Source organism: Mesorhizobium sp. M1D.F.Ca.ET.043.01.1.1, from assembly GCF_003952385.1.
Classification (GTDB): Bacteria; Pseudomonadota; Alphaproteobacteria; order Rhizobiales; family Rhizobiaceae; genus Mesorhizobium.
The window spans coordinates 6634948-6745869 of the sequence record NZ_CP034444.1; the positions used below are offsets into that span (position 1 = coordinate 6634948).

At 63.7% G+C, this 110922-nt stretch carries 121 protein-coding genes, 1 tRNA gene and 1 pseudogene (2 of these 123 cut by a window edge); 66 read left to right on the forward strand and 57 right to left on the reverse strand.

Annotated features, from left to right (window positions below; genetic code table 11):
• Positions 1–6151 carry the 5' portion of a kinesin gene (locus EJ067_RS31930; RefSeq protein ID WP_126089060.1) on the reverse strand. It extends 62 nt beyond the left edge of the window, so the window shows 6151 of its 6213 coding nt (coding positions 1–6151); the start codon lies at positions 6149–6151; its stop codon lies beyond the left edge, outside the window.
• A 291-nt stretch (positions 6152–6442) separates the two neighbouring features.
• Between EJ067_RS31930 and EJ067_RS31935 the strand changes: the two genes are divergently transcribed.
• From EJ067_RS31935 to EJ067_RS31945, 3 genes are all read left to right on the forward strand, one after another.
• Complete coding sequence (locus EJ067_RS31935) at positions 6443–6811, forward strand: Hpt domain-containing protein (protein WP_126089061.1); 369 nt, start codon at positions 6443–6445, stop codon at positions 6809–6811.
• 164 nt (positions 6812–6975) lie between these two features.
• Positions 6976–7296, forward strand: coding sequence for a 2Fe-2S iron-sulfur cluster-binding protein (locus EJ067_RS31940; RefSeq protein WP_126089062.1), 321 nt, complete (start codon positions 6976–6978; stop codon positions 7294–7296).
• Between the two features lie 96 nt (positions 7297–7392).
• The gene (locus EJ067_RS31945; protein WP_126089063.1) at positions 7393–8424 is read left to right on the forward strand and encodes an NAD(P)/FAD-dependent oxidoreductase; all 1032 of its coding nucleotides are present in this window, start codon (positions 7393–7395) and stop codon (positions 8422–8424) included.
• A gap of 5 nt (positions 8425–8429) precedes the next feature.
• Here EJ067_RS31945 and EJ067_RS31950 read toward each other — a convergent pair whose 3' ends face one another.
• Both EJ067_RS31950 and EJ067_RS31955 read right to left on the reverse strand, forming a co-directional pair.
• Positions 8430–9917, reverse strand: a complete 1488-nt coding sequence (locus EJ067_RS31950; RefSeq protein WP_126089064.1) for an MDR family MFS transporter — start codon at positions 9915–9917, stop codon at positions 8430–8432.
• A 222-nt stretch (positions 9918–10139) separates the two neighbouring features.
• The gene (locus tag EJ067_RS31955) at positions 10140–10760 is read right to left on the reverse strand and encodes a DUF922 domain-containing protein (RefSeq protein ID WP_126089065.1); all 621 of its coding nucleotides are present in this window, start codon (positions 10758–10760) and stop codon (positions 10140–10142) included.
• 84 nt (positions 10761–10844) lie between these two features.
• On the opposite strand from EJ067_RS31955, the gene folP reads away from it, so the two are divergent.
• From folP to folK, 3 genes are read left to right on the forward strand one after another with little or no spacing between them, the layout of a single operon-like run.
• Positions 10845–11699 carry a dihydropteroate synthase gene (folP, locus tag EJ067_RS31960; protein ID WP_126089066.1) on the forward strand — a complete coding sequence of 285 codons (855 nt, stop codon included), beginning with the start codon at positions 10845–10847 and terminating at the stop codon, positions 11697–11699.
• A gap of 2 nt (positions 11700–11701) precedes the next feature.
• On the forward strand, positions 11702–12061 hold the full coding sequence (gene folB, locus EJ067_RS31965; RefSeq protein WP_126089067.1) for a dihydroneopterin aldolase: 360 nt from the start codon (positions 11702–11704) through the stop codon (positions 12059–12061).
• Positions 12045–12566 carry a 2-amino-4-hydroxy-6-hydroxymethyldihydropteridine diphosphokinase gene (gene folK, locus EJ067_RS31970; RefSeq protein WP_126089068.1) on the forward strand — a complete coding sequence of 174 codons (522 nt, stop codon included), beginning with the start codon at positions 12045–12047 and terminating at the stop codon, positions 12564–12566. Before folB ends, folK begins: the two co-directional genes overlap by 17 nt.
• A 105-nt stretch (positions 12567–12671) precedes the next feature.
• Here the strand turns inward: folK and EJ067_RS31975 are convergent, their stop codons facing one another.
• Both EJ067_RS31975 and EJ067_RS31980 read right to left on the reverse strand, forming a co-directional pair.
• Entirely contained in the window at positions 12672–13220 is a 549-nt protein-coding gene (locus tag EJ067_RS31975) for a DUF924 family protein (protein WP_126089069.1), read from the reverse strand.
• Positions 13221–13230: 10 nt separating this feature from the next.
• Positions 13231–15066 carry a monovalent cation:proton antiporter-2 (CPA2) family protein gene (locus EJ067_RS31980; protein ID WP_126089070.1) on the reverse strand — a complete coding sequence of 612 codons (1836 nt, stop codon included), beginning with the start codon at positions 15064–15066 and terminating at the stop codon, positions 13231–13233.
• Between the two features lie 263 nt (positions 15067–15329).
• Between EJ067_RS31980 and EJ067_RS31985 the strand changes: the two genes are divergently transcribed.
• Complete coding sequence (locus tag EJ067_RS31985) at positions 15330–15596, forward strand: hypothetical protein (protein WP_126089071.1); 267 nt, start codon at positions 15330–15332, stop codon at positions 15594–15596.
• A 71-nt stretch (positions 15597–15667) separates the two neighbouring features.
• Here EJ067_RS31985 and EJ067_RS31990 read toward each other — a convergent pair whose 3' ends face one another.
• The 4 genes from EJ067_RS31990 to EJ067_RS32005 form a co-directional block, all read right to left on the reverse strand.
• Complete coding sequence (locus EJ067_RS31990) at positions 15668–16189, reverse strand: hypothetical protein (protein ID WP_245468362.1); 522 nt, start codon at positions 16187–16189, stop codon at positions 15668–15670.
• A gap of 139 nt (positions 16190–16328) precedes the next feature.
• Complete coding sequence (locus EJ067_RS31995) at positions 16329–17411, reverse strand: TIGR01620 family protein (RefSeq protein ID WP_126089073.1); 1083 nt, start codon at positions 17409–17411, stop codon at positions 16329–16331.
• Positions 17408–18880: a YcjX family protein gene (locus EJ067_RS32000; RefSeq protein WP_126089074.1), complete on the reverse strand. Its 1473-nt coding sequence runs from the start codon at positions 18878–18880 to the stop codon at positions 17408–17410. The genes EJ067_RS31995 and EJ067_RS32000 overlap by 4 nt, the downstream gene beginning before the upstream one ends.
• Before the next feature lie 62 nt (positions 18881–18942).
• Positions 18943–19446, reverse strand: coding sequence for a histidine phosphatase family protein (locus tag EJ067_RS32005; protein WP_126089075.1), 504 nt, complete (start codon positions 19444–19446; stop codon positions 18943–18945).
• 254 nt (positions 19447–19700) lie between these two features.
• Here EJ067_RS32005 and dksA point away from each other — a divergent pair, with 254 nt between their 5' ends.
• Positions 19701–20117, forward strand: a complete 417-nt coding sequence (gene dksA / locus EJ067_RS32010; RefSeq protein ID WP_059185643.1) for an RNA polymerase-binding protein DksA — start codon at positions 19701–19703, stop codon at positions 20115–20117.
• A gap of 84 nt (positions 20118–20201) precedes the next feature.
• Here the strand turns inward: dksA and EJ067_RS32015 are convergent, their stop codons facing one another.
• The gene (locus tag EJ067_RS32015; RefSeq protein WP_126089076.1) at positions 20202–20918 is read right to left on the reverse strand and encodes a flagellar biosynthetic protein FliO; all 717 of its coding nucleotides are present in this window, start codon (positions 20916–20918) and stop codon (positions 20202–20204) included.
• A gap of 210 nt (positions 20919–21128) precedes the next feature.
• Here EJ067_RS32015 and EJ067_RS32020 point away from each other — a divergent pair, with 210 nt between their 5' ends.
• The gene (locus tag EJ067_RS32020; protein ID WP_126089077.1) at positions 21129–23708 is read left to right on the forward strand and encodes a PAS domain-containing sensor histidine kinase; all 2580 of its coding nucleotides are present in this window, start codon (positions 21129–21131) and stop codon (positions 23706–23708) included.
• A 76-nt stretch (positions 23709–23784) separates the two neighbouring features.
• Positions 23785–24492, forward strand: coding sequence for a purine-nucleoside phosphorylase (locus EJ067_RS32025; protein WP_126089078.1), 708 nt, complete (start codon positions 23785–23787; stop codon positions 24490–24492).
• Here the strand turns inward: EJ067_RS32025 and EJ067_RS35580 are convergent.
• The 3 genes from EJ067_RS35580 to EJ067_RS32040 all read right to left on the reverse strand — a co-directional run bounded on the left by EJ067_RS35580 (position 24489) and on the right by EJ067_RS32040 (position 27383).
• Positions 24489–24773: a ribbon-helix-helix domain-containing protein gene (locus tag EJ067_RS35580; protein ID WP_126089824.1), complete on the reverse strand. Its 285-nt coding sequence runs from the start codon at positions 24771–24773 to the stop codon at positions 24489–24491. The genes EJ067_RS32025 and EJ067_RS35580 overlap by 4 nt on opposite strands.
• A 198-nt stretch (positions 24774–24971) precedes the next feature.
• The gene (locus EJ067_RS32035; RefSeq protein WP_126089079.1) at positions 24972–26885 is read right to left on the reverse strand and encodes a PhoX family phosphatase; all 1914 of its coding nucleotides are present in this window, start codon (positions 26883–26885) and stop codon (positions 24972–24974) included.
• A 111-nt stretch (positions 26886–26996) separates the two neighbouring features.
• Positions 26997–27383 carry a hypothetical protein gene (locus EJ067_RS32040; protein ID WP_126089080.1) on the reverse strand — a complete coding sequence of 129 codons (387 nt, stop codon included), beginning with the start codon at positions 27381–27383 and terminating at the stop codon, positions 26997–26999.
• 336 nt (positions 27384–27719) lie between these two features.
• Here EJ067_RS32040 and urtA point away from each other — a divergent pair, with 336 nt between their 5' ends.
• The 6 genes from urtA (at position 27720) to EJ067_RS32070 (ending at position 33929) form a co-directional block, all read left to right on the forward strand.
• Positions 27720–29000, forward strand: coding sequence for an urea ABC transporter substrate-binding protein (gene urtA / locus EJ067_RS32045; protein ID WP_245468364.1), 1281 nt, complete (start codon positions 27720–27722; stop codon positions 28998–29000).
• 135 nt (positions 29001–29135) lie between these two features.
• Complete coding sequence (gene urtB / locus EJ067_RS32050; protein WP_126089825.1) at positions 29136–30752, forward strand: urea ABC transporter permease subunit UrtB; 1617 nt, start codon at positions 29136–29138, stop codon at positions 30750–30752.
• Positions 30749–31972: an urea ABC transporter permease subunit UrtC gene (urtC, locus tag EJ067_RS32055; protein WP_126089082.1), complete on the forward strand. Its 1224-nt coding sequence runs from the start codon at positions 30749–30751 to the stop codon at positions 31970–31972. The genes urtB and urtC overlap by 4 nt, the downstream gene beginning before the upstream one ends.
• A gap of 6 nt (positions 31973–31978) precedes the next feature.
• Positions 31979–32725 (forward strand): urea ABC transporter ATP-binding protein UrtD, encoded by a 747-nt coding sequence (gene urtD, locus EJ067_RS32060; protein WP_126089083.1) that lies wholly within the window; start codon positions 31979–31981, stop codon positions 32723–32725.
• Between the two features lie 70 nt (positions 32726–32795).
• A complete protein-coding gene (urtE, locus tag EJ067_RS32065) occupies positions 32796–33491 on the forward strand; it encodes an urea ABC transporter ATP-binding subunit UrtE (protein WP_126089826.1) in 696 nt (231 codons plus the stop codon).
• A 261-nt stretch (positions 33492–33752) separates the two neighbouring features.
• Positions 33753–33929: a hypothetical protein gene (locus EJ067_RS32070; protein ID WP_126089084.1), complete on the forward strand. Its 177-nt coding sequence runs from the start codon at positions 33753–33755 to the stop codon at positions 33927–33929.
• A 13-nt stretch (positions 33930–33942) separates the two neighbouring features.
• On the opposite strand, the gene EJ067_RS32075 is transcribed toward EJ067_RS32070, so the two are convergent.
• From EJ067_RS32075 to EJ067_RS32125, 11 genes are all read right to left on the reverse strand, one after another.
• Positions 33943–35088, reverse strand: coding sequence for a GGDEF domain-containing protein (locus EJ067_RS32075; RefSeq protein WP_126089085.1), 1146 nt, complete (start codon positions 35086–35088; stop codon positions 33943–33945).
• Positions 35089–35198: 110 nt separating this feature from the next.
• A complete protein-coding gene (locus EJ067_RS32080) occupies positions 35199–35456 on the reverse strand; it encodes a hypothetical protein (protein WP_126089086.1) in 258 nt (85 codons plus the stop codon).
• A gap of 208 nt (positions 35457–35664) precedes the next feature.
• The gene (locus EJ067_RS32085) at positions 35665–36471 is read right to left on the reverse strand and encodes a DUF72 domain-containing protein (protein ID WP_126089087.1); all 807 of its coding nucleotides are present in this window, start codon (positions 36469–36471) and stop codon (positions 35665–35667) included.
• 29 nt (positions 36472–36500) lie between these two features.
• Entirely contained in the window at positions 36501–36959 is a 459-nt protein-coding gene (locus EJ067_RS32090; protein ID WP_126089088.1) for a GNAT family N-acetyltransferase, read from the reverse strand.
• A complete protein-coding gene (locus EJ067_RS32095) occupies positions 36956–37366 on the reverse strand; it encodes a DUF302 domain-containing protein (RefSeq protein WP_210211676.1) in 411 nt (136 codons plus the stop codon). The genes EJ067_RS32090 and EJ067_RS32095 overlap by 4 nt, the downstream gene beginning before the upstream one ends.
• Entirely contained in the window at positions 37366–40287 is a 2922-nt protein-coding gene (gene uvrA / locus EJ067_RS32100; protein ID WP_126089090.1) for an excinuclease ABC subunit UvrA, read from the reverse strand. The genes EJ067_RS32095 and uvrA overlap by 1 nt, the downstream gene beginning before the upstream one ends.
• 772 nt (positions 40288–41059) lie before the next feature.
• Positions 41060–41284, reverse strand: coding sequence for a hypothetical protein (locus EJ067_RS32105; protein ID WP_126089827.1), 225 nt, complete (start codon positions 41282–41284; stop codon positions 41060–41062).
• Positions 41285–41420: 136 nt separating this feature from the next.
• Positions 41421–42026, reverse strand: a complete 606-nt coding sequence (locus EJ067_RS32110) for an ATP-dependent Clp protease proteolytic subunit (RefSeq protein WP_126089091.1) — start codon at positions 42024–42026, stop codon at positions 41421–41423.
• Positions 42027–42053: 27 nt separating this feature from the next.
• Positions 42054–42530, reverse strand: coding sequence for an SRPBCC domain-containing protein (locus EJ067_RS32115; protein ID WP_126089092.1), 477 nt, complete (start codon positions 42528–42530; stop codon positions 42054–42056).
• Positions 42527–42841: a metalloregulator ArsR/SmtB family transcription factor gene (locus EJ067_RS32120; RefSeq protein ID WP_126089093.1), complete on the reverse strand. Its 315-nt coding sequence runs from the start codon at positions 42839–42841 to the stop codon at positions 42527–42529. The genes EJ067_RS32115 and EJ067_RS32120 overlap by 4 nt, the downstream gene beginning before the upstream one ends.
• A gap of 44 nt (positions 42842–42885) precedes the next feature.
• Positions 42886–43203 (reverse strand): cupin domain-containing protein, encoded by a 318-nt coding sequence (locus EJ067_RS32125; RefSeq protein WP_245468097.1) that lies wholly within the window; start codon positions 43201–43203, stop codon positions 42886–42888.
• Positions 43204–43460: 257 nt separating this feature from the next.
• Between EJ067_RS32125 and EJ067_RS32130 the strand changes: the two genes are divergently transcribed.
• Genes EJ067_RS32130 through EJ067_RS32140 form a run of 3 tightly spaced genes read left to right on the forward strand, consistent with a single transcriptional unit; the run spans position 43461 to position 44862 of the window.
• Entirely contained in the window at positions 43461–43979 is a 519-nt protein-coding gene (locus EJ067_RS32130) for a single-stranded DNA-binding protein (protein WP_067319755.1), read from the forward strand.
• Between the two features lie 34 nt (positions 43980–44013).
• Positions 44014–44412 (forward strand): DUF2306 domain-containing protein, encoded by a 399-nt coding sequence (locus EJ067_RS32135; protein ID WP_126089095.1) that lies wholly within the window; start codon positions 44014–44016, stop codon positions 44410–44412.
• A gap of 24 nt (positions 44413–44436) precedes the next feature.
• The gene (locus tag EJ067_RS32140; protein WP_126089096.1) at positions 44437–44862 is read left to right on the forward strand and encodes an OsmC family protein; all 426 of its coding nucleotides are present in this window, start codon (positions 44437–44439) and stop codon (positions 44860–44862) included.
• 120 nt (positions 44863–44982) lie between these two features.
• On the opposite strand, the gene EJ067_RS32145 is transcribed toward EJ067_RS32140, so the two are convergent.
• The 3 genes from EJ067_RS32145 to EJ067_RS32155 form a co-directional block, all read right to left on the reverse strand.
• Positions 44983–45612, reverse strand: a complete 630-nt coding sequence (locus EJ067_RS32145) for a MarC family protein (protein ID WP_126089097.1) — start codon at positions 45610–45612, stop codon at positions 44983–44985.
• 195 nt (positions 45613–45807) lie between these two features.
• Positions 45808–46185, reverse strand: a complete 378-nt coding sequence (locus tag EJ067_RS32150; protein WP_126089098.1) for a VOC family protein — start codon at positions 46183–46185, stop codon at positions 45808–45810.
• A gap of 32 nt (positions 46186–46217) precedes the next feature.
• Positions 46218–46748, reverse strand: coding sequence for a hypothetical protein (locus tag EJ067_RS32155; protein ID WP_126089099.1), 531 nt, complete (start codon positions 46746–46748; stop codon positions 46218–46220).
• 84 nt (positions 46749–46832) lie between these two features.
• Between EJ067_RS32155 and EJ067_RS32160 the strand changes: the two genes are divergently transcribed.
• Complete coding sequence (locus EJ067_RS32160) at positions 46833–47702, forward strand: AraC family transcriptional regulator (protein WP_126089828.1); 870 nt, start codon at positions 46833–46835, stop codon at positions 47700–47702.
• 157 nt (positions 47703–47859) lie between these two features.
• Positions 47860–50652: a DNA gyrase subunit A gene (gene gyrA / locus EJ067_RS32165; protein ID WP_126089100.1), complete on the forward strand. Its 2793-nt coding sequence runs from the start codon at positions 47860–47862 to the stop codon at positions 50650–50652.
• Positions 50653–50711: 59 nt separating this feature from the next.
• On the opposite strand, the gene EJ067_RS32170 is transcribed toward gyrA, so the two are convergent.
• Entirely contained in the window at positions 50712–50864 is a 153-nt protein-coding gene (locus EJ067_RS32170) for a hypothetical protein (RefSeq protein ID WP_126089101.1), read from the reverse strand.
• Positions 50865–51068: 204 nt separating this feature from the next.
• Between EJ067_RS32170 and coaD the strand changes: the two genes are divergently transcribed.
• The 8 genes and pseudogenes from coaD (at position 51069) to EJ067_RS32210 (ending at position 56444) form a co-directional block, all read left to right on the forward strand.
• A complete protein-coding gene (gene coaD, locus EJ067_RS32175) occupies positions 51069–51569 on the forward strand; it encodes a pantetheine-phosphate adenylyltransferase (RefSeq protein ID WP_126089102.1) in 501 nt (166 codons plus the stop codon).
• 18 nt (positions 51570–51587) lie between these two features.
• A complete protein-coding gene (locus EJ067_RS32180; protein WP_126089103.1) occupies positions 51588–52178 on the forward strand; it encodes a peptidylprolyl isomerase in 591 nt (196 codons plus the stop codon).
• A gap of 30 nt (positions 52179–52208) precedes the next feature.
• The gene (locus tag EJ067_RS32185) at positions 52209–52721 is read left to right on the forward strand and encodes a peptidylprolyl isomerase (protein WP_126089104.1); all 513 of its coding nucleotides are present in this window, start codon (positions 52209–52211) and stop codon (positions 52719–52721) included.
• Positions 52722–52733: 12 nt separating this feature from the next.
• On the forward strand, positions 52734–53183 hold the full coding sequence (locus EJ067_RS32190; protein ID WP_126089829.1) for a DMT family transporter: 450 nt from the start codon (positions 52734–52736) through the stop codon (positions 53181–53183).
• Positions 53183–54271, forward strand: a complete 1089-nt coding sequence (gene queA / locus EJ067_RS32195) for a tRNA preQ1(34) S-adenosylmethionine ribosyltransferase-isomerase QueA (protein ID WP_126089105.1) — start codon at positions 53183–53185, stop codon at positions 54269–54271. Before EJ067_RS32190 ends, queA begins: the two co-directional genes overlap by 1 nt.
• A pseudogene (locus EJ067_RS35585) lies at positions 54261–54529 on the forward strand (hypothetical protein). Before queA ends, EJ067_RS35585 begins: the two are co-directional and overlap by 11 nt.
• Positions 54522–55652 carry a tRNA guanosine(34) transglycosylase Tgt gene (gene tgt, locus EJ067_RS32205; protein ID WP_126089106.1) on the forward strand — a complete coding sequence of 377 codons (1131 nt, stop codon included), beginning with the start codon at positions 54522–54524 and terminating at the stop codon, positions 55650–55652. Before EJ067_RS35585 ends, tgt begins: the two are co-directional and overlap by 8 nt.
• Positions 55653–55718: 66 nt before the next feature.
• Positions 55719–56444 (forward strand): SDR family NAD(P)-dependent oxidoreductase, encoded by a 726-nt coding sequence (locus EJ067_RS32210; RefSeq protein ID WP_126089107.1) that lies wholly within the window; start codon positions 55719–55721, stop codon positions 56442–56444.
• Positions 56445–56455: 11 nt separating this feature from the next.
• On the opposite strand, the gene EJ067_RS32215 is transcribed toward EJ067_RS32210, so the two are convergent.
• Positions 56456–56875, reverse strand: coding sequence for a DUF4864 domain-containing protein (locus EJ067_RS32215; RefSeq protein WP_126089108.1), 420 nt, complete (start codon positions 56873–56875; stop codon positions 56456–56458).
• 286 nt (positions 56876–57161) lie between these two features.
• Between EJ067_RS32215 and EJ067_RS32220 the strand changes: the two genes are divergently transcribed.
• The 16 genes from EJ067_RS32220 (at position 57162) to EJ067_RS32295 (ending at position 73916) form a co-directional block, all read left to right on the forward strand.
• A complete protein-coding gene (locus tag EJ067_RS32220; protein ID WP_126089109.1) occupies positions 57162–57398 on the forward strand; it encodes an Lrp/AsnC ligand binding domain-containing protein in 237 nt (78 codons plus the stop codon).
• Positions 57399–57566: 168 nt separating this feature from the next.
• Complete coding sequence (locus EJ067_RS32225) at positions 57567–58979, forward strand: circularly permuted type 2 ATP-grasp protein (protein ID WP_189510220.1); 1413 nt, start codon at positions 57567–57569, stop codon at positions 58977–58979.
• A 185-nt stretch (positions 58980–59164) separates the two neighbouring features.
• The gene (locus EJ067_RS32230; protein WP_126089111.1) at positions 59165–60106 is read left to right on the forward strand and encodes an alpha-E domain-containing protein; all 942 of its coding nucleotides are present in this window, start codon (positions 59165–59167) and stop codon (positions 60104–60106) included.
• Positions 60107–60126: 20 nt separating this feature from the next.
• Complete coding sequence (locus tag EJ067_RS32235) at positions 60127–60921, forward strand: transglutaminase family protein (protein ID WP_126089112.1); 795 nt, start codon at positions 60127–60129, stop codon at positions 60919–60921.
• A gap of 32 nt (positions 60922–60953) precedes the next feature.
• Entirely contained in the window at positions 60954–61685 is a 732-nt protein-coding gene (locus EJ067_RS32240) for a peptidase (protein ID WP_126089113.1), read from the forward strand.
• Positions 61686–61787: 102 nt separating this feature from the next.
• Entirely contained in the window at positions 61788–63200 is a 1413-nt protein-coding gene (locus EJ067_RS32245) for an aspartate aminotransferase family protein (RefSeq protein ID WP_126089114.1), read from the forward strand.
• Between the two features lie 124 nt (positions 63201–63324).
• Complete coding sequence (locus EJ067_RS32250) at positions 63325–64092, forward strand: DeoR/GlpR family DNA-binding transcription regulator (protein WP_126089115.1); 768 nt, start codon at positions 63325–63327, stop codon at positions 64090–64092.
• 127 nt (positions 64093–64219) lie between these two features.
• On the forward strand, positions 64220–65740 hold the full coding sequence (gene glpD / locus EJ067_RS32255; protein ID WP_126089116.1) for a glycerol-3-phosphate dehydrogenase: 1521 nt from the start codon (positions 64220–64222) through the stop codon (positions 65738–65740).
• 39 nt (positions 65741–65779) lie between these two features.
• Positions 65780–66859 carry an ABC transporter ATP-binding protein gene (locus EJ067_RS32260; RefSeq protein ID WP_126089117.1) on the forward strand — a complete coding sequence of 360 codons (1080 nt, stop codon included), beginning with the start codon at positions 65780–65782 and terminating at the stop codon, positions 66857–66859.
• A 10-nt stretch (positions 66860–66869) separates the two neighbouring features.
• Positions 66870–67937 (forward strand): ABC transporter ATP-binding protein, encoded by a 1068-nt coding sequence (locus EJ067_RS32265; protein ID WP_126089118.1) that lies wholly within the window; start codon positions 66870–66872, stop codon positions 67935–67937.
• Positions 67938–68804, forward strand: coding sequence for a sugar ABC transporter permease (locus tag EJ067_RS32270; RefSeq protein ID WP_126089119.1), 867 nt, complete (start codon positions 67938–67940; stop codon positions 68802–68804).
• 1 nt (position 68805) lies between these two features.
• Positions 68806–69720 carry a carbohydrate ABC transporter permease gene (locus EJ067_RS32275; protein WP_126089120.1) on the forward strand — a complete coding sequence of 305 codons (915 nt, stop codon included), beginning with the start codon at positions 68806–68808 and terminating at the stop codon, positions 69718–69720.
• Positions 69717–70010: a DUF2160 domain-containing protein gene (locus EJ067_RS32280; protein ID WP_168247343.1), complete on the forward strand. Its 294-nt coding sequence runs from the start codon at positions 69717–69719 to the stop codon at positions 70008–70010. The genes EJ067_RS32275 and EJ067_RS32280 overlap by 4 nt, the downstream gene beginning before the upstream one ends.
• 78 nt (positions 70011–70088) lie before the next feature.
• Positions 70089–71816, forward strand: coding sequence for an ABC transporter substrate-binding protein (locus tag EJ067_RS32285; RefSeq protein WP_126089121.1), 1728 nt, complete (start codon positions 70089–70091; stop codon positions 71814–71816).
• 91 nt (positions 71817–71907) lie between these two features.
• Positions 71908–73401: a glycerol kinase GlpK gene (gene glpK / locus EJ067_RS32290; protein WP_126089122.1), complete on the forward strand. Its 1494-nt coding sequence runs from the start codon at positions 71908–71910 to the stop codon at positions 73399–73401.
• A gap of 38 nt (positions 73402–73439) precedes the next feature.
• The gene (locus EJ067_RS32295; RefSeq protein WP_126089123.1) at positions 73440–73916 is read left to right on the forward strand and encodes a DUF6882 domain-containing protein; all 477 of its coding nucleotides are present in this window, start codon (positions 73440–73442) and stop codon (positions 73914–73916) included.
• Between the two features lie 95 nt (positions 73917–74011).
• On the opposite strand, the gene EJ067_RS32300 is transcribed toward EJ067_RS32295, so the two are convergent.
• The gene (locus EJ067_RS32300; RefSeq protein WP_126089124.1) at positions 74012–74473 is read right to left on the reverse strand and encodes a BA14K family protein; all 462 of its coding nucleotides are present in this window, start codon (positions 74471–74473) and stop codon (positions 74012–74014) included.
• Positions 74474–74808: 335 nt separating this feature from the next.
• Between EJ067_RS32300 and EJ067_RS32305 the strand changes: the two genes are divergently transcribed.
• Together EJ067_RS32305 and EJ067_RS32310 are read left to right on the forward strand one after the other, a co-directional pair.
• A tRNA-Lys gene (locus EJ067_RS32305) sits at positions 74809–74884 on the forward strand.
• Between the two features lie 102 nt (positions 74885–74986).
• Positions 74987–75517 carry a hypothetical protein gene (locus EJ067_RS32310; RefSeq protein ID WP_126089125.1) on the forward strand — a complete coding sequence of 177 codons (531 nt, stop codon included), beginning with the start codon at positions 74987–74989 and terminating at the stop codon, positions 75515–75517.
• Positions 75518–75545: 28 nt separating this feature from the next.
• On the opposite strand, the gene EJ067_RS32315 is transcribed toward EJ067_RS32310, so the two are convergent.
• Positions 75546–76511, reverse strand: a complete 966-nt coding sequence (locus EJ067_RS32315; RefSeq protein ID WP_126089126.1) for a DUF6161 domain-containing protein — start codon at positions 76509–76511, stop codon at positions 75546–75548.
• Between the two features lie 506 nt (positions 76512–77017).
• Between EJ067_RS32315 and EJ067_RS32320 the strand changes: the two genes are divergently transcribed.
• Entirely contained in the window at positions 77018–77293 is a 276-nt protein-coding gene (locus tag EJ067_RS32320) for a hypothetical protein (protein ID WP_126089127.1), read from the forward strand.
• A gap of 221 nt (positions 77294–77514) precedes the next feature.
• On the opposite strand, the gene EJ067_RS32325 is transcribed toward EJ067_RS32320, so the two are convergent.
• The 3 genes from EJ067_RS32325 to EJ067_RS32340 form a co-directional block, all read right to left on the reverse strand.
• Positions 77515–77781 (reverse strand): hypothetical protein, encoded by a 267-nt coding sequence (locus EJ067_RS32325; RefSeq protein ID WP_126089128.1) that lies wholly within the window; start codon positions 77779–77781, stop codon positions 77515–77517.
• 1068 nt (positions 77782–78849) lie between these two features.
• Positions 78850–79047 carry a hypothetical protein gene (locus tag EJ067_RS32335; protein WP_126085634.1) on the reverse strand — a complete coding sequence of 66 codons (198 nt, stop codon included), beginning with the start codon at positions 79045–79047 and terminating at the stop codon, positions 78850–78852.
• Positions 79048–79193: 146 nt separating this feature from the next.
• Positions 79194–79415, reverse strand: coding sequence for a DUF768 domain-containing protein (locus EJ067_RS32340; protein WP_126089129.1), 222 nt, complete (start codon positions 79413–79415; stop codon positions 79194–79196).
• 431 nt (positions 79416–79846) lie between these two features.
• Here EJ067_RS32340 and EJ067_RS32345 point away from each other — a divergent pair, with 431 nt between their 5' ends.
• The 3 genes from EJ067_RS32345 (at position 79847) to EJ067_RS34995 (ending at position 81034) form a co-directional block, all read left to right on the forward strand.
• Positions 79847–80155: a hypothetical protein gene (locus EJ067_RS32345; RefSeq protein WP_126089130.1), complete on the forward strand. Its 309-nt coding sequence runs from the start codon at positions 79847–79849 to the stop codon at positions 80153–80155.
• 119 nt (positions 80156–80274) lie between these two features.
• Positions 80275–80490: a KTSC domain-containing protein gene (locus EJ067_RS32350; RefSeq protein WP_126089131.1), complete on the forward strand. Its 216-nt coding sequence runs from the start codon at positions 80275–80277 to the stop codon at positions 80488–80490.
• Between the two features lie 31 nt (positions 80491–80521).
• Positions 80522–81034 carry an excalibur calcium-binding domain-containing protein gene (locus EJ067_RS34995; protein WP_210211677.1) on the forward strand — a complete coding sequence of 171 codons (513 nt, stop codon included), beginning with the start codon at positions 80522–80524 and terminating at the stop codon, positions 81032–81034.
• A gap of 20 nt (positions 81035–81054) precedes the next feature.
• Here EJ067_RS34995 and EJ067_RS32360 read toward each other — a convergent pair whose 3' ends face one another.
• The 14 genes from EJ067_RS32360 to EJ067_RS32420 all read right to left on the reverse strand — a co-directional run bounded on the left by EJ067_RS32360 (position 81055) and on the right by EJ067_RS32420 (position 91005).
• On the reverse strand, positions 81055–81858 hold the full coding sequence (locus tag EJ067_RS32360) for a hypothetical protein (protein ID WP_126089133.1): 804 nt from the start codon (positions 81856–81858) through the stop codon (positions 81055–81057).
• An 18-nt stretch (positions 81859–81876) separates the two neighbouring features.
• Complete coding sequence (locus EJ067_RS32365; protein WP_126089134.1) at positions 81877–82062, reverse strand: hypothetical protein; 186 nt, start codon at positions 82060–82062, stop codon at positions 81877–81879.
• 256 nt (positions 82063–82318) lie between these two features.
• Positions 82319–82615, reverse strand: coding sequence for a hypothetical protein (locus EJ067_RS32370; protein WP_126089135.1), 297 nt, complete (start codon positions 82613–82615; stop codon positions 82319–82321).
• 22 nt (positions 82616–82637) lie between these two features.
• On the reverse strand, positions 82638–82868 hold the full coding sequence (locus EJ067_RS32375; RefSeq protein WP_126089136.1) for a hypothetical protein: 231 nt from the start codon (positions 82866–82868) through the stop codon (positions 82638–82640).
• A 17-nt stretch (positions 82869–82885) separates the two neighbouring features.
• Positions 82886–84346, reverse strand: a complete 1461-nt coding sequence (locus EJ067_RS32380) for a hypothetical protein (protein WP_126089137.1) — start codon at positions 84344–84346, stop codon at positions 82886–82888.
• Positions 84347–84496: 150 nt separating this feature from the next.
• Positions 84497–85153: a hypothetical protein gene (locus EJ067_RS32385; RefSeq protein WP_126089138.1), complete on the reverse strand. Its 657-nt coding sequence runs from the start codon at positions 85151–85153 to the stop codon at positions 84497–84499.
• Between the two features lie 611 nt (positions 85154–85764).
• The gene (locus tag EJ067_RS32390) at positions 85765–87093 is read right to left on the reverse strand and encodes an AAA family ATPase (protein ID WP_245468366.1); all 1329 of its coding nucleotides are present in this window, start codon (positions 87091–87093) and stop codon (positions 85765–85767) included.
• The gene (locus EJ067_RS32395; protein ID WP_126089140.1) at positions 87080–88183 is read right to left on the reverse strand and encodes a PriCT-2 domain-containing protein; all 1104 of its coding nucleotides are present in this window, start codon (positions 88181–88183) and stop codon (positions 87080–87082) included. Before EJ067_RS32395 ends, EJ067_RS32390 begins: the two co-directional genes overlap by 14 nt.
• A complete protein-coding gene (locus EJ067_RS32400; RefSeq protein WP_126089141.1) occupies positions 88180–88566 on the reverse strand; it encodes a hypothetical protein in 387 nt (128 codons plus the stop codon). The genes EJ067_RS32395 and EJ067_RS32400 overlap by 4 nt, the downstream gene beginning before the upstream one ends.
• A 37-nt stretch (positions 88567–88603) precedes the next feature.
• The gene (locus tag EJ067_RS35740; RefSeq protein WP_281058943.1) at positions 88604–88729 is read right to left on the reverse strand and encodes a hypothetical protein; all 126 of its coding nucleotides are present in this window, start codon (positions 88727–88729) and stop codon (positions 88604–88606) included.
• Positions 88729–88947: a DNA-binding protein gene (locus EJ067_RS32405; protein ID WP_126089142.1), complete on the reverse strand. Its 219-nt coding sequence runs from the start codon at positions 88945–88947 to the stop codon at positions 88729–88731. Before EJ067_RS32405 ends, EJ067_RS35740 begins: the two co-directional genes overlap by 1 nt.
• Before the next feature lie 266 nt (positions 88948–89213).
• Positions 89214–89465, reverse strand: coding sequence for a hypothetical protein (locus tag EJ067_RS32410; protein ID WP_126089143.1), 252 nt, complete (start codon positions 89463–89465; stop codon positions 89214–89216).
• Positions 89465–89650, reverse strand: coding sequence for a hypothetical protein (locus EJ067_RS32415; RefSeq protein WP_126089144.1), 186 nt, complete (start codon positions 89648–89650; stop codon positions 89465–89467). Before EJ067_RS32415 ends, EJ067_RS32410 begins: the two co-directional genes overlap by 1 nt.
• On the reverse strand, positions 89647–91005 hold the full coding sequence (locus tag EJ067_RS32420) for a site-specific integrase (protein ID WP_126089145.1): 1359 nt from the start codon (positions 91003–91005) through the stop codon (positions 89647–89649). The genes EJ067_RS32415 and EJ067_RS32420 overlap by 4 nt, the downstream gene beginning before the upstream one ends.
• An 817-nt stretch (positions 91006–91822) precedes the next feature.
• On the opposite strand from EJ067_RS32420, the gene EJ067_RS32430 reads away from it, so the two are divergent.
• From EJ067_RS32430 to EJ067_RS32440, 3 genes are all read left to right on the forward strand, one after another.
• A complete protein-coding gene (locus EJ067_RS32430) occupies positions 91823–92362 on the forward strand; it encodes a J domain-containing protein (protein ID WP_126089146.1) in 540 nt (179 codons plus the stop codon).
• Positions 92363–92637: 275 nt separating this feature from the next.
• Complete coding sequence (locus EJ067_RS32435; protein ID WP_126089831.1) at positions 92638–92823, forward strand: hypothetical protein; 186 nt, start codon at positions 92638–92640, stop codon at positions 92821–92823.
• A 188-nt stretch (positions 92824–93011) separates the two neighbouring features.
• Positions 93012–94148: a hypothetical protein gene (locus EJ067_RS32440; protein WP_126089147.1), complete on the forward strand. Its 1137-nt coding sequence runs from the start codon at positions 93012–93014 to the stop codon at positions 94146–94148.
• Positions 94149–94249: 101 nt separating this feature from the next.
• Here the strand turns inward: EJ067_RS32440 and EJ067_RS32445 are convergent, their stop codons facing one another.
• Genes EJ067_RS32445 through EJ067_RS32465 form a run of 5 tightly spaced genes read right to left on the reverse strand, consistent with a single transcriptional unit; the run spans position 94250 to position 98665 of the window.
• A complete protein-coding gene (locus tag EJ067_RS32445) occupies positions 94250–94648 on the reverse strand; it encodes a hypothetical protein (protein ID WP_245468098.1) in 399 nt (132 codons plus the stop codon).
• A gap of 3 nt (positions 94649–94651) precedes the next feature.
• The gene (gene dprA, locus EJ067_RS32450) at positions 94652–95788 is read right to left on the reverse strand and encodes a DNA-processing protein DprA (RefSeq protein ID WP_126089148.1); all 1137 of its coding nucleotides are present in this window, start codon (positions 95786–95788) and stop codon (positions 94652–94654) included.
• Complete coding sequence (gene plsY, locus EJ067_RS32455) at positions 95785–96366, reverse strand: glycerol-3-phosphate 1-O-acyltransferase PlsY (protein ID WP_126089149.1); 582 nt, start codon at positions 96364–96366, stop codon at positions 95785–95787. Before plsY ends, dprA begins: the two co-directional genes overlap by 4 nt.
• A 50-nt stretch (positions 96367–96416) precedes the next feature.
• A complete protein-coding gene (locus EJ067_RS32460) occupies positions 96417–97703 on the reverse strand; it encodes a dihydroorotase (RefSeq protein WP_126089150.1) in 1287 nt (428 codons plus the stop codon).
• The gene (locus tag EJ067_RS32465; protein WP_126089151.1) at positions 97700–98665 is read right to left on the reverse strand and encodes an aspartate carbamoyltransferase catalytic subunit; all 966 of its coding nucleotides are present in this window, start codon (positions 98663–98665) and stop codon (positions 97700–97702) included. The genes EJ067_RS32460 and EJ067_RS32465 overlap by 4 nt, the downstream gene beginning before the upstream one ends.
• Positions 98666–98841: 176 nt before the next feature.
• Between EJ067_RS32465 and EJ067_RS32470 the strand changes: the two genes are divergently transcribed.
• From EJ067_RS32470 to EJ067_RS32480, 3 genes are all read left to right on the forward strand, one after another.
• On the forward strand, positions 98842–100470 hold the full coding sequence (locus EJ067_RS32470) for a DNA alkylation response protein (RefSeq protein ID WP_126089152.1): 1629 nt from the start codon (positions 98842–98844) through the stop codon (positions 100468–100470).
• Between the two features lie 154 nt (positions 100471–100624).
• Positions 100625–101188 carry a hypothetical protein gene (locus EJ067_RS32475; RefSeq protein ID WP_126089153.1) on the forward strand — a complete coding sequence of 188 codons (564 nt, stop codon included), beginning with the start codon at positions 100625–100627 and terminating at the stop codon, positions 101186–101188.
• On the forward strand, positions 101188–101529 hold the full coding sequence (locus EJ067_RS32480) for a DUF6105 family protein (protein ID WP_126089154.1): 342 nt from the start codon (positions 101188–101190) through the stop codon (positions 101527–101529). Before EJ067_RS32475 ends, EJ067_RS32480 begins: the two co-directional genes overlap by 1 nt.
• Here EJ067_RS32480 and ruvX read toward each other — a convergent pair.
• Positions 101471–101953: a Holliday junction resolvase RuvX gene (gene ruvX, locus EJ067_RS32485; RefSeq protein ID WP_126089155.1), complete on the reverse strand. Its 483-nt coding sequence runs from the start codon at positions 101951–101953 to the stop codon at positions 101471–101473. The genes EJ067_RS32480 and ruvX overlap by 59 nt on opposite strands.
• A gap of 106 nt (positions 101954–102059) precedes the next feature.
• Here ruvX and EJ067_RS32490 point away from each other — a divergent pair, with 106 nt between their 5' ends.
• Positions 102060–102767, forward strand: coding sequence for a metal-dependent hydrolase (locus tag EJ067_RS32490; RefSeq protein ID WP_126089156.1), 708 nt, complete (start codon positions 102060–102062; stop codon positions 102765–102767).
• Here EJ067_RS32490 and EJ067_RS35590 read toward each other — a convergent pair.
• Positions 102764–103045: a hypothetical protein gene (locus EJ067_RS35590; RefSeq protein ID WP_245468389.1), complete on the reverse strand. Its 282-nt coding sequence runs from the start codon at positions 103043–103045 to the stop codon at positions 102764–102766. The genes EJ067_RS32490 and EJ067_RS35590 overlap by 4 nt on opposite strands.
• Here EJ067_RS35590 and EJ067_RS32495 point away from each other — a divergent pair.
• From EJ067_RS32495 to EJ067_RS32515, 5 genes are all read left to right on the forward strand, one after another.
• A complete protein-coding gene (locus EJ067_RS32495; protein WP_245468367.1) occupies positions 102962–103771 on the forward strand; it encodes a radical SAM protein in 810 nt (269 codons plus the stop codon). The two genes, EJ067_RS35590 and EJ067_RS32495, sit on opposite strands and share 84 nt — an antisense overlap.
• Before the next feature lie 83 nt (positions 103772–103854).
• Positions 103855–104142 carry an Asp-tRNA(Asn)/Glu-tRNA(Gln) amidotransferase subunit GatC gene (gatC, locus tag EJ067_RS32500; protein WP_126089157.1) on the forward strand — a complete coding sequence of 96 codons (288 nt, stop codon included), beginning with the start codon at positions 103855–103857 and terminating at the stop codon, positions 104140–104142.
• Between the two features lie 6 nt (positions 104143–104148).
• A complete protein-coding gene (locus tag EJ067_RS32505) occupies positions 104149–104607 on the forward strand; it encodes a GNAT family N-acetyltransferase (protein ID WP_126089158.1) in 459 nt (152 codons plus the stop codon).
• Positions 104607–106172: an amidase family protein gene (locus EJ067_RS32510; RefSeq protein ID WP_126089159.1), complete on the forward strand. Its 1566-nt coding sequence runs from the start codon at positions 104607–104609 to the stop codon at positions 106170–106172. Before EJ067_RS32505 ends, EJ067_RS32510 begins: the two co-directional genes overlap by 1 nt.
• Before the next feature lie 28 nt (positions 106173–106200).
• The gene (locus EJ067_RS32515; RefSeq protein WP_126089160.1) at positions 106201–106998 is read left to right on the forward strand and encodes a YdcF family protein; all 798 of its coding nucleotides are present in this window, start codon (positions 106201–106203) and stop codon (positions 106996–106998) included.
• On the opposite strand, the gene EJ067_RS32520 is transcribed toward EJ067_RS32515, so the two are convergent.
• Complete coding sequence (locus EJ067_RS32520) at positions 106971–107690, reverse strand: DUF599 domain-containing protein (protein ID WP_126089161.1); 720 nt, start codon at positions 107688–107690, stop codon at positions 106971–106973. The genes EJ067_RS32515 and EJ067_RS32520 overlap by 28 nt on opposite strands.
• A 179-nt stretch (positions 107691–107869) precedes the next feature.
• Between EJ067_RS32520 and EJ067_RS32525 the strand changes: the two genes are divergently transcribed.
• The 3 genes from EJ067_RS32525 (at position 107870) to EJ067_RS32535 (ending at position 110611) form a co-directional block, all read left to right on the forward strand.
• On the forward strand, positions 107870–109273 hold the full coding sequence (locus EJ067_RS32525; RefSeq protein ID WP_126089162.1) for an L-serine ammonia-lyase: 1404 nt from the start codon (positions 107870–107872) through the stop codon (positions 109271–109273).
• A gap of 84 nt (positions 109274–109357) precedes the next feature.
• Complete coding sequence (locus EJ067_RS32530) at positions 109358–109795, forward strand: DUF1489 family protein (RefSeq protein ID WP_126089163.1); 438 nt, start codon at positions 109358–109360, stop codon at positions 109793–109795.
• A 120-nt stretch (positions 109796–109915) separates the two neighbouring features.
• Entirely contained in the window at positions 109916–110611 is a 696-nt protein-coding gene (locus EJ067_RS32535) for a molecular chaperone DnaJ (protein WP_126089164.1), read from the forward strand.
• Between the two features lie 46 nt (positions 110612–110657).
• On the opposite strand, the gene EJ067_RS32540 is transcribed toward EJ067_RS32535, so the two are convergent.
• On the reverse strand, positions 110658–110922 hold the 3' end of the coding sequence (locus EJ067_RS32540; protein ID WP_126089165.1) for a D-alanyl-D-alanine carboxypeptidase. It continues 1166 nt past the right edge of the window; the window shows 265 of its 1431 coding nt (coding positions 1167–1431); the start codon falls outside the window, past its right edge — the gene reads right to left on this strand; its stop codon occupies positions 110658–110660.

Genomic DNA, 110922 nt, shown 5'->3' on the forward strand with positions numbered 1-110922 from the left:
GATAAGTCTGCGCCATGATGTTGTCGCGATCGTTGCGCGAGACGTCCTTGAGCAGCTTCTCGAAATCGTCGCAATAGCGGTCGACGGCGGCACGGAACTCGGCCTCGGCCTGATACTTGCGGCGGATCTCGTCGAAGGTCTGCTGGCCCTTCAGCGTGTAGAGCCGGCGCGTGAACACGTCGCGTTCGCCACGGCGATAGCGGTTCCACAGCTCGATCGAGGCGTCGTGGTCGATGGCGCGCGCGATGTCGACGGACAGCGAGTTGAGCGATTCCATGACATGCAGCGGCGTGCGCTGTGCAGGCGCTGCGCGCGGCGCTTCGGCGGGCGCTGCCGGCTTCAGATCCTCCTCGCGCGAGGCGTTGGTCAGCAGATCGCGCACCCAGCCGCCCTGCGGTGTGCGGCCGTTCGGATCGCGGCGCGGCGCCTCGGCGGGGCGCTCGAGATCGAGCGTGCCGCGCAGCGTCGCCTCGCCGAGCGGTGCCTGCGGCGCGCGACGTTCCGGCTGCGGTTGCGGCTGAGGCTGCGGCGCCGGCGGACGGCGCAACGGCTGCTCGGCGGGGCGGGCAGGTGCCTGAGGCGCCGGGCGCAATCCGCGCGGCTCGCCGGCCTCGCTGCTGCCGCTGCGGCCGGATTTCGCAACGATATCCGACAGTTCCTTGAGCGCGTTGATCTGCTCGGATACGGCGCGGCGGATGGCAGAGGTCGATTCCTTGGCCTCCTCCGGCATCTCGATGACGCCCTTCTTGAGCTCGGCGCGGGTCAGGTCCAGCTCGCTCTTGATGGAGCCCGCGGTGCGCCGCATCTCCTCGGTCGCGTCGGCGAAGCGCCGCGTCGCCGAATCGACGACCTCGGCGATGGCCGTGCGGATCTTCTCCGCCGATTCCATGGTGCGCCCTTCGGCGGTTTGCATCGTCTGACTGACCAGACTCTCGAATGAGCGCATCACCTTCTCGAGGTCTTCCGACTTCTTGACCAGTCCGACGGCGAGATCCTCGAGCGAGGATTGACGCTCCAGCGTGTGCTCCAGATTGCTCTGCGCGGAACCAAGCAGATTGGAAGCGCTGGACAGCAGGCGGCTGTGCTCGTCGAACTTGGTCGCGATCGAGGCGACCTCGCGCAACGTCGCCGACGACAGATCGGTGAGCCGAGTCGTATTCGAATCGACGAGACGCGCCGAACTGGCGAAGGTTTGCGCAGCCTTTTCCGTGGTCGAGGCGAAGCTCTGCGTGCTGCCGGTCAGGCGCTCCTCGATCTGGCCGAGGTTAACGGCAGCCTGGTCGATCAGCTGACCGAGCTGTGCGCTGGAGTTGCCCATGCGGCCGATGAGGTCGGCAACGCTTTCGGCCAGCGTCGAGCGCGCGCCTTCGACGGCCGAAAGCGTCTCGGCGGTACGGCTGGCGAGCGCATTGACGAGGGCCGCGTTTTCGCTGCGCAGCTTCTCGGTTGCCCGTTCGGTGACCTCTTCCATGCTCTTTTGCAGCTCGGAACCGCCCTGGGCAAAGCGCTCGACCAGGGGACGCGCCGTCTCGTCGAGGATCTTCGACATCTCGGCGGAGCGCGCCGCGAGCATGGTGTTGAGCTCGCGGGTGTTGGCGCCGATGGTCTTTGCCGCATCGTTCGTGCTCTGGCCGATATGCTGGCCGACCGCCGTGAAGGTCTCGGCGATGACGTTGGCGCGCGAGATGAGCTGCGCCTCGGCGCTGGAGACCTGATCGTTGAGCTTCTGGCCCATGGTTTCGGCAGTGGAGGCGAGGCGGTTCTCGACGCTCGCCACCTGCTCTTCGACACGGGCAGCCGCCGCAGCGGCGCTTGAGGCCAGCCGCTCGTCGGCGCCGGCGAGCGCCTGCTCGATCTCGCGGGCATGGACGGCGAGTTCCTGACCGGTCTGCCGGGCGCGATCGGCGACGCGCTGTTCGGTGGCGGCGAACGCGCCGACAATGGTGTCGGTATGTTCGCCGATGCTCGAAGTGCTGCTGGCGATGCGCGACACCAGGCGGCTGTCGGCGTCGTCGAAGATGCGGGCAATCTCGGACGCCCGCGACGACAACGCTTCCGAGCCTTCCGCGATGCGCGAGATCAGATGCTGGTCGGCGGCATCGAAGATGCGGCCGAGATCGGAGGCGCGCGCGGCCAAGGCTTCGGCCGATTCGGTGATGCGCACGCTCAGCCGTTCGTCGGCGCCCTCGAAGTTGCGCAGGATGTCGCCGGCGCGAGCCGCCAGCGACTGGGCCGTCTCGACCGCGCGAGCGACCAGCTTCTGGTCGGCGGCGTCGAAAGTGCCGGCGATCTCGCCGGCGCGGGCGGCCAGCTTGTCGGCAGTTTCCTCGGCGCGGGCCATGAGCGCGTTGGACGCATCGTCGGCGCGGGCCATCAGCATGCTGGAGGTGTCCTGAGCACGCTCATGCAGACGGCGGTCGGCCTGCTCGAAGGCGTTGGCGATGTCTTCGGCCCTGGCGAGCAGCGCGGCCGAAGTCTGCTCGGCGCGTTCGGCGATCTGCTGATCGGCGTCGCTGAAGGCGGCTCCGGCCTGCTCATGCAGGGCGCTTGTGACTTCCATCACCTTGTCGCGCAGCGCGCCGGCAACGAAGACGGCGGTCTTTTCGAGGACGCCGCGCACATTGTCGACACCGGTCGAGAGCGCCCGCTCCATGGTGCTGGCGCGCTCTTCGATGATGCCGGTCTGGCGGCTGAAGGCCTGCTCGATCTTCTCGACATCGGCCGCGATCGCCGCCGAGATGTCGCTGCTCTTGGCGGCGATCTGGTCGATGTGGCCGGACACCGAACGGTCGACGTCCTTGCGCGCATCGGCGAGCTTGGCGAGATCCTCCTCAAGGGCGCGAGCCAGCGTGTTGCGCCCTTCGGACAGCTTGCCGACATGACCGGCGATGATGTCGTCGATCTCCGAGCGGCTTTCCGCCAGCTTCTGCAGGTCGGTTTCGAGCGCACGCTTGAGGATATCACGGCCTTCGGCAAGCTTCTCGACCTGGCCGGAGACCAGCCCGTCGATGCCGGCCCGGCTTTCGGCCAGCTTGGCGAGATCGGCCTCGAGAGCCCGCGTGAGCACATCGCGGCCCTCGGCGAGCTTCTCGACCTGGCCGGCAACGAGGCCATCGATCGAGGAGCGGCTTTCGGCGAGCTTGGCAAGATCCGCTTCGAGCGCCCGCTTGAGGATGTCGCGGCCTTCGGCGAGCTTCTCGACCTGGCCGGCGACCAGCCCGTCGATCGAGGAGCGGCTTTCGGCCAGCTTGGCGAGGTCATCCTCCAACGCCTTCGACAGCGTCGCGCGGTCCTGCGAGAGCCTGTCGACGTGAGTCTGCATGAGACCGCTGGCATTGATCATGTCGGAATCGAGGGCGTGCGACAGCTCGGCGCGATGGTCGCTGATCTTCTGCGAATGATCGACGATGGCGCCCTGGATGGTGTTGAGGTCGGCTTCCAGCGCGCGCTTGAGGATGTCGCGGCCTTCGGCGAGCTTCTCGACTTGGCCGGCGACCAGGCCGTCGATCGAGGAGCGGCTCTCGGCGAGCTTGGCCAGATCGTCCTCGAGCGACTTCGACAGCACCGAGCGGTCCTGCACAAGCCGGTTCTGGTGGTCGGAGATCGCGCCGCTGACCGTCTGCAGGTCGGCTTCCAGAGCCTTCGACAGCTGCGCGCGGTCGTCCAGCACCTTGTCGGAGTGTCCGGCGATGGCGCCCCTGATCGTGTTGAGGTCCGCCTCCAGGGCGCGCTTGAGGATGTCGCGGCCTTCGGCGAGCTTCTCGACCTGGCCGGCGACCAGACCGTCGATCGAGGCGCGGCTCTCGGCCAGTTTGGCGAGGTCGGATTCCAGCGTCTGCGACAGCAGGCTGCGGTCCTCGACGAGCTTGCCGGCATGACTGTCGATCAGGCCGCGGATGCCGCTCAGGTCGCCTTCCAGCGCGCGGCTGAGCTCGCCCCGATCCTCGGCGAGCTTGGTCGAATGGGTCTCGATCAGGTTCCTGATGCCGATGATGTCGGTCTCGAGTGCCTTGGCGAGCACCGCGCGCCCTTCGGCGATCTTCTCGACCTGGCCGGCGACCAGGCCGTCGATCGAAGTGCGGCTGTCCGCCAGCTTGCCGAGGTCAGCTTCCAGCGCGCGCGCCAGAATGTTGCGGCCCTCGGCCAGTTTGCCGACATGACCAGCGACCATTTCATCAATCATCGTGCGGGCTTGCACGAGTCTGCCGGAGTCTTCGTTCAAGGCCTGGGAGAGGCGGTTGCGACCCTCTTCGAGCTGTTCGAGATGGCTGCCCAGCGAAGCATCGATGGCGGCGCGCGACTCGTTGACCTTGCGCAGGTCCTCTTCCAAGGCGCGCGAGATCAAACCGCGGCCTTCCGACAGCTTCTGCACCTGATTGGTGACGGCGGCATCGATCTCGGCGCGACCCTCGGCGAACTTCGCCAGGTCCTCCTGCATGGCGGCGGCCATGCGGTCGCGGCTTTCGGAGAGCATGCGGCTGTGGTTCTCGACGGCTTCTTCAATGCCGACACGAGCATTGGCGAGCCGCTGGATGTCGGAGTCGAACGAGCGCGACACGACGTGTCGGGCGGCCTCCATGCGTCCGGCGAAATCGGTGGCGCGGGCTTCGAGCATGGATGAGGTCGACGAGATGATATCGGCCATGTCTGCGCCGATCTGCGTCTTGCCCTGGTCGATCATCGCCGACAGCTGGTCCTTGCTCTCGGCAAATGTGCCGGCGATCTCGCGCGCACGTTCGACCAGGGTCTCGTTGATCTGGCGGGCACGGGCCTCGAGCGCGGCATTGAGCTTCTGCGTGCCGGTGTCGAGCGCTTCGGCGCGGGTCTGGAACTCGCCGATCAGCGCCTGGCCGCGCTCGGCCAGCGTCCGCTCGATGCCGCTGAGGCTCGCTTCGAATTCGGAGCTCAGCGAACGCGCGGCGCCGCCGAGCAGCGAGACCATGCCGCTGGTGCGGTCGTCGAGCAGGTCGGTCAGCGAGCGGGTAAGGCCGTCGGTGGTGTCGGTCAGCTTGGCGATGCGGGTGTCGAGCAGGCTGGCGAAGGCCTCACCCGAGGTCGACAGGCGGTCGGTGATCGAATCGAGCCGGGTTTCGACCGAATCGAAGATCGAGGTCGAGCTTTCGTTGATGCGGTCGATCAGCGTGTCGCCGGAATTGTTGATCGTCATCGACAGCTTGGTCGAGGCGTTGAGGATCGAGTCGCGGATGATGTCGCTGGCCGAGCCGATCTCGTCGCGCAGCGTCTCATGGGCGCCGGCGATCGAGGCGCGCACACGCTCGGCATGGGTGACGACCGCTTCGCGTTCGCTGCCCAGCCCGTCAACCAGCGAGCGGATGCGGGCCTCGTTCTCGGAATAGGAGCGCTCGATCTGGCTGACTTCGCTGTGGACGAGCGTTTCGAGCTCGACGGCGCGCGCCAGAGTGCGCTCGATGCCTTCGCCCATGGCCGCCACCTCGCGGCGCACGGCCTGGCCGATCATCATGACGCGATCCTGGGCAAGGTTTTCCGGCTCGGCGAGGCGGAAGGCCACTTCGGTCATCGATTGCGCGGCAAGGCGCATTTCCTGCGCGCGCCGGATCATCGCCGCGAAGGCCCAAAACAGAATGACCGGGATGATCGCCGCGACCGCCAGGCCGATCAGCTCGGGACGGGCGAAGAACTGGTCGAAGGTGCGGATCTTCCAGATGCCCGAACCGAACAGAAGGTTGGCGAGGCCGCCGGCGCCCGCAATCCAGGCGAGAGAAATGAACGCTACGACCCAGTAGACAGTGCTCGACGCACGCCGGTTGAGGCTGTGCAGAAGCGTCCGGTAATCCTTCTGGCGGTCATCGTTTGCCGGCGTGAAACCGGCGGGAGCAGGCGTGAAGCCGGCCGGCTGCGGACCGCGCGATTCGACCGGCCGCAGCTCAGCCGGCTTAGGCTGAGGCGCCGCCTTCGCGGCCTGAGGCTCATTTGCCGGCTCAGCCCTCTGGCTGCGGCCTTCGCGCGCCAGTTCGTCCGCGGCGGCCGAAATCTGGGCTTCGAGATCTTCCATCGACGCGACCATGTCGAGCCCGCCTTCGCCGCCGTTAAGGTCAAGGTCAAGCGCCTTTTCCAGTTCCGCGGCTACGTCGCTCTCGAGGGATTTGGTCGTCGTCGGTTTCTTAGCCATGCCTTCGCTACCCTGTACTAGCTGCCGCGGGACTTATGATTTTGGCCTGATTCTGGCTTGTCTGGTCCCAGACAGGAGGCTGAAAATGGACGTTCGTATCGTAATGACACACAGGGGTAAAGAAAACATGCATTCCGGGCGATACGTAAAACTTTAAATATAGGGTTAACGGAGGCGTGATTTGGGCTGCCTCCGTGACAACATTTTTCCAAGGCAACCGTTAACCCGATGGCGACGCGGGTCGCCTATTTTTTTGGCGGCGAGCCGCCTTTTGCAGGAGTTGCAGTGCGTATGCGTGGTGACATTGGAATCGCGTTTTCCATGCCCGGCGGCGACGTGTCGGGAACGGCAGGGTCGCGACCTGTGGATATGGCACATCTTGCGCGGCAGACGATGGATGATCGCGCGCTCGAACAGGAGGTGCTGGCGCTCTTCGTGCAGCAGGCGCTTTCGGTGCGCGACAAGATCCTCGATGCCGATGCCAAGGAACGGGTGCTCCTTGCACACAGCCTGAAAGGCTCGGCGCGCGGCATCGGCGCCTTTGCCGTCGCCGAATGCGCCGCGGCAATCGAAAAGCAGCCTGAGGACGCCCGCACCCTGAAGAAGCTCGGCATTTTGATCGAGGAAGTGCGGGACTTCATCGCCGCCATCAGCCGCTGAAGCGTGGTGCTTCAGAGGATTCGAGCGACGCGCTTTCCAACCGGCCGCCGCCTTACGGGCGGCAACCGCCCACCTTCTGAAAAACGTCATTTGGTGGCGTTTTCCCGCCGCAGTTGACTTGTCCGGTGGAGTGATTATCTCCGCTGCGACTCCTCAGGTGACCAATGACCAAGCTGACTTACATCGCCAATGACGGCACTCAATTCGACGTGGAAGCCGAAAACGGGTCGACCGTCATGGAAAACGCGATCCGCAACGCGGTGCCGGGCATCGAGGCGGAATGCGGCGGCGCCTGCGCCTGCGCGACCTGCCATGTCTATGTCGACGAGGCTTGGACATCCGAGGTCGGCGAGCCGGAGGCGATGGAGGAGGACATGCTGGACTTCGCCTATGACGTCCGGCCGAATTCGCGCCTGTCCTGCCAGATCAAGGTGCGCGACGCGCTCGACGGCCTCGTCGTGCGCGTGCCCGAACGCCAGGGCTGAACCAACCCTCCGTTTTCCAATTTTGCGCCTGGCTGCTTGGCAGCGGGCCGTAGCTCATGCACTGTCCCGCGGTTTTCCCAAAACGGGGCGGAGCTGATGACGGACACTATCAAGACGGACGTACTTATTGTCGGGGCAGGGCCGGTCGGCCTGTTCGCCGTGTTCGAGCTCGGCCTCTTCGACATGAAGTGCCATCTCATCGACATCCTCGACCGTCCCGGCGGACAATGCGCCGAGCTCTATCCGGAAAAGCCGATCTATGACATTCCCGGCTGGCCGATGATCACGGCGCAGGGGCTGGTCGACAAGCTCATGGAGCAGATCCACCCGTTCAAGCCGGATTTCACCTTCAACCGGATGGTTTCCAGCCTCGAAAAGCTCGAGGACGGCACCTTTCGCGTCACCACCGACGAAGGCGAGGTGTTCGAGGCCAAGGTGGTGGTGGTCGCCGCCGGCGGCGGTTCGTTCCAGCCCAAGCGCCCGCCCATCCCGGGCGTCGAGGACTATGAAGGCAAGAGCGTCTTCTATTCGGTCCGGCGCATGGAGGATTTCCGCGGGCACGACCTCGTCATCGTCGGCGGCGGCGATTCGGCGCTCGACTGGACGCTCAACCTGCAGCCGATCGCCAAAAGCGTGACGCTCGTCCACCGGCGGCCGGAGTTCCGGGCAGCGCCCGACAGCGTCAACAGGATGTACGCCATGCAGGAGATGAAAGAGCTGAAGTTTCTGGTCGGTCAGGTGAGCGGCCTCGCCGGCGCCGGTGGCCAGCTTTCGTCAGCGACCATCAAGGGCGGCCCGGATGGCGATGTCGAGGTGCCTTGCACGCGCATGCTGCCGTTCTTCGGCCTCACCATGAAACTCGGGCCGATCGCCGAATGGGGGCTGAACCTGCATGAGAACCTGATCCCGGTCGACACCGAGAAGTTTCAGACTTCGGTGCCCGGTATCTTCGCCATCGGCGACATCAACTGGTATCCCGGCAAGCTCAAGCTGATCCTGTCGGGCTTCCATGAAGTCGCCCTGATGGCGCAGGCGGCAAAACGCATCGTCAGCCCCGGCGAGCGCATCGTCTTCCAGTACACGACCTCGTCGACCAGCCTACAGAGGAAGCTCGGCGTCCACGACTAACGTCATCATTCGGCGAGCACGGGCGCGGCGTCCACCTCCTTGCCGCGCAGCGGCTTTTCCGGCATCAGCGCCAGCGCGATCAATGCCAGGACGAGCGTGATGCCGGCAGCGAGGAAGATCATCACGAACGGCATCGCCGAGGGCAGCTCGAGATGCGCTTGCGAGGCCTCCGCGGCTAAAGGCAGGCCATAGCCGAGCGCGACGGCGCCGAGCATGGCGACGCCCAGCGCGCCGCCCAGCGAACGCAGGAAGGTCAGGACGCCGGTCGCGACGCCGAGATGGGCGCGATCGACCGCATTCTGGACCGAGACGGTGCTGACCGGATAGGTCGTGCCGCTGCCCAGGCCGATGAGGGTCGTCAGGATTTCGACTTCGAGCAGCGAGGCGTGTCCCGCAATGGCGCTGAGCACGCTGATGCAGACGATCGCCAAAATGAGGCCGACCATGGCGATGCGCTTGTAGTGGACGAAGCGCGGGATCATGCGGCCGCTGAAGGTGGCGCCGGCGACGGTGCCGAGCAGGAGACCCAGCATGGCAGTGCCGGACTCGCTGACCGAGAGCCCGACGACCGACTGCAGATAGACCGGCAGATATACGGACGCGCCGATGTTTGCCGCCTGCAGGAGGAACAACGACAGTGTGCCGGCGAGCACGATTCGATTGCCCAGCACTTCGAGCGAGATGAGCGGCTCGGCGGCCCTCACCAGCCGCAGCGCGAACAACACCCAGAACACGGCCGAGCAGGCCACCAGGCCGAGGATTTCCGGCGAGAACCATGGATAGGTGCTGCCGCCCCAGTTGAGCGCCAGGAGCAGCAGCGCCGTGGCGACCACCAGAAGCACCGCGCCCAGCCCGTCGATGCGGTGATGCTTGGCCGCGATCGGCAGCTTCTTCAGCGGGTTGTTGATGATCGCCATCGCCAGGAAGCCGATCGGCAGGTTGATCCAGAAGATCAGCGACCAGTGCAGGTGCTCGGCGAAGACACCGCCAAGCAGCGGACCGGCGACACTGGCGACGGCCCAGGTGCCGGCTATCCATGCGGCGTAGCGCGCCCGTTCGCGCGGCGGCACGAGGTCGCCGATGACGGTTTGCGCCAGCGCGAACAGACCGCCGCCGCCCGCGCCCTGGATCGCCCGTCCGATGACCAGCACCAGCATGCTGGGGGCAAGCGCGCTGACCAGCGATCCCAGAAGGAAGATCAGGATGGCGGCATAGATCACCGGCCGGCGGCCGTAGACGTCGGAAATCTTGCCGTAGAGCGGCGCCATCGCGGTCCCCGTCAGCAGGTAGCCGGCCACGATCCAGGGCAGATATTCGGCGTGGCCGAGCGCACGCGCTATGGTCGGCAAGGCAGGCGCGACGATGGTCTGGTCAAGCGCCGCCAAAAGCATCGACAGCAGCACGCCGCCGATGATGGCGTTCTTCTCGCTCTCGCTGATCGGCGGCGAGGCGGATGTCGCCATCGTCGTGCGATTGTCGACGGTCTGGTCCATGCGTCATTCTTTCAAGGTCTGGTGCGCCGCCGGCGAGAAGCAGTCGACGCGGGGGCGTTATCCGCCTGTCGTTCGTGTCGTGTGTTGGCAAGGTCAGCCAGACGGAGAACCCGATATATGTCGTTCGGTATAGGCCGTTTTCGACCACCGCTCGAAAGTTTTTCGAAGCTGGCACCATGTTTCGGCGGGATTGGCTTTCGCCGGCACCGCCGCTCCGAATGGTCAAGCCGGCGGCAACTTGCCGCTTTGGATGCGCTGCATCCGGTAGCGCAGAAGCCGGATGATCCGGCTCTCGAAGTTGACGCCTTCGACACGGTCGAACTGAACCTGGGCGCGATCGTGCTTGGCGAGGACGGCGGCGGAAATCTCGGCGGCCTTCGCCTTCGCGGCTTCGCAGGTCTTTTGCGGATACGTCGCCTTCAGCGCGTCCTCGAGTTCGCGTGCATGGTTCTTGGCGATCTCGACGTGGCGCTCCTCGTGGCGCTTGATGTCGGCCGACAGCGTGTCCCAGAACAGCCTGACCTCCGGCTCGGCCTTGCGCGGACGCCGCCATTCCGGGAGGATCACCTTGACTTTCACAGTGACCTGCGCGTTCGCGATCCGGCAGGAATCCGCCGTCTGCGCGTAGCTGACCCGGGTGGTGAAAGCCATCTGCGTGGCGCCTGGGTGCCTGGAGCCGGTGCTCTTCACTTCAGGGCCGTTCTTCGTCAGCTGCTTTTCGATGTCGTCCAGCGTGCGGCCGCCGACGCTGAAATAGCTGTAGGACTTGACCAGATTGGCTGCGCCGGCCGGCATGGCGGCGAAAGTCAGCATCAGGACACAGAGCAGGGAGCGGTTCATCATGTTGCCTCTTCTTGCACCTTGCTTTACGGGCCTTGCCAGCGCAACGGAATTGATTTCGCGCGGATCACGCATGGTTGATGGACAATGACGACAAGGCGGTGGCAGCTCGCGCATGGACGCCATCTCGACCTCGGCCCCAAGGCAGTCGTGGTCGGCATCCTCAACGTCACGCCGGACAGTTTTTCCGACGGCGGTCTGTTCATCGCGCCGGAGAAGGCGATAGCCCAGGCGCGTCGCATGGCGGAAGAGGGCGCGGCCGTCATCGATGTCGGCGGGGAATCGACGCGGCCAGGCTTTGCTCCGATCAGCGCCGAGGAAGAGCAGGCGCGGGTGCTGCCGGTCATCGAGGCGCTTGCGGCATCGGGCGAGGCGCTGATCTCGGTCGACACCTATCGCGAGGATACCGCGCGGCGAGCCGTTGCCGCCGGAGCGCATATCGTCAACGATGTCTGGGGACTGCAGCGCGAGCCCGGCATCGCGCGGGTTGCCGCCGAGACGGGCGCCGGGCTGATCATCATGCATACCGGCCGCGAGCGGCAGAAGCTGCCTGATGTGATCGAGGACCAGTTCCTGTTCCTGCGCAAATCGCTGGAGATCGCGCGCGCCAGGAATGTTTCCGATGGACAGATCGTGCTCGACCCCGGCTTCGGTTTCGCCAAGGAAACGACTGAGGAAAACCTCGACCTGATGGCGCGGTTCTCGGAGCTTCAGGCGCTCGGCTTTCCGCTGATGGCGGGGACGTCGCGAAAGCGTTTCATCGGCGGCGTCACCGGACGCGAGCCGGCCGAGCGCGCGGCCGGCACCGCGGCCACCAGCGTCATCCTGCGGCTGAAGGGAGCCGATCTTTTTCGCGTCCATGATGTCGCAATCAACGTGGATGCGCTGGCGGTGGCCGATGCTATGCTGGCACGCGAAAACGACCTTCCGCCCGGACGCTGACCATGTATGTCATCCGCATGAAGAACTGCGCCTTCTTTGCCCGGCACGGCGTGCTGGACGAGGAGGAGACGCTTGGCCAGCGGTTCTATGTCGATGCCGAGCTGACCGTCGAGCCCAGCCGCCCGCTGGAGGAGGACTCCATCGAGGACACCGTCAACTATGGCATCGCCTTCGCGGTCATCGAGAAGATCATCACCGGACACCGCCGCTTCCTGATCGAGGCGCTGGCGCTGGAAGTGGCGAAGGCGCTTGCCGCGCGGTTTCCGCAGATCAGGAAGGCCGAGATCACGGTGCGCAAGCCGAACGCCCCGGTGCCGGGCGTGCTCGATCATGTCGAGGTGACCGTTGTCTGGCCCCAATAACGCCGTCTATCTCAGTCTCGGCGGCAATCTCGGCGATCCGGCGAAATCCATGGTCGCGGCATTGCGCATGCTGGACGGCGACGACAGGACACGCGTCACCGCCGTCTCCTCGCTCTACCGCACGCCGCCCTGGGGCAAGCTCGACCAGCCGGATTTCCTCAACGCCGCGGCCGCGATCGAAACGGCGCTGTCGCCGCGCGCGCTGCTCGATCTTTGCCTCGACGTCGAAAGGCGCCTGAAGCGGGTGCGCGAGGAGCGCTGGGGGCCGCGCCTGATCGACATCGACATCCTGGTTTTCAGCGACCGTGTGATCCACGAGACCGGGCTCGAGGTGCCGCACCCCCGCATGCTGGAACGGGCCTTCGTGCTGGCGCCGCTGGCCGAGATCGCGCCCGACCTTGCGGTCGGCGGCAAAAGCGTGTCGGAGCGGCTCGGCGCCGTGGATGCATCGGGGATCGAACGGCTGCCGTCCGGCCGCGAGTGGTGGCTCAATCAAAGCGCGTAGCGATCTTTCAGATTCGCTCCATGCGCTTTAGAGTTTGATTTTGCGCATGTCCTTGTCCCGAAAGCGGGACCACTTTCGGGAAACATGCCTTAACTCTGAAACTGATCAGCCGGAGAAACCGCCGCCGTCGAGAAATGCCTGTTCCTGGGGTGTGGTTTCGCGACCGAGCATCTTGTTTCGGTGCGGAAAGCGGCCAAAGCGCTCGATGATTTCCAGGTGCTCCTTGGCGTATTTGAGATCGTCCGGCGCCCTGGCGGCGATCAGATCCACCCCCCGCTTCTGATCGCCAAGCGATTCCGAATGCTCGAACGGAAGGTAGAGGAAGACGCGCACGATTTCGTCGAGCGCCAGATCGTGACCTGCGGCAATCGCTTTGTCCGCGAAGTGCCTGGCCAGCGAATCGGTGGCATACATGTGCCCGGTGCCGCGAAAGCAGTTGCGCGGGAATTGGTCGAGCAGGATCATCAGCGCCAGCGATCCCTCGGCATGGGCGTTCCAGTCGTCGCATTCACGCCTGGCGGCGGCATGGTGCAGCTCCAGGAAGCGGCTGCGGAAATCGGCGTCGAAGGCGTCGCTCTTCTCGAACCAGGCGTCCTCGCCGGCATCGCGCCAGAATCTGGTGACGGAAAGCGCTCGCGGATCGAGTTCTGCCATGCGTTGCCTTTCAGCTCTGCGTTTCGGCCTTGTTCAGCACGCCGGCCGTCTCTTCGTTCAGCGCCCGGCCGGCACGGCGCGGCTGGGTAAGCGGCGTCGGGATCGGCGTGCCGATATTGCCTTTGAGGAAGCGCTGGCCGGCGCGCACGCCCTCGGCCAATTGCGTTTCAAAGCGGGCTTCGTCGCGGCGGCGGACATCCTCGATGACCTCGGCGACCTCTTCCGGGTCGACGCCCAGCGCTTCCAGCGCCGAGCCGCCGAACACAAGCGCCGATTCGAAGGTCTCGCGCAATTGATAGTCGACGCCTGCGCGCACAAGCTGCAGCGCGGTGCCGCGGTCGAAGGCCCGCGCCAGGATGGTGACCAGCGGGAATTCGGCCTTGATCAGCTGCGCTATGCGCACTGCCGCGTCTGGCTTGTCAACGCAGATCAGCACGGCGCGCGCCCGGCCGGCGCCGGCCGCATGCAGGATGTCGAGCCGCGTGCCGTCGCCGTAATAGACCTTGAAGCCGAAATCGGCCGCCGCCTGGATCATTTCGACCTCGTTGTCGATGATCGAGACGTCGAGGCCGCGCAAAAGCAGCGGCTGGCTGGCGATCTGGCCGAAGCGGCCGAAGCCGATGATCAGCACGCTGCCTGTCAGCCCGTCGGCGATGTCGACGCCTTCAAGCGACTGCTCGTCGCGCGGCGTGAGATAGCGCAGCGCCACGATGGCGAGGGGCGTCAGCACCATGGAGATGATGATGATGGCGGTCAGCGTGGCGTTGGCGCGGCCGTCGATGATGCCGACCGCGGTCGCCGAGGAATAGAGCACGAAAGCGAATTCGCCGCCCTGCGCCATGAAGACCGCTCGTTCCAGCGCCTCGCGGTGGCCGCTCTTGAGCATGCGCGCGACGATGTAGATGCCGAGCCCCTTCATGATCATGTAGGCGACGACGTAGATCGCGACGAGGCGCCAGTTCTGGGCGACGACGCCGAGATCGAGAGACATGCCGACGGCGAGGAAGAACAGGCCTAGCAGGATGCCGCGGAACGGCTCGATGTCGGCTTCGAGCTGGTGGCGGAAGGTCGATTCGGAGAGCAGCACGCCGGCGAGGAAAGCGCCCATCGCCATCGACAGGCCGGAAAGCTGCATGGCCAAAGCCGATCCCAGAACGACCAGCAGTGCAGCGGCGGTCATCACCTCACGGGCGCGGGCATCGGCGAGGATGCGGAACAGCGGGTTGAGCAGATAACGCCCCGCCACCACCAGCCCGACGATCGCCGCGATGCCGATGCCGACCTCGGTCAGCCGCTCGGACAGGCTGGTCTCCGCGCCGCCCGGCGCCAGGAAAGCAACCAGGGCCAGAAGCGGCACGATCATCAGATCTTCGAGGAGAAGGATCGAGACGATGCGTTGACCCTTGGGCGTGGCGATCTCGCCGCGCTCCTCGAGCAATTGCATGACGATCGCCGTCGAGGTCAGCACGAAGCCGGCGCCGGCGACGAAGGACTGCGCGATCGGAAAGCCTCCGGCCAGGCCCACAAGCGTCAAGAGAACCGCGCAGACGCCGACCTGCAGCGCGCCGAGCCCGAAGATTTCGCGGCGCAGGCCCCAGAGCCGCGACGGCTGCATTTCGAGGCCGATGATGAACAGGAACATGACGACGCCGAGCTCGGCGACGTGGAGGATGGCTTCCGATTCGGAAAAGACACGCAGGCCGAACGGCCCGATCACCACGCCAGCAGCGAGGTAGCCGAGGATGGAGCCCAGCCCCATGCGCTTGAAGATCGGCACCGCGACCACGCCGGCAGCAAGCAGCGCCACCACCTGTACGAGATCGCTGCCCGATGCCTCAGCCGCCATTCCTGTCTTCCCGTTGTCTCGGAGCACTCCTTGCATGCAGGAGGACCGAGAGGCAAGGGCGACGAGCATGACGGGAAGAGCACGGACCTTAGGCGGGAAACAGACGAGGAGCCTGGCGGCAAACTCCTGTTGCAGCCTCGTTACACAAGTTTACGAGAGCTGGTCGTTGCGTGATCCCACAATCAGCGGTTAAGGCACGGTCGGCTTCGGCCATTGGAAGGCAGCGGCGATGGGCCGCTGCCTTTTTTGAGGAGATGACTGACATGAGGAAGTTTTTGCTCGTTGCCGTCGGTGTTGCGGCGCTGGCCGCCTCGGCGTGCTCCAAGGGGCCGGAGTGCACGCAGGAGATGGCAACCAAGAAGGCGCAGGACATGACCGCCGCGCTTCAGGAAGCAATCACCAAGGATCCGACCAAGGCGGCCGATCTGACGGCCAAGGTGCAGGCCGTGACGACGAAATATCAGAACGCCACGACGCTTGACGAAGCCTGCAAGGCTTATGACGAAGTGACCGCCGCCATCAAGGGTTGAGCGAAGTCAAAACGAAAGAAGGCGGTGGCCATAGGCTGCCGCCTTTTGTTTGCCTGGCTGAGCGCGTTTGCTCAGTTTTTCGCGATGGAACCGACCTCGACCGTGTCGATCCGCTTCAGGCTCATGCCGATGACCGGCACCAGTTGCTTGTTGACCCGCACGGCGACCGTCACGGTCATCGAATTGTCGTCGGGGACGCGCGCCTGCATGACGCCGTTCAACTGATTGCGGTTGATGGTGAAAACGACCTTCTGGGGATCGACGACATTGCCGCCGACGATGTCCATCCCGTTGCCGGTCGAACCGCCCATGAAGTTGCCCTTGTAGCCATCCCGACCCCGGCGTTCGACGGTCGCGGACATCTTCTGGGTGAAGACGCCGACCCGGCAGTCGCCGTCAAGTGTCATGCCGACCTTGCCGTCCGGCGTGGAGCCGTTGAAATTACAGGTGAATTTCGTGCCCTTGTATTTGCCGGCGATGATTTCGCCGGGGCCCACCCATTTGCCTTCGACCGAACGGAAAAACTGCTTGTCGGGCTCTGCTCCAAAGGCCCTTTCGGCAAGGCCGAGCGGCGCGGCGACCGCAGCGGTCATGACGCAGGACAAGATTACGCTTTTCATCGACGACACCCGGCACGAACGAGTCTGCTGTTGGAACCAGAGTGACCATGAAGAAGATTGGTTAATGCTTCGTCACTGGCGGCCGTTTCTGCATTTACCTTACTTCTCTGCCTTATTGCTCGCTTTGGCCCTCCTTGCGGGTCGCGAACGAGGTCAATGCCGAGAGGAAATCGCCTAGTCCCGGTCGCTTTGCCGCGATGAAAGGCAGCGGGCGCGTCGTCTCCATCGCCGCGATGCCGATGCGCGCGGTCATCATGCCGTTGACCACGCCTTCGCCAAGCTTTGCCGAGAGCTTCGCCGCGAGGCCGTGGCCGACGATCTGCTGCACGAAACTGTCGCCGACGGCGATCGAGCCGGTCACCGCCAGATGGGCGAGCACACCGCGCGCCAGCCGGAAGAAGCCCAGTGTGCCGGGACGGCCGCCATAGAGTTCCGACAGGCGCCGGATCAGCCTGCCTGCCTCGAACACGACATAGGCGACGTCGACAAGCGCGCGCGGGCTGACCGCCGTCACCAGCGAGACGCGCTTTGCGGCCTCCAGGATCATCGTCTTGGCGCGGGCATCGAGCGGCGACAGGATCTCGGTCTCGGCAAGCCGCACGAGGTTGCCGCCGTCGATGATTTCGCCGCGCAGTTCGGCGAGCGCGCGGCGGCCGGCCGCGGTCTCCGGTTTGGCGGCGACAAAGGTGGAAAGCTCATCGACCAGGGCGCGCGCGGCCTTGGGGTCGTCGCGCGCCACCGCATCCAGGGCCAGCCGCTGCAGCTTCTCGACTTCGGCGAGGCGCGCTACGGCTAGGAATTCGCGGATGAGGATGACGAGCAGCGACAAAAGCGCGATCGCCGCCACGCCGGCCGCCAGCCAGCCCAACCATTCGGCGCGCGCGAAGAGGTCGCGGATGAGCTGGTCCGTCCACAGGCCGATCGCAAGCGAGACAAGCACCCCGAAAGCGCCGAAAAACAGGCGTGCCAGCAGCGAGCGTCTCCTTGGGGCGGTCGCCGGCGGCGGCGCGGCCTGCTCGATGTCCGGCTCGTCGAAGACGTCGATCTCGGAAGGAATGACGACGGCGACGTCGGACCTGGCGGCGCGTGGCTTACGCACGGGCTGTTCATCCGCACCATGCTTATGCGGCGGCTCCCGCCTTGGCGTTGCCTCCGGCTCGATGCGGAAGGCTGCCGGTTTGCGGGGCGCGGTCATGCCAGATGATCTCCGATCAGGAACTGCAGCGCGCGGTCGAGCCGGATATGCGGCAAGGACAGCGTGACGCCTTCGGCCGTCCGCTCGAGCTTCGGCGGGCGGAAACGCACGAAGCGGATCGCCGGTTCGGTGTCTTCAGGCTGCGGCCCGGAATGGTCGAACACGGCATCGGCTTTCTCCGGCAAGTCACCGGGAAATATGGCTGTTTCGGCTTTGCCGTCGAATGTCTCGCCGTTGATCTTCTCGCCTTTCAATGGCGTGCCGATGATCACCGGCAGCGTTTCGCGGCCTTGTTTGACCGTGCCTTCGCGGGTCGAGCGCACCGCCGCCATGGCTGCCACATCGACATCGGCGCCGCTGAAATTCGCCCGCGCGACGGCCCGATCGGCCAGCCTGCGCACGATCGCCTGCAGCCGGTCATGGCTTTCATGGTGCAGTTGGTCGGCCTTGGTCGCCGCCACCAGGATGCGGTCGATGCGTCTGGAAAACAGGTCGGTGACGATGTTGCCGCGCCCGGGCCGGAAACAGGAGAGGATCTCGGTGACGGCCCGCTCCAGATCGGCCATGGCGGCCGGGCCGGCGTTGAGCGCCTGCATGGCGTCGATCAGCACGATCTGCCGGTCCAGGCGGGTGATATGCTCGCGAAAGAACGGTTTCACGACATGCGTCTTGTAGGCCTCGTAGCGGCGCTCCATCATCGCTTGCAGCGATCCGGAACGGGGGCGTCGATCCGACAGCCTCATCAGCGGCGCAAAGGTCAGCGCCGGCGAGCCTTCGAGATCGCCCGGCATCAGGAAACGGCCGGGCGGCAGGGTCGACAGCGCGCGTTCGTCGAGCTTGCAGGCCCTGAGATAGGCGGCGAAGCTCTCGGCGAGACGACGCGCGGTCATTTCGTCGGCGTCGGCGTCCGGATCGATCTTGGCGGCCTGCGCCAGCCAGTCCTGCGACAGGTCGGAGCGCACGGGCAGAGACGCCAGTTCGACGGCCTCGCGCGAGAAATCGGCGAAGGATTTGCCAAGCAGCGGCAAATCAAGCAGCCATTCGCCCGGATAGTCGACGATGTCGACCGACAGCTTCCCAGCCGAAAACAGGCGGTTCCAGCCGGAGGCCGACTCGTATTCGATGGTCAGCCGCAGCTCGGAAATGGCGCGCGTCGAATCCGGCCAGGCGCGGTCGTCGACCAGGGCCGCGACATGGTCCTCGTACTGAAAGCGCGGGACGGCGTCGTCCGGCTGCTCCTCGAGGAAGGCGCGGGCGATGCGGCCCGATTTCTGCGCCTCGAACAGCGGCAGCCGCCCGCCATGGATAAGGTTGTGCACGAGAGCGGATATGAACACCGTCTTGCCAGCGCGGGAAAGACCGGTGACGCCCAGGCGCAGCGATGGAGAGAAGAGCCCCACGGCCCGGCCCGACAACGTGTCGAGCGCAATCCTTGCCTCGTCGGTGAAAGTGGTCAGCGATGATGCCAAATTTGCCTCTGGGTCGTCCGTCGGGCCCGATATAGGCCTTGGGCGAGGCGTTTGAAATGGTGTCAGAGATCGGCGGGAGTGAGAAAGGCCTCGAGATAGCCGTTGCCCTGACCTGCTTCACCGAGATTGCCGGGAAAACGCACGACGGCGAGGCCGGAGGTGGGAAAACCGTGGTTGAGCATGCCGCGCGCGGCCTCGTCGCCATCGCCCGACACCGCCATGGCGAGGTCCTCCGTCATCGGATTGTGGCCGATGACCAGCAACGAGCCGGCCCCGCCATTCTTGCGGATGATGTCGAGGTAGCCGGCGGCATCCTCGCTGTAGAGCGTGTCGAAGAACAGCACCCGGCCGGTGTCGGTGCGGGCCGCAATCGCTTCCAGCGTCTGCCGCGCCCGCTTGGCGTTGGAGCAGAGCGTGACGTCCGGCACGTAGTCGCGGGTCCGCATGGCATCGCCCATCGCCTCGGCATCGGCCATGCCGGATTCGTCGAGCGGACGATCGAAGTCGCGCACGCCCGGCAGCGCCCATCCGGCCTTGGCATGCCTCAACAGATAAAGTCTGCTCAACCGGCTCCCCCTTTGTGCTGAATGCGCTGAGCGTTTTGGCGATTAGTCACCAGAACGGCGTCGTGCACAATGGTCGACGACGTGCAACCGCGCCGATTCGCTGATGAATTCGACACTGGCCGTTGAGAAGAGGCTGTTGCGAATGTCTGCCGCCGCGAGACTAACAATTGCGTGAAACTGTTGCCGTTTACGCTTGTGCAGCCCCTTGTCCGCGAATATATAGGCGCCAAATTTGGGGTTGTTGGGTGAGTCGAATGAACGACATCGTTACCGCCGATTACGTACCCTCCGAAGACGAGCCGTTCATGAACGAACGGCAGAAATCTTACTTCCGCATGAAGCTTATCACATGGAAGAACGATATCCTTCGCGAAGCGCGTGAAACCCTCGAAATCCTCCAGCAAGAAAACGCCAACCATCCCGACCTGGCCGACCGCGCCTCTTCCGAAACCGACCGTGCCATCGAACTGCGCGCCCGCGATCGCCAGCGCAAACTCATCTCGAAAATCGATTCGGCGCTGCAGCGCATCGACGAAGGCACCTACGGCTATTGCGAGGAAACAGGCGAGCCGATCGCGCTGAAGCGGCTCGACGCCCGCCCCATCGCGACGCTGTCGATCGAGGCGCAGGAGCGCCACGAGCGCCGCGAGAAGGTCTACCGCGACGATTGATGCGGATCGCATGAATTGAAAAATGGCCGGGTTTCCCGGCCATTTTCTTTTCCGACCATAGGTTTAGAGCCGGTCGAGGCCCAGTCAACGTTTGTGGCTGGCCAACTCGCCGAGAAGCTTGGTCATCTCGTCGTCGAGCGAAGGTTTTGCCGCCGGCTTGCTGATCGCCGGTTTGGGATGCGACTCCTCCAGCGATGCCTCGAGTTCGTTCATCAGCGTATCGTCGATCGAGTCGTTGGAGGGCGGTGGCGGGGCGTGTCGGACACTGCCATTCGGCGTTCCATAGGCAGGGAGCGGCATGACTTTCGCGGTCGGCTGACTGGGGGCGACCGGCTTGGGCGCGGAGGTCACCGTGCGCGGCCGCGCCGTGGGCTCTGTGACCGGAGCAGGCGCAGGCGCCGGAGATTGCCTTGCCGGCGCCGGCGCGGGCTGCGGCGCCCGCGGGCGCGGCGTGGCGGCCTGCTGCTGGCCGCTGTCGCCGGTCAGCGCCGGGCGGCGGGGCGCCACCAGCCTGATGTCGCGTTCGACCACGACGTCCGTCGGGCCGCCGATAAGGATCAGGTGTTCGATATCGTCGCGTCGCACCAGCACCAGGCGGCGGTGGCTGTCGACGGCGGTGGCGTCCATGACGGCGAGCCGCGTCTTGCGGTTCCTGCCGCCGGCAACGAAGGTGCCGAAAGTCAGGTTGCGGACGACCTTGATGACGAGGAGGACGACGACCAGCAGGACAAGGGCTGCAAACGTCCACAGGATTGCTGCGACATAACCCGGACCCGCCACGCTATCCAGCCACTGCAGCATCGGTGCACCCAATCGCCTTCCTGAGGTGAGGCGACACTAGACCGTTGGGACTAGCGACCGCAAGTTCGCATCACGCATCGTGAACAGTTTGAAACATGATTCGTTGATTTTATCGGACATTTGCCGCCGGGGCCTTTTCCGCTACAGGAGAATGTGATTCAACCGGCCGTTCGCGGGTGTCGGGGCATCGGAATCACGAGCAGGGGGCACATGGCCAAGGAAACGCGCGGCGATTTCTATCCGGTACCGATCGTCGACCAAAACACGCGTCCGGGCGCCGTCGCAAGGCTCATCGTCTTCATCGTCGTTTTGACCGGCGCCGCGGTCGTCTTCGGGCTGTTCCGCGAGCGTCTCGGCGATCCGTTCCTGCTCGGCATGCTGGGCGTGCTCGCCATGATCGGCGTCGGCTTTCTGTTCGCGACGGCGATCGGCTTCGTGCAGATCGCCCCGCGTTCGACCGGCGACGAACTGTCCAAAGCCTTCGTCGATTCGATGTCGCAAGGTCTCCTGGTCACCGACACCAAGGGCCGCGTCATCTACGCCAACCGGGCCTATGCCGACATGACGGGCGCCGCTTCGGCGGCGGACCTCAAGACGGTCGAGGGGCTGCTTTCCGATGTTCCCGAGGCCTCGATGACCATCTACCGGCTGGCGTCCGGCCTGCGCGACGGCCAGCCCGGCGACGGTGAATTCCGCCTGGCGCAGTCGATCAAGCCCGGGGCCGAGCCCGGCGCGCGCTGGTATCGCACCCGGGCCCGCGCCTTCAACGTGCCGGGCCAGCGGCTGCCGATGCTTGCCTGGCAGATCGCCGACATCTCGCAGGAGCGGGCGGAGCAGGAGCGCTTCTTCCTCGACCTGCAAAAGGCGATCGACCATCTCGACCACGCGCCGGCCGGCTTCTTCTCGGCCGACCAGGAAGGCCGCGTCACCTATATCAACGCCACGCTTGCCGAATGGCTGGGCATCGACCTTGCCAGCTTCACTCCGGGCGCGGTCACGCTGCCGGAGATCGTCGCCGGCGACGGCATGGCGCTCGTCCGCTCGGTCAAGGCGGATCCCGGCACCACGCGCAATGCCGTCATCGACCTCGATCTCACGACAATGAGCGGCCAGGCGCTGCCGGTCCGCTTCATGCACCGCGTTTCGGCGAGCCGCGAAGGCGTGAACGGGCCGACGCGCACCATCGTTCTCAACCGCACCCAGGGCGAGGACGCTTCCGCGGACCTGCGCGCCTCGGAGGTCCGCTTCACCCGCTTCTTCAACTCGACGCCGATGGCGATTGCCGGCGTCGATCCCGGCGGGCGCATCCTGCGCACCAACGCGCCGTTCCTGTCGCTGTTTTCGTCCGTCGTCGACCGCGACGCGGTCGACCGGCGCGTGCGCTTCGAGACCGTCGTGCATGAGCGCGACCGGTCGGCCTTCGCCGCCGCCTTCGAAAGGGCGCGGCAGCGGCAGGCCAATATCGAGCCGATCGACTCGCTGCTGCCCGGCAATGAGGAGCGCCACATCCGCTTCTACGTCAACGCGGTCGCGGACGGCGCCGGCGGCGAGGGAGTGGAGGAGTCGGCCATCGTCTACGCCGTCGAGACCACCGAGCAGAAGGCGCTCGAGGGCCAGATGGCGCAGAGCCAGAAGATGCAGGCGGTCGGCCAGCTCGCGGGCGGCATCGCGCACGACTTCAACAACGTGCTCACCGCCATCATCATGGCGTCGGACCTTCTGCTCACCAACCACCGGCCGTCGGACCCGTCCTTCCCCGACATCATGAACATCAAGCAGAACGCCAACCGCGCGGCGTCGCTGGTTCGGCAATTGCTCGCCTTCTCGCGCAAGCAGACGCTGCGGCCGGAAGTGCTCAACCTGACCGATGTGCTCGCCGATCTGCGGATGCTGCTTGCCCGCCTGGTCGGCAACGACATCAGGCTGAAGATCGACCACGGCCGCGATCTGTGGCCGGTCAAGGTCGACATCGGCCAGTTCGAGCAGGTGGTGGTCAATCTCGCCGTCAACGCGCGCGACGCGATGCCCGCCGGCGGCGACCTTACCGTGCGCACCCGCAACGTCGCCACGGAGGAGTGCAAGTCCTTCGCCTATCGCGAGCTTGCGCCGGCCGACTATGTGCTGGTCGAGGTCGAGGACACCGGCAGCGGCATCGCGCCGGACGTGCTGAAGAAGATCTTCGAGCCCTTCTTCACCACCAAGGAGGTCGGCAAGGGTACAGGCCTTGGCCTCTCGATGGTCTATGGCATCATCAAGCAGACGGGCGGCTTCATCTATTGCGATTCCGAAGTCGGCAAGGGAACGGTGTTCCGCATCTTCCTGCCGCGCCATGTCGCGGAGGCAAAGAAGGTTGTCGAGGCAGGCGAGACGGCAGCGGCTTCGGTGCCCGCCAAGCCGGTCGACAACGCAAAAGACCTGTCCGGCTCCGCAACAGTGCTTCTGGTCGAGGACGAGGATGCCGTTCGCATGGGTGGCGTCAGGGCGTTGACCTCGCGCGGCTACACGGTGCACGAAGCGTCTTCCGGGGTCGAGGCGCTGGAGGTCTTCGAGGCCCTCGGCGGCAAGGTCGACATCGTCGTGTCCGACGTGGTGATGCCCGAGATGGACGGCCCGACGCTGCTCGGCGAGCTGCGCAAGCGGCAGTCGGACATCAAGTTCGTCTTCGTTTCCGGCTATGCCGAGGACGCGTTCGCCAAAAACCTGCCGGCCGACGCGCATTTCGGCTTCCTGCCCAAGCCCTTCTCGCTCAAGCAGCTGGCGACGATCGTCAAGGACGTGCTGGAATCCTAAAACAGCTATCGCTTGCACATTGCTGCGACCCTGCCATGATGGAGATCGATGGGTCCGATCATGGGGGTGATAGCGCGTGACGCCGCACATCGAGGCGGGCAGGGGAGACTACGCCGAAACGGTGCTGCTGCCGGGTGATCCCGAGCGCGCTGAATGGATGGCGGAAACTTTTCTCGAGGCGCCGCGCTGCGTCAATCGCCGCCGTGGCGCGCTTGGATTCACCGGCCGGTTCCGCGGCAAGCCGGTCAGCATCCATGCGACCGGAATCGGTGTCTCGTCCTTCCTGATCTATGCCCATGAGCTGCTGGATTATCACGGCGTGAGGACGCTGATCCGCACCGGAACATGTGGCGGGCTGTCGGAGAGCGTTCCGCTGCGGGGCCTGGTCATTTCCAGTGCCGTACGCGCCGAAGGGGCCATCAGCGGGCAGGTGTTCGGACTTTACCAGCCGGCGGGGCCCGATGAGGCGCTTCACGCGCTGGCGCTGCGGCGGGCCGCTGATCTCGGCATCGCCTGCAGCGCCGGGCTCACGGTCTGCAGCGACGTCTTCCATCATCCCGATGGCCGTGCCCGGTTCGACGAGCCCAGGGCGCTCGGCGCGCTGGCAGTCGATATGGAGACCAGCGCGCTCTACCGCATCTCGGCGCGGTTCGGTGCGCGCGCCTTGTCGCTGCTGACGGTGGTCGACCACGTCGCCACGGGCGAGCAGACCGATTATTCCGAACGCCAGGCGCTGTTCACCGACATGACGCGCCTGGCGCTCGAAGTGGCGGTTGAGAGCTAGGCTGCCACCTGTTTCAGTGCCGCCTGTTCTTGCGCCGCCGGCCGGTGGCCGCGCAGATAGAGCGCGCAGGTCGTGCGAAGCATCGAAACGAAATTGGCGATCTGGCCGTTGATCTCGATCGCCTCGTCACAGAGGGTCGAGATGAATTTGGGTGTCGTCAGGCCCTGGCTTTCGGCGATCTCGTCTCTGACGGCGGCCAGTTCACCACCGGCGGCGCCAAAAACCCGACACTGACGATCGTGTCGCCGGCCATGCGCCGGGCCGACTGCATAGCCGCCCAGATATCGGCGAAAGGCATCTAGTGCGTTTCACCGTTTCACGGAAACGGCGAAACGCCCTATCTCCTTGTTTTTACGCAATTCCGGACGGAAAACCGCTCACACTTTTCCTGGAATTGCTCTAGTTCCACCTTCCGGCTGCCTGCTGGCGCGGAAACTCGATCAGGTTCCGCGCCTTGTTTATGCAGGCGCGCGGTCGCCTCAGGCACCGACCGGCTGGCCGTCCTTGCGGCGGATGGCGACGACCGACGGGCGCGGCGGCTGGCCGTCCTTGAAGTCGGGCCACAGCGTCTGCACCTTATCGAGCGTCTCGGCGTCCTCGGCCGGATGCTGGACCGACAGGAACAGCGTCGTGCCGTCGGGCGTGAAGCAGGGGCCGGTCGCCTCGGCGCCGTGCGGGCAGGTAAACAGCAACTTCGGCAAGCCGCGCGCCGCACCCTCGGTGTCGACACCATAGATACCGTCCGGCAGGTCGAAGTCGTTGGCGCCGTCGGTCGCAACCCACAACCGGCCGGCCGGATCGAAGGCGATGTTGTCGGGGCAGACGAACCAGCTGTTGTCCGAGGTGTCGGGATGGAAGGTCGCGCCGACCTTGGCGTCCTTGGGATTGCCGCAGAGCACGAACAGGTCCCAGGCATATTTGTCGGCGGTATGGTCGGCGTCGGCGCCGCGGCCGCCGGGCGGGATCAGTTCGACGATGTGGCCCCAGAGGTTTTCCGGCCGCGTGTTGGCCGGGTTCACCTTGGATTCGTCGCGCTTCTTGTTCTTGGTCATGACGGCATAGACGCGGCCGGTGACCGGGTTGGTTTCAATATCTTCCGGCCGGTCCATCGGCGTCGCGCCGAGGGCGTCGGCGGCAAGGCGGGTCTTCAGCAGCACCTCGGCCTGGTCCGCAAAACCGTTCTCGGCGGTGAGCTTGCCCTGGCCGTGCACCAGCGGCAGCCACGTCATCGAGCCGTCGGCATCGAACCGCGCCACCGAGAGCACGCCGTCGTCGAGGAGGTCCTTGCCGGAAGCCGGGTTCGCCGCGTCGTAGGGCTTGGCCGAGACGAAGCGGTACATGTATTCGAAATAGTCGTCGTCGCCCATGTAGACGACGATGCGGCCGTCCTTGTTGCGCACGACCGTCGAGGCTTCATGCGACATGCGGCCGAGCGCGGTGCGCTTCACCGGCTTCGACTGCGGATCGTACGGGTTGATCTCGACCACCCAGTCGAAGCGGTTGGTTTCGTTGGGCTCCTTGTCGATGTTGAAGCGGTCGTGGAAGCGGCCGCGGCCGTAGACGTCGGAGCCGTCAAAGCCGTAGCGGTCGAGGATATCGGCGGTCGGCGCCTCCTTCGGGTCGCCGCCGAAGAGGTCTGAAACGCCTTCCTCGCATGTCAGCACGGTGCCCCAGGGGGTAACGCCGCCGCTGCAATTGTAGCTGGTGCCGAGGACCTTCAGGCCGGTCGCATCGGCGGAGGTCCGCATGAGGGCATGGCCGGCGGCCGGGCCGGAGACGGTCATCTCGGTGTTGGCTGTGATGCGGCGGTTGAGCGGGCTGTTCTCGATGGTCTGCCACTTGCCGTCCTTCAGCATCACCTCGACGATCGAATGGCCCATGGCGGCGAGGCCGAGATCGACCTGTTCCCTAGTCATTGCCTTGCCGGCGTCGTCCTCGGTCATCCCCGGGAACATCACGTTCGGTGAAATGTACTCGTTGTTGACGCAGAGCAGGCCATGGTCGGAGTTCACCTCACCCTTGGGCAGCGGCATGAAGGCGATGTAGTCGCAATTGTAGCCAAAACGCTTTTCCTGCTCGTCGGCGGCGACCTTGTTGCCGTCGAAGTCGGCCAGGCCCGCCGCAAGCGGATCGCCCCAACGGGCGACGATGGTGGTCTCATAACCTTCGGCCGCTGCGTGCGTCTTGTCATAGACCCGCTTCAGCTCGGGAAAACCAAGGGTGGATTGAGCGGCGGCGGCATGTGTTTCGCCGGCAAACAAGGAGCCGACGAAGCTGCCGCCTGCGATCAGCGCGCCGGAGGTGAGGCCGCCTTTCAGCATGTTGCGGCGCGAGACGCGCGCGGCAATGACGTCGCGGATAACAGGGGAGGGTGAAGACGGAGAATTGGCCATCGTGTCTGCCTCTCAAGGTGGATGTTGACGACAGGCGCTGCCTAAGCCGCTTCGGCAACAGCCGCATGACATGAGAGAGCGTGTTGCGATGGAGAAGCGGGCGGGCCGCCGCTATCCCTTAGTGCAGGTCGACGCCGTGAAGGCGCCGTCGGGCTGCTTCATGATGATGTCGAAGGACGGGCTGCCCGGGCCGTCGAGCGTCGCCTGCGTCATCGAGATCGAGTTGCCGCCGCTGGTGTAGCCGCCGAGCGGTCCGAGCCAGCTGATCTCGCCATTGGGATTCATCTGGTAGTTGTAGGTTGCCGCGGTGCCGAAGGTCACCGGGCCGCTATAGACATTGCCCTTGATGGTGATGTCGCCGAGATTGAAGAACAGGCCGAGCAGGTAGACCTCGCAGTGATAGGTCCCGTCGGGCAGCCTGCCGTCGGTGAAGTCGGCGCGGGCGCTGCCGGCGGCGGAGACGAGAAGCAGGAAGCTCAGGATGATGCGTAAGGCCATGACGTCGCTCGTTTGCGCGGCGACCTTGCCCCATTTTGCCGCCGTCTCGCAACCCGTTCGCGGATTGCGGCATCGTAGCTGAGATTAAAGTTTAGGCATTTTTACCATTTGGGCAAAATTTAGGCAGTCGTGCGCAAAGTTTTCTCAGTCCTGATCCATCCCAGGGATCCGATACGTGCGACGGCTATCCGATAACCAACTGTAACTATTCGTCTATCGCGCCTAACCTTACCATGATCCCGCGTTTGGCACGTCGCTTGCACCGCTATGTTGCGATGCAAAACAACCAGCTTGGGAGCGTGGAACATGAGGGGTAATTTCTCGACAATAACAAAAATGTTTTCGGCCGGCGTAGTCGCTGCCGGCCTGTCGATGTCGGCTCCCGCCAAGGCGGCCGACGACACGATCAAGGTCGGCATCCTCCATTCGCTGTCGGGGACGATGGCGATTTCGGAGACGACGCTGAAGGACGTCATGCTGATGCTGATCGAGGAGCAGAACGCCAAGGGCGGCCTACTCGGCAAGAAGCTCGAGGCGGTCGTCGTCGATCCGGCGTCCAACTGGCCGCTGTTCGCCGAAAAGGCGCGCGAGCTGATCTCCAAGGACAAGGTGGCGGCGGTGTTCGGCTGCTGGACCTCGGTGTCGCGCAAGTCGGTGCTGCCGGTCTTCTCGGAGCTCGACAACATCCTGTTCTACCCGGTCCAGTATGAGGGCGAGGAAAGCGAGCGCAACGTCTTCTACACCGGCGCCGCGCCGAACCAGCAGGCCATTCCGGCCGTCGACTATCTGATGAGCGCCGATGGCGGCTCGGTGAAGCGCTGGGTGCTCGAAGGCACCGACTATGTCTATCCGCGCACCACCAACAAGATCCTCGAAGCCTATCTGAAATCGAAGGGCGTGCCGGCCGAGGACATCATGGTCAACTACACGCCGTTCGGCTTCTCCGACTGGCAGACCGAGGTTTCGGCGATCAAGAAGTTCGGCTCGGCCGGCAAGAAGACCGCTGTCGTGTCGACCGTCAATGGCGACGCCAACGTGCCGTTCTACAAGGAACTCGGCAACCAGGGCATCAAGGCCGAGGACATTCCGGTCATGGCGTTCTCGGTCGGCGAGGAAGAACTGGCCGGTCTCGACACCGGTCCGCTGGTCGGCCATCTCGCCGCCTGGAATTACTTCGAGAGCATCGACACGCCCGAGAACAAGAAGTTCATCGACGACTGGCACAAGTTCATCAAGAACGACAAGCGCACCACCAACGACCCGATGGAAGCCCATTACATCGGCTTCAACATGTGGGTGAAGGCGGTCGAGAAGGCCGGCACCACCGATCCGGACAAGGTCATCGACGCCATGGTCGGCGTATCGGTGCCGAATCTCACCGGCGGCTATTCGACCATGATGCCGAACCATCACATCACCAAGCCGGTGCTGATCGGCGAGATCCAGGCCGACGGCCAGTTCGAGACCGTGTCGCAGACGCCGGGCCTGGTGATGGGCGACGAATGGTCCGACTACCTGCCCGACTCCAAGAACCTGATCTCGGATTGGCGCGCGCCTCTGTCCTGCGGCAACTTCAATGTCGCCACCGGCAAGTGCGGCGGCAAGGGCACCAACTGATCCCGGTCCGGACTTGGTCCGTGACCCCAGGTCTGTCGGATCGCGGAGTGGCCCCACGATCCGAGACCGCAGCCCGGGCGGCCTTTCGGTCCGCCCGGGTGAAAGCCTCGAACCCCTGGAAGCCGCTTGAAGACGATGACCTTGTTGCGCTCGATCGGCCTGATGTTGCTGCTGACGATGGCAAGCCTGCTGCCGTCGAGCGCGGCTGAGGCCGATCTTCGCGCGACGATCGCCAAATTTGCCGCCGCTGCGAATTTCGCGGCCACCGAAGCGGTCGTGCGCGAACTGGCCGCGAGCGGCGATCCGGCCGTCGAGCGCCCGCTCTCGGCGCTGGCCGACGGCAATCTCTATATCCGCAAATCCGATTCCCAGGTCTTTGTCGGCAAGGAGGCCGGCGACGGCATCGAACTGCTCGATCCGCTGAGCGGTGACAAGGCAGCCGACGCCGCGAAGATCGACCTCGCCAAGATCAAGGTCAACAATGCGCTCCGCCGCACGATCCGCGATGCGCTGGGCACGCTGACGCTGCGGGCCAAGGATCCTGCCGTGCGCCTTGCCGCCGCGGCGACCATGGTCAAGGCCCCCGATGCGGCGAACATCGAACCGCTCGATGCCGCTATCGCTGCCGAGACCGATCCCGGCGTCAAGGCGATGTTCGAGCAGGCGCGGGCGGCGTCGGTGCTCGTCTCCGACAGGCCGGAAGCCGACAAGCTGGCCGCCGTCTCGGTCATCGCTGCGCGCGGCGATCGCGACGCGCTTTCATTGCTCACCTCGGCAGAGGCCAACGCTCAAGGCGCGGTCAGGGATGCGGCGAGCGCCGCCATCGGCCGCATCAACTCGACGCTGGCGCTGTGGGATGCCGGCCAGAACATCTGGTACGGCATCTCGCTCGGATCGGTGCTGCTGCTCGCCGCGATCGGGCTTGCCATCACCTTCGGCGTCATGGGCGTCATCAACATGGCGCATGGCGAGATGGTGATGCTCGGCGCCTACACCACCTTCGTCGTCCAGCAGGTGATCCGCACGTCGTTCCCCGGCCTGTTCGACTGGTCGCTGGTCATCGCGCTGCCGCTCGCCTTCCTGGTCGCCGCGCTGGTCGGGCTTGCCATCGAGCGCGGCATCATCCGCTTCCTCTATGGCCGCCCGCTGGAAACGCTCCTGGCCACTTGGGGCGTCTCTCTCATCCTGCAGCAGGCGGTGCGCACCATCTTCGGGCCGACCAACCAGGAGGTCGGCAATCCGTCCTGGATGTCCGGCTCGTTCGACGTCGGCCAGCTGGCGATCACCTGGAACCGGCTGTGGATCCTGGTGTTCGCGCTGCTAGTGTTCGCGGTGCTGCTCTATGTCATGAAGCGTACGCCCTGGGGCCTACAGATGCGCGCCGTCACCGCAAACCGCCGCATGGCCGCCTCCATGGGCATCAAGACGCCATGGGTCGACGCGCTGACCTTCGCGCTTGGCTCGGGCATCGCTGGCATTGCAGGCGTGGCGCTCAGCCAGATCGACAATGTCTCGCCCAATCTCGGCCGCGGCTACATCATCGACAGCTTCATGGTCGTCGTCTTCGGCGGCGTCGGTAACCTCTGGGGCACGCTGGTCGGCGCCTTCTCGCTCGGCATCGTCAACAAGTTCCTCGAGCCCTATGCCGGCGCCGTGCTCGGCAAGATCGTCGTGCTGGTGCTGATCATCCTGTTCATCCAGAAACGCCCGCGCGGCCTGTTCGCGCTGAAGGGCAGGGCGGTGGAAGCATGATCACGCAGCGCTTCTTTTCCGCCGACCGCCGCATCGGCATCGCCATCCTCGTCCTGCTGGCGGCGGCCGTTATCGTGCCGCTGCTCAACCTGGCGGTCTCACCGACGAGCGCCCTCTATGTTCCGCCCTATATCGTGGCGCTGGTCGGCAAATATCTCTGCTACGCGCTGCTGGCGCTCGCGCTCGATCTGGTCTGGGGCTATTGCGGCATCCTCTCGCTCGGCCACGGCGCCTTTTTCGCGCTCGGCGGCTACGCGATGGGCATGTATCTGATGCGCCAGATCGGCTCGCGCGGCGTCTACGGCAACCCGATCCTGCCGGACTTCATGGTGTTCCTGAACTACAAGGAACTGCCCTGGTTCTGGCAAGGCTTCGACCATTTCTGGTTCGCGGCGCTCATGGTCCTCGCCGTGCCCGGCCTGCTCGCCTTCGTCTTCGGCTGGTTCGCCTTCCGCAGCCGCGTCACCGGCGTCTATCTGTCGATCATCACCCAGGCGATGACCTATGCGCTGCTGCTCGCCTTCTTCCGCAACGACATGGGTTTCGGCGGCAACAACGGCCTGACCGATTTCAAGGACATACTCGGCTTCAACGTGCAGGCCGATGCGACGCGCTCGGCGCTGTTTGCGGCGAGCGCCGTCACGCTTGCGCTCGCGGTTCTTCTCACCGCGGCGATCGTGCACTCCAAATACGGCAAGCTGCTGATGGCGGTGCGCGACGCCGAGAGCCGCACCCGCTTCCTCGGCTGGCGGGCCGAGAACGTCAAGCTGTTCGCCTTCACCGTCTCCGCGGTCATGGCCGGCATCGCCGGTGCGCTCTACGTGCCGCAGGTCGGCATCATCAACCCCGGCGAGTTCGACCCGGCAAACTCGATCGAGGTGGTGATCTGGACCGCCGTCGGCGGGCGCGGAACCATCGTCGGCCCGATCATTGGCGCGCTGCTCGTCAACGCCGGCAAATCCTGGTTCACCGGCGTCTTGCCGGAATTCTGGCTGTTCGCGCTGGGCGGGCTGTTCGTCGCCGTCACGCTGCTGCTGCCCAAGGGCATCGTCGGCATGTGGGATTCGTGGCGCGACAAGGCCAGCGCGCTGCGCGCGGCTTCGCTCGCTGAGGAAGCCGGCGCTGATCCGGAGGCGCCAGAGCCGAGGATCGTGCGCTCGGCGGCGAGGACCCCGGGCGCATGGTCCGCTTCCGGCGCCGAGCCGCAGCCGGCGGAGTGAGCGATCATGAGCAAGTCGAACACCATCCTCTATCTCGACGGCGTCTCGGTTTCCTTCGACGGTTTCCGCGCCATCAACAGTCTGTCGCTGGTGCTCGACAAGGGCGAGATGCGGGCGATCATCGGGCCGAACGGCGCCGGCAAGACGACGATGATGGACATCGTCACCGGCAAGACGCGGCCGGACGAGGGCGAGGTGTTCTTCGACGGCCAAGTGGACCTGACCCGCCACGACGAGGCCGAGATCGCCATGATGGGCATCGGCCGCAAATTCCAGAAGCCGACCGTCTTCGAGAGCCACAGCGTCGAGGACAATCTGATGCTGGCGCTGAAAGGACCGCGCTCGATCTTCCCGGCGCTCTTCCACCGCCGCTCGGCGGCCGAGGCGCGGCGCATCGACGATATCCTCGGCATCATCCGTCTCGGCGACAAGCGCAACGAGCTCGCCGCCAATCTCAGCCACGGCCAGAAGCAGTGGCTGGAGATCGGCATGCTGCTCGCGCAGGACCCAAAACTCTTGCTCGTCGACGAGCCGGTCGCCGGCATGACCGACGCCGAGACGGAGGAAACCGCACGGCTGCTCAAGGATATCGCGCGCGACCATTCGGTGATCGTCGTCGAGCACGACATGCATTTCGTGCGCGAGCTCGGCGTCAAGGTCACCTGCCTGCACGAAGGCTCGGTGCTGTCGGAAGGCACGCTCGATTTCGTCTCGGCCGACGAGCGCGTCGTCGAAGTCTATCTGGGGCGATGAGCATGGTCTGGCGCGTTCCGTTCCACCGTTTCGATTTCGCTTTCCTTCGGCGTTGGAGAAGGCGTTGACCATGCTGGAAGTCTCCAATGCCACGCTCCACTACGGCGCCGCCCAGGCGCTGCGCGGCGTTTCGCTGAAGGCCGATGCAGGCAAGATAACCTGCGTGCTCGGCCGCAACGGCGTCGGCAAGACCAGTTTGATGAGATCGATCGTCGGCCATCACCGGCTGACGAGCGGAAGCGTTGCCTTCGAGGGGAAGGCGCTCGACCGGAGCGCGGCGTATGACCGCGCCCGGTCGGGCATCGCATTCGTGCCGCAGGGCAGGGAGATCTTTCCGCTGCTGACGGTGCGCGAGAATCTGGAATCGGGCTTCGCGCCGCTGAGACGTGGCGACCGCAACATCCCGGCGCATGTCTTCGAGCTGTTTCCGGTGCTCAAGCAGATGCTGTCGCGACGCGGCGGCGACCTGTCCGGCGGCCAGCAGCAGCAGCTCGCCATCGGCAGGGCGCTGGTGATGCGGCCGAAACTGCTCGTGCTCGACGAACCGACAGAGGGCATCCAGCCGTCGATCATCAAGGACATCGGCCGCGCCATCCGCTATCTGCGCGACCAGGCAGGGATCGCCGTGCTTTTGGTCGAACAGTACCTCGACTTCTGCCGCGAGCTTGCCGACGAGGTCAACATCATGGACCGCGGCCGGATCGTGCACACCGGGCCGGCCGAGGATCTCGACCGCGCGGATGTGCGGAAGTACCTGACAGTCTAAACGGGCGGCTCGACTTCAGGCGATCCCGTGAGCCGATAGCAAGCCCAATATTTCTGCGACCCAGTCCTTCCTAACTCTGGCGCGTGTAAAGCCGCGTGCTAGTCTTTTCTTGGCCCTGGTGAGTCGGCCGCTTTCCGTACCAGTCGCGAAGGAGGGGAAGGGCGGGTTCGGCCGCAAGTTCCACGCAAGCAAGCCCGCCTAGCTTTCCCAAGAGTGATTGTCGGTCAATGCGTCCAACAAAGAACTTGCCAGGGGAAGGCGATGGAACGTTTTGTCGAGGATTATCAGAAGCGACGCCTCATTGAACGCGTGGACATCATGACGGCGATCAACATCCTGATGTCGCAAGGCTACGACGAGGACGATCTGCTGGGCGAAATAACCAAGGTTTTTTACGTCGACCTCGACACCTATAATGAAGTGATCGGGCGCCACTGACGGCTGGCAAGTCTCAAGCGCAGCGTCGGGTGTCGAGCACGCGGTTGCGGCCGCCGCGCTTGGCTGCGTAAAGCGCCTTGTCGGCGGCGCTGAGTACCTTGTCGAAGCTCACGCCTTCGTTGCTGCCGAGCGCGAAACCAGCGCTCACCGTGCAATTCAGCCGGCCCGTCTCGGTCTCGATCGTTCGCGCCGCAAAAGCCATCCTGATCTGTTCGGCCGTGCCCTCGACCATCTCGGGCAAGGTGCGCTTCAGCACCAGCGCGAATTCCTCGCCGCCCAAGCGGGCGGCGACGTCGGTCGGGCGCAGATTGCCTGACAGTTCTTCGGCGAAGATCTTCAGCACCTCGTCGCCGGCGGCATGGCCGAACCGGTCGTTGATTGCCTTGAAGCCGTCGAGGTCGAACACCACCACCGCCATGAAGGCGCCGACAGGCGTTTTGCCGTGCAGGTCGAACAACGCGCGGCGGTTGAGCAACCCGGTCAGCGCATCGGTCTCGGCCTCGCGCTTGTGGTGGCGCGCGAGCCGCCCCTGGTTGAGCGCCAGCGACAGCGCGCCGATACCGGTCATCGAGGCGATGACGATGACCAGGCTCAGATCCTCGGCCCAGTTGCTCGGCGCGTGGCCGAGGACCAGCTTGCCGTCCCATGCCAGCACGCTCGCGCACAGCGCGAAGGATGCGGCGGTCAGCGAATAGAGCAGCGCCACGCCAACAAGCTGCGCCGGCGCCTCCGCGCGGCCTTTCCAATATTCATGCGCGGTGCCGAACAGAAGCAGCGCCGCAAGCGAATTCTCGAGCATGAAGCCCAATCCGTCGTAGCCGAGCGCGATCGGCGGCAACGCCAGGGCGAAGGAGATGCCTGCGCCATGCGCGGTGCGCGGCAGCGGCGAGCGGCCGGTCCGGAACTGGTGGGCCGCGCCCAGCATCACCGAGAAGCCGAGCAGCAGCAGCGCCAGCGTCAGGACGCCGAGGGCAGTTCCGGGCGCCGCGATGTAGGCGTCATAGGCAAAGACCTCGGCCACGACCACCAGCACGCTGACTGCCCATGTCAGCAGGAACTTATCGGAACGGGCGGTCAGCCAGGTCCCGAACAGCGTGAGGCTGAGGCAGGCAGCGGAGAAGCCGACGGCCAGCAGCAATGAGTTGTAGTCGAGCAGCATGCACCCGTCCCTGCCGGCGCCGGGCCCCTGCAACCTGGCGTAGGTGCATTAGTGCGGCAAGGAAGTATCGATTGCGTTACGATTGCGGTGAAGATGCTGGAATTCCTGCGTTACAGGATCATTACCGACAATAGCAGGGCAAGGCCAACCATCATCATCAGCAGACCTGGCCAATTCTGTGAAAGGCCGAGGAAACGGAGCCCGCGCCGGCGTGGCTCCAGCGTCGGTCCAGGCGTTGCGAGGTATGGCTTCGGGCGATCCGAGGCGGCAGATGCCGGATCGCTAAGTTGCCCGCGCCAGAGGACTGCACTCGCCACGTACACAATCCCGGCGACAGTAAGCAACATTCCAATGAAGATGACAGCCATGTCACCTCGCTTCTTCGGGTTCTCCGATACCGCAGCCCCGGCCAGCGTTCAGCGGCGCCCGACCGCTATGAAAGACGGCCATCGGCGAAAAAGACAAAACGGTCGAGATGCCCGGCAAGTTCCGACGGAGCCACGCAAAGCAGATCGGACACCAAGGCAAATCCGGTGCTTAAACAAGAGGATATGACTGCGGTAAAGGCTCGCCGCTTTAATCGGTTACCCGCTTCATCAGCGCCATGGCGCCGAAGGGCGCGCGCACCTTGCCTTCGGTGATGAAGTAGGCGAACACGTCGCGCGGCTTGACCGGCGCATCCGTCTGCGGGTCGGCGCGCGGCAGGTCGGCCGGCTGCTTGCCTTCGGCCCAGGTCTTCACCCGCGCCGCCCACTCGTCGAGGCCCTTTGGCGTGTAGCAGTCCGGATTGTCGTCGCTGCCGGTCTGCAGCCGCGCATAGACGAAGTCGCCGGTGACGTCGGCGATCGCCGGATATTTGGCATGGTCGGCATAGACGATGGCGGCATTGTATTTTCGCGCCAGCGTCGGAAATTCCGGCACGATGAAGCTGTCATGCCTGACTTCCAGGGCATGGCGCAGCGGCACGCCGTCCTGCTTCTCGGGCAGCAGCTTCAAAAAGGCCTCGAAATCGTCCGCGTCGAACTTCTTCGTCGGCGCGAACTGCCACAGGATCGGCCCCAGCTTGTCGCCGAGCGCGGCGACGCCCGAGCCCAGGAAACGCATCACCGATTCGCCTGCTTCGCCCAGCACGCGGCGGTTGGTGACGAAGCGGTTGCCTTTCAGCGAATAGACGAAGCCGTCGGGCGCTTCGCTCGCCCATTTGACGAAGGTCGGCTCCTTGAAGCTGGAGTAGAAAGTGCCGTTGACCTCGATGCTCGGCACCTGGCGGCTGGCATAGTGGAGTTGCTTCGCCTTCGACAGCTTGTCCGGATAGAAGGAAGTATCCCATGGCTCGAAGGTCCAGCCGCCCATGCCGGAGCGGATCTTTCCTTGGCTGGCCATTGTCATCCTCCCAGTTTCAAAAAATGCGATCAGGCGGCCTTATCGACCGGCTTGGCCATGTCGACCACAACCCATCCTGGCCGGTAGGGGTGGGGCCGGCGACCCGTTTCCAGGAAACCATAGGCCGTATAGAGCGCGATGTTCCGCTCCATGCGCGAATTGGTGTAGAGCCGCACCTCCGGCAAGTCCCACAGCCGCGCCTGCTCATCGGCGAAATCGAGCAGCGCGATGCCCAGCCTCTTGCCTTGAAACGCCGGCGCCACGGCCACGCTGAAGATCATCGCATGATCCGCATGGCGTTCGAGCACGATCAGCCCGGCAAGTTCGGAGCCTTTTTCCAGCAGCCAAATCTCGCCGCGTTCGATGCGCGGCGCGTAGTCCTCGGTGACCGGGATCGGCGGCGCGCCGAGCAGGGCGGTGTAGGGCGCGTAGGCTTCCGTGGTCAGTCCGACGATGGCTGCGAGATCTTCGGGCCGGGCAAGTCTCATGATTGATCGACTCCGGCAGCGGCCGCGACCACCTTTGCCATGCCCGCGGCGATCGCCGCTACCGCAGCGCGGCTGGCATCGCCAAGCCCGTGGCGATCGGCCAGCCAATACGCATCGTTGTAGCACAGCCAGACCTGGCCTCGCGCATCCTCCCAGGCCAGCGCCTTGATCGGCAGGTCGATGCCGGCCAACTGGCGATCCTGCATCAGCGGCGTGCCACCTTTCGGGTGGCCGAAGATCAGCAACTCGGTCGGACGCAACGGCGCACCGATTTCATGCGCGCCGGCGGCATGGTCGATGCGCGCGAAGACGCGCAATCCCGCATTGGTAACGGTCTCAACGAGCCGGTCGATGGTTTCACCGACGCTGAAGCGGCTTTCGACGGAGACGAGGCCGTTGGTCGTCATCACTCCGCCGCTTCGCGCTTGCCTCCGGGGCGCCGCTCCAGAAGCTCCTTCAGGAACTGGCCGGTGTAGCTGCGCTTCTCGCGCACGATCGCTTCCGGTGTGCCCGATGCGACCAGCTCGCCGCCGCCGTCGCCGCCTTCTGGGCCGAGGTCGAGCACCCAGTCTGCGGTCTTGATGACTTCGAGATTGTGCTCAATCACCACCACCGTGTTGCCCTGGTCGACCAGCTCGTGCAGCACTTCGAGCAGCTTGGCGACGTCGTGGAAATGCAGGCCGGTGGTCGGCTCGTCGAGGATGTAGAGCGTCTTGCCGGTTGCCTTGCGCGACAGCTCCTTGGCGAGCTTGATGCGCTGCGCCTCGCCGCCCGACAGCGTCGTCGCCTGCTGGCCGATATGGATGTAGCCCAAGCCGACCTGCTTCAGCGTTTCCAGCTTGTCGCGCACGCCGGGCACCGCCGAGAAGAAGTCGACACCTTCCTCGACCGTCATGTCGAGCACGTCGGCGATCGACTTGCCCTTGAACAGCACGTCCAGCGTCTCGCGGTTGTAGCGCTTGCCGTGGCAGACGTCGCAGGTGACATAGACGTCGGGCAGGAAGTGCATCTCGATCTTGATGACGCCGTCGCCCTGGCAGGCCTCGCAGCGGCCGCCCTTGACGTTGAAGGAGAAGCGCCCCGGCTGATAGCCGCGCGCCTTGGCCTCCGGCAGACCGGCGAACCAGTCGCGGATCGGGGTGAAGGCGCCGGTATAGGTCGCCGGATTGGACCGCGGCGTGCGGCCGATCGGCGACTGGTCGATGTCGATGACCTTGTCGAGGAACTCCAGCCCCTCGATGCGGTCGTGCTCGGCCGGATGCTCGCGCGAGCCCATGATGCGGCGCGAGGCCGCCTTGAACAGCGTCTCGATCAGGAAGGTTGACTTGCCGCCACCGGACACGCCGGTCACGCAGGTGAAGGTGCCGAGCGGGATTTCCGCCGTGACATTCTTAAGGTTGTTGCCGCGCGCGCCGACGACCTTGATGCGCCGGTTCTTCTTCGCCTCGCGGCGCACTTCCGGCGTCGCCACTTCGAGCTCGCCCGACAGGTACTTGCCGGTGATCGAAGCGGGCGTCGCCATGATCTGCTGAGGCGTGCCTTGCGCGATGATCTCACCGCCGTGGATGCCGGCGGCCGGGCCGATGTCGACGACATAGTCGGCATGCAGGATGGCGTCCTCGTCATGCTCAACGACGATCACCGTGTTGCCGATGTCGCGCAGGTGCTTGAGCGTGTCGAGCAGGCGCGCATTGTCGCGCTGGTGCAGGCCGATCGACGGCTCGTCGAGCACATAGAGCACGCCGGTCAGGCCGGAGCCGATCTGCGAGGCGAGGCGGATGCGCTGGCTTTCGCCGCCGGACAGCGTGCCGGAATTGCGCGACAGGGTCAGATAGTCGAGGCCGACATCGTTGAGGAAGCGCAACCGCTCGCGGATTTCCTTCAGCACGCGGACCGCGATCTCGTTCTGCTTTTCGTTGAGCGCAGCCGGCAGGCCGGTGAACCACTGGTCGGCCTTGCGGATCGAAAGCTCGGTCACCTCGCCGATGTGCTTGCCGGCGATCTTGACCGCGAGCGCCTCCGGCTTCAGCCGGTAGCCATTGCAGGCGGGGCAAGGGGTGGCCGACATGAAGCGCTCGATCTCCTCGCGCATCCAGGCCGACTCCGTTTCCTTCCAGCGCCGGTCGAGATTGGGGATGACGCCCTCGAAGGTCTTGGTGGTCTTATAGGAGCGCAGGCCGTCGTCATACTGGAAGGTGATCTCGCGCTCGCCCGTGCCGTGCAGCACGGCCTCCTGTGCTTCGGCGCTCAGGTCCTTGAACTTGTCGCCGAGCTTGAAGCCATAGGCCTTGCCGAGCGCTTCCAGCGTCTGCGCGTAATAGGGCGAGGTCGATTTCGCCCACGGGCTGATGGCGCCGTCGCGCAGCGAGACGTTCTCGTCCGGCACCACGAGGTTGGCGTCGATGGCGCGCTGGCTGCCGAGGCCGTCGCAGGTCGGGCAGGCGCCGAACGGATTGTTGAAGGAGAACAGCCGTGGCTCGATCTCGGGAATGGTGAAGCCCGAGACCGGACAGGCGAATTTCTCCGAGAACATGATGCGCTCATGCGTCTCGTTCTTCGACTTGTTGACCGAGTCCTCGCCCGTCTGGCTGGCGTCGAGCGGCCTGTCGGCAAACTCGGCCACGGCAAGGCCCTCGGCGAGCTTCAGCGCGGTTTCCATCGAATCCGCAAGCCGCGTCGCCAGATCGCCGCGCACGACGATGCGGTCGACGACGACGTCGATGTCGTGCTTGTACTTCTTGTCCAGCGCCGGCACGTCGGCGATCTCGTAGAAGACGCCGTCGACCTTGACGCGCTGGAAGCCCTTCTTCTGCAGTTCCAGCAGTTCCTTGCGGTACTCGCCCTTGCGGCCGCGCACGATCGGCGCCAGCAAATAGAGGCGCGTGCCTTCGTCAAGCGCCAGCACCCGGTCGACCATCTGGCTGACGGTCTGGCTCTCGATCGGCAGGCCGGTGGCCGGCGAATAGGGAATGCCGACGCGCGCGAACAGCAGGCGCATGTAGTCGTAGATCTCGGTGACGGTGCCGACCGTCGAACGCGGGTTGCGCGAGGTCGTCTTCTGCTCGATCGAGATGGCGGGCGACAGGCCGTCGATCTGGTCGACGTCCGGCTTCTGCATCATTTCCAGGAACTGGCGGGCATAGGCCGACAGGCTTTCGACGTAACGGCGCTGGCCCTCGGCATAGATGGTGTCGAAGGCGAGCGACGACTTGCCGGAACCCGACAGCCCGGTCATGACGATCAGGCTGTCGCGCGGCAGGTCGAGATCGACGTTCTTGAGATTGTGTTCGCGGGCTCCGCGAATGGAAAGGTATTTTTGGTCGGCCATCGCCGGTCGCCGCCTCAGGTCTGGAATTTTCTGGATTGGGCGGGTTTGTCCCGGCCATCCCCTATGTAGGTAGTTTCGCCGCCGCGTCGAGAGACGCCACGATCTCGACGGAAGTTGCCAAGTACGGGTTTAACCGTCTTTCGCGCGAACGGGCAAGCGTAAAGAACAAAGGCCGAACACGCTCCTGACAAAGCGCTGTGGAAACAATGATCGCAAAAGCCGCTCCGGCCGATCGGCGAAAGGCATTCGACTTACCTGGACGTAACCTCCGAACGATCACATTTTTCGGTAACCGGCTATTCGACGGTTGACGCCGGCGACTCACGGGAGCAGTCTCGAAACGTCAACCGAAGCCGGCCGTCTTTCGATGGCCTCGTCACCCAAAGGTGGCCTGCGAGACGCCGTAGGCGATAGCGATTTGCGCTTCGAACGACATTGTCGCAACGGACCCAGGAGCGGAGCATGACGCCACCGGACAGTCCCTTGAGGCTCCACGCGTTGATGGAGCCGCGGCAGGCATAAGTGCCAGGACAGGCGCGAGCGCCAGTCCGACAAACCGTGACTTGTCGAATCCGTACAATCAGAGACCATAGTCGGATCGTCGGCTGAATGCCGCGTAGCATCCGAAACAGAACGCCGGCAGTCCACTCCCGGCTAAAGTTGGGTTTCAGATCCATGAAAGCCCCGTCCACCTGCGGAAGCAGCGGCGGGGCTTGAATTTTGAGGGACTGAGGATTTTCTTTCTCGACCTTGCAGCCGTTAGGCTCGCCGATCAGCGGTTGGGAGGCCTGATGCCGCCCGTTGCCATGTCGATGGTTATGCTGCCGGAAATCCTGACATCGGTATCGCCGATCTTGAACGTGCCGTTGCCGCCGGCCGGAAGAGCGTCGTCAGGCTCGGGCTGCGGCGCGGGCTTGGCGATACGGTAGTCGCCGCTGACGCCTGGAAGCTTCCGCGCCGAACCGTCGTCGCCAAAGGCTGCGGTGCTGCCGATCATGGCGCCGGCGAGAGCGGCGAGGGCGATGCGCAAATGTCTGGACTGCCGGTGCGTCGTCATTCGCCAACTATAGAGACGCGCCGGGAGCGAGGCCAGACACGGCGGCAATCAAATTGCCGCGCGTCTTCCATTCACCTCAGGCCACCTTCTTGCGCGTGTCGTAAACATGGTCGACGAGGCCCCAGGCCTTGGCCTCCGCGGCGGTCATGAAATAGTCGCGGTCGAGCGTGCGCTCGACCTCTTCGTAGCTGCGGCCGCAGTGCCTGGCATAGAGCTCCGTCATATGGCGCTTGGTGCGCAGAATGTCCTCGGCATGGCGCTGGATGTCGGAGGCCTGGCCCTGGAAGCCGCCGAGCGGCTGATGCAGCACGATCCTGGTGTTGGGCAGCGCGATGCGCCGCCCCGGCGAGCCGGCCATCAGCAGGAAAGAAGCCATCGAGGCGGCAAAGCCCATGCACACCGTCGACACCGGGCAGGAGATGTATTGCATCGTGTCGTAGATGGCGAAGCCGCTGGTCATCACGCCGCCCGGCGAGTTGATGTAGATCGATATCTCCTTGTCGGGATGGTCCGATTCCAGCGACAAAAGCTGCGCGCAGACCAGCGCCGACACGCCGTCATTGATCTCGCCGTTGATGAAGACGATGCGCTCGCGCAGCAGCCGCGAGAAAATGTCGAAGGCGCGTTCGCCGCGGCTCGACTGCTCGATCACCATCGGCACCAGATTGGCAAGGGCGCTCATGAGCCAGGTCTCCTCGGTTGTCGTCGGTCAAGCCGCGCGCAGCATCATGCAGGGCGCATTGGCGGCCGTCGGGTTCTTGCGCGCATCGAGCCAAAGCCCGCAGCCGGCGCCAGAAACGGCGATGACAGGCTGCGCGACCGGCGCGAAGCCGTCATGGACGATGCTGAGATGCGTGCCGCCGGAGGCCGTGCGCGCAAGCTTGAAGGTGACGACGCTATCGAATGCCGGCAGATGGTCGGCATCTTCGCCACTTGGCTGCTCGCGCCAGGAATAGCGCAGCAGCTTGCCGGGCTCGGCCTCGAGTACTTCGCACTCGATCGGTGCGTCCGGTCCGGCAAAGGCGAAGCGCTTGCCGGTTTCCGGCTTCATGTCGTTCGGCATCATCCAGGCCGCGAGCAGTTCGGGCTCGGTCAGCGCCCGCCAGACCCTTTCCGGTGGATCGGGAAGCTCGCACTCGAAGCTGAGCGGCGCATCGGCCGCCGCCGGGTGTTTCTTTGCCGTCATTGGTCCATTTCCCTCAGAACCGTCTTCAACCTCTCGATGCGCTCCGGCCAGAAGGCGCGGTAGCGTTCGATCCAGCCAAGCAGCGGATCGAGGCCTTGCGGGTCGGCGCGGTAGTAGGCATTGCGGCCGGCGCGACGCTCGACCACGAGGCCGGCGCCGCGCAGCACGGCAAGGTGCTGCGAGACGGCGGGCTGCGATACGCTCATGCCGGCGCGGAGCTCGGACACGCTCATCTCGCTTGCCGCGAGCCGTTCATAGACCGCGCGCCGTGTCGGATCGGCCAGGGCCCGGAAAATCTCTGCTTCGATCATGCACAAAGCATAAGTCGACACTTATTGGTTTGGCAAGTCTCGTTTTATGATGTCCAGCGTCTCACCGGCTCCGCGGCTCCGTCGAAGGTTGCCTCGAAGACAGGCGATGCAAGCACGGCATGAATGTGAAGCGTGCCGGGACCAACGTTACGGAAGCCATGCCTGCGTTGTGCGGGAATGATCAGCGACTGTCCGGTAGTGAGCACGGCATGCCGGTCGTCGATCCACATTTCGGCTTCACCGGCAATCACCGTCAGAACTTCCTCGACTGAGTGCCTATGCGTCGGCGCGCCCATGCCGGGCGCCACCCACTGCTCGAATATGCAAAGCTCGGCTGCGCCGTTGGCGGCGGCTGTGTGCATGCGGGTTTCCACTCCGGTCCGCCAATTTTCGCGCGGCTGATCCTCATGCTTGACGATGTCCACCGAGATACCCCCTTTGTTTCCTGCGCAGGAATACTACCTGTTGCTGACATTCCTTGACAGAAACAATGGTCCGGACTAGAACGAAAAGAGAACAAAAACCTTGTGGGAAAAGCCAGCCTTTGCAGGCATGGGCGACCTGCAGGCTGTAAGGTGAGCGACTTGAAATTTGTTTCGGATGAGCGCGGAGAAGTACGATGGCGGGTAGCGTCAACAAGGTCATTCTGGTCGGCAACCTCGGAGCGGACCCTGAAATCCGCCGCCTGAATTCGGGCGATCCGGTCGTCAACATCCGCATCGCCACGTCGGAAAGCTGGCGCGACAAGAATTCCGGCGAGCGCAAGGAAAAGACCGAGTGGCACAATGTCGTCATCTTCAACGACCAGCTAGCCAAAGTGGCCGAGCAGTATTTGAAGAAGGGCATGAAGGTCTATGTCGAAGGCCAGCTGCAGACACGCAAATGGCAGGACCAGACCGGCAATGACCGCTACACGACCGAGGTCGTGCTGCAGAAGTTCCGCGGCGAGTTGCAGATGCTCGACGCGCGCGGCGAGGGTGGCGGCCAGGTCGGCAGCTATGCCGGCGGCGGCAACAGCCGCGGTTCCGATTTCGGCCAGTCCGGCCCGAACGAAGGTTTCAGCCGCGGCGGCGGTGGCGGTTCCAGGGGCGGTGGCGGCGGTTCGTCGCGCGAGCTGGACGACGAGATTCCGTTCTAAGCCTTTCGAGACGATCGGTTGAGGGAAAGGCGCGATGTCGCCAGGACCATTGCTGACGGCGCCTCCTCCCATTCTATGGCATGCGTTCGCCGCCGTCGCCGCATTGGCGATAGGCGGGACGCAGCTTGCGCTGCCGAAGGGCACGGCGCGCCACCGCGTGCTGGGCTATGTCTGGGCGGCCCTGATGCTGGTCATCGCCGTCTCGAGCTTCTGGATCCAGCAGATCCGCCTGATCGGGCCGTTCAGCCCGATCCATATCCTGTCTATCCTGGTGATTGTCACCGCGCCGCTGGCGGTATGGTATGCGCACACCCATAAGGTGGCCGCGCATCGCAGCGCCATGATAAAGCTCTATCTGTTCGCGCTGGTCGGCGCCGGCATCTTCACCCTGCTGCCCGGCCGCATCATGCACGCCGTCGTGTTCGGTCAGTAGGGCAGTATCGCAAGGAAGATCATCGTGAAAGCACGCGTCAAATGGGTCGAGGAACGCACCTTTGTCGGCGAGTCCGGCAGCGGTCACAAGGTCGTGCTGGGCACGGCGCATGGGCCGGAGGGCCGGACGCCGGGGCCGAGCCCGATGGAGCTGGTGCTGATCGGCACCGGCGGCTGCTCGGCCTATGACGTCGTCCATATCCTGGAAAAAGGCCGCGAGGCGGTCGAGGACTGCGTGGTCGAGCTCGACGCCGATCGCGCCGAGACCGAGCCGCGCGTCTTCACCCGCATCCACATGCATTTCATCGTCAAGGGCCGATCCCTGTCGCGCGACAAGGTGAAACGCGCGATCGACCTGTCGATCGAGAAATACTGCTCGGCCACAGCCATGATGGCGAAGACCGCGACGGTCACGCATGATTTCGAAGTGGTCGATACGGCGGTGAAGTAGAGCAGTAGGAAGAGGCGTCCTAGTGCGTTTCACCGTTTCACGGAAACGGCGAAACGCCCTATCTCCTTGTTTTTACGCAATTCCGGACGGAAAACCGCTCACACTTTTCCTGGAATTGCTCTAGGCGGCCATAAGCGCCCTGACGCCATCGGCGACGAACTGCACGGCCAACGCCGCCAGGATCACGCCAAGCAGCCGGGTCAGGATCGAGCGGCCGGTCTGGCCGAGGATGCGGTCGATGCGCTCGGCGAGCACGAAGACCAGATAGGTGAGGACGAGGCAGATCGCGATGATGCCGACCAGCGCGGCTTGAGCGCCAAAACCCTCGAAATGTCCCGACAGCAGCACGGTCGCCGAAATCGCGCCGGGGCCGGCGATCAGTGGGATCGCCAGCGGGAAGGCGGCGATGTTGTGGATCATGTCCTTGGTGATGGCGACGTCGCCTATCTTCTCCTTGCGGTCCTGACGCCGCTCGAACACCATCTCGAAGGCGATGAAGAAGAGCAGGAAGCCGCCGGCGACGCGGAAGGCCGGCAACGTGATGCCGAACACCGACAGGATCGAGGCGCCGGCGACGGCGAACAGCGCCATCACCAGGAAGCCGATCACCGAGGCGCGCACCGAGACCTGCTGGCGCTCCTCGCGGTTCATGCCGCGCGTCACGGCAAGGAAGAGCGGCGCCAACCCCGGCGGGTCGATGGTCACCAGGATGGTGACGAAGGCGTTGAACAGGCTGTCGAAGCTCGGCATCGGTGGTCCCCTCCCGCCGGGCGACGCCCTAGCTCTTCAATTGGTAGAGCAAAGCGGGAGCGGTGGGAACAGCCGGAAGGGGATTTCAGCCGGATAGAGCGGGATGCAGGTCAATAGAAAAGTCGGCATCCCGCTCTATCTGTTTATTTAGCCGCATTTCTGCGACGCCAAGTGATTCCACTTGGCTGCAAATACTCAGTCCGCTTTGCCGCAATAGGCCTCGAGCCGGTAGCCGTCAGGGTCGATGACGAACGCCGCATAGTAGTTGTCGCCATAGGCGGCGCGCAGGCCGGGCTGGCCGTTGTCCTTGCCGCCTTCGCGCAGCGCCGCCGCATGGAACGCGTCGACGCTGGCGCGCGTGGGCGCCGCGAAGCAAAAATGCAGGCCGGAGTCTCTATCCGCCGGCACGGGTTTGCCGGCGTCATTGACCCAGTAGCGCGCCGCTTCCTTGCCATAGCCCAGCGAGCCCGGCGATTGGCTGAGGCAGGTGTAGCCGAGAGGCTTGAGCGCTGCATCGAAGAATCGCTTCGAGGCGTCGCTGTCTTGAACGCCGATCGAGATGTGGTCGAACATCGTTTTCTCCGTCGTTACAACAGGTTGGTTGATCAGGCTGGAGTCGCGCGGCGGGCCAGGAACTCTACCTCGGTGCGCCAGGTCGCGCCGCCATCATGCGAACGTTCGCCCAGCCAGCGGAACGAACTTTCGGTGATGCGCGAGAAGCTCCAGCGCACCGAGGAACCGCTGCCGTCGGCGCCGATCTGGACGATCGTGTCGCCCTCGGCGCGGCTGAGCTGCCGGCTGTAATACTGGTTGCGGGGATCGCTCCAGAAGATGTGCCAGGCGTCCGCGCCGGGGTCGTAGACGCGCAGCGTCGTGCCGTAGAAGGTCCATGGCCCGAGCGATGGCGAGGGACCGGCATCGCGTGCGGGCAGGATCCACACGTCCTGAACCGCCTTGCCTTCCAGGACCCAGCCGAAATGCACCTCGCCACGTCCGGTCAGCTTGGTGCCGTCCTCCAAGGTGCGCGTGGCCTCGAACGTCCAGGCGCCGATGAAGCGGCCGTAAAGTTTCAATTTGTCGGCGAGGTCCGCATCGGGACCGTCGCTGCGCAAGGCTTCGGCAAAGGGATCGGTCATGGTTGCTGCCTCGTTTGTCAGGAGAGGACAAGCAATAGGGGCATGGCGGGTTCTGCGCTTGGGAAAAATTGCTATCTTTCGGCGATGACGACGACCGCGAAAAACCTTGCCTCGGGATCTGGCTGGCAGGTGTCGGACGTAATCTGCACCGCCGGCGCCGGCGACAGGCCGTTCGAGGAACAGCACCGTATTTTCTGCGTCGCCGCGGTGACCAGCGGTACGTTCCGCTACCGCACGCGCCAGGGCTCAGCGATGCTTGCTCCCGGCGCCATCCTGCTCGGCAATCCCGGCACTTGCTATGAGTGCGGGCACGAGCACGGCACCGGCGACCGCTGCCTCTCCTTCCATTTTTCTTCCCCCTATATGGAGCGCCTGGTCGCGGATGTACCGGGCGCGAAGCGGCTTGGCTTCGCCGGTCCACGGCTGCCGCCCTTGGCGGCCCTGGCGCCATTGCTGGCGCAAGCGGAGGCAGCGCGGGAAACAGCCGACAGCGAGGCGTTCGAGGAATTTGGACTGCGCATCGCCGGCGCGGTGGTCGCGGCTGCGGCGGATTCGTCCGAGATTGCCCGGACACCCAGCCGGCGCGACCAGAAACGCGTTGCCGAGGCGGTGCGCCTGATAGAGCTCAATGCCGAGCGGCCGCTGTCGCTCAGCGAACTCGCCGACGGCACGGCGACCAGCCCATATCATTTCCTGCGCACGTTCCGGCAGGTCGTCGGCATGACGCCCTACCAATTCCTGTTGAGGACCAGGCTGCACCACGCCGCGGTGCGGCTGCGCACGTCGGACGAGGCGATCTCGACAATCGCTTTCGATGCCGGCTTCAACGACCTGTCGACCTTCAACCGCCGGTTCAAGCGCGAGATGGGAGAGGCGCCCGGCATCTATCGCGCCAAACGGACGGGCGGATGCAGACGTCAGCCAAAGCCGTTCGACACAGCCGGCCTTGACTGACAAGGGCGAAATGCAGCTCGGCCATATCGTCGCAATCAGCGGTATCCATTTGAAATTACCGTCGAAATTGTCTCTGGAAAAGTGCCGTCGCCATTGGAGTTTCTACCCGGCTTCCTATATAAGCAGCCAGTGATTCCCGACTGGATTGTGACCTGATTTGACCGACCAGAAGACACCGCGCGGGCCGGAGGGCGGCCCCACCGGCATCGAGCCGATTTCGATCATCGAGGAGATGCAGCGCTCCTATCTCGATTACGCCATGAGCGTGATCGTCAGCCGCGCGCTGCCCGACGTGCGCGACGGCCTGAAGCCTGTGCACCGCCGCATCCTCTATGCCTCGCACGAGAGCGGCTACCACTGGAACCGCAAATATGTGAAGTCGGCGCGCCCGGTCGCCGACGTGATGGGTAAATACCATCCGCATGGCGACGCCTCGATTTACGACGCGCTGGTACGCATGGCGCAGGACTGGTCGCTGCGCGTGCCGCTGATCGACGGTCAGGGCAATTTCGGCTCGATCGACGGCGATCCGCCGGCGGCGATGCGATACACCGAGTCCCGGCTGACCAAGGTCGCGCACGAGTTGCTGGAAGACATCGACAAGGAAACCGTCGATTTCCAGGACACTTACGACGCTTCAGGCAGCGAACCGAAGGTGTTGCCGGCGCGCTTCCCGAACCTGCTCGTCAACGGCTCGGGCGGCATCGCCGTCGGCATGGCCACCAACATCCCGCCGCACAACCTGGCCGAGGTCTGCAACGGTGCCATCGCCATCATCGACAATCCGGCGATCGACCTGCCGTCGCTGATGGAAATCGTGCCCGGTCCGGATTTCCCGACCGGCGGCATCGTGCTTGGCCGTTCCGGCATCTACAACGCCTATTCGACGGGCCGCGGCTCGATCGTCATGCGCGGCCGCGTCAACATCGAGGCGCGCGGCAACGACCGTGAATCGATCATCATCACCGAGATTCCCTATCAGGTGAACAAGGCGGCGATGATCGAGAAGATGGCGGAACTGGTGCGCGAGAAGCGCATCGAGGGCATTTCCGACATCCGCGACGAGAGCGATCGCCAGGGCTACCGCGTCGTCGTCGAACTGAAGCGCGAGGCCGTTGCCGACGTCATCCTCAACCAGCTTTACCGCTTCACGCCGCTGCAGACCTCGTTCGGCGCCAACATGGTGGCGCTGAACGGCGGCAAGCCGGAAGTGCTGACGCTGATCGACATGCTGAAGGCCTTCGTCGGCTTCCGCGAGGAGGTGATCAGCCGGCGCACGAAGTACCTTTTGCGCAAGGCGCGCGAGAGAGCCCATGTGCTGGTCGGTCTTGCGATCGCGGTCGCTAACATCGACGAGGTGATCAAGCTGATCCGCACCGCCCCCGATCCGCAGACGGCGCGCGAGCAGTTGATGGAGCGGCGCTGGCCATCCCACGACGTCGCTCCGCTGATCCAGCTGATCGACGATCCGCGTCACCGCATCAACGAGGACGGCACCTACAATCTCTCGGAAGAGCAGGCCCGCGCCATCCTCGATCTGCGCCTGCAGCGCCTGACCGCGCTCGGCCGCGACGAGATCGCCGATGAATTGAACAAGATCGGCGCCGAAATCGTTGATTACCTTGATATTTTGTCTTCTCGCGCGCGCATCCAGCAGATCGTCAAGGACGAGCTGATCGCGGTGCGCGACGAGTTCGGCACACCGCGCCGCACCGAGCTCGCCGAAGGCGGGGCGGACATGGAAGACGAGGACCTGATCCAGCGCGAGGACATGGTCGTCACGGTCAGCCATTCCGGCTACATCAAGCGCGTGCCGCTCTCGCTCTACCGGGCACAGCGCCGCGGCGGCAAGGGCCGCTCCGGCATGTCGACGAAGGAAGAGGATTTCGTCACCCGGCTGTTCGTCGCCAACACGCATACGCCGGTGCTGTTCTTCTCCTCGCGCGGCATCGTCTACAAGGAAAAGGTCTGGCGGCTGCCGGTTGGCAACCCGCAGTCGCGCGGCAAGGCGCTGATCAACATGCTGCCGCTGGAGCAGGGCGAGCGCATCACCACCATCATGCCGCTGCCCGAGGACGAGACGAGTTGGGGCGAACTCGACGTGATGTTCGCCACCACGCGTGGCACGGTGCGCCGCAACAAGCTGTCCGACTTCGTCCAGGTCAACCGCAACGGCAAGATCGCCATGAAGCTGGAGGAAGAGGGCGATGAGATCCTCGGCGTCGAGACGTGCACCGACAATGACGACGTGCTGCTGACGGCGAATTCCGGCCAGTGCATCCGCTTTTCGGTCTCCGACGTGCGCGTCTTCCAGAGCCGCAATTCCGTCGGCGTGCGCGGCATCGCCATGGCCGAGACCGATCGCGTGATCTCGATGTCGGTGATCGAGCATGTCGACGCCTCGCCCGCGGAGCGTGCCGCCTATCTCAAGCGCGCTGCCGCCGAGCGCCGCCTTGCGGCCGGAACGGCCGGCGAGGAGGAGGAGATCGCGCTCACCAATGAGGAGATCGGCGAGGAGGCGGAACTTTCCGAGGAGCGCTACGACTTCCTCAAGATGCACGAGCAGCTCGTGCTGACGGTTACCGAATATGGCTACGGCAAGCGCTCGTCGTCCTATGATTTCCGCCTCACCGGCCGCGGCGGCAAGGGCATCCGTGCCACCGATGTCTCGAAAACGGCCGAGATCGGCCGGCTGGTGGCGACCTTCTCGGTCGGCAACGACGATCAGATCATGCTGGTTTCGGACGGCGGCACCGTCATCCGCGTGCCGGTCAATGGCATACGCTTCGCCAGCCGCGCCACCAAGGGCGTGACCATCTTCAACACGGCCGAAGGCGAGAAGGTGGTGTCGGTGGAACGGATCTCGGAGCCGCAGTCGGACGAGGAAGCCGAAGATAGCTCAGCAGTCGAGACCGGGTCCGAAGAGCCGGGCCAGACCGATACTGAATAGCCTGGCTGGCGTCACCGGCCTTCGGGCCGGTGCGGTCGTTCTCGGGGTTGGAGCTGGGGTCAGAAGTGACGGTAGGGCTTGCGGCCAACGAAACCTTCGAGACGCTTGGTGTTGGCCTTGACGCGCACCCGCGCTGCTTCCTGATGCAACCCGAATGCGGTGGCGATCAGCATCACGATGGTCATTGCAGTGGCAAGCATGTAGATCAGCATTTGCGTGTTCTCCTGCGCTTACAACGATAAAGATGGTGCTTTGGTTTCATCTCCTGAAGCGGCAACCTAGTGAACGCTGCGTGAAGCGTTCGTGATTGTCGCATTCATCTGTCGTTCATGTCCGTGAAAAGGTTCACGGGCATTGCACATTCGGGCACATCAATGGGATTTGCCTTTGTTTGAGAGGCTCGCTAGAAGCCTGCCATGACTGAACGCACCGCCCTTTATGCCGGCTCCTTCGACCCGCTGACCAACGGACATCTCGATGTCTTGAAGGCTTCGCTTGCCGTGGCCGACACGGTCTACGCCGCGATCGGCGTCCACCCCGGCAAGACGCCGCTGTTTTCCTTCGAAGACCGTGAGAAGCTGATCGAGGCGGCGACCAAGGCCGAGTTCGGCCGTGACAGCGCCCGCATCAGGGTCGTCTCGTTCGATGGCCTCGTCATCGACGCCGCCAGGAAGCATGGCGCCTCGATCATCATCCGCGGCCTGCGCGACGGCACCGATCTCGACTACGAGATGCAGATGGCCGGCATGAACGAGACGATGGCGCCGGAACTGCAGACGGTTTTCCTGCCGGCCAGCCCTTCGGTGCGCACCATTACCGCCACACTTGTCCGCCAGATTGCGTCGATGGGCGGCGACATCCGCCCGTTCGTGCCGGCGGCCGTTGCCGGCGCGCTCGCCGCCAAATTTGCGAAATAACCTTTCGGAGAAGAGTTCATGCAGCTGAAGAAGCTCGCTACGTTCCTCGTCGTGCTTGCCGGCCTCGTGGCCGCATCCCTGCCTGCCGTCGCAGCCGACAAGGAAAACACCATGGTCATCACGCTGAAGGACGGCGACGTGACCGTCGCCCTGCGTCCAGACCTGGCGCCCAAGCATGTCGCGCAGATCAAGAAGCTGGTGCGCGACGGCGCCTACGACAATGTCGCTTTCCATCGCGTCATCAACGGCTTCATGGCGCAGACCGGCGACGTCAAGTTCGGCAACATGGAGAAGGGCTTCAACCCCGAGGCCGTTGGCACCGGCGGTTCCGACCTTCCGGACCTGCCGGCCGAGTTTTCGCAGAGCGAGCAATTCACCCGCGGCGTGGTCGGCATGGCCCGCTCGCAGGACCCGAATTCGGCCAATTCCCAGTTCTTCATCATGTTCGCGCCGGCGCCGAACCTTGACGGCCAGTACACCATCGTCGGCAAGGTGGTCAGCGGCATGGATCTTGTCGACAAGATCAAGAAGGGCGACGAGGCAGACAACGGCACCGTCACCGATCCCGACCGCATGATCAAGGTTCGCATCGCCGCCGACGGCAAGTAACTCTCTCAATTTTCAAAAGGATTTTCCGACATGGCTGAGATCAAAGACCGCGAGAACGCGCTCATCATGGAAACGACCAAGGGTCCGGTCGTCATCGAAATGTACCCCGACCTGGCGCCCGGCCATGTCGCCCGCATCAAGGAACTGGCGCGCGAAGGCGCCTATGACGGCGTGGTGTTCCACCGCGTTATCGACGGCTTCATGGCGCAGACCGGCGACGTCAAGTTCGGCAATTCGAGCAAGCCGACCTTCGCGCCGTCTCGCGCCGGCATGGGCGGTTCCGACAAGCCGGACCTGAAGGCCGAATTCTCGAACGCCAACCATGGCCGCGGCACCTGCTCGATGGCCCGCGCCCAGAACCCGAATTCGGCCAACTCGCAGTTCTTCATCTGTTTCGACGACGCGGCGTTCCTCAACCGCCAGTACACGGTTTGGGGCCAGGTCATCGAAGGCATGGAGAATGTCGACAAGATCAAGCGCGGCGAGCCGGTGCAGGATCCCGACAAGATCGTGTCGCTGAAGGTCGCGACCGACGTCAAGTAAGGCAAAATGACGATCATGGGCGCTGTCTGGTCTCTGCTTGGCATCCTGTCCGGCGCCTTCATCGCCATCCAGGCGCCGATCAACTCGCAACTGGCGCGCGGCCTCGGCCTTCCGGTCGCGGCCGCCGCCTTTTCGTTCCTTTCGGGCGCCATCGTGCTCGGCATCATCGCGGTCGCCGTTGTGAGGCTGCAGGGCATCTCGCTCGACTGGAAGGCGCCGGCGCCCTGGCTGTTCATCGCTGGCGGCATGCTCGGCGGCTTCTATGTCACGCTTTCCACCATCCTCACGCCGCGCATCGGCGCAGCCGCGCTGATGGCGTTCCTGGTCGCCGGCCAGCTGATCGCCGGCATGCTCATCGACCGCGCCGGCTTCCTCGGTGTCGCGGTGCGCGAGATCTCGCTTGGCCGCGTCGCCGGGGCCGTGTTGCTGCTCGCCGGAGCGCTGCTTATCCGGCTCTACTGATGCGCGTCGACCTGTTCGATTTCGATCTGCCGGAGGAGCGCATTGCGCTGCGCCCGGCCGAGCCGCGCGACAGCGCCAGGATGCTGGTCGTCAGGCCCGGCCAGGGCCTCGATGATCGAACGGTGCGCGATCTGCCGTCGCTGCTCAGGGAAGGCGACGTGCTGGTGTTCAACGACACCAAGGTCATCCCGGCGCAGCTGAAAGGCATCCGCAGGCGCGGCGAAGCGATGGCGCAGGTCGAGGCCACATTGCATATGCGGGTGACGCCGGACCGTTGGAAGGCGTTCATGCGGCCGGGCAAGCGCATTGCGGTCGGCGACCGCATCCATTTCGGCCATGACCAGAATTCCTGCTTCCTCGGCCGGCTCGATGCGACGGTGATCGAGAAAGGCGAGGCGGGCGAGGTGCTGCTCGGCTTCGACCTCTCCGGTCCCTTCCTCGACGAGGCAATGCACGCCGTCGGTCATATTCCGCTGCCGCCCTACATCGCCTCAAAACGTGACGATGACGAGCGCGACCGCAGCGACTACCAGACCATCTATGCCAGGGAAGAGGGCGCCGTCGCGGCACCGACCGCCGGATTGCATTTCACGCCGGAGCTGTTTGCAGCCCTCGACGCCAAGGGTGTCGAGCGCCGCTTCGTCACGCTGCATGTCGGCGCCGGCACTTTTCTGCCGGTGAAAGCCGACGATACCGCCGACCACAAGATGCATGCCGAGACCGGCTCGGTGAGCCGCGAGACGGCAGACGTGCTCAATGCAGCAAGGGACCGGGGAGGGCGGATCGTCGCCGTCGGCACGACGTCGCTGCGCCTCCTCGAGAGCGCTGCGCTAGAAGACGGCAGGATCGAGGCCTGGTCGGGACCGACCGACATCTTCATCACGCCAGGCTACCGTTTCCGGACAGCCGACATCTTGATGACCAATTTCCACCTGCCGCGCTCGACGCTGTTCATGCTGGTCTCGGCCTTCAGCGGGCTGGAGACGATGCGTTCGGCCTATGCGCATGCCATCGAGAGCCGCTACAGGTTCTACTCCTACGGCGACTCCAGCCTGCTTTATCGAGCGGAGACGAGCGATGGACGATGATCTGGAAGGATTGGACCGCGATGCGCTGATCGCGGAAGTGAGGAAGCTGCGCGCCGGCATCCGCGCGCACCGCGATGCGACCGGCCACGACCTCTGCTGGCATCACCCCGACCTCTGGGACTGCTGCCGGAGAAGACCGAGCCGGCAATCGCCGTGCCGCCCTGGCCGAAATTCATGCGCGGCTGCATCCGCTACCGGCAGTCGCTCGACCGGCAGACACCCGGGGCACCAGTGCACGACAAGGAATTCGATGGCTGAGACGTTCTTCTTCAAGCTGCTTGCCACCGACGGCAGGGCGCGGCGCGGCCTGGTTTCGATGCCGCGCGGCGAGATCCGCACGCCGGCCTTCATGCCGGTCGGCACCGGCGGCACGGTCAAGGCCATGTATATGGACCAGGTGCGCGGCGTCGGCGCCGACATCATCCTCGGCAACACCTATCATCTGATGCTGCGGCCTGGGGCCGAGCGCGTGGCGAAGCTCGGCGGCCTGCATGAATTCGCGCGCTGGCCGCATCCGATCCTGACGGACAGCGGCGGCTTCCAGGTGATGTCGCTGTCGAAGCTCAGGAAGCTGACGGAGAAGGGTGTCACCTTCCGCTCGCATATCGACGGCGCACCTTACGAGATGTCGCCGGAGCGGTCGATCGAGATCCAGGGGCTGCTCGATTCAGACATCCAGATGCAGCTCGACGAATGCACCGCGCTGCCGGCCAAGCCGACGGAGATCGAGCGCGCCATGGAGCTGTCGCTGCGCTGGGCCGAACGCTGCAAGACGGCTTTCGGCGACCAGCCGGGCAAGGCGATGTTCGCCATCGTGCAGGGCGGCGACAGCGCGGTGATGCGCGTGCGCTCGGCGCAGGCGCTGAAGGCGATGGATCTCAAGGGCTACGCTGTCGGCGGGCTGGCGGTGGGCGAGCCGCAGGCGGTGATGCTGGAGATGCTGGAGATAACCTGCCCGGAGCTGCCGGCCGACAGGCCGCGCTACCTGATGGGCGTCGGCACCCCGGACGACATCTTGAAGTCGGTGGCGCGCGGCATCGACATGTTCGACTGCGTGATGCCGACGCGCGCCGGCCGCCATGGGCTTGCCTACACGCGCCGCGGCAAGATCAACCTGCGCAACGCTCGCCATGCCGACGATCCGCGTCCGCTGGATGAGGAAAGCGATTGCCCGGCCGCGCGCGACTATTCGCGCGCCTATCTGCATCATCTCGTGCGCTCGCAGGAATCGCTCGGCGCAATGCTGCTCACCTGGAACAACCTGTCCTATTATCAGAAGCTGATGCAGGACATCCGCGCCGCGATCGAGGCAAAAGCCTTCGAAACGCGCGCTGCCGAGATTTCGGAAGGCTGGGCGAGGGGCGATATTCCGGCCATCTAGTCGTGTGTCTCCGGCGATTGACGGATGGGCAAGCCCGGGCGCAGATTTGCGGTCGAGGGATCACCCATGGCCGTGACATACGACTTTGCCGGCAAGACGGCGATCGTGACCGGTGGCTCCAGAGGCATCGGCAAGGCCGTTGCAACGCAGTTGGCACGGTCAGGTGCCGACGTCTGGACCTGGGACGCCGATCCATTGCCGGCGGGCGGAATCCGTAGCCAGACGGTCGACGTAACCAAAGCTGGCGATATAAGGGAAGCGCTGGCCGAGATCGCTGCCGAAACGGGCCGGGTCGACATCCTCGTCAACAACGCGGGCTATCTTGGTCCCTATCTCGGCTTCGAGGGTTTCGATGCGGTCGAGTGGCAGCGCATCATTGGTGTGAACCTCATTGGAACGTTCGAGGTCACGCATCAAGTTTTGCCAATCATGCGCAAGGCCGGCAGGGGCCGCATCGTCAATATGGGGTCGCTTGCGGGCAAGGAGGGCTTGCCGAACCTTGCGGCCTACTCGGCGGCAAGCGCGGGCATCATTGCGTTCACCAAGGCCTTGTCGCGCGAGGTTTGCGACGCCGATATCCGCGTAAATTGCGTGGCGCCGGGTCCGATCGACACGGATCTTATCCGGCGTCTGGGAAACGAAGTCGTCAGCGACATGATCGGCGCCAGCCCGCTGAAGCGACTTGGAGCGGTGGAGGAGGTCGCCGCACTGGTGCTCTGGCTCTGTTCCGATGCCGCCAGTTTCAACACCGGCGCGGTATTCGACATGTCGGGCGGCCGCGCGCGGTATTGATACCATTCTGCTCACGTGCTGACCGAGGTCGAGGCGCGCAGGCTGCAGCCGGTGATCTTGAAGCTGCCGTCCGGCTGCTGCTCCAGCGTGTAGACCGCCTCATAGTCCTTGCCGTCGGGGCCGACGATCAGCACCTGCTGGATGATAGAGGTTGGACCGGTCTGCTCGACCTTGCCGAAGGCATAACTCTGCGGCCTGCGAACCGGCGCATAGCCGTTGGTCACCATGTTCATGAAGGTGTCGACCGTCGGGAAGATCCGCTTCACGTTCGGCGCCGCGAAGCTGTAGGCGGTGGCGCCGTCATCGGCGAGGAAAGCTTTGAGCTGGCTGTCGATGACCGTCTGCGCCGCTTTGATCTCGGCGTCGCCGGCGAAGGCCATCGAAGCGATGAGCAGTGGAATGAGAGCGAATGCGAACAATAAGCGGCGCACGGCTTGTCTCCCGGAATTCGCTTTGCTGACGGTATCTAACATACGCGCGCCGCCACGCCGCGGTTTCATCACTGCCGGAAGATTCTTGGCGCCATCGATGGCCAGACCGATGCCCGGCCAGGGAGCACTCCCATGCTCGTTGGCGGCGGCAGCCTGTACCGGCGCGGTACGTTGGTCGGGAATTGCGGCAAGCGGTCGCCAAGGCGGGTGCAGCCTGATGCTTGAAAGCCCGTCGCCAGTCTGCCACAAGGGCCGCTTATTCGCGTAGAAGCTCACAGGATCGGCAATGAAGGCATTTTTCGTGCAGATAAAGTGCGACCTGGGCAAAGCCTATGAGGTCGCCAGCGCGCTCGCCGATGCCGAGATCGCCTCCGAGATCTATTCGACCGCCGGCAATTACGACCTGCTCGCAAAGTTCTATGTCGATGACGAGGAAGACATCGGCCACTTCATCAACGAGCGGGTGCAGGTTCTGCCGGGAATCAAGGACACCTTCACCATCGTCACCTTCCGGGCGTTCTGACCGCCCCGGCAATGCCCCGCCGTGAGGCAGAGCCTGACCCGGCATCGCCGCCGCTGCCCTAATCTTAGGCAATTTGCATCGAGCGGCTGCCGCCGCCTCTCAAATCGCCGATTACGCTTGCATTTCTCCGGCGAGGCCATTGAAATGGCTTCAGAGGGGAGTACGCGATTGGCAGCGTTCGACGAAATGCTTCCGGAAGTTTCCGGATTGAGAAGACCATACCAGGCTTACGATCGCTGGCTGAAGGAACAGGACCCGGCCAGGCTCACCCAGAAAATGCAGGACGCCGAGCGCGTCTTCCGCAAGACCGGCATCACATTTGCCGTCTATGGCGAGCAGGAAGCCTCGGAGCGGCTGATCCCCTTCGATATCGTCCCCCGCATCATTTCCGGCCAGGAATGGCGCCGGCTGACGCAGGGCATCGAGCAGCGGGTGCAGGCGCTGAACGCCTTCCTCGACGACATCTACCACCGCCAGGAGATCCTGCGCGCCGGACGCGTTCCCAGGGAATTGGTGGCGAAGAACGAGGCGTTCCTGCCCGAGATGATCGGTGTGAAGCCGCCGGCCGGCGTCTACACCCATATCATCGGCGTCGACATCGTTCGCATCAGCGAGAACGAATTCTACGTGCTCGAGGACAATGCCCGCACGCCGTCCGGCGTCTCATACATGCTGGAGAACCGGGAGACGATGATGCAGCTCTTCCCGGAGCTGTTCCAGCAGATCAAGGTGCGGCCGGTCGAGAACTATCCGCAGCTGCTGCGCCAGTCGCTGGCGGCTGTGCGGCCGCAGGGTGCCAAGGGAGCGCCGACCATCGCCGTGCTGACGCCGGGCAGCTACAATTCCGCCTATTTCGAGCACGCCTTCCTCGCCGACCAGATGGGCGTGCAGCTGGTCGAGGGGCAGGATCTGCGCGTCGTCGACGGCCACGTCACGATGCGCACCACCGAAGGCTACAAGCAGATCGACGTGCTCTACCGGCGCGTCGACGACGCCTTCCTCGATCCGCTGACCTTCCGGCCGGATTCGGCGCTCGGCGTGCCTGGCATCATGGACGTCTATCGCGCCGGCAACATCACCATCGCCAATGCGCCGGGAACCGGCATCGCCGACGACAAGGCGATCTATTCCTATATGCCCGAGATCGTCGAGTTCTACACCGGCCGCAAGGCGATCCTGGGCAACATCCCGACCTGGCGCTGCTCGGAGCCGGATAGCCTGAAATATGTGCTGGAGCACATAAGCGAGCTCGTCATCAAGGAAGTGCACGGCTCCGGCGGCTATGGCATGCTGGTCGGCCCGGCGGCGACCAAGAAGGAATGCCAGGAATTCGCCAAGAAGCTGCAGGCGAAGCCGGCAAACTATATCGCGCAACCGACGCTCGCGCTGTCGACCTGCCCGATCCTGACCGAGAAGGGCCTGTCGCCGCGCCATGTCGACCTTCGGCCTTACGTCCTGGTTTCCGACCGTATCCAGATCGTGCCGGGCGGCCTGACCCGCGTCGCGCTCAAACAGGGGTCGCTGGTGGTCAATTCCTCGCAGGGCGGCGGTACCAAAGATACGTGGGTGCTGGATGATTGAGATGAGCGAATAGTGAATAGTGAATAGTGAATAGTGAATAGTGAATAGTGAATAGTGAAATGGAGACGCTCTAGTGCCCGGATTGATTGAAGCTATGAACATGACTCGCCGTCGAGCGCGATTGCTGGACCATTCACCATTCACTATTCGCCAATTCACTACTCACTAGCCCGAAGGGCATTCCCATGCTTCTCGGCCGCACCGCCAACGGTCTCTACTGGATGAACCGCTACATCGAGCGGGCCGAAAACATGGCGCGCCTGGTGGATGCCGGCCTGCGCATGGCGCTGACGCGCACCCAGAACGCGTCGGAGGAATGGAACTCGGTGCTGCTCAGCGCCGGCTCCGATCATGCGTTCTCGCAGAAATATCAGGATTACACCGTCGCCAACGTGTCGGACTTCCTGTTGCGTGACACCTCGAACCCATCGAGCACGATGTCGTCGATCGAGACGGCGCGCAACAATGCGCGCATGGTGCGCACCGCGCTGACGCGCGAGACCTGGGAGAGCATCAACGAGGCCTGGATGTCGCTGAAGCGCATGCTGGCAAGGCCGATCGACGAGCGTGACCTGCCGACGGTGCTCGATGCCATCAAGCGCGAGACGGCGCTGATCCGCGGCTCGTTCTATGGCACCATGCTGCGCAACGAGATCTTCGACTTCTCGCAACTCGGCACCTATGTCGAGCGCGCCGACAACACCGCCCGCATCCTCGACGTGAAATACTATGTGCTGTTGCCGTCGATCTCCTGGGTGGGCTCGACGCTCGACAACTACCAGTGGGAATCGATCCTGCGCTCCGTGTCGGCGCACCGCTCCTACCGCTGGGTCTATGAAGCCGACTACAAGCCGACCAACATCGCCGACTATCTGATCCTCAATGTCCGCATGCCGCGCTCGCTCACCTTCTGCTACCGGTTCCTTGGCGAGCACCTGAAATTCCTCGCCGACGACTATGGCGAGCGCCATGCCTGTCACGCCACGGCCGAGAAGATCCAGGCGATGCTGAAGAAGGGGTCGATCAAGGACATTTTCGACCACGGCCTGCATGAGTTCCTAGCTGAATTCATTCGGGACAACACCAGGCTGGGCGACGAGATCGCCCTGGACTACCGGTTCTACTGAGCGCTGGAGAGACAAGCGCCATGCGGCTCAAGATCACCCACCGGACCGAGTACCGCTACGACGCGCCGGTGCAGTATCTCTTGCAGCGGCTGCGCCTGCTGCCGGTCAGCGGACCGACACAGGCCGTTGCATCCTGGGCGATCAAGATCGACGGCGCGCGCGAGGAAGTGCGCTTCACCGATCATTTCGGCAACGACACTCGGCTGGTGAGCGCCGAAGGCGGCCACCACACCATCATACTCGAGGCGGCGGGCGAGGTGACGACGCGCGACACGGCCGGTGTGTCCGGCCCGCATCATGGTTTTGCGCCGCTCTGGCTGTTCGGCCAGCAGACGCCGTTGACGACCGCCGGCGACGGCATTCGCGAATTGGCGGGCGCGGCGGGCGAGGGCAGCGATATCGAGCGCCTGCACAGGCTGATGGCCACGATCCGCGAGCGCGTCGACTATAAGCCTGGCACGACCAGCGTCGTCACGGCGGCGGAGGAGGCCCTGGCGCTGAAGAGCGGCGTCTGCCAGGATCACAGCCATATCTTCGCCGCCGCGGCGCGCGCCATGGGTTTTCCCGCACGTTATATCAGCGGCTATCTGATGATGGACGCTTCGGTCGAGCAGGCGGCGAGCCACGCCTGGGCGGAAGCGCATGTTCCAGGGCTGGGCTGGGTAGCCTTCGACCCCGCAAACGGAATTTCTCCCGACGAACGTTACGTGAGGGTGGCGACGGGACGCGACTATCGCGATGCCTCGCCGGTGTCGGGAATACTGCTGGGGCAAGCGGAAGAGAAGCTTGCCGTCACCGTCACGGTGGAGCAGTAATTTCCGCCGGGATTCGCTGCTAAAAAAGAATCATGACCTATTGCGTCGGCCTCAAGATCGATCACGGGCTCGTGTTCATGTCGGACACGCGCACCAATGCCGGCATGGATTCGATCTCGACCTTCAAGAAGATGCATGTCTGGGAACAGCCCGGCGAGCGCGTCATCGTGCTGATGTCGGCGGGAAACCTTGCCACGACCCAGGCCGTGGTCAGCCTGCTCGACGAACGAACCAAGGCAGTCGGCGACCGGCACGAGAAGCTGCTCGAAACACCATCCATGTATCAGGCGGTTCGGCTGGTCGGCGACACGGTGAAGGAAGTGATCGCCTATTCGTCGCCGGCCGGTGACAAGGCCGATTCCTATTTCAACGCCTCCTTCATCCTCGGTGGCCAGATCAAGGGCAGTCCGCCCAGGCTGTTCATGATCTATCCGGAAGGCAATTTCATCGAGTCGACCGACGACACGCCGTTCTTCCAGATCGGCGAGACGAAATACGGCAAGCCGATCATCATACGCGCCTATGATCGGGCGATGAGCCTGGCCGAAACGGTGAAGCTGCTCCTGGTCTCGTTCGACTCGACGCTGAAGTCGAACCTGTCGGTCGGCCTGCCGCTCGACCTGCTCTTCCTGGAGAAGGACGCTTTCAAGGTCGGGCTGAAGAAGCGGATCGGTCACGATGATCCCTATTACCGCACCATCTCCGACGGCTGGTCGAACGCGCTGAAGGCGGCCTTCGCCAGCCTGCCGGACTTTCCGGGATAGGGCGCACCGTCCCGCAGCCGTTGCCCTGCTGTATTTAACATGTTAATCAAAAATTGAGAATGGCCGGTCGACCAGTGTCCGCGCGGCCGCCGGGGAGGATGCATGGATAGCAAGGAATTCCGCGACTGGTCCAGGCGCGCCGCCGATTGGGGCGCGGACTACCGGGAGAGCCTGCGCGATCGGCCGGTGCGGCCGGCGATCGCGCCGGGGGAGATTTTCAGGAGCATCGAGGTTTCGCCGCCCGAAACGGCGGAGCCGATGGAAAAGATCTTCGCCGATTTCGAAGAAAAGATCGTGCCCGGCATGACGCATTGGCAGCATCCGCGCTTCTTCGCTTATTTCCCGGCCAACGCGGCGCCGGTTTCGGTCGTGGCCGAATATCTGGTCTCGGCCATGGCCGCGCAATGCATGCTTTGGCAGACCTCGCCGGCCGCAACCGAACTCGAGACGCGCATCGTCGACTGGATGCGCCAGGCGCTCGGCCTGCCCGATGGCTTCTCCGGCGTCATCCAGGATTCGGCTTCGTCGGCGACGCTTGCCGCGGTGCTGACCATGCGCGAGCGTGCGCTCGACTGGCAGAGCAACAAAAAGGGGCTCGCCGGGCAGGCGAAGCTGCGGGTCTATTCCTCCGACCAGGTCCACACCTCGATCGATCGCGCCATCTGGGTCTCCGGCATCGGCGAAGAGAACCTCGTCCGCATCCCGGTTAGCGGACGCTTCCGCGCCATGGACTCTGCGGCGCTCGAGGCGGCGATCGTCGCCGACCGCGAAGCCGGCTTGCTGCCGGCGGGCATCATCGCCTGTGTCGGCGGCACCAGCACGGGCGGCACCGACGACATCGCCGCCGTTGTAGCGGTGGCGAGGCGGCACGGCCTCTATCTCCACGTCGATGCAGCCTGGGCCGGATCGGCGATGATCTGTCCGGAATACCGGCCTTTCTGGGCGGGCGTCGAAGGCGCCGATTCGATCGTCTTCAATCCGCACAAATGGCTTGGCGCGCAGTTCGACTGCTCGATCCAGTTCGTCCGCCAGCCGGAAGACCTCGTGCGCACGCTGGCGATCAAGCCGGACTATCTCAAGACCCGCGGCCATGACGGCATCATCAACTATTCGGAATGGTCGGTGCCGCTCGGCCGCCGGTTCCGGGCGCTCAAGCTCTGGTTCCTGCTGCGCGCGCATGGGCTGGAAGGCCTGCGAAAGATGATCCGAAACCATGTCGCCTGGAGCGAAGGTCTTGCCGATCGTCTGGCCAGGGAAGACGACTTCGAGGTCGTCACCGAGACGATGCTGTCGCTGTTCTCGTTCCGGCATCGCGCCCCGCAGGGCGCCGATCCGGACGAGCACAATCTGCGGCTGGTCGATGCGATCAACACCGACGGCCGCATCTACCTGACGCAGACCCGCGTCGACGGACGGGTGGCGATCCGCTTCCAGGCGGGGCAGTTCGAAGCGACGGCTGCCGATGTCGACATGGCTTTCGATGTCGTCACCGAGATCGCCCGACAGTCTGCATAGGGTATCAGCCGGCTGCGGATCGGTTTGCCTTTGCAGTCGGATGGATTTCGTTAGCCGGCTTATGCCTTTTCATCGCTTTCGTTTTCCGATATAGGCAGGAAAAACGAAAACGGGAGGACCGCCGATGTTTCTTTCGCCGCGCCATGCAGAGATCATCGAGATGGCGAAGGATCACGGCCGGGTGCTGGTCGACGACCTGGCGACGCATTTCAGCGTGACGCCGCAGACCATCCGCAAGGATCTCAACGACCTCTGCGACCAGCGGCTGCTGACGCGCGTCCATGGCGGGGCGCTGTTTCCCTCCGGCATCGAGAACATGGAATACGAGGCGCGGCGCAAGATCGCCGCCGAGGAGAAGGAGGCGATCGGCCGCGCCGCGGCCAGGCTGATCCCCGACAACGCCTCGCTGTTCATCAATATCGGCACCACGACCGAAGCTGTCTCGAAGGCGTTGCTCGACCACAATGGGCTTATGGTCATCACCAATAACATCAATGTTGCCAATAGGATGCGCATATATCCCTCGATCGAGGTGGTGATTGCCGGCGGCGTGGTGCGCGGTTCCGACGGCGGCGTCGTCGGCGAGGCCGCCGTCGATTTCATCCGCCAGTTCAAGGTCGATTACGCGGTCATCGGCGCCTCGGCCATCGACCATGACGGCGCGCTGCTCGACTTCGATTTCCGCGAGGTCAAGGTGGCGCAGGCCATCATCGCCAATGCGCGTCACGTGATCCTGGTCTCCGACCAGACCAAATTCGAGCGAACGGCGCCGGTTCGCATCGGTCATCTGTCGCAGGTCAACACCTTCATCACCGACCGTTGCGACATTCCTTCGGTGCGCAGGATCTGCGAGGAGTCGGAGGTTCGTTTGATCGAGACGGCGCTCGGATAACGTCGCTTCCGGGCCGTTTCACACATCTGTGATATTTCGTTTGACATTCGTTCTTAGTTCGGATCAATTCAGTTCACGGCTTCGCGAAACACAAAAATGGTGCAATGCGAAATCGTGGAGGAAACCTGTGAACGCATCCCCGATCCATGACATTTTCGTCATAGGTGGCGGCATCAACGGCTGCGGCATCGCCCGCGACGCCGTTGGCCGTGGATTTTCGGTATGCCTCGCCGAGATGAACGATCTCGCCAGCGGAACCTCCTCCGGGTCGACCAAGCTGATCCATGGCGGATTGCGCTATCTCGAGTTCTACGAATTCCGCCTGGTGCGCGAAGCCCTGATGGAGCGCGAGGTTCTGTGGAAGAACGCGCCGCACATCATCTGGCCGATGCGCTTCGTGCTGCCCTATGCCAAGGGCCTGCGTCCGGCCTGGCTGATCCGGCTCGGCCTGTTCCTTTACGACCATATCGGCGGGCGCAAGCTGCTGCCGGCGACGAAGACGCTGGACATGGCCACCGATCCGGCCGGCAAGCCGCTGAAGCCGTTGTTCCGCAAGGCCTTCGAATATTCGGACGGCTGGGTCAACGATGCCCGCCTTGTGGCGCTCAACGCCCGCGACGCCGCCGACCGCGGCGCCGTCATCCGCACCCGCACCAAGGTGATCAGCGCGCGCCGCGAGAGCGCGCTGTGGACGATCAAGATCCAGAATGTGTTGACCGGCGAAACCGAGGAGGTCCGCGCCCGCCTTCTGGTCAATGCGGCAGGGCCTTGGGTCGATCAGGTGCTGGCAAAAACGGTCGGCCAGAACGACGTGCACAATGTCCGCCTGGTGCAGGGCAGCCACATCGTCATCGCCAGGAAGTTCGACGACCCGCGCGCCTACTTCTTCCAGAACAAGGATGGGCGCATCATCTTCGCCATTCCTTACGAGGAAGAGTTCACGCTGATCGGCACCACCGACCGCGATTTTCCAGGCGATCCGCACGACGTGAAGATCAGCGATGCCGAGATCGACTATCTTTGCGCCGCCGCGAGCGAATATTTCGCTCAAGCCGTCAAGCGTTCGGACATCGTCTGGACCTATTCCGCGGTGCGCCCGCTCTATGACGACGGCGCTTCGAAGGCTCAGGAAGCGACGCGCGACTATGTGCTGAAGGCCGATGGCGGCGAAAGCGCGGCCCCTCTGATCAACGCCTTCGGCGGCAAGATCACGACGTTCCGCCGGCTGGCGGAATCGATGCTGGAGAAGATCGAAGGCTTTCTCGGCAAGCGCGGCAAGCCATGGACCGCCAACGCGCCGCTGCCCGGCGGCGATTTTCCGGCGACAGGGTTCGATGCGCAGGTGTCGAAACTCAAGAACGCCTATCCGTTCCTCGACCAGCGGCTGGCGCGCAGGCTCATCCGGCTTTACGGCACGCGCGCGGAGAGGCTACTTGGGCTGGCCAAGTCGAATGCCGATCTCGGCCGCAATTTCGGCGCCGACCTCTACGAGGCCGAAGTGCGCTATCTGGTCGAGAACGAGTGGGCGCTGACTGCCGAGGACGTGCTGTGGCGCAGGACCAAGCGCGGCCTGCATTTCAGCCGTGAGCAGACAGCTGCCTTGGAAGAATTCATGCGTGGCCGGCGCCACGTCGCGGCGGCCGAATGAAGGCCGCCCGGTAGTGAGCGGGGCCCGGGAGGAGGCGTGATGCTGGAACTGAGGAACGTGACGAAGACGGTCGGCGCGCAGGAGCACATCCGCGACGTGTCGCTGACGCTTCAGCACGGCTCGCTGAACGTCCTGCTGGGGCCGACGCTGTCCGGCAAGACCAGCCTGATGCGGCTGATGGCCGGGCTCGACGCGCCAACCTCCGGCTCGGTCTGGTTCGACGGCAAGGACGTCACCGGACAGCCGGTGCAAAAGCGCAACGTCGCCATGGTCTACCAGCAGTTCATCAATTATCCGGCAATGACCGTCTACGAGAACATCGCATCGCCGCTTCGGGTCGCCGGCGTCGAGCAGGCCAAGATCGACAAGGAGGTGCGAAACGCCGCAGCACTTCTCAAGCTCACGCCCTACCTCGACCGCACGCCGCTCAGCCTGTCGGGCGGCCAGCAGCAGCGCACGGCGCTCGCCCGCGCTATCGTCAAGAACGCCAGCCTGGTGCTGCTCGACGAGCCTTTAGCCAATCTCGACTACAAGCTGCGCGAGGAATTGCGCGCCGAGCTGCCGAAGATCTTTGCCGCCGCCGGCACCATCTTCGTCTACGCCACCACCGAACCGCATGAGGCGCTGCTGCTTGGCGGCAACACGGCGACCCTCTCGGAGGGCCGCGTCACCCAGTTCGGGCCGACCATCGAGGTGTTCCGTAAACCCATCGATCTGGTGACGGCCAGGACCTTCGCCGACCCGCCGCTCAACGCCATCGTGCTCGCCAAGAAGGGATCGGATTTCCTGCTCGAAGGCGGCGTCAAGCTGCCGGTCCCGCCGGAACTGCTCGGCAGTCCGGATGCCAGCTACACGATCGGCTTCCAGCCGCATCATTTGTCGCTCGAGCGACCCAATGCCAGCGCCGTGCCGGTGCGGGCCAAGGTCACCATCACCGAGATCACCGGCTCGGAAAGCTTCGTGCATCTCGACTTCGCCGATGCGCGCTGGGTGATGCTCGCGCACGGCGTCCTCGATTTCGAGACCGACGACGAGGTCGAGGTGTTCATCGACCCGCGCCACATCATGGTGTTCGACCAGAACGGCCGCGCCGTGACGGCGTCGAAGCTGGCGGCTTGAGGAGGAAGCGATGGCGCGCATCGACGTCAACCATATCCGTCATTCCTATCTGCCCAATCCGAAGAAGGATTCGGATTTCGCGCTGAAGGAAGTGCACCACACTTTCGAGGACGGCGGCGCCTATGCGCTGCTCGGGCCGTCGGGCTGCGGCAAGACCACCTTGCTGAACATCATCTCGGGGCTGCTCCATCCCTCGCACGGCCAGCTTCTGTTCAACGGCCGGGACGTGACCAATCTGTCGACGCAGGAGCGCAACATCGCCCAGGTGTTCCAGTTCCCGGTCATTTACGACACCATGACCGTCTACGACAATCTGGCCTTCCCGCTGCGCAATCGCCGCGTGCCGGAAGCCGATGTCGATCGCAAGGTGCGCGAGACGCTCGACATGATCGATCTCGCCTCGATGGCGAACCGGAAGGCGAGGAGGCTGACCGCGGACCAGAAGCAGAAGATCTCGCTCGGCCGCGGCCTCGTCCGCTCGGACGTCAACGCCATACTGTTCGACGAGCCGCTTACCGTCATCGACCCGCATATGAAATGGGTACTGCGCTCGCAGCTCAAGCAACTGCACCGCCGCTTTGGCTACACCATGGTCTATGTCACTCACGACCAGACCGAGGCGCTGACTTTCGCGGACCGCGTCGTCGTCATGTATGACGGCGAGATCGTGCAGATAGGCACGCCGGCCGAGCTCTTCGAGCGGCCGCGCCACACCTTCGTCGGCTATTTCATCGGCTCGCCCGGCATGAACGTCATGCCGGTGGCGATCGACGGCAGGACGGCGATGCTCGGCGCACAGCGCATCGAGCTGCCGGGCGTGCCCAAGGCCGAAGCCGGCGCCGTCGAGCTCGGCATCCGTCCCGAATATGTGCGGCTCGGTCGCGAGGGCATGGCGGTGTCCGTCAGCAAGGTCGAGGATGTCGGGCGCCACAAGGTGGTCCGCGCCAATCTCGAGGGCAGAGAGATCGCCGCTGTCATCGGCGAGGACGATGAGGTGCCGGCCGAACCCAGGATCCGCTTCGACCCGGCGGGCATCAACATCTATGCCGATTCATGGCGCGTCGAGATGGGGGCATAGATGGAAAAGACCTGGAACAACAGGGCCTGGTTCCTTGTCCTGCCGGTGCTGCTGCTGGTGGCGTTCTCGGCCGTCATTCCGCTGATGACCGTCGTCAACTATTCGGTGCAGGACACGTTCGGCAACAACGTCTTCTTCTGGGCCGGCACCGAATGGTTCGAGGAACTGCTTGCCTCCGACCGCTTCTGGGAAGCGATGGTGCGCAACCTGATCTTCTCTTTCATCATCCTGGCGATCGAAGTGCCGCTCGGCATCTTCATCGCGCTCAACATGCCTAAGAAGGGCTGGGGCGTACCGGTCTGCCTGGTGCTGATGGCGCTGCCGCTGCTGATCCCGTGGAACGTCGTCGGCACGATCTGGCAGGTCTTCGGCCGCAACGACATCGGCCTGCTCGGCTACTACGTCAACGCGCTCGGCATCGACTACAACTACGTCCAGGATCCGTTCGACGCCTGGGTCACCGTCATCATCATGGACGTCTGGCACTGGACGAGCCTTGTCGTGCTGCTTTGCTATGCCGGCCTGGTTTCGATCCCGGACGCCTTCTACCAGGCGGCCAAGATCGACGGCGCCTCGCGCTGGGCGGTGTTCCGCTACATCCAGTTGCCGAAGATGCAGCGCGTGCTGCTGATCGCCGTGCTGCTGCGGTTCATGGATAGTTTCATGATCTATACCGAGCCCTTCGTCGTCACCGGCGGCGGTCCCGGCAATTCGACCACCTTCCTGTCGATCGATCTCGTCAAGACGGCACTCGGCCAGTTCGACCTCGGTCCGGCGGCCGCCATGTCGCTGGTCTACTTCCTGATCATTCTGCTGTTGTCATGGGTGTTCTACACCGTGATGACCAACTACGACGCGGAGCGCTGACATGACCGGCGTCAACGAGAGAACGAACAGAGTGAGCGAGACGACGGTTTCGGAAGGGCTGAGCAGCGCTCTGTCGCAAGACGAGATCGCGCGGCTCATGCGCCGCCGCGGCGAGGAATCGCGCTGGTGGTGGATCGTGCCGACGATCTACATCATCGTGCTGCTTCTGCCGATCTACTGGCTCATCAACATGAGCTTCAAGACCAATGCGGAGATCGTCTCGTCGCTGACGCTTTTTCCGCACAATCCGACATTGGCGAACTATCGCACCATCTTCACCGACGCCTCCTGGTATTCGGGCTATATCAACTCGATCACCTATGTGGTCATGAACATGGTGATCTCGGTCACCGTGGCGCTGCCGGCGGCCTATGCCTTCTCGCGCTACCGCTTCCTCGGCGACAAGCACCTGTTCTTCTGGCTGCTCACCAACCGCATGGCGCCGCCGGCGGTGTTCGCGCTGCCGTTCTTCCAGCTCTATTCGGCCTTCGGCATGATCGACACGCATATCGCGGTGGCGCTGGCGCACTGCCTCTTCAACGTGCCGCTGGCGGTGTGGATCCTGGAGGGCTTCATGTCCGGCGTGCCGAAGGAGATCGACGAAACCGCCTATATCGACGGCTATTCGTTCCCGCGCTTCTTCGTGAAAATCTTCATGCCGCTGATCGCGAGCGGCATTGGCGTCGCCTGCTTCTTCTGCTTCATGTTCTCATGGGTGGAGCTGTTGATCGCGCGCACGCTGACCACGACCGACGCCAAGCCGATCGCCGCCACCATGACGCGCACCGTCTCGGCCGCCGGCATGGACTGGGGTCTGCTCGCAGCAGCCGGCGTGCTGACGCTGATCCCCGGCGCGGTCGTCATATGGTTCGTCCGCAACTATATCGCCAAGGGCTTCGCCCTGGGGAGGGTATGACCGTGAATCTCGACCTCTCCTGGATGGCGTGGACCTGGCCGACAGCGGCCTTCTTCGGAACCATCTTTCTGCTGCTCTTCGGCATGGCGGCCTGGGAATATGTCTCGCCGGGCGGCAATCCGCGCGTCGGCGTCCTGCGCTTCGAAACGACGCGCGGCGACCGCCTCTTCCTTTCGCTGCTCGGCAGCGCCTTTATCCATCTCGCTTGGCTGGGTCTCGTTGGGCCCAACCTGTGGTGGGCTCTCGCTCTCTCCGTAGTCTACGCCATTGGCGTGTTCCGCTACGTATAGAGGGGGAAACTGTTGGAGCGACCGCGTGCTGGCGGCCGCTCCAGATCGCACTTGAAAACCTAAATGTGGAGGAACCTCATGCGACGGCAAATTTTAACATCAACGACCGCTATTGTCCTATTGCTCGGGGCCGGCAACGCCTATGCCGGTATGGACGAAGCCAAGGCTTTCCTTGACAAGGAGATCGGCCCGCTCTCGACGCTCTCGCGCGGCGACCAGGAAAAGGAAATGCAGTGGTTCATCGATGCCGCGAAGCCTTTCGCCGGCATGGAGATCAAGGTCGTCTCCGAAACCATCGCCACCCATTCTTACGAGTCGCAGGTGCTGGCGCCGGCCTTCTCCGCCATCACTGGCATCAAGGTCACGCACGACACGATCCAGGAAGGTGACGTCGTCGAGAAGATCCAGACACAGATGCAGACCGGCCAGAACCTCTATGACGGCTGGGTCAACGACTCCGACCTGATCGGCACGCATTGGCGCTACCAGCAGGTACGCAACCTGACCGACTGGATGGAAGGCGACGGCAAGGACGTCACCAACCCGAACCTTGACCTCAAGGACTTCATCGGCACCTCGTTCACCACGGCGCCCGACAAGAAGCTCTATCAGCTGCCCGACCAGCAGTTCGCGAACCTCTACTGGTTCCGCTACGACTGGTTCAACGACGAGAAGAACAAGGCCGATTTCAAGGCCAAGTACGGCTACGACCTCGGCGTCCCGGTCAACTGGTCGGCCTATGAGGATATTGCCGAGTTCTTCACCGGCCGCGAGATCGATGGCAAGAAGGTCTATGGCCACATGGACTACGGCAAGAAGGACCCGTCGCTCGGCTGGCGGTTCACCGACGCCTGGCTGTCCATGGCCGGCAACGGCGACAAGGGCATCCCGAACGGTCTGCCGGTCGACGAATGGGGCATCAAGGTCGACGAGAATTCGCGTCCGGTCGGCTCCTGCACCGCGCGCGGCGGCGACACCAACGGCCCGGCTGCCGTCTACTCGATCCAGAAGTACCTCGATTGGCTGAAGGCCTACGCTCCGGCCGAAGCCCAGGGCATGACCTTCTCCGAATCCGGCCCGGTGCCGGCGCAGGGTGCGGTCGCACAGCAGATCTTCTGGTACACCGCCTTCACGGCTTCGATGGTCGACGCCGGCGCCAAGGCGGTTATGAACGACGACGGCACGCCGAAGTGGCGCATGGCTCCGTCGCCGCACGGTGTCTACTGGAAGGACGGCATGAAGCTCGGCTACCAGGACGTGGGTTCCTGGACGCTGATGAAGTCGACGCCGACCGACCGCGCCAAGGCCGCCTGGCTCTACGCGCAGTTCGTCACCTCGAAGACCGTCGACGTCAAGAAGAGCCATGTCGGCCTGACTTTCATCCGCGAGAGCACGATCCACGACAAGAGCTTCACCGAGCGTGCTCCGAAGCTCGGCGGCCTGATCGAGTTCTACCGCTCGCCGGCCCGCGTCCAGTGGTCGCCGACCGGCACCAACGTGCCTGACTATCCGAAGCTGGCTCAGCTCTGGTGGCAGGCGATCGGCGATGCCTCGTCGGGCGCCAAGAGCGCGCAGGAAGCGATGGACTCGCTCTGCGCCGAGCAGGAAAAGGTCATGAGCCGCATCGAGAAGTCGGGCGTCCAGGGCGATATCGGCCCGAAGATGGCCGAAGAGCACGACCTCGCCTACTGGAACGCCGACGCGGTCAAGAAGGGCAATCTCGCTCCGCAGCTCAAGATCGAGAACGAGAAGGAAAAGCCGATCACCATCAACTATGACGAACTGGTGAAGAGCTGGCAGAAGTAACTGCATGACGTGGGTATTTATGCCCATGTAGGAAATGCAGGGGAGGCGGCTTTGCCGTCTCCCCTGTTGCATGAGGAGTGGAGGGAAGGGAATGAGCGGTTTTGTGCTGGCCATCGACCAGGGAACGACCTCGACCAGGGCGATCCTTTTCGACGACAAGATGAAAGTCGCCGGCATCGGCCAGCAGGAATTCACGCAGCATTATCCGGCCTCCGGCTGGGTCGAGCATGACCCGGAAGACATCTGGGCCAGCGTTGTCGCCACGGTGAAGGCCGCGCTCAAGGCCGCCGGCCGCGCGGCGTCGGACGTCGCCGGGATCGGCATCACCAACCAGCGCGAGACGGTCGTCATCTGGGACAAGGCGACAGGCAAGCCGATCCACAATGCCATCGTATGGCAGGACAGGCGCACGGCGCCGCTTTGCCAGAAATTGAAGCAGCAGGGCCTGGAGAAAAAGTTCACGCGCAAGACCGGCCTGCTGCTCGACCCCTATTTCTCCGGCACCAAGATCGCCTGGATGCTGGACAAAGTGAAAGGTGCCAGGAAGCGCGCCGAGAAGGGCGAGCTGCTCGCCGGCACCATCGACAGTTTTCTCATCTGGCGGCTGACCGGCGGCAAGGTGCACGCCACCGACGCCACCAACGCCTCGCGCACTTTGATCTACAACATCGAGAAGAATGCGTGGGACGACGAGTTGCTTTCGATCCTGAACATACCGGCGGCGATCCTGCCGCAGGTGAAGGATTGCGCCGACGATTTCGGCGTCACCGAGAAGAGCCTCTTCGGCGCCGAGATGAGGATTCTCGGCGTCGCCGGCGACCAGCATGCGGCGACCATCGGCCAGGCCTGTTTCGAGCCCGGCATGATGAAATCGACCTATGGCACCGGCTGCTTCGCGCTGCTCAACACCGGCGCCGACCTGGTGCGCTCGAAGAACCGGCTCTTGACCACAATCGCCTACCGGCTGAACGGCAAGACCACCTATGCGCTGGAAGGCTCGATCTTCATCGCTGGCGCCGCCGTGCAATGGCTGCGCGACGGCATCAAGGTGATCGGCAAGGCCGAGCAGAGCGGCGCGCTCGCGGCAGCCGCCGATCCGGCGCAGAATGTGTATCTAGTGCCGGCCTTCGTCGGCCTCGGCGCGCCGCGTTGGGACGCCGAGGCGCGCGGCGCGATCTTCGGCCTGACCCGCAACTCAGGCCCGGCGGAGTTCGCCCGCGCGGCATTGGAATCCGTCGCCTACCAGACCCGCGACCTGCTCGACGCCATGCGCAAGGACTGGAAGGGGGCATCCGCGAAAACCGTGCTGCGGGTCGACGGCGGCATGGTCGCTTCCGACTGGACGATGCAGCGCCTGGCCGACATCCTCGACGCGCCGGTCGACCGTCCGACCATCCTCGAGACGACCGCGCTCGGTGCCGCCTGGCTGGCGGGCTCGAAAGCGGGCGTGTGGCCGAAGGCGAAGGACTTCGCCAAGACCTGGGCGCTCGACCGCCGCTTCAAGCCGGAGATGGACGCTGCGACGCGCTCCGCCAAGCTGGCGGGCTGGCGCGACGCTGTGCGCAGAACGCTGAGCGTGCCATAAGAAGCCCCATCAGGCGCTGAGTACTGGGGGCGAGGGGAATGGATCCGGACTGGTATGCTGGCTGGCGTGAAGAGGCTTTCGATCAGCTGAACGCCAAGAACGACCGCTTGCAGAAGGATTTCCGCCTCGGCAGCTGGCCGCGCTACGACTACGATCTGAAGGCAGGAAAGCTCCTGTTTTCAGACCAAGGCGTCGTCAAGGTGGTCAGCGAGATCCAGATTGCGGGCAGTACGAGCGCCAAAGCCGACAACTGGCTGTGGGCCTGGGCAAATTCAAACCTGCCCGGCGAGCTTCTGTGTGACGCCAAGCGGGTTCGGTCCTTCGGCGAGGAAAAAGGCGTCGACGAGCTGGCTCAGGCCTACGTGCTCGACACGAACAATGACCTGGAGGCGCTCGGCTGGGGGCTGACCGGGGCAATGGTTCGAATCTGCGGTGCGCTCGGCGCTTACCGCTCCCCACGCGGTGAAGGCGGAGGCCTGTATCTGACCTTCAAGACCATCAGCTGGGCCAGCTGATCCGCGCATCACTTCCTTTGCGACCGGGATGTCGCGAAAGGCCCGTGCCGTTGCCGGCACGGGCCCTCGCAGCCTCCCGTGTTCCGATGATCAGGTCAGTAGGGCGAATAGCACTGCTGACGCGGGCCGTTGTACGGCTGGAACGTGTTGTCCCAGGCGCGATAGGAGCGGTAACGGTCGTAGCACCACTGCACATGCGCATCGCCGCGGTAGACACGGGTCCGGTTGCTGTTGACGATGGCGCCGGTGATCAGCGCGCCGGTCGCGAAGGCAGCCAGCGGGAACCAGAAGTCGCCATGGCGGCGATAGCCGCGGCGATATTCGCGATAGCCGCGATGGCCGTTCCAGTACACGGCGCCGTTGCGTTCATACATGTCGCTCCGGGAGCGATCGAAGCTACGGCGCTTCCTCCAGTCCTGGTACTGCACCGTCTGGACGTTCGAGAGGTCTTGGCCTTGCGGCACATAGTTCGGCTGGGCATTGACCGGCACGATTTCGGCCGCGGCGAACGAAACCGATAGGGCAGTTGCGAGCAGACCTGATGAAATCTTGTTCATGATCTTCTCCTCGAGGGTGGTTGCGTCCCTTGCGGGGGAACGGACGGGTGGTGCGATAGTTCCGCCAAACACCAGGTCGCATTCAACAAGCACACCCGGTGCGCGGAGCCAGTAGGACATGCATGAAAACAGTGGTTTAAGTGCGTCTCGCGATTCTGTTCAATGCGCCGTGAACGACCCGAAGCGTCTACCTCCGGCCTTGCCGGGGAACAGGGTTCGGGCGGACCCTTATGTCACGGAAAGCAAGACTTGGGGGCCATCTTTTTCCGGTTGACCGGTCGCGGCACTCTCCCTATGTTCCGCGCAATTTCGAGGGCAGCGTTTCCAGCCCGCGGGAGCGCGTAGCTCAGCCGGTAGAGCAACTGACTTTTAATCAGTAGGTCATGGGTTCGAATCCCATCGCGCTCACCAAAAACGCAGGAAAATCAGTACTTTGCGAGAGGTTAGGGCGGGTTTTCGTGTCCATTGAAATCCGTGTCCGTATTATGTCCGGGAAACCTTGAGGGGCAGGCGATGGCAGAAGATGAGAACCTGAGGCGCCAAATGATGATTGACCGCGATGCTGCGGCCCTTGCCGTCTATACCGATCTCAAAGAATCCCAGCGCGCTACATTCCAGATAGCGGCCGAGTGGGGCAGGTGGCTGATAGGCTCGCTCGTCCTGATCCATTCTGGCGCTCTATTCGGCATGTTTTCACTGCTTAACAGTAACGGTGGAGGAGCGAACGCGCAGCAATCAACTATGAATGTCCTGCAGGAATTCAGACTGCCCGTCTGGTTCTTCGTGGCCGGTCTATTGCTTGCCCTGTCGGCAGGCTTGTTCGCTTGGCTAAACTGGTCGATGCATTCAGCCAACTACATGGCACAAGCACGCTACGACATGCTCTGGAACTCCGAGAAGTGGGTGGGTGACACCCAGCACCATCGAGGCCTGGATCTAACGCATGCAGGCAGTATCACGTCCGGGCTGCTGTCTGCGGCATGCATTGTTGGCGGCGCCGCTACGATCCTAAATGGCGATTTCTTGGCCGCGTTGTTCAAATAGAGAACAAGTCGCGGAAACCGAGTAGTCGCTACGCAGGCTTCCCTCGATTAAGGCCGGCATTGATAACTTCCGTGAAGTCAGGGGGCTCAATGCCGTCGGGACCGTGGCCGGGCGTCTGTCGGAACAACGCCCACAGAATGAGGGGTCGGTCACGCTCGTCAGCTCGACCTTTCTCAGTGAGTAGGAGATATGTGTCCAGCATGGTTTCTCTCTGCCTGGCATCGTCCATGAGCAGCAGGGAACGCATGAAATAGCGGATCACGGTTTTTAGCAGCCACAGATAGACAAAGATCGGAACGGAAAACACGACCAATCGGCTGAGTTGATGAGCGATGGCCGTACCTACCGAGCCTCCGCTGACGAATAGCCCCAGGTCGAAATGGTTGACGGAAGCGACCGCGGCCGGTCCAAAGGAGTAGGCAATGACGCACGTCACGAGGAGATAGGCAGCGAGCAGTACGCAAGCGGTTCTGAAACCTGTTCGAGCCTCGGTGAAGCGATCATTCCAGTTCAGGCGCGCGCGATCGAGTTTCCACTCCTCACGTATCGCTGCTTCCCGATTGAGAAGCGACTCCTTGAAGGCGTCCAACCCTTCCGAAGCGGCTGCCACCTTCTGATCGATCTCGTTGCCAGCAGCGGCGAGCGCATCAAGTGCTCCTCGTTGTTCAAGTCGCTCTTTCTCGAATTCGGCGCGATAGTTCGCAATCGCGCCCGCGATGTTCGCCAGTTCGCCTGAAGCCGCCTGCTCGGCCGATGTTCGGTCGTCAATGGATCTCCGAGCGGACGAATAGGTCGCCACTTGGAAGAGAATTTTTGCGAGCTCCACTGGCTCGCCCTGGACCTCTGTCAAGAGCTGAGTCCTTGTCTTGCCAGTGCTTTCGGCCAGAAGAGCGGCTACCGCCAGATAGCCGAGTTGCTGTGCGTCGTCCTGAGATCGGTTCGCAAGAGGGTTTCGCACAAATTCCTGCAATCTTTGAACGACCTCGTCCTTCAAGATTGGGAGCTCTCCGGACACAATCGAGAAATTAGGTTGTTGGGATATGTCAGGCGGCGAAGACGCAAGGATGGGACGGCAATGGCTGAATATCCTATCAACAGCGGACCCGGTGCCGGTACTTCCCGACGAGTTTTTGGTTCGAAAAGGAACGTCGTGAAACGTCGAAAAGATCGTTTCGTATAGTCCTGGCTGCATCGCGACCAGGGCTCTCGCGTCACCACCACTTCCGTCGACCCGGACGTGGTTGCTATTGAAAAGTCGCATAAGTATGTCGACGTACTCGTCCATTGTTCCCCGCTGCCCGGTGAGAACGACGAGCTTGATACAAAGGGTCAGTAGATCACAAGGCGGCTATCCCAAGATGCACCGCTAAATTTCGTTCTTGCTGACGCCTTGCAGGACAGCGGAAACGGGCAACGCGCCTAGGAGGCGAGACGATCGCCATTGGCGAGCCAGCCCTTACCACTGTAAGCTTGCCGATCAAACTTGGGGAGGCGAATTTCATGAACCGGGTACTGTCGGACACACTTGGCATACTCAACATGGTGCTGGCGTTGTTGATCATCGTGACCGGGATGGCAGTCGGCATCAACCGATTCAACGAGGTCGGTCATGGGGCAAGTGTCGGGGGTATATTGATTGGCCTATTTTTCGGCTTCGTGGCCGCAGCAGCGGTCTGTGGCACCTTGGCGACCTTGCTGCTAATTGAAAACCACCTTCGTAACATCCGAGCCATCACCGAGGATCTTCACGCTCGGGCCATTCGAGCAAGGAAGTGAGGGCCGGGTGGCTAGAGAGGGGAACCGAGATCCCGGCGGTTTAGTTCGCCGGAATCCGTAAGGTCGGGACCGTTCGTTCGCATGACGGAATGCTCTCCCGAGAGCTGATATAACCCGGCCAGTCGGTGTGCGGTTTGTTTTGAGTTCCAGCCCACCGGTCGGCCCGGTGGGGTCTTCCTGAGCTGGCTTGCCGGGCCGCTCCCGCTCTAGGGATAGGGCGTTCAGCCTTTGCGCTTGTCCGGCGTCCTGGCATGGTTGGTGAACTGCAGGTTCCGGTCGTCGCGGCCAGCGTCCCGACATTCATGGCAATAGATGACCTTGATCAGGTCCCAGTGCATCGCGCCCCGGTCCGGCCCGAGCCGCTTAACCAGTTCGGCAACGTCTAAGACGGCCTTCCGCCTGCAGGTCAGGCAGTCGACCGACAGGCCGGTGCCGGCTTCGAGCTTCTTGCGGAGCGTGTCTTCTGTGAAGGGGAATTTCATCGTCATGGCGATCCTCGTGAATGGGGTCGCCGCACCGGGAAGGATTATATTCCTGATCGCCGGGGCGATGCCAAGAGGTTGCGCGATCGCACCATATCCTTTTGAAGTAGATATTAGCTATCTTGCATATGCGGCGGACCACGGTTCGCCAGACCGGCGCCGGGGCCCAGGCAATTCTCCCCAACGAGAAGGCGCCGGTCACCTTAGCCCGCCGCTGGGTGTGGGGGCACACCGAGCGGCGGGTTATCGGATTTAGCCAGTCCTCTTGACGAGGCGGAAGCCAGCGCCAGACTCATTGCATGCACATGTGCGGCCTCGACCCGCATACGCCGCCAGCCGGCTCCTTCGTTCGGACAGGCTTCAACCGGTGCCCGTCCCCCGACCCCACCGGCTAGGCCCGGCGTCGCTCTGGCCTACCCCGCCAAGATGCCGGGCCGCCCTCGTGTCAGGGACATGTCCATCTTTTGCGCCGCAATTCCATACAAATTTGCAGTTTTCGGACGACGCTGCTGGTGGCAAAATATCGGCGGGTTATCGAGGGAGGCTATCATGCCCCTCTCAAACGAGGGCGGTGTATACGAACCCGCTGATCTGGACATGCTCCAGCGGGTTTTTGACAGGCTCTGCGCCGAGCGTCGGCTAGCCCTCAAGGACAGAGAGCAAAGAGAGGCCCTGGCACGGGAAGTGGTCCGCCTTTTTCTGGACGGCGTGACGGAAGAAGACGCATTGTGGCGGACGCTTTCAAAGCAGCGCACTGCAAGGGGCGCATAGAGAAGCCCGCCGTCTCAGGGAGCGGCGGGCTTTGCTTGGTGCTAATGCTGACGACCTCGGAGGGACTTCGGCCATCTATCTTGATAATCGCGAGAACGGTATTCGGTTCCGAACAATTTTGCGAATTCTGAATGGCAAAAGAGGGCTGGTGGGAACACCCACAGCCCGGCCCGCTATCTCGATGTGACACAGGATTTCGCGGGCCAGGCCGTGTCCCGAAAGCTGGGCTCAGGGCACGGCTAGATTGCAGCCATTTTGGAGCCCGCACAACACGGCCAATAGTCTGTTCCTCCGTCGGAGACCCTAGATGGACATCTCTTTGATGACCGCATCGAGCGAGGCGATATCTTCCAGTGCGGCTATTTCGAGCGGGTCAGCGGCCTGGGCTGGCGTGCGTATCTCAGGAACGCCATCAGGCCCTATTGGCGCGTGGCTCATCACAAGGGTGTCGCGATACTGCTTGAGCAAGTCGAGCGCCTTATCGATGGTTCTCTGGTCCATGGGTGAGATTTTAGCATATGGATTGGCCGATGCCAGCCGGCTACTCCTCTCGAAAATTCTGCATCGAGGCATGGCGATGTGCTCGCATCAAAGGAACTTCACTCGGCTGGTGATGCCAATCACACCATAGCCCTGCATCCCATCGCTCAATCCGCCACGCCGGCCTCGCAATGAACAGTCGCGTCAAAGATCACCTCATAGACGCTCCCAATTTCTTCCTCGATCTCCGTGCTGTCGATCCCGATTGCCTTGGCGTCAGCAAAAAGCTTTTGGGTCAATTCAGCCACCGAGATGATGTCGGCGCCGACTGTCTCCGAGATGTTGTTGGAAATCCATTTGTGGAGGAAGTTGATGCCGCGCGTGCTCATCTCAATGCCGCCCTTTCAGGAATCGGGCCTCGCGAAACAGCGAATCCCAATCTGTTCCAATCAGATCGATCAGACGCCTGGCCTCTTCCTCCCCGATGCCAGTCTCCCTCGTAAGTCGCTCTGCCAACAGTTTTAGATGGGCTTTGCGATCATCCCCATTGTCGGTGGTCGGGCACATGGGCTTCCTCCAATGAAGAGGAACCGCTGAAGGTGGCTTTTGTTTCGAGCCAAGGTTTTGGAACGGTCCCGACTCGCTTGATATGCAAGTAGAAGCCCGTCGCTGGGAGGACTTGGCGACGGGCTTTTCTGGGACCCAGAAGCGGACATGACCGCTGCCATCTATAAGCTTAGAAGGCGAATGTAGGTTCCGTCTCCGTTCGTAAATATTAGCAACTGCTTGACTAAGCCGCCGACCGCCCCAGACTCCTTGCATGGGCAAGGGCAGGATCAAGGTCGGCGATGAAGTCGCGATCACCGCAAGCGTGCGTCGGCGCGTCACCGATGACCGCGTAAGCGTTTCGATCCCGTCCTATGGCTTCCCTCATTCTATCGTCGACCGGACCTCCAAGGTGAAGAAGGGCCAGCCGATCGAACTGGTAGGTGACGTTACCCATATCGACGGCGAATGGGTGACGGTGAACCTGGGCGTGCCGGTCACGGTGAATGCAGATACGCTCCGGCTGGTGACATCCTACAGGCCGCCGACGAGGAAGGCGCCACTCGTGGACAAGCCGACATGACGAAACTGTCTGATCTCGGGCCGCCGATCATCGGCCGGCGCCTGGTGTCCAGATGAGGCGCCCAGGAACGTTAATGCCGTTTCGAAGTTGATTGCGGAGGCCGCCTGCGGAATATTGTTATGCCGTCCACCTCGATCAAGAAAACCGAGTACGATCCGGTCAGTAGAATTCTCTCCGTCTGGTTTGTGGCCAGCGGCAAGCGCTACGAGTTTGAAGGGGTGCCTCCAGAGACCTATGCGGCGTTCCGATCGGCCTTCGTCAAAGGCCGTTTCTTCAACGATCACATTCGCAATCGCTTCCGTTATCGCCGTGTCCCAGGCGAGGACGATTCCTGACCCGAGCCTTCGCATCCATCTCAAGCGGTTCATGGCCCGGCTGTTCGTGCCAGATCACTTGCCGCAGACCGCGCCAGTTTCAACCGCCTGGCCGCAGACCGGACATCTGTTGAAATGGTCGCATTCGTTGGAATATTCCTTGCCGTGGCGCTTCGTCGGCGACTGCCGGCGCGCCGACGGCGTCAGCGTGGCGGGGTGGATGGTCGAGCATGGCCAGGCACTCGATTGGCCACGCTACAGCCACGGTGCCTATGCGGCGCAACAGGCCGAAGCTGAAGCGGCGAAGGTCGGTCTGTGGGTCGGCAACTTCCAACCGCCTTGGGACTGGCGCTCGTCGCACCCCGACGGCGCGGCGCCGTCGAGCCGGCCGCTCGGCATCATAAGCCGCCCGCTGGTCGCGCAGAGCGGCTATTCGTGCGAGCCGCGGCGGTACTGCTCGCAGATCAGCTCGTGTGACGAAGCCCAATGGTATCTGCACAACTGCTCGTGGGGCCGGAAGCTAGACCGGGACGGGGACGGCGTCGCGTGTGAGACGCTTTGTTGAGACCTCCACAAATAGTCCAGTCAGAGCCCCACCATCTTGATGTCTTCGACAAAATCAGCGCCGTAGAGGTCAACAAAATCTTTGATCTTCTGCCGTATGCGCTCTAGCGAGAATCCATGTCGCCAGGTAGCCGGATCCCTCACGATCTCGTCCTTCCAAAAATCAAAGTCGTGGTCGATCGAAGCCTGGTTGTTTGATGCGCTCATATCTACCATCAGCACCAACTCATCGGGTTCGAAGCGTGAGGAAGCGGGCGACCAGCCAAGAAGAAACGGTCCTTCCCCTTCGAATGTCATATGCTGTTTGGTTGCGAATGCCATTGCAGTGGATGCAGCACCTAAAGCATAATCACCTAGAATCCAGCTGCAATCATCAGACTCTGCTATCGGGCTTTCGGGATGATTTAGCGGCCAAACCGTAACCATTTGATCTGAGCGAGGATGAGGAGAGAATTCGGCCTTATCGAAGTGCGCGAGATATGACTTGCAAACCATCATTAGTTTATTCCTGTTGGCGTCAGTTGGCTTTGACTTCAGCGCTACTACTCCATAGGCTCCGACGCCAAGAGGAGGTATATCTTCCTCTCTTAGATACTGACGTACAGGGTGAAGGATAATTTCTGCTGGAAAACCTGGACCGCTCGTCGACTGCCATTGTCTCGAATGATGATGGCGACGATGCTGTCTTTTCTTTTTGCCAAATTTCTTTGACTTTTCGATCTTATTGCCAAATTTGTGGCATGATTTATCGTGAATTCTGCAATCAGCCGATGCCGAAGAAGCGGTGTATAGTAAAATTAGTGCGGCACTCAAGGCGACCTTCATAATCACCTCCGTCTGAGTTCATTTAGTTCGATTTTCAAGCGCCCGTTTTATCGCCGAGACAATGGAGCCTGCGACCGAGAAGGCCACCAAAGAGCCCAGAATTAGCATCGCAGTCCCCCCACTGTTGCCGGGCCGCACCCACCACACAAGCAATAGCCCGACAATCAAGCCTAAACCGCTGCCCACGCCGATGCCTTTAAGCACGATCCCTCCTGCAGGTTTGCTCCAGAGAATTTCTGAGGACGTAACTCTCATTCTGTCTCTGCAAGTATAGAGGTGCTACCCTGAAATGCTCAAGCAAAGAATATAACAAGAGTGGCGTCTGTGAAATGACGCACGTTTGGGACTTTACACGCCGCATTAAATGTCGGGCGCCAACCGTCTGAAGTCGTTGAACGGGCTGGATGTCCAGCTCACATTGTCGGATCAAAAATGAGAGCAACAAGGCCCGCCAGCCAGGTCAACCGCGACCTCCCGCGCTGGACACAGGCGGTTTTGTCAGCGGTGGCATGAAAGGCAGCAGCGCCCGGACTATCTGCTCGACTGGCGTGACCGTGCGCAGCGAACGCCAGTTAAAGCGGGCACCGGGATCGCCCCTGTCGGGCCCCTGCAGGAGATATTCGAGCTGCGTCTGGTTGCCGCCGTTCCGCGGCTGAATGGCGTCGTCGAGGGCACCAGCCAGCCGGCCAAACTGGGTGGCATATGAACCGATGGTGGTGGGGACCGGCGGGAAACCCCTTTTCGTGATGACGGCCATGGTCCGGATCAGACGAAGCGCGTCACGTGTTCGGGCCAATCGCCAGCGCGTTGAGCTGCTGCAGGGTGAGGTTCTGGTTGCCGTTGGGCGCCGGCACCTTGGCCTTTGTGCCCGGCCATGCCAGCTCGTCGCGGCGGGCCTGCTCATGCGCGGCCCGGATGGCGGCGGTGCGGTCTTCAGGCGCTCCCGACTGTTTCGCGAGCGTGGCGAGGTTGGTGTTGAAGGCGTTGAAGCGGTTGTTTGCGGTTGGCATTGGGGCGGTTCCTTCTGTTAGTCGCCGAAGCGGGCGACGTCGTCGACCCAAGACGGCAGCGGTTGGGATGGCGGCAGGGCGCGGGGCGGCGGCGCGACGGTCATGCGGCTGTGGACCGAGACCTTTTGGCCGCCGGCCCGTGGGTCCAGCTCGCCGACAAGGCGTTGGTGACCGCGTTGCCGGCGCAGCCGCTCGGCAGTGGTCGAGCTTGAGCAGTGCGCCTCGATCACGGGCACCGCCTTCTGACCGGTCGTGTCGAGCACGTCGCCGATGCGGTCGGCGGCCATGGCGTGGGCATTGCCGACGCGTAGCAGATAGGCGCTGTCGCTTTCGCCCTGGCGGGTGATGCCCAGCGTCTTCGCCAGTATACCAAGCAGCCGGGCCGTGTGGTCGCTGTCGCTCTCGCCTTCGGCCTGCCGGCACGGCAGCTGCTCGGCAAGGTGCGCAAGCTGGCGCAGGCCGTAGGCAGTTTCGTCCTCGTCGTCGCCGCGCTCGACATAGAGTTTCTTGGCCCGTTCAATGCGCGGCCTATCCTGCCTCAGGTTCCGCTGGTCGCGATCGTCGCCGCGGATGCGGCCTTCGGCGTGACTTTGCAGCGTCTGAAACAGGCGCTTGTGCCATTGTTCATCGGTCTCGCCCCAGCGTTCGGGCATCACGGCGGCCTGCGCCTCGGTCTCAAAGAGGCGGCAGACGGCGCGGCGGAGGATTTCCGGATCGAAGGCGAGTTCCGGCTGGCCCCGCTCGCGGGCGACATTGGAAGCACCTTCCATGGCCTGCCTGTGGTCGTCGAGAGTGACACCGAGGGCGACGATCTGGGCGGCGTAGAAATGCAGCTCCTGAAGGCCCGCGGCGTATTGTGCGGCGTGATTGGCGATTGTCGTGCGCGTGCTGGTTTCCAGAGCCTGCCGGGCTTCCTCGGCGCTCTCGCGCTCGTGGATGTCGACATGGGCGGTGTGGGCCATTCGCAAGGTCTTGATCGTCGACTCGGCGTCCGCAAGCTGCCGTTGGAAGATGTTCAGCGCCCGGTCGTCGAGCACGTCGACGTCGGCACGGCGGGCTTCGAGCGCGGCGAGATTTTTCTCGGTGCTGGCGAGCTTGGCCGCGATGCGGTCGATCTGCTTCGATCGCAGGAGGGCATCGGCGTTGAGCCCCCGTGTGCGGCGCTTCGGCTTGGTCGCGTTGACGAGAGCCCTCAGCAGCTCGTCGAGGGGCAGGGCGGAGAGATTGCTCACGTCTGGCGGCGGCAAAGCCAGCTTGCCCTCGGCCGCGCGTTGCTGGGCTTCGGACGTGTAACCCTCGTCATCGTCTTCGGAGGGCGCCGGGCGGGCTGTCGACGACGACGGCGGCATAGCTGGCGCGGCGGGCGCGCCGCCTTCGTTGTCGTCTTCGAGACCATCGCCAAGGCCGTCGCCAAGGCCATTCTCGTCATTATCGTCGGCGAGATCGGCGAGCAGCGGGTCACGGTTGGAAGGGGACATTTTTCGGTGCTCCGGTGGACTAGCAACGGACACGATACAGGAATAAATCCCTATAACAAGACAAAACTGAAGGAAATCAGTTATTTGTCGTAGGCTGTCCTCTGATTGTTTATCAGTTGATGGCTGTTGTCGCTATTTGTCGCGAACTAGTCACCATCCGCGCCGTGGGTCTTGCAGCTCCGCGCCGTTGCCGAAACGCCGCCGCCATGCGTCATCGGGCGAAGGCAGCTCCGGCGTGTCGTCGTCAAGTGCCGCTGTCCGTCTTGGCGGCCGGCGCTCCGGCGTCCACTCTGCTCTTGCCTGCGGTTCCGGTCCGCGCCGGCTCCGGGCGATCGATGGCCTCGCTGCCGCCGCGATCATCAGCGCCACGTCCAGCCGGTCGGGGCTGACAGGCGAGAGCGGCCTCGGCGCCATCTTCTCGACCTCGCGCTGAAGCTCTTCAGCGCGCTCGGCGTCGCGCCGATCGGCTACGATCGGAGCAGCAGCTGGCGGCAGCTCGCGCATCGTGGCGAACAGCTCGTTAAGCTGCTCCCGCATGGCGACGGCACAATCATACTCCTGTTGTGTCTGGAGGTGGGATGGCCGCACGGCGAGCGCGGCACGGCGCTGTTCGGCGCGATGCGGCTCATCGACATCGCGGCGGCCTCTCAGGACGGCCTCCTCGAAGCCGGGATGGCGGTGCATCCATTTGGTCAGCGTGCGGCGGTCGACGCGTAGCCGGCCTGCGATCTCGGCCAGCCCGCCGCCGGCCTCGGCGGCTGCAAATGCTTTTTCACGGTCGAAAAGGGGCGGTCGTCCGCGCGGCATGCGGTGTTCCCTTCGGAGGTTGGCGGCCCCACCCCCACCGAAAAGGGCGGGGCCGCGTCCTCGTGCCTGCAGAGGCGGGTCGGCAGGAGATAGGATTATATTCCTACATCAGTCAGCGGCAGGGCGCAAGGCTCTGGCGCGAAGGTGCCAGACTGCAACTGCTCTCTCTTTTTAGGGAGTATCGATTTGGCGTGCGCCCTTATTGGCCGCGGAACCCCGAAAACTCTCCCCGTGCTAGGACGTGCGTGGCCGCGTGCCTCGGCGGCCGCTCGTGTGCGGGGTGTAGCAGGCGACGACGCACGGCACGACAACACTCAGCTGCTTCCGTTGCCGGAGCGACAGATTGTACCGCCGCAGTTCCTCTACGCCACTCTTGGTAGTCAGCTTTGCTTGCCGTCGCGCTCCTCCTTTGGCACGGCTGCAGGTTGTATCGGCACTTGGCACTCGGTCATGGTCGCGACATGGGCTGCACTATTGGGCGGGTGGTAATGACGCGCTGTGCGTCATCACCCCCTATGGGGCCCATGTTTGTTAATGACGCGTGCTTTTTTGCGTCATTGGTGCGTCATTGAAAAACATCAATGACGCAATACCTGCGGTTGCAGTCGCGCTCACTCTCCGCCACCGTGGTCTGACAACAGCAGGGCGGGGTCTTTGGCGAGAAACAGGCCCCTTCGCTCCCTCCGCTGGGCGGTGCTCTTGTAGACTTCGACCTTCAGTACGCCGTCGGTGATCCATCGCTTGACGATCGCTCGCGCGTCGGCAGCGCTCTTGCCCGGGACGTACTTACTAAACGCGATCGACACGCACCGCCCACCAGCTGCGCTCGCGTCGCTATAGCGCTCGCCGTTCCCTGGGCCCTCGTGTATCTCCCGCAGGATGCGGGTTGCGATGTCGCCGCCCATCCCGGCCATCAGCTCCGGCGGTGCCCATGGCGTCATCACCTGCACGTCATCGCCGTGCGGGTTGTCCTTCGAGCTGTTGCCAATGTTCACGCTGACGAGCCTGAACCACTGCGCGGCGCGCGCTTGCGGGGCGATGTTGACCTTTGCCGGATCGACGCGGACGTAGTGCCGGCGTTGATCCTCGGCGATGCCAAACGTTTTCGCTTCGTCGACCGACATGTGCGTTAGCGTGTAGCCGAGCCGGATGGCGTCTTTCAGCGCCGACGCGCCGCGGCCGCGATTGGCATTGCCGGGGTCGGCTGCGCCCTTTGACATGTGGTGGGGCAGGTCGATCGCGATCTTTAGCCGCGAGGCCATGTCGGTCAGCACCTGCACGACGAAATCCATGTGGTCGTTGCTGTTCTCTTCGACCCCGTGGATTTTCTTCAGCGGGTCGAGGATCACTAGATCGACCGCGTATTGCTTGACCAACTGCTCTACCGTTGGGGCCAAGTCCGATTTTACCGGTTGCCTTGTATCGGGGTCGATGACTGCGATCTTGCCGGCGTCGAGGCCTGCCGCCACCAAAAGCAGCCGATCGCCTATCTGCTCATCCGAAACGCGATAGTGCATCTTGGCGGCTGCGACACGCCGCTCCAGCTCATCCATGTCGTCCTCGAAGCACATCAACAGCACCGTGCAGCGCTTGTGGACGCGCTCATCGGTCAAGTTGCGCCCCGTGGCGAGCGCGACCGCCTGTGCGATGCGTAGCGACGTCTTGCCAGTCGCACCGTCGGCGAAAAGCGCGCTGACGAAAGTGCGTGCGAAGACCTTGCCGAGCAGGAACTCGCGCGGCGGTATGCTGGTCGGGTCGATCCCAGCGGCGCTCCAGACCTCAATTTCGCGGGCCTTCGGCTCGGGCGTCGGTTCGCGCTTCTGGCGGTGCCCTTGGCCGCCACCGCTGAATATCTGCTGCAGCATCTCTTTGGCGGTCTCTTTAAAGGCCTCTTTTTGATCCGGGACCGATGGGCTTCCAGCTCTGTTAAGCGCGTCCATGTCGGCCAACTCTCTGCTCGATGTTTTCCATGGCGATTTCAGCAAACGCCTCGGCCAAGAGATCGACGACTTCGATCTGGTCGTGCCCGCCAGCCAGCTCGCGCAGCTTCTCGGCGAGGCCGGCGAGGCTGGCCTCGGGTCTCCGCGCCGCTCGGTACGCCTCGAACATCGCCGCGATGTCAGGCCGCTCGCGCCAGCTTCGATCGGGGGATCGGTCGGCATGGTAGAACACAGTGCCCGCGCCTGCGCCGAACCCTGACTTGAACGACAGCCATTTCGCGTAGAGTTCATCGGTGCCGGTGTAGGTGTCTGACGTCATCGACCACGTGTCCCACAGCCCGAACGCGGAGAGGTCGCCGTCTGTGGCGTGGTGAAGCCCGGCGCCTATGGCGATCCAGCGATCGTAGGTCTCCGGATACTTCGACATCACCGCCATGGCGGCGGCCAGCAGCTCCAAGGGCGCATGTGGATCGGCGGCGGGCCTGCGGACGGCAGGCAGCTGTCTGACCACCTTCCTTGTCCAGCCAGCGGCCGCGCAGGTGGCGTTGACGAAGCCGACCAATGCGAAAGCATGCTTTTGGGTCATCAGCGGCAGGTTCGCGCTCGGCATGTCGACTAGCTCCCCATCCGGCCAGTAGTATGGCTTGCCCGTGCCGGGATGGATCGCATAGGCGACGAACTGCTGACCGTCGGCGAGTATCTCGACCTTGTGTTCATTGCCGTCGGGCGAGATGGAGGTGTCGGACATCACCTTCCTGAACGGCTCATCGGTCCGGTAGACCAGCAGTTCTCGCGGCGGTCGCCCAATGCGTGCGATCGTCGGCCCGATGTTCTTTTCGCACCAGTCATAAACCTGCTCGACCAGCCATTCGGACGGCGTGTCAACATCGACCGCTGGGGTGAACTTGGTCTTGATCCCGACGCCGCAGCCGCTGAACATCCGAGGGCCTTGCGGCGTGGCGAGAAGGGCAGCGTAGTCATTTTTCTGCCATCCGTAGCCGACAGGCTGCTTCGTTCCGGGCTTGATCGGCACCGGGGGGTAGCCCAGCTCCGCGAGGCGCGGCCCGTGCGAATGATAGAAGCCGGTCATCGGCGCACCCCCAAGTCACGTGCGGCCCGCGCTAGGGCAGGCTTGACCCCATCGCGTTTCCAGTCGAGGAGGATGGCGTGATCGGTCTTCCCCGCACCGCAGCGCGTGCAGACGCACGAACACATAAAGACGTCGGCATCCCCCAGTGAGGTGACGATGATCGCTCGCGTGTTTTCGCGCACCAGCGGCGTCGAACAGGCGTAGCACTGGAAGTGATCGCTTTCCTCCGCCAGCCGGCCAAGGGTGCTGGTGAAGCGAAGCGCGTGGATGGCGGCAGGGTTGCCACGGATAGCCGCCGTCAACATCGGTTTGCCCAAAGGCACCAGCGTGGCGCGTGCAGCCGCCCAGCGGTCACGCGCTTCGATGCGTTTCAGTTCGGTCATGGTAGTCCCGCCATTTGAGTTCGGTGATCGACGGGCGTCAGCGGCGAGCGCTTTCGCCGCCGGTCGGTTCGATCAGGGTTGTGATGAAAGTGGCTACGGCCGCGAGCAGGATCGCGACCATGCCGCCGGCTCCGACGATGGTCAGCAGCGCGACCATGCTCATCAGCGCTGCCTCACCCGGCGCGGGTTCGGCCGGGTCTCGCGCTTGGCAATCCAGTCGCGCACCGTGGCGACGCGGTAGAGGGTCCTCCCACCGAGGCGAAGCGATGGGAGCCCATCGGGCAATTGGCCGTAGCGCTGCAGCGTCTTGGTCGTGAGGCCCAGAGCCGCCGCCAACTGGGACTGGGTCACGTATTCCGTCATGATGTCATTGGCATTCATGTTCATTCTCCGTGTCTGGGTGGCATTTCCTCCTCTGCTTTCGGCGACCCGGCGCGGGCCGTCGTCCACTAGACGTAGCCTGTCTCGGAAATTCTGCAAGTCATTGATTTTGCTATGGTACCTGGCAGGTGCACTGCCGGGTACCCTGCCAAGTACCTTTCGGTCCTGATCACGACTTCGTGATCAAGAAACAGGCTCACGAAATAGAAAAGAGCGCCAGGGCAGGGCACCCTCTGCCATTTTATTAAGAGGCCTATCGCTCCCGCTCAGTGCGCCATCCAACTACGATATTGAACGATGTTCGCCAGGTAGTGCCAGAACGACCGCCATTCCGCCACCGCAGCCTCGGCGGCCCACTGCGAGGCACACCAGTCGGGCAGCACTTCCTGTTGGAGCAGGTGTTGCGCGACCTCCTGCAGCGTGCATGCGGGGTTTCTCGCCTCGAAGAGGACTGCTGCATCGTAGGCCTTTTCCAAACCGGGCCGGATAGGCGTCGTGCCGAGAAGTTGTACGACCATCAGCGCGCGGCCCCTTCCGAGCGGTCTTCTGGCGTCGGGGCCTGATCTTCCTGCTGCCGCTGTTTCGGGGTGCTCTTCGCTAGCGCGTCGAGCAGCGCCTGATCCTTCCGCTGGGCGAGGTCCGCCTCGTCCTGCATGGCCTCCATCAGCTTCGCCGCGGCTTCCTGTAGAGTCGTCAAGGTCATTTCCTCCTCTGCTTCATCGGGATGACATTGGCGCCAGCCGGCTCCGGGTCCTCCGGAGCTGGCTCCGGCGCCGGCTTGACGGGCGCCAGGGCAGCGGAAGCGAGTTCCGCTGCCTCGCGCAGAGGATCGTCATACAGGTGCGCATAGCGTGCCGTGGTGCTTACCTGGCTGTGGCCCAGCATCCTGCCGATGGTCGTCAGCGGCACCCCCTTGCTGACCAGCACGCTTGCGTTGGTGTGGCGAAGGTCGTGGATGCGCACGTTCGGCGTGACCTTGGTCTTCCCGTTAGGAAGCGTCGTGACGTCGACCAGCTCGGCCGCAATGCAAAGCTCGCGCCACTGGGTCTTGATCTCCTCGCGATGGCCTTTGCCGCCGCGGCCCGGGAAAATGTAGTCGGACAGCTTCTCGCCCTTCTTCAGCTTTTCCTGCGCCTGCGCGAGCAGGTCGGCCAGCAGCGACTGGGCAGCGGCCGACAGCGGCACCTCGTGCCATCCCTTCTGCTTCGTCGTCGACGCCGGCTTGGTCCACTTGCCGGCGTCGAGGTCGACACCTGCCCAAGTTCCCTCGGCGGCGTCGAAATACTTCCAGCGCATGCTCTCGACCTCGTCGCGCCGCGCGCCGGTCAGGAGCAGGAGCCGGACGATGTTGCAAGCTTGTTGGTCCTTGTGCGCGGCGAGGGCGGCTGTCAGGCTCTCCAGCTCGGCGGCCGACAGGTACCGCTTGCGCTTTGCCTCGGTGTTGCGGTCGATGCCCTTGGCTGGGTTGCCGGCGGCATGGTCGCGCCAACCCCATTTGAGCGCGAGGCTGAACATCTTGCTGAGCAGCGCGACCACGCGGTTCGCCCGATAGCGTGCCGGCCGGCCGCTTATGCCGCGCTTGCTGATCGCCGCGTGCAGGTCCTCGACGTCCGTGGAGTGGACATCCGCGACCTTCTTCTCCTTCAGCTTCGGCAGGATGTAGTCGCGGATCATAGCCTTGTCGTCGACGACGGACGAGGGCCGTTTCTTCTTCGCGTCGAGGTGCCTCTCTTCATAGCGTTGGCACAGGTCTTTCACGGTCTTGGCGTCGCGCTCCTCTTCGAGCTTGGCCAGCGGATCGCCGCCCTTATCGATCAGCTGCTTCTGCTTTTTGGCCTCCTCACGCGCAGCGCCGATCTTCCAGTCGTCGCATGAGCCGATGGTGTAGCGGCGTTCCTTGCCGGTGGCGCGCGTCCGATAGTTGAGGATGAAGGCTTTGTTGCCGGCCGCCGTGACGCGCACGCCAAGGCCCGTCACGGACTCGTCGTAGGTGATCCGGTTGCCCTTTGCTGGCTTCGGCAGGTGTTTGATGATGGTGTCGGTGAGTTTCTGTGCCATGGCTTTGTGTCCGCGCCCGTGTCCGTCCGTTAGGTGCATTCCTGTGCCGCCCAATGTCGTCTGCTGTCGCTGATTTGTCAAACAGTGTCGCCTTGAAAGTCAATGACTTGAGGTGCGGACACGGGCAAAGCCTTGTGGCGCAAGGGTTTGCGCAAAATGGCCTTCGGCTGACTTTTAATCAGTAGGTCATGGGTTCGAATCCCATCGCGCTCACCAAGATTTTTCAAAACATTCAATGGCTTGTCAGAGATCGCGCGGTCTATGCGATGCCGGCGTCCAGTGCCCGGGCACTCGATTTCGCCGTTGCATTTCTTGCCTTCTACCAGCGCAGTGGGTGGATGCCCCAAAGGAATAGGGGGCTATATCTTTCGTTTCTTCGGACCAATGCCGTTGGAAGGTTGGACCTCAGCCGATTGCGGGCCTGCTGACAATTCAGGCACTTTGCCGCGCGCCGGCTGATAACCCCAAGCCCCCCGCCCATCAGTCGGCGCACAGCCCGGCTTGCGAACCTCAATCCACCCCAAAGCAAGCCGGGCTCTTGATCAAGCACCATGCCAAATCGAGAAGCACCGCATGATCACTTACATCCTCGTGGCGTGGCTCCTTTTCCAGCCCGCCAGCATCGTCGCCGGCAAGTCTATCGCCTTCGGCAGCCGGTGATGACCGACTGATGTAGCCAAGTTCCCGCCCATGGCGGGAGATGAAGGCGCCGGGCCGGCGGTCGCGGGGAAGCCGGCTTGCATGGGCGGAACGGTTGCGCAATGCTGGCGTCGGGGAGTGGTGTTCGCAATATCGATTCTGTGGAAGAAGCACCACTATGTTCATCGATTACTACGAGCTTCTTGAAATCAGCCCGAACGCGAATTCGGAAACGATTGAACGGATATTTCGTCATTTCGCCATGCGCTACCATCCCGACAATCGGGACACCGGCGACGAATCACGCTTCAACGAAATCGTGGAAGCCCACAATACGCTCAAGGATCCGGTCAAGCGCGCCCAATACGACGTCCAGTATAAAGACCATTTGAGCCTTCGCCGCGAACTGTCCGAGGAAGCCAGCAACGCCAAAGGGCTCGAGCGGGACATCGTCATTCAAGCCAAGCTGCTGTCGCTTCTTTATGTAAAACGTCGGCAAGACGTCAACAATCCCGGCATCGGCGATGAAGAGCTCGAACGCTTATCAGGCTGCCCGCGAGAACATCTGGAGTTTCATCTCTGGTATCTCAAGGCAAAGGGCTGGATAGCAAGAATCGAAAACGGAATGTTCGCGATCACCGTGGACGGCATCGATCGCGCCAATTCCGAACATCGTCGTAACGTCCCGGTGACCAGGCTGCTGGACCATGCGGACTGAAGGGATATCAGCAACCTTCCTCGGCTGTCGGCCGATGCATTAGAACGTTTCAGCGATTCATAGAATCGCCGAACCGCTCTAAGTATCTGTTTTTACGCAATTCCGGACGAAAAACCGTTACACACTTTTCCTGGAATTGCTCTAGCAGTCACTTGTGCCTGGATGGCGCAGGGGCCGTGGTTGGCTTGTGGCAGGTCATCCGGTGGCCCGGCATAACCGGCGGCCCGCGCAACACCCGCCTGGGGCGGGCATGGGGCGGCAAAGGGGAGGGCAAATTGTCCGAGAAAAAGGTGATCGCAGTCAAAGACTGGACCTGCGCCATGAGCGACGAGCTTGGCCGCGTAGCCCTGAGGATCAATCCTACCGACGGCGAGCCGGTGCTGGTCTTGATGACCATCTTCCAGGCGGCAAAGATGGGGCGCGAACTGCAGTCGCCGAAACGCGTCCAACTGTCCATCTAGAGCAATTCCAGGAAAAGTGTGAGCGGTTTTCCGTCCGGAATTGCGTAAAAACAAGGAGATAAAGCGTTCCGCCGTTTCCATGAAACGGTGAAACGCACTAGCGGGGCGTCGGCACAAGATGAAGCACCCAACCTTGCCGCCAGGCAGGGTGGTGGCTAAGGTCGACTTTCCCGAAGGAGAGCTCGACCATGGCACTTGACCTTTCGGTGGATGCTTCAGCCACTAAAGCGGCGGCACCCGGCAAATATCTCTTCGGCCCGGTCGCCGACTTCCTCATGCTCGGCGGTGGTGCGTTCCTGATCCTGCCAATTCTGCTTTTGGTGCCGCTCGAATACGAGGGGCTCGTCGCGGCAACGATGGTGGTCGTGGCCTACCTTGTGAACTATCCCCATTTCGCCCACTCGTACCAGATTTTCTACCGCAATTTCGGGCGCAAGCTGAGCGGCAAGGGCTACGACAGGAGCCTGCAGCTCCGCTACATTTTCGCCGGCATCGTCGTTCCCGTGATCATGGGCGCGTTTTTTGCCTATGGCGCGGCCACGGCGAACACCCGCCTGCTTGGATATGCGGCCAACGCGATGTTCTTCTTCGTGGGCTGGCACTACGTCAAGCAAGGCTACGGCATGCTGATGGTCGACGCCGTGCTGAAGCGCAAGTTCTTCGACGATCGGGACAAGAGGGTGCTGCTGGTCAACAGCTATGCGGTGTGGATCCTGGCATGGCTGCAGACGAACACGGCGGTGACACAAGGAAAATATTACGGCCTGGAATATTATACATTCGCGGCCCCTTCCTGGATCTCCAACATTGCCCTGCTGGCGGCCGTTGCCTCGACGGCGGTCACAGTGCTGATGCTGATCAATCGCTGGCGAAAGAACGGCCGCGCCCTGCCGTATAACGGCATCGTGGCCTATGTCGCATCGCTCTACCTCTGGATTCTGATCGCGAGGATAAACCCGCTCTGGCTGCTTGTGGTGCCCGCGCTCCACTCGCTCCAGTATCTTGCGGTGGTCTGGCGCTATCAGACCAACGTCGAGCGTGACGGTCAGGATGCCGGAAAGGATCCGCAACCGAAGATCCTGTCGTTTCTCGGCTACCGGCTTCGTGTCCTCGGATTCATCGTCGGCGGCGGCGCGCTCGGCTATCTCGGTTTCTGGCTGATTCCGTTCGTGCTGACTGCCTTGATCCCCTACGACAGGCAAGTCCTGGGTTCATCGCTGTTCTTCTTCATCGTGCTGATATTCATCAACGTCCACCATTACTTCCTGGACAATGTGATGTGGCGCCGCGGCAACCCGGAAGTGTCCAAATACCTGTTCCGCTAGAGCAATTCCAGGAAAAGTGCGCAGCGGTTTTCCGTCCGGAATTGCGTCAAAACAAAAACTTAGGGGGGCGGTTCGGCGATTCCATGAAACGCTGAACCGCCCTAGCCGCCCGCCCCATCGTCCATCATCGTGTTGGTGAGCGCCTCGTAAACCGCGCTGCATGTCTCGGAATGCGGGCAATCCTTTACAATGAACACAGGCGCCATTGTTAGGATCGCGGCGATCAGGATTTGCAGGCTGAGCCCGATCAGGGTGATCGTCCTGCCGAACAGCCCAGCGAACAGGAAGTAGAGACCCTGAGCCATGCAAGCCGCCGTCAGAACCCCCAGAAGCGGGCTCGTGGCTTTGGCAAAGGGGGTTATGTAGCCATCTGGAAAACCCACCATGCTGAGGTCCATGGACCATTGCAGGGCCAGCACGATACTCAAGCCCGCCCAGGCAAGAGCAGCCATGCGCGTGATCCGTGTTTGCTTCGACTGCTCGCCGGCGACAGGCTTCAAAGATCAAGCCTCTCCGAAAACCAGCGAAACATTGCCGCCGGCGTGGCGCTCGATCTTGCCGGCGAGGTCGAGTTCCAGGAGCACCATCGACACCTGCGCGGCGCTCAAGCCGGTATGGCGGATGATCTCGTCGACCGCTACCGGTGTCGGGCCGAGCGCTTCCAGCACGTCGGCGCGCTCGTTCTCGCCGGGCGGCGGCAGTGCCGACAGATCGGGTGCCTCGGCCAGCGGTGTGCCGCGAGGGGTGCGGACACCGGCGAGCGGCGCCAAAGCGCCGAGAATGTCGGCCGCTTCGGTGACGAGCGAGGCGCCGTCCTTGAGCAGGGCGTTGGAGCCGGCGGCACGCGGGTCGAGCGGTGACCCCGGCACGGCGAAAACCAGCCGGCCCATTTCGTTGGCAAGGCGGGCGCTGATCAGCGAGCCGGAGCGCTGCGCCGCTTCGACCACGACCAGGCCCAGCGCCATGCCGGCGACCAGCCGGTTGCGGCGTGGGAAATCCTGCGCGCGCGGCTGCCAGCCGAACGGCATCTCCGAGACAATGGCGCCGCCGCGCTCGGCGATGTCGTCGCACAGGCCGGCGTTGTCCGGCGGGTAGGGGACATCGAGGCCGCCGGCCAGCACGCCCACCGTGCCGGTCGAGATACTGCCCTGGTGCGCCGCCGTGTCGATGCCGCGCGCCAGGCCAGAGACGATGCCATAACCCTCACGGCCGAGATCCGCCGCCAGCATGCGCGCCATCTTGATGCCGGCGAGCGAGGCATTGCGGGCGCCGACGATCGCCACCGCCGGCAGGCGAAACGCCGCGCCTTCGCCTTTTACCGCCAGCAGCGGCGGCGGGTTGTCCATGGTCTTCAGCATGGACGGATAGTCGGCCTCGCCGATGCCGACGAAACGGGCGCCGGCGCGGCGGGCCGCTTCCAGCTCTGCTTCAGCTTCGGCGATCGTCGGGATGCGGACGATGCGGTTGGCGCCGCCCGAGATCATCAGCTCGGGAAGCATTTCGAGCGCGGCCTCGGCCGAGCCGAAGCGGTTGATCAGTTCGCGAAAAGAGGCCGGGCCGACATTCGGCGTGCGGATCAGGCGGAGCCAAGCAAGCCGCTGCCGGTCGCTGAGACGCGGGCCGGCGACAGGCCCGCTCATCCCTTCGCCCCGATCTTGCCCTCGGTGCCGGCGAGCAGACGCGAGATGTTGGCTCGGTGCTTGATGAAGACGATCAGGCTCATCACCGCGAACAGCCCGGCGATCTGCGGTGTGCTGATGAAATAGAGCGCGATCGGCACCACGACCGCCGCCGCCAGCGCCGCCAGCGATGAATAGCGGAACAGGAACGCCATGGCGAGCCAGACGACGGCGAAGACAAGCATGCCTTGCCAGGCAAGGCCGAGCAGCACGCCGAGATAGGTGGCGACGCCCTTGCCGCCCTTGAAGCCGAGCCAGACCGGGAAAAGATGGCCCAGGAAGGCGCCGAAACCTGCTGCGAGCGCCAGTTCCGGCGCGAAATGGCCTGCGATCAGCACGGCCGCCGTGCCTTTCAGCGCATCGAGCAGAAGCGTCGCCGCGGCGAGGCCCTTGCTGCCGGTGCGCAGCACATTGGTTGCGCCGATATTGCCGGAGCCGATCTGGCGCACGTCGCCGAGGCCGGCCGCACGGGTGATCAAGAGCCCGAACGGGATCGAGCCAAGCAGGTAGCCGAAGATCAGTGCGAGCCCGTAACCCATTGTTCCCCCGCTTATTTATGCCAGTCGAGCCGGTGCTTGTCGACGGACGCTCAGGCCGAGAACACTGTGCGGCCCGCCACCATCGTTTGCAAGACCTTGCCCTGTAGGCGTGCGCCCTCGAAGCATGTGTTCTTCGAGCGCGAGCGCAGGCCGCTCTCGCTGACGATCCAGGGCTCGTCGAGATCGACCACGGCGAGGTCCGCCACAGCGCCGGGCTTCAGCGTGCCGCCTGGCAGGCCAAACAGCTTTGCCGGCGCGGTCGAGAGCGTCTCGATCAGCCTGAGCAGCGGCACGTCGCCATTGTGGTAGAGCCGAAGCGCTGCGCCAAGCAGCGTCTCCAGCCCGATCGCGCCGGCTGCGGCATCGGCGAAAGGCAGGCGTTTGGTGTCGACATCCTGCGGGTCGTGCGAGGAGACGATGATGTCGATCGTGCCGTCCTTGATCGCCTCGATCATCGCCAGCCGGTCGTCCTCAGCTCGCAAGGGCGGGGTCAGCCGGAAGAAGGTGCGGTATTCGCCGACGTCGTTCTCGTTGAGAGACAGGTTGTGGATGGCAACTCCAGCCGTGACGCTGGCGCCATCCGCCTTTGCCCGCCCCACGGCTCCAACCGCCATCGCGGTCGAGATCTTGGCGGCGTGATAGGCCCCGCCAGTCAGCCGCGCCAGCGCCAGGTCGCGCTCCAGCGGGATGAGCTCGGCCTCGCGCGGGATGCCGGAAAGGCCGAGCCAGCTCGCATAAAGGCCCTCGTTCATCACGCCGGCCGAGGCGAGATCGGTGTCCTGGGTTTCATGCGCGATCACGCCGCCGAAATCGCGCGCGTAGGTCAGCGCACGGCGCATCACCAGCGCGTTGGCGATCGTGTGGCGTCCGTCGGTGAAGGCCACGGCGCCGGCCTCGCGCAGCAGGCCGAACTCGGTCATCTCGCGGCCTTCCAGCCCTTTGGTGACCGCCGCCGCCGGAAAGATGTTGACGCTCGCCGTGTCCCTTGCCGTGCGCAGCACGAATTCAACCAGGGCGACGTTGTCGATCACCGGATTGGTGTCGGGCATCATGACGATGGAGGTGACGCCGCCGGCCGCCGCCGCGACGCTTGCCGAGGCGATGGTCTCGCGGTGCTCGCCGCCGGGTTCGCCGATGAAGACGCGGGCATCGACGAGGCCCGGAATCACCGTCTTGCCGGCGCAGTCGATGACGACGGCGCCTTCGGGGGCGCCCTGGTTCAGCGCCGCCTTGCCGGCGGCGGCGATCTTCTTCCCGTCGACGACGACGGTGCCGACCTCATCGACGCCGCGCGACGGGTCGACGATGTGGGCCCCGCTGAAGACCGTCACGCTCATGCGCCGCGCCCTTCATGATTGCGGCGCGGGTCGAGCAGCGCCTCCATGACCGCCATGCGCACGGCAACGCCCATCTCGACCTGTTCCTGGATGACGCTCTGCGGACCGTCGGCGATTTCCGAGGCGATTTCCACGCCGCGGTTCATCGGCCCGGGATGCATGACCAGCGCATCCTCCTTGGCCGCTTTCAGCTTTTCCGCGTCGAGGCCGAAATAGCGGAAATATTCGCGGATTGAGGGCACGAAGGCGCCTTCCATCCGCTCGCGCTGCAGGCGCAGCATCATCACCACGTCGGCATCCTTGAGGCCTTCAGCCATCGAGCGCGAGACGATCACTCCCATCCTGTCGATGCCGGCCGGCAGCAGCGTCGAGGGCGCGACGACGCGCACCTGCGCGCCGAGCGCGTTCAACAGCATGATATTGGAACGGGCGACGCGCGAATGCAGGATATCGCCGCAGATCGCCACGATCAGCTTCGACAGCGGTCCCTTGGCGCGGCGGATGGTGAGCGCGTCGAGCAGCGCCTGCGTCGGGTGCTCATGCGCGCCGTCGCCGGCGTTGACCACCGAGCAGCCGACCTTTTGCGCCAGAAGCGCTGCCGCGCCCGCCGACTGGTGGCGGATGATCAGGATGTCCGGCCGCATGGCGTTGAGCGTCATGGCGGTGTCGATCAGCGTTTCGCCCTTCTTCACCGATGAGCTTGCCACCGACATGTTCATGACATCGGCGCCGAGCCGTTTGCCCGCGAGCTCGAAGGACGATTGCGTGCGGGTCGAGGCCTCGTAGAAGAGGTTGATTTGCGTCCGGCCACGCAGCGTCGAAGTCTTCTTTTCGGATTGCCGCGAGATCGCCACGGCCTGGTCGGCGCGATCGAGCAGCAGCTCGATATCGACCGGGGAAAGATCGCGGATGCCCAGAAGATGGCGGTGCGGGAAAAGCGGCAGGGACGAAGCGTCGGTCATCTCAAGGCGCTGCTATAGGGTGCGGTCTGAAAAGCCGCAAGCGCCAGCTTCGGATTGCGGGCTTTCTCCCCGGTATTTTCGTTGCGTGGCTTGGGCTATAACCCTGCGATGGCTTCGGATTCGCGACCGCAGCCTTCAGACAGGTAAAGGCTTTTCTGCCAATTGAAGGATTGGGCGTGACCGACGACGTGATCAACCAACCGCCGCCGCTGACGGGCGGCAACGCATGGCGGGGCGATCCGTTGCTCATCCAGCTTGCCGAGCGTTTTTCCGATCCGGTGCGCAAGGATCTGGACGGGCTCGGCCGGTTCGTCATGACTCAGGAGGCGCAAGAGCTTGCCCGCCTCGCCAACACCGACACGCCGAAGCTCAGGACGCATGACCGCCAGGGCCGGCGCATCGACCTGGTGGAGTTTCATCCCGCCTATCATGCGCTCATGCGACGCTCGATTGCCGGCGGCTTGCATTCCTCCGTCTGGGAAAACGGCGATGCCGAGATCGGCCGCCGGCACCAGGTGCGGGCGGCGCGCTTCTATCTGACCGCCGAGCTCGAGACCGGGCATCTTTGCCCCATCACCATGACCAGCGCTTCGCTGGCGGCGCTGATGGCAAGCCCGAAACTGTTCCGCGAATGGGCGCCGCGCGTGACGACGCGCAAATACGACCAGAGCCAGAAGCCGCCGGTGCAAAAGACCGGGCTCACCCTCGGCATGGGCATGACCGAGAAGCAAGGCGGCACCGACGTGCGCGCCAACATCACCAGGGCGGAGCGCACGGGAAGCGGCTTCTACCGGCTAACCGGGCACAAATGGTTCATGTCGGCGCCGATGTCCGACGCCTTCCTGGCGCTGGCCCAAGCGCCGGAGGGGCTTTCCTGCTTCCTCGTCCCGCGCATCCTCGGGGACGGCTCGAGCAATGGCTTCCGCTTCCAGCGCCTGAAGGACAAGCTCGGAAACCGCTCCAACGCCTCGTCGGAAGTCGAGTTCGCCAACGCCATAGGCGAGATGGTCGGCGAGCCGGGCGCCGGCATAAAGACGATCATGGACATGGTCACGCTGACCCGGCTCGACTGCGCCGTCGCCTCCTCGGCGATCATGCGGGCGGGGCTTGCCGAAGCCGTCCACCACACGCGCCACCGCCAGGTGTTCGGCGCCAATCTCGTCGACCAGCCGCTGATGCAGCGGGTGCTCGCCGACATGGCGCTCGACGTCGCTGCCGCGACGGCGCTGTCGTTCCGGCTGGCGCGCTCCTTCGACGAGGCGGCGAGCGATCGCGGCGAGGCGGCCTTCGCCCGCGCCATGACGCCGGTGGTCAAATACTGGGTGTGCAAGATCGCGCCGCAGCTGCTTTACGAGGCGATGGAGTGCCTCGGCGGCAACGGCTATGTCGAGGAAGCGCCGCTTGCCCGTTACTATCGCGAGGCTCCGGTCAACGCCATCTGGGAAGGCTCGGGCAATGTCATGGCGCTGGATGTGCTGCGCGTGCTCGGCCGCGCGCCTGGCCTGTTCGAGGAGGTGCTGGCCGGGATCGACCGCGACCTCGGCACCGGCGGCCGCGGCACCATCGGCGTGCTCAAGGCGGCCATGCAGGTGGCTTCGACCGACGAGGGCTCGGCGCGGCTGCTGACCGAGCAACTCGCGCTGTCGGCGGCGGCAGCGGAACTGCGCCGGCTCGGGGCAGGGCGGATCGCCGACGCCTTCGTCGAAACACGGCTCGGCGGCCAATGGCGCACCACCTACGGCATGCTCGATTCGCGCCATGACGCGCGCATGATCATCGACACGCTCTATCCGCCGCTGACTTGAAGAGGCCCGGAACACCGTCCATCGCCGGCCTGTGGACAGTCGTTAACCTTAACAAATAGTTTCAATTGCGGGCGGCCGCGGGAGAGCCCACTCTGGTCACCGGAGTAGGGAAATGTTAACCATGAGTTCCCGTGCTCCGCCAGGCAGGAAGCGCATGCGGCACGTGTTGACATCATTTCTGGCCTTGCACTGGGCGGTCGTTTTCGCCCTGCTGGCCTACATCTGCATGGATGGGAACCGCGGCATCGGTTCGGCGCTCGGCGTGCTCGGCGTGTCGGTGCAAGGCAGCCGTTTCCCGGATCTCGAGCACACCGTCGTGGTGGCGCCGCTCGCGATCGCGCTGCTGATCGTCGCGCTGCTCTTCTGCTGGGCTTTCATCGAAACGCTGCTCAACATCGCGACAAGGCCCGATGCCGGCGACGCGGTGGTGCGGATCGCCTTCATCTCGGCCTCCTTCCTGCTGTCGATCATCCTTGTCGGCGGCGCCGCGCAAGGCATCAACGGGCTGTTCATGGTGGTCGCCATCCAGATGACGGCGCTGCTTGCCTCCTATGTCGCGGTGCTCGCCGAGCGACGCTCGGCTCTGGCCACCGCGACGGCCTTGCATGACAGCGAAGCCCGCCTGGTTTCTCATCGCATGGCGACGGGGGTGGCGCACAGCTCGCTCTTGTCCCGCATCTCCAGCCGCCCGGAAAGCAGACCCGGAGGTCGCCGCTGATGCGCGCCTTGTTCGCATTCTGGGCGGCTCCGCTGGTCCTGTTCTGGGGCTGGTTCTTCCTGTCGCTCAACGACATCAATTTCGGCTACGTGATGCTGAGCCGCCAGCTGCACGACCTGGTCTTCCAGCTTTACGGCCAGATGCTCGGCATCGATCCGGCGATCATCCCGGGCATGGTCGCGCGGGCCTGCGTGTTCGACAGTTTCCTGCTGCTCGGACTGGTGGCATTCCGCCGCCGGCGCCAGATCGCCGAATGGATCAGGCGGCGCCGGGAAGGCTCGGTCAGTCCGGACCGGCTCGGCCGAGCGACTGAAGCCGGTCCAGGGCTCCCTGCAGAATAAAGGCCGCCGCCGCCGAATCGATCTTGCCGGCGCGCTTCTTGCGCGAGAAATCCATCTCGATCAGCGTCCGTTCCGCGGCGACCGTGGACAGCCGCTCGTCCCACAGCACAAAGGGCAGATCCGACAGGGCAGCCATGTTGCGCGCGAAGGCGCGGGATTTCTGGGCACGCGGGCCTTCCGATCCGTCCATATTGACGGGAAGGCCAAGCACGATCGCCCCGACATTGTCCTTCGCGAGCTGAGCCAGCAACTGAGCGGCATCAGCTGAGAACTTCTTGCGCAGGATGACCGGGCGCGGGTGGGCAAAGGACAGGCCCCGGTCCGACACCGCCACGCCGATCGTCTTGTCGCCCAGATCGAGGCCGGCGAGCGTGCGGCCGCCGGCGAGCCGTGCCGGCAATTCCTCAATGCCGATGATGCTCAACAGCTTTCCCCGGTCTTTCGCCGCGCGGCTTTTTGATCGGCCGCGGGACTTTCAATTTGCCCTCGGCGTTCTATCCTTTGACAACGAGAAAATCGAGGAACCATTCATGAAACTGACCTGGTACGGACATTCGGCATTCCGCGTCGAGACAAAGGACGCCACCATCCTCATCGACCCGTATCTGGTCGGCAATCCATCCTGGACGGGCGGTTGGGAAGGGCCGGCGGAAGGGGTGACGCATGTTCTCTTGACCCATGGCCACAGCGACCATGTCAGCGGCGCGGTCGAAGTGCTGAAGAAGAGCGGCGCCATGCTGGTCGCCAATTTCGAGATCTGCATGTATCTCGTCGGCCAGGGCGTCAGCGACAAGAAGATCAACCCCGGCAATATCGGTGGCACCGTCGATTGCGGCCCCTTCACCACCACCTTCGTCCAGGCGCTGCATTCCTCCTCGTTCGGCGGCCAGGGCGGCACCAACACCTATCTCGGCAACCCGGGCGGGCTCGTGCTGCATTTCCCGCAGGACAAGACGCTCTACCACATGGGCGACACCGACATCTTTTCCGACATGGGGCTGATCAACGAATTGCATGAACCGAAGATCGGCATCGTGCCGATCGGCGACCGCTTCACCATGGGCGGCGCGGTGGCGGCCCTTGCCTGCCGTCGCTTTTTCAGCTTCGATACCGTCGTTCCGTGCCATTTCGGCACCTTCCCGATTATCGATCAGACCGCCGACAAATTCGTGGCCGGCATGGAAGGGTCCGGTGTCAAAGTGGCGCTACCCGAGATCGGCAAAGCGGTCACGATCTAAAGTCGCTGGCCAGAAATTTGGAACAAGACCATGGTCTTGAGAGGAAGTCTTGGTGTTTCGGTGCCGGTCGCGGCGACGCTGATCGACGACGAGTGCGGGCAGGCCGGCGGCAACGACAGCTGCTGTCGCTGCGAAGGCGCGGCGTCGCCTTGAAGCTCTCTGGATTGATCAGACCATTTTCGCACCCGAAGCCGGTGTTCCGGAAGCTTGAGCTGCATGTCGCGCATGGCTGCAATTTGGCCTGCGAAAGTTGCTCCCACTACTCCAACCATGGCCATGCCGGCACGGTGTCCGTCGAGGAGGCCGACCGCTCGATGGGCCTTTGGAGCGGCAGGGTTTCGGTGAGCCGCTTCTCGTTGCTGGGCGGCGAGCCGACCATTCATCCGCAACTGCCCAAGTTCGTCGCCCTGGTGCGGCGGCATTGGCCGAAAACCCAGATAGAAATCGTCAGCAACGGTTTCTTCCTGCACCGCCACCCATCGCTGCCGGCGGTGCTGGCGGCAGACCCGGATGCGCGACTGATCATTTCGGTGCATCATGATTCCGACGAATACCAGGAGCGGCTGAAGCCGGTCTTCGCCCTGCTGGAAGAGTGGCGGCGCGATCACGGGGTCGTCGCGAAGATCCGGCCGGCCAGCAAGAACTGGACTCGACGCTATGAAGGCTTCGGCGATGCAATGTCGCCGTTCGAAGACGGCGACCCGCGCAAAAGCTGGGAAATCTGTCCGGCCCGCTACTGCAAGCAGCTTCTGGATGGGCAAATCTGGAAATGCGCGCCGCTCGCTTATCTGCCGATGCAAAAGGCGAAATATCGCCTTTCCGAGAAATGGGACCGCTACCTGGCCTATAAGCCGCTCGACGCGGGCTGCTCCGACGCCGAACTCGAGGTCTTTGCGGCAATGGAAGATGAGGCGGCGTGTGGCATGTGTCCGGCGAAGGCGCGGCTTTTCGAGCTGCCGGTCCCGTTGCGCCGGCCAAAGACGCGTGCCGGCGCCGCGGGCTGACCCGGCAAGTCCGCCATGATCGATGTTGCGCCGCAAGCGCCGCGCCGCTATAGCCCGCACTGGTTTTTCCGAGGCAAATAGACATGTCCGTTGATCTTCAGACCGTGAAGCGCGTCGCGCACCTTGCCCGCATTGCGGTGAGCGAGGAGGATGCCGAACGCATGACCGGCGAGTTGAACGCCATCCTCGGCTTCGTCGAGCAGTTGAACGAGGTTGACGTCTCGGGTGTCGGGCCGATGACCTCGGTCACGCCGATGGAGATGAAGGAGCGGCAGGATGTCGTCACCGACGGCAGCAAGGCGGCCGCCATCGTCGCAAACGCGCCGGCAACGGAAGAGAACTTCTTCCTCGTTCCCAAGGTCGTGGAGTAGGGCGGGATGGCCGTCGAGATCGCCGTCGAGACGCCCTTGCAGGACGACGTGCGCGCGCTGGTCGCCGAGCTCAACGCCGTGCTGCTCGAACTGACGCCGCCGGAGCATTGCTATCACCTGACGGTCGAGCAGATGGCCGGCCACGACACGACCGTGTTCATTGCCCGCGACGGTGCCCTTGCCGTCGGCTGCGGCGCGCTGAAGCGGCATGACCGCGCGACCGGCGAGGTCAAGCGCATGTACACACGGCCTTCGCATCGCGGCCAGAAGATCGGCGCGCAAATCGTCGCGCGGGTCGAGGCGCTGGCGCGGCAGGAAGGGCTGAAGCGGCTGGTCCTGGAGACCGGCGACCGCCATCCCGCCGCCTGGGCCGTCTATGAGCGCGCCGGGTTTTCGCGGTGCGGCCCGGTGCTGGATTATCCCGACTCCGAATGGTCGGTGTTTTACGAAAAGAGCCTTGCCTGATGAGCGATCTCACACATCTCACCATTTCCGAGGCCCGCGCCAAGCTGCGCGGCAAGGAGATTTCCGCTGCCGAGATCACGGAAGCCTATCTCTCGGCGATCGATCGCGCCAATCCTGTGCTCAATGCCTATGTTGCGGTGACCGCCGACAAGGCGCGCGAGATGGCCAAAGCCTCCGACGCCAAACTCGCGAAAGGCGAGGGCGGTGCCCTGGAAGGCATTCCGCTCGGCATCAAGGACCTGTTCGCCACCGAGGGGATCCACACCCAGGCCTGCAGCCATGTGCTGGACGGCTTCAAGCCGCGCTACGAATCGACCGTCACGGCCAATCTCTGGGCCGACGGCGCCGTCATGCTCGGCAAGCTCAACATGGACGAGTTCGCCATGGGCTCCTCCAACGAGACCTCCTATTACGGCCCGGTCATCAACCCGTGGCGGCGCTCGCGCCTCGACACGGTGGTGATGCCGACGACGCACCAGGGCGACGGCGGCTTCGTCTCGGCCGGCGGCACCAAGACCGCGCGCACCCTGGACAATGCCCAGTTGGTGCCGGGCGGCTCCTCCGGCGGATCGGCCTCGGCCGTCGCCGCCTTTCTCTGCGCCGGCGCCACCGCGACCGACACCGGCGGCTCGATCCGCCAGCCCGCCGCTTTCACCGGCACGGTCGGCATCAAGCCGACCTACGGCCGCTGCTCGCGCTGGGGCGTGGTCGCCTTCGCTTCGTCGCTCGACCAGGCCGGGCCGATCGCGCGCGACGTGCGCGACGCCGCGATCCTTTTGAAGTCGATGGCCTCCTCCGATCCGAAGGACACGACCTCGGTCGATCGGCCGGTGCCGGACTACGAAGCGGTGATCGGCAAGCCGATCAAGGGCATGAAGGTCGGGATCCCGAAGGAATACCGCGTCGACGGCATGCCGGAAGACATCGAGGCGCTCTGGCAGAAAGGCATCGCCTGGCTTAAGGAGGCCGGCGCCGAGATCGTCGACATCTCGCTGCCGCACACCAAATACGCGCTGCCAGCCTATTACATCGTGGCGCCGGCCGAGGCTTCGTCCAACCTCGCGCGCTATGACGGCGTCCGCTATGGCCTCCGCGTGCCCGGCAAGGACATTGTCGAGATGTATGAGAAGACGCGCGCGACCGGCTTCGGCCGCGAGGTCAAGCGCCGCATCATGATCGGCACCTATGTGCTTTCGGCCGGCTATTACGATGCCTACTACCTGCAGGCGCAGAAGGTGCGCACCTTGATCAAGCGCGACTTCGAGAACGTCTTTGCCGCCGGCGTCGACGTCATCCTGACCCCAGCGACCCCCTCGGCCGCTTTCGGCGTCGCCGACGAGGATATGAACTCCGATCCGGTGAAAATGTACCTCAACGACATCTTCACCGTGACGGTGAACATGGCCGGCCTGCCGGGCATCTCGGTGCCGGCCGGCCTCGACGGCAAGGGGCTGCCGCTCGGCCTGCAGCTTATCGGCCGACCGTTCGATGAGGAAACGCTGTTCCAGACCGCGCATGTGATCGAGCAGGCGGCGGGCAAATTTCAGCCGGAGAAGTGGTGGTAGCGTTGTCCCTCATCTGAAAGGGGGAGGGATGTTCTACTATCTTTCCAAGATCCTCTGGTTCTTCGTCCAGCCGCTCAACCTGGCGATTTTCCTGCTGCTTCCCGGCTTGCTGGCGGCGGTGTTCGGTCGCCGGCGGCTGGCCGCCACCGGCAGCGCGCTTGCGTTCCTGATCCTCGCGCTATCGGCCTGGACTTCGCTGGGCGCGATGATGCTCAACCCGCTGGAGGAACGCTTTCCCAAGCCGGCGCTGCCGGAAAAGGTCGATGGCATCGTCGTGCTCGGCGGCGGCTTCGAGGGCGCCATCAACCTCGTGCGCGGCGGCTATGAACTGAACAGCGGCGGCGACCGCATGGTGGAGACGGCGATCCTCGCCCGGCGCTTCCCGCAGGCGAAAGTGGTCGTCTCGGGCGGCAATGGCGAGCTTTTCCTCGACGGCGAGGGCGATGCGGACACCGCGCCGCGCCTGTTGACTGCTCTTGGTGTTTCGGCCGATCGCCTGATCATCGAGAACAAGTCCCGTAACACTTACGAGAATGCCGTTTTCTCCCGCAGGCTGGTGGAACCGAAGCCGGGCGAGACCTGGCTGCTGGTCACCTCCGCCTTCCATATGCCGCGCGCCAAGGCGCTGTTCGACAAGGCGGGTTTCCCGACCATTCCCTGGCCGGTCGATTACCGCACCTCCGGCGAGGAAGACATCGGTCTATTCCGCGACAACCCGGCCGATTCGCTGCAGGCGACCACGACGGCAATCCGCGAATGGATCGGGCTTTTCGCCTATTGGCTGTCGGGCCGGATCGATCAACCTTTTCCGGCGCCGGGCGGCTGACCGAGCACTGCCTGACGGGCTTGTGAGAAGAACTGGCGGCGCACCAGAACCGCCAGCAGCACCAGCGTCGAGATCACGAACACGACCGGATCGATAAACCAGCCGAGATAGCCGATCGAGAAGAAGACGGCGCGCAGGCCGGAATTGAAGTGCTTGCCGGCAAGCACGTTCATGCGCGACGCACGCCAGACCGCGGTTTCGCTGACTGGGTTGCGCGAGGCCTCGCCATACGGGATCGGCACGGCGCCGATCAGAATCGAGCAGTAATTGAACAGCCGGTAGGCCCAGCCGAATTTGAAAAAGGCAAAGGCCAGGATCAGCACCAGGCCGAACACCTTGGTCTGGAACGCTTCACGCGACGAAGCGGCGCCGAACGGCAGGTCGGCCAGCACAGTCAGAACCCGGTCGGATGCGCCGAGCAGGGCAAAGCAGCCGCCGAGCGCGATCAGCGAGCTCGAAGCGAAGAAGGCGGTGCCTTGCTGCAGGCCGTTCATGATGGCGGTGTCGACGATGCGCACCTCGCGCTCGGCCATGTTGCGCATCCAGGCCTCGCGCTGGGCGTTCATCGCCGTCGTCAGCGACACGCGGCTGACCAGCTTGCCGTCCGAGGCAAGAGTATGCAGCACCCAGACAACCAGGAAGAAAGCCAGCGCCGCCAGGTCTGCCGCCGAAAGATGGAGGGAATCGCCCATGCATGCCTTTTACCACAGGCCGAGCAGGCGCTTCGATGGCGCAGAGGTCCAACCCCTGACGATGTCGCTGGCGAAGCAAACAAAGTCGGCGGCCGCCGCGCCGCGACACGCAAAACAGCGGAAACATCAGAGGAATTCCTATATGTAATTCCTGAGCGGCCTCCAGGAGACAACGGCGCGTGTTCCTTTCGGTTTTCGACCTGTTCAAGATCGGCATCGGTCCATCGAGCTCGCACACGATGGGGCCGATGACGGCCGCCCGCCGCTTCCTCGACGAGGTCCTTGCCGGCGACTGGCCGCGTCCGGCCGGCGTCGAGGTCGATCGCATCGGCGCCAGCCTGCACGGCTCGCTCGCCTATACCGGCATCGGCCATGGCTCGGACCGCGCGGTCGTCCTCGGCCTTGCCGGCCAGACGCCGCAGACGGTCGACCCGGACGAGGCGGATGGCATCGTCGCCCGCATCGGCGCGGACAAGCGGATCTCGCCGCCTGGACATCCGACGTATCGCTTCGACCCCGCGAAGGACCTTGTGCTCGACCGCAAGACGCCGCTGACCGGCCACGCCAACGGCATGGCCTTCTACGCCTATGACGCATCCGACCGGCTGCTGCTCAAGCGCATCTATTATTCGATCGGCGGCGGCTTCGTCGTCTCCGAGGAAGAATTGCAGCGCATGAAGGCCAAGGGCTCGGTGACGACCGAAGGCAAGAAGGTGCCGTATCCGTTCAAGAACGCCGTCGAGATGCTGGCGATGGCGGCCAAGAGCGGGCTTTCTATCGCCGAGATGAAGCGCATCAACGAGGAAAAGCACATGTCGCGCGAGGAGCTCGACGCCGGCCTCGACGCGATCTGGAGCGCCATGAAGGGCTGCATTGATCGCGGCCTGTCGCAGGACGGCGTCATGCCGGGCGGACTGAAGGTGCGCCGGCGCGCGCGCCAGCTCCACGACAAGCTGCAGGAGCAGTGGCAGCAAAACCGGCCCAATCCGTTGCTCGCCAATGACTGGCTGTCGATCTACGCCATGGCGGTCAACGAAGAGAACGCGGCCGGCGGTCGCGTGGTGACCGCGCCGACCAATGGCGCGGCCGGCACGCTGCCGGCCGTGCTGCGCTACTGGCTGCATTTCCATCCCGAGGCCGACCAGCCGAGCATCCGCGACTTCCTTCTGACGGCGGCCGCCGTCGGCGGCATCATCAAGTCCAACGCCTCGATCTCCGGCGCCGAGGTCGGCTGCCAGGGCGAGGTGGGGTCCGCCTCGGCGATGGCCGCCGCCGGCCTTTGCGCTGTCATGGGCGGCACGCCGGAGCAGGTCGAGAATGCCGCCGAGATCGCGCTGGAGCATCATCTCGGCATGACCTGCGATCCAGTGGGTGGACTGGTGCAGGTGCCTTGCATCGAGCGCAATGCGCTGGGCGCGGTCAAGGCGGTGACCGCCGCCTCTTTGGCCATCAAGGGCGACGGTACGCATTTCGTGCCGCTCGACGCGGCGATCGAGACCATGCGCCAGACCGGCCTCGACATGAACGAGAAATACAAGGAAACCAGCCTGGGCGGGCTGGCGGTCAACGTCGTCGAGTGCTGAGTGCCGACCGGCTGAGCGAACTGGCCCTGTGGAGAAGTCGGACAGGACGTTGACGCATCGGGCTGCCCAGCTAAATCTTGGGGCATGTCTCTCAATCTCATCAAGCTCTGTGTCGGCTGCGACAGCGTCGAGGACCTGGAAGAGTGGATTGCCTTCCGTCTCGATGAGCGGCGCCGCGCCGGCGAGCCGGCCGAGCATTGGCACACGACCCGCATGGTGCCGACGCGCGGCGAGGAGATTGTCGACGGCGGCTCGCTCTACTGGGTGATCAAGGGCAACGTGCAGTGCCGGCAGCTCATTACCGAGATCCGGCCCTTCGTCGACGGCGAAGGCATCGGCCGCTGCCATCTGGTGCTCGATCCCGACGTGGTGCGCACCGACTGGCAGCCGCGCCGCGCCTTCCAGGGCTGGCGCTATCTCAAGCCGTCCGACGCCCCTGCCGATCTCGGCAAGGGCAGAGCCGCATTGGCCGAGATGCCGCCGAAACTCCGCTTGGAGCTTGCCGAACTCGGCCTGCTGTAACGCCGAACGACCTCATCTTCCGGTTGCTGGCCCTTCGGCTCGTCCGATGTGGGACTTGCAAGCAACTGAGCCACACCCCATCCTGATCTACAGGCGCAATCATCCGGATGATGCAAACCGATGGGCGTGATCATCGCATTGGCGGCCTTGCTACTGATGCTTTTCGGCGTCGCGACGATCTTCGTGCGCGCCGACGCCGCCAGGATGGCGGACAATCTTAGAACGCTTGGCCCCGCCCTGCTGGGCCTCATCGGCGCGACGATGCTCGTGGTCGGTCGCAGCAGCATCGGCGGCCTGCTCATGATTGCGGCGACAGGCTGGTATGCCTGGATGCGGGCGAAACGGCCGCCGGCGAAGCCGGTCGCGGCCAAACGCTCGACCGTGCGCACAGCGGCTCTCGAAATGGATCTCGACCATGATAGCGGCAAGCTGGAAGGCCTCGTTCTCGCCGGCCGCTACGAAGGCAAGATGCTGGGCGCCATGGGGATCGCCGACCTGCAGCAACTCCACGTCGAGCTGCGGCCGGACCCGGAGAGCCGCCAGCTGCTAGAGACGTATCTTGACGGCCGTTTTCCCGTCTGGCGCAAGGACGCGCAGCCGGACAGTGGCGAAAGGCTGGGTGTTGCGCCAGGTGCGGGCGCCATGACTAAGGAGGAGGCCTACAAGATCCTTGGTCTTGAAGCGGGGGCTGCCGCGGCGGATATCCGCAAGGCGCACCGCCGCCTGATGCAGCGCCTGAACACCGATGTCGGCGGCACGTCTGTCCTGGCGGCGCGAATCAATGAAGCCAAGGACGTCTTGCTCTCCAATCACTGACTAGTCTCCTTCGACGCTGAACCTTCCGGGAGATTTCAAAAGCCGCCTATTGCTGGACGGCGTAACACGAGATTTTCTTGCGCTTCAGGGCATCGCAGGCCTTCCAGGCGGCGGCCTTCGACCCGAAGCCGCCGAAGCGGGCGCGGTAGTAGGTGACGCCGCCGTTGTCGAACGCGACCGTGAAGCCCTCGGCGTCCGCCAGCACTCTCGGCGCCTGCTTGCTCGTCCTGTCGAGAAGGGCCTGAGCCCCGGACTGCGTCGGCGAGGAGGCGACCTGCACCACCCATCCCGAGGGCAGCGACGACGTCTTG

Coding starts and splice junctions, on each gene's coding strand:
- EJ067_RS31935 (WP_126089061.1), top strand. CDS start 6,443: ATGCGTGGTGACATTGGAATCGCGTTTTCCATGCCCGGCGGCGACGTG.
- EJ067_RS31940 (WP_126089062.1), top strand. CDS start 6,976: ATGACCAAGCTGACTTACATCGCCAATGACGGCACTCAATTCGACGTG.
- EJ067_RS31945 (WP_126089063.1), top strand. CDS start 7,393: ATGACGGACACTATCAAGACGGACGTACTTATTGTCGGGGCAGGGCCG.
- EJ067_RS31950 (WP_126089064.1), bottom strand. CDS start 9,917: ATGGACCAGACCGTCGACAATCGCACGACGATGGCGACATCCGCCTCG.
- EJ067_RS31955 (WP_126089065.1), bottom strand. CDS start 10,760: ATGATGAACCGCTCCCTGCTCTGTGTCCTGATGCTGACTTTCGCCGCC.
- folP (WP_126089066.1), top strand. CDS start 10,845: ATGACGACAAGGCGGTGGCAGCTCGCGCATGGACGCCATCTCGACCTC.
- folB (WP_126089067.1), top strand. CDS start 11,702: ATGTATGTCATCCGCATGAAGAACTGCGCCTTCTTTGCCCGGCACGGC.
- EJ067_RS31975 (WP_126089069.1), bottom strand. CDS start 13,220: ATGGCAGAACTCGATCCGCGAGCGCTTTCCGTCACCAGATTCTGGCGC.
- EJ067_RS31980 (WP_126089070.1), bottom strand. CDS start 15,066: ATGGCGGCTGAGGCATCGGGCAGCGATCTCGTACAGGTGGTGGCGCTG.
- EJ067_RS31985 (WP_126089071.1), top strand. CDS start 15,330: ATGAGGAAGTTTTTGCTCGTTGCCGTCGGTGTTGCGGCGCTGGCCGCC.
- EJ067_RS31990 (WP_245468362.1), bottom strand. CDS start 16,189: ATGACCGCTGCGGTCGCCGCGCCGCTCGGCCTTGCCGAAAGGGCCTTT.
- EJ067_RS31995 (WP_126089073.1), bottom strand. CDS start 17,411: ATGACCGCGCCCCGCAAACCGGCAGCCTTCCGCATCGAGCCGGAGGCA.
- dksA (WP_059185643.1), top strand. CDS start 19,701: ATGAACGACATCGTTACCGCCGATTACGTACCCTCCGAAGACGAGCCG.
- EJ067_RS32015 (WP_126089076.1), bottom strand. CDS start 20,918: ATGCTGCAGTGGCTGGATAGCGTGGCGGGTCCGGGTTATGTCGCAGCA.
- EJ067_RS32020 (WP_126089077.1), top strand. CDS start 21,129: ATGGCCAAGGAAACGCGCGGCGATTTCTATCCGGTACCGATCGTCGAC.
- EJ067_RS32035 (WP_126089079.1), bottom strand. CDS start 26,885: ATGGCCAATTCTCCGTCTTCACCCTCCCCTGTTATCCGCGACGTCATT.
- EJ067_RS32040 (WP_126089080.1), bottom strand. CDS start 27,383: ATGGCCTTACGCATCATCCTGAGCTTCCTGCTTCTCGTCTCCGCCGCC.
- urtA (WP_245468364.1), top strand. CDS start 27,720: ATGTTTTCGGCCGGCGTAGTCGCTGCCGGCCTGTCGATGTCGGCTCCC.
- urtB (WP_126089825.1), top strand. CDS start 29,136: ATGACCTTGTTGCGCTCGATCGGCCTGATGTTGCTGCTGACGATGGCA.
- urtC (WP_126089082.1), top strand. CDS start 30,749: ATGATCACGCAGCGCTTCTTTTCCGCCGACCGCCGCATCGGCATCGCC.
- urtD (WP_126089083.1), top strand. CDS start 31,979: ATGAGCAAGTCGAACACCATCCTCTATCTCGACGGCGTCTCGGTTTCC.
- urtE (WP_126089826.1), top strand. CDS start 32,796: ATGCTGGAAGTCTCCAATGCCACGCTCCACTACGGCGCCGCCCAGGCG.
- EJ067_RS32070 (WP_126089084.1), top strand. CDS start 33,753: ATGGAACGTTTTGTCGAGGATTATCAGAAGCGACGCCTCATTGAACGC.
- EJ067_RS32075 (WP_126089085.1), bottom strand. CDS start 35,088: ATGCTGCTCGACTACAACTCATTGCTGCTGGCCGTCGGCTTCTCCGCT.
- EJ067_RS32080 (WP_126089086.1), bottom strand. CDS start 35,456: ATGGCTGTCATCTTCATTGGAATGTTGCTTACTGTCGCCGGGATTGTG.
- EJ067_RS32085 (WP_126089087.1), bottom strand. CDS start 36,471: ATGGCCAGCCAAGGAAAGATCCGCTCCGGCATGGGCGGCTGGACCTTC.
- EJ067_RS32090 (WP_126089088.1), bottom strand. CDS start 36,959: ATGAGACTTGCCCGGCCCGAAGATCTCGCAGCCATCGTCGGACTGACC.
- EJ067_RS32095 (WP_210211676.1), bottom strand. CDS start 37,366: ATGACGACCAACGGCCTCGTCTCCGTCGAAAGCCGCTTCAGCGTCGGT.
- uvrA (WP_126089090.1), bottom strand. CDS start 40,287: ATGGCCGACCAAAAATACCTTTCCATTCGCGGAGCCCGCGAACACAAT.
- EJ067_RS32105 (WP_126089827.1), bottom strand. CDS start 41,284: ATGATCGGCAGCACCGCAGCCTTTGGCGACGACGGTTCGGCGCGGAAG.
- EJ067_RS32110 (WP_126089091.1), bottom strand. CDS start 42,026: ATGAGCGCCCTTGCCAATCTGGTGCCGATGGTGATCGAGCAGTCGAGC.
- EJ067_RS32115 (WP_126089092.1), bottom strand. CDS start 42,530: ATGACGGCAAAGAAACACCCGGCGGCGGCCGATGCGCCGCTCAGCTTC.
- EJ067_RS32120 (WP_126089093.1), bottom strand. CDS start 42,841: ATGATCGAAGCAGAGATTTTCCGGGCCCTGGCCGATCCGACACGGCGC.
- EJ067_RS32125 (WP_245468097.1), bottom strand. CDS start 43,203: ATGCACACAGCCGCCGCCAACGGCGCAGCCGAGCTTTGCATATTCGAG.
- EJ067_RS32130 (WP_067319755.1), top strand. CDS start 43,461: ATGGCGGGTAGCGTCAACAAGGTCATTCTGGTCGGCAACCTCGGAGCG.
- EJ067_RS32135 (WP_126089095.1), top strand. CDS start 44,014: ATGTCGCCAGGACCATTGCTGACGGCGCCTCCTCCCATTCTATGGCAT.
- EJ067_RS32145 (WP_126089097.1), bottom strand. CDS start 45,612: ATGCCGAGCTTCGACAGCCTGTTCAACGCCTTCGTCACCATCCTGGTG.
- EJ067_RS32150 (WP_126089098.1), bottom strand. CDS start 46,185: ATGTTCGACCACATCTCGATCGGCGTTCAAGACAGCGACGCCTCGAAG.
- EJ067_RS32155 (WP_126089099.1), bottom strand. CDS start 46,748: ATGACCGATCCCTTTGCCGAAGCCTTGCGCAGCGACGGTCCCGATGCG.
- EJ067_RS32160 (WP_126089828.1), top strand. CDS start 46,833: ATGACGACGACCGCGAAAAACCTTGCCTCGGGATCTGGCTGGCAGGTG.
- EJ067_RS32170 (WP_126089101.1), bottom strand. CDS start 50,864: ATGCTGATCTACATGCTTGCCACTGCAATGACCATCGTGATGCTGATC.
- coaD (WP_126089102.1), top strand. CDS start 51,069: ATGACTGAACGCACCGCCCTTTATGCCGGCTCCTTCGACCCGCTGACC.
- EJ067_RS32180 (WP_126089103.1), top strand. CDS start 51,588: ATGCAGCTGAAGAAGCTCGCTACGTTCCTCGTCGTGCTTGCCGGCCTC.
- EJ067_RS32185 (WP_126089104.1), top strand. CDS start 52,209: ATGGCTGAGATCAAAGACCGCGAGAACGCGCTCATCATGGAAACGACC.
- queA (WP_126089105.1), top strand. CDS start 53,183: ATGCGCGTCGACCTGTTCGATTTCGATCTGCCGGAGGAGCGCATTGCG.
- tgt (WP_126089106.1), top strand. CDS start 54,522: ATGGCTGAGACGTTCTTCTTCAAGCTGCTTGCCACCGACGGCAGGGCG.
- EJ067_RS32210 (WP_126089107.1), top strand. CDS start 55,719: ATGGCCGTGACATACGACTTTGCCGGCAAGACGGCGATCGTGACCGGT.
- EJ067_RS32220 (WP_126089109.1), top strand. CDS start 57,162: ATGAAGGCATTTTTCGTGCAGATAAAGTGCGACCTGGGCAAAGCCTAT.
- EJ067_RS32230 (WP_126089111.1), top strand. CDS start 59,165: ATGCTTCTCGGCCGCACCGCCAACGGTCTCTACTGGATGAACCGCTAC.
- EJ067_RS32235 (WP_126089112.1), top strand. CDS start 60,127: ATGCGGCTCAAGATCACCCACCGGACCGAGTACCGCTACGACGCGCCG.
- EJ067_RS32240 (WP_126089113.1), top strand. CDS start 60,954: ATGACCTATTGCGTCGGCCTCAAGATCGATCACGGGCTCGTGTTCATG.
- EJ067_RS32245 (WP_126089114.1), top strand. CDS start 61,788: ATGGATAGCAAGGAATTCCGCGACTGGTCCAGGCGCGCCGCCGATTGG.
- EJ067_RS32250 (WP_126089115.1), top strand. CDS start 63,325: ATGTTTCTTTCGCCGCGCCATGCAGAGATCATCGAGATGGCGAAGGAT.
- EJ067_RS32260 (WP_126089117.1), top strand. CDS start 65,780: ATGCTGGAACTGAGGAACGTGACGAAGACGGTCGGCGCGCAGGAGCAC.
- EJ067_RS32265 (WP_126089118.1), top strand. CDS start 66,870: ATGGCGCGCATCGACGTCAACCATATCCGTCATTCCTATCTGCCCAAT.
- EJ067_RS32270 (WP_126089119.1), top strand. CDS start 67,938: ATGGAAAAGACCTGGAACAACAGGGCCTGGTTCCTTGTCCTGCCGGTG.
- EJ067_RS32275 (WP_126089120.1), top strand. CDS start 68,806: ATGACCGGCGTCAACGAGAGAACGAACAGAGTGAGCGAGACGACGGTT.
- EJ067_RS32280 (WP_168247343.1), top strand. CDS start 69,717: ATGACCGTGAATCTCGACCTCTCCTGGATGGCGTGGACCTGGCCGACA.
- EJ067_RS32285 (WP_126089121.1), top strand. CDS start 70,089: ATGCGACGGCAAATTTTAACATCAACGACCGCTATTGTCCTATTGCTC.
- glpK (WP_126089122.1), top strand. CDS start 71,908: ATGAGCGGTTTTGTGCTGGCCATCGACCAGGGAACGACCTCGACCAGG.
- EJ067_RS32295 (WP_126089123.1), top strand. CDS start 73,440: ATGGATCCGGACTGGTATGCTGGCTGGCGTGAAGAGGCTTTCGATCAG.
- EJ067_RS32300 (WP_126089124.1), bottom strand. CDS start 74,473: ATGAACAAGATTTCATCAGGTCTGCTCGCAACTGCCCTATCGGTTTCG.
- EJ067_RS32310 (WP_126089125.1), top strand. CDS start 74,987: ATGGCAGAAGATGAGAACCTGAGGCGCCAAATGATGATTGACCGCGAT.
- EJ067_RS32320 (WP_126089127.1), top strand. CDS start 77,018: ATGAACCGGGTACTGTCGGACACACTTGGCATACTCAACATGGTGCTG.
- EJ067_RS32325 (WP_126089128.1), bottom strand. CDS start 77,781: ATGACGATGAAATTCCCCTTCACAGAAGACACGCTCCGCAAGAAGCTC.
- EJ067_RS32335 (WP_126085634.1), bottom strand. CDS start 79,047: ATGGACCAGAGAACCATCGATAAGGCGCTCGACTTGCTCAAGCAGTAT.
- EJ067_RS32340 (WP_126089129.1), bottom strand. CDS start 79,415: ATGAGCACGCGCGGCATCAACTTCCTCCACAAATGGATTTCCAACAAC.
- EJ067_RS32345 (WP_126089130.1), top strand. CDS start 79,847: ATGGGCAAGGGCAGGATCAAGGTCGGCGATGAAGTCGCGATCACCGCA.
- EJ067_RS32350 (WP_126089131.1), top strand. CDS start 80,275: ATGCCGTCCACCTCGATCAAGAAAACCGAGTACGATCCGGTCAGTAGA.
- EJ067_RS34995 (WP_210211677.1), top strand. CDS start 80,522: ATGGCCCGGCTGTTCGTGCCAGATCACTTGCCGCAGACCGCGCCAGTT.
- EJ067_RS32360 (WP_126089133.1), bottom strand. CDS start 81,858: ATGAAGGTCGCCTTGAGTGCCGCACTAATTTTACTATACACCGCTTCT.
- EJ067_RS32370 (WP_126089135.1), bottom strand. CDS start 82,615: ATGGCCGTCATCACGAAAAGGGGTTTCCCGCCGGTCCCCACCACCATC.
- EJ067_RS32375 (WP_126089136.1), bottom strand. CDS start 82,868: ATGCCAACCGCAAACAACCGCTTCAACGCCTTCAACACCAACCTCGCC.
- EJ067_RS32380 (WP_126089137.1), bottom strand. CDS start 84,346: ATGTCCCCTTCCAACCGTGACCCGCTGCTCGCCGATCTCGCCGACGAT.
- EJ067_RS32385 (WP_126089138.1), bottom strand. CDS start 85,153: ATGCCGCGCGGACGACCGCCCCTTTTCGACCGTGAAAAAGCATTTGCA.
- EJ067_RS32390 (WP_245468366.1), bottom strand. CDS start 87,093: ATGGACGCGCTTAACAGAGCTGGAAGCCCATCGGTCCCGGATCAAAAA.
- EJ067_RS32395 (WP_126089140.1), bottom strand. CDS start 88,183: ATGACCGGCTTCTATCATTCGCACGGGCCGCGCCTCGCGGAGCTGGGC.
- EJ067_RS32400 (WP_126089141.1), bottom strand. CDS start 88,566: ATGACCGAACTGAAACGCATCGAAGCGCGTGACCGCTGGGCGGCTGCA.
- EJ067_RS35740 (WP_281058943.1), bottom strand. CDS start 88,729: ATGAGCATGGTCGCGCTGCTGACCATCGTCGGAGCCGGCGGCATGGTC.
- EJ067_RS32405 (WP_126089142.1), bottom strand. CDS start 88,947: ATGAATGCCAATGACATCATGACGGAATACGTGACCCAGTCCCAGTTG.
- EJ067_RS32410 (WP_126089143.1), bottom strand. CDS start 89,465: ATGGTCGTACAACTTCTCGGCACGACGCCTATCCGGCCCGGTTTGGAA.
- EJ067_RS32415 (WP_126089144.1), bottom strand. CDS start 89,650: ATGACCTTGACGACTCTACAGGAAGCCGCGGCGAAGCTGATGGAGGCC.
- EJ067_RS32420 (WP_126089145.1), bottom strand. CDS start 91,005: ATGGCACAGAAACTCACCGACACCATCATCAAACACCTGCCGAAGCCA.
- EJ067_RS32430 (WP_126089146.1), top strand. CDS start 91,823: ATGTTCATCGATTACTACGAGCTTCTTGAAATCAGCCCGAACGCGAAT.
- EJ067_RS32440 (WP_126089147.1), top strand. CDS start 93,012: ATGGCACTTGACCTTTCGGTGGATGCTTCAGCCACTAAAGCGGCGGCA.
- dprA (WP_126089148.1), bottom strand. CDS start 95,788: ATGAGCGGGCCTGTCGCCGGCCCGCGTCTCAGCGACCGGCAGCGGCTT.
- plsY (WP_126089149.1), bottom strand. CDS start 96,366: ATGGGTTACGGGCTCGCACTGATCTTCGGCTACCTGCTTGGCTCGATC.
- EJ067_RS32460 (WP_126089150.1), bottom strand. CDS start 97,703: ATGAGCGTGACGGTCTTCAGCGGGGCCCACATCGTCGACCCGTCGCGC.
- EJ067_RS32465 (WP_126089151.1), bottom strand. CDS start 98,665: ATGACCGACGCTTCGTCCCTGCCGCTTTTCCCGCACCGCCATCTTCTG.
- EJ067_RS32475 (WP_126089153.1), top strand. CDS start 100,625: ATGCGGCACGTGTTGACATCATTTCTGGCCTTGCACTGGGCGGTCGTT.
- EJ067_RS32480 (WP_126089154.1), top strand. CDS start 101,188: ATGCGCGCCTTGTTCGCATTCTGGGCGGCTCCGCTGGTCCTGTTCTGG.
- EJ067_RS32490 (WP_126089156.1), top strand. CDS start 102,060: ATGAAACTGACCTGGTACGGACATTCGGCATTCCGCGTCGAGACAAAG.
- EJ067_RS35590 (WP_245468389.1), bottom strand. CDS start 103,045: ATGGCCATGGTTGGAGTAGTGGGAGCAACTTTCGCAGGCCAAATTGCA.
- gatC (WP_126089157.1), top strand. CDS start 103,855: ATGTCCGTTGATCTTCAGACCGTGAAGCGCGTCGCGCACCTTGCCCGC.
- EJ067_RS32505 (WP_126089158.1), top strand. CDS start 104,149: ATGGCCGTCGAGATCGCCGTCGAGACGCCCTTGCAGGACGACGTGCGC.
- EJ067_RS32510 (WP_126089159.1), top strand. CDS start 104,607: ATGAGCGATCTCACACATCTCACCATTTCCGAGGCCCGCGCCAAGCTG.
- EJ067_RS32515 (WP_126089160.1), top strand. CDS start 106,201: ATGTTCTACTATCTTTCCAAGATCCTCTGGTTCTTCGTCCAGCCGCTC.
- EJ067_RS32520 (WP_126089161.1), bottom strand. CDS start 107,690: ATGGGCGATTCCCTCCATCTTTCGGCGGCAGACCTGGCGGCGCTGGCT.
- EJ067_RS32530 (WP_126089163.1), top strand. CDS start 109,358: ATGTCTCTCAATCTCATCAAGCTCTGTGTCGGCTGCGACAGCGTCGAG.
- EJ067_RS32535 (WP_126089164.1), top strand. CDS start 109,916: ATGGGCGTGATCATCGCATTGGCGGCCTTGCTACTGATGCTTTTCGGC.